Source organism: Mammaliicoccus sp. P-M58, from assembly GCF_022386165.1.
Lineage (GTDB): Bacteria > Bacillota > Bacilli > Staphylococcales > Staphylococcaceae > Mammaliicoccus > Mammaliicoccus sciuri.
The window spans coordinates 1-115,343 of sequence record NZ_JAJNJI010000007.1 but is presented as its reverse complement, the minus strand read 5'-3'; the positions used below and the strand labels follow the sequence as shown (position 1 = coordinate 115,343).

Annotated in this window: 123 protein-coding genes (1 of these 123 running past the window's edge); 80 read left to right on the top strand and 43 right to left on the bottom strand. The window is 31.3% G+C overall.

Annotated features, from left to right (window positions below):
* Together rsgA and LQ694_RS09575 are read left to right on the top strand one after the other, a co-directional pair.
* On the top strand, positions 1-654 hold the 3' portion of the coding sequence (gene rsgA, locus LQ694_RS09580) for a ribosome small subunit-dependent GTPase A (protein ID WP_218697345.1). Its footprint begins 390 nt before the window's first position; only the last 654 of its 1,044 coding nucleotides appear in the window; its start codon lies off the left edge, out of view; the stop codon is at positions 652-654.
* Positions 655-879: 225 nt separating this feature from the next.
* The gene (locus LQ694_RS09575; protein WP_058611179.1) at positions 880-1,692 is read left to right on the top strand and encodes a MetQ/NlpA family ABC transporter substrate-binding protein; all 813 of its coding nucleotides are present in this window, start codon (positions 880-882) and stop codon (positions 1,690-1,692) included.
* A 51-nt stretch (positions 1,693-1,743) separates the two neighbouring features.
* Here the strand turns inward: LQ694_RS09575 and LQ694_RS09570 are convergent, their stop codons facing one another.
* Positions 1,744-1,920 carry a hypothetical protein gene (locus LQ694_RS09570; RefSeq protein ID WP_048540605.1) on the bottom strand — a complete coding sequence of 59 codons (177 nt, stop codon included), beginning with the start codon at positions 1,918-1,920 and terminating at the stop codon, positions 1,744-1,746.
* A 164-nt stretch (positions 1,921-2,084) separates the two neighbouring features.
* On the opposite strand from LQ694_RS09570, the gene LQ694_RS09565 reads away from it, so the two are divergent.
* The 12 genes from LQ694_RS09565 (at position 2,085) to LQ694_RS09510 (ending at position 12,985) form a co-directional block, all read left to right on the top strand.
* Entirely contained in the window at positions 2,085-3,368 is a 1,284-nt protein-coding gene (locus LQ694_RS09565) for an aminotransferase class I/II-fold pyridoxal phosphate-dependent enzyme (RefSeq protein WP_218697348.1), read from the top strand.
* Positions 3,369-3,524: 156 nt separating this feature from the next.
* On the top strand, positions 3,525-3,902 hold the full coding sequence (gene pmtR, locus LQ694_RS09560) for a PSM export ABC transporter transcriptional regulator PmtR (RefSeq protein WP_025905075.1): 378 nt from the start codon (positions 3,525-3,527) through the stop codon (positions 3,900-3,902).
* 1 nt (position 3,903) lies between these two features.
* The gene (pmtA, locus tag LQ694_RS09555; protein ID WP_058611177.1) at positions 3,904-4,779 is read left to right on the top strand and encodes a phenol-soluble modulin export ABC transporter ATP-binding protein PmtA; all 876 of its coding nucleotides are present in this window, start codon (positions 3,904-3,906) and stop codon (positions 4,777-4,779) included.
* A complete protein-coding gene (locus LQ694_RS09550) occupies positions 4,780-5,436 on the top strand; it encodes an ABC-2 transporter permease (protein WP_218697350.1) in 657 nt (218 codons plus the stop codon).
* Complete coding sequence (pmtB, locus tag LQ694_RS09545; protein WP_218697352.1) at positions 5,433-6,098, top strand: phenol-soluble modulin export ABC transporter permease subunit PmtB; 666 nt, start codon at positions 5,433-5,435, stop codon at positions 6,096-6,098. The genes LQ694_RS09550 and pmtB overlap by 4 nt, the downstream gene beginning before the upstream one ends.
* Before the next feature lie 17 nt (positions 6,099-6,115).
* Positions 6,116-6,988, top strand: coding sequence for a phenol-soluble modulin export ABC transporter ATP-binding protein PmtC (gene pmtC / locus LQ694_RS09540; RefSeq protein ID WP_218697354.1), 873 nt, complete (start codon positions 6,116-6,118; stop codon positions 6,986-6,988).
* Positions 6,985-7,713, top strand: coding sequence for an ABC transporter permease subunit (locus tag LQ694_RS09535; RefSeq protein ID WP_065381750.1), 729 nt, complete (start codon positions 6,985-6,987; stop codon positions 7,711-7,713). The genes pmtC and LQ694_RS09535 overlap by 4 nt, the downstream gene beginning before the upstream one ends.
* A gap of 61 nt (positions 7,714-7,774) precedes the next feature.
* The gene (locus LQ694_RS09530; RefSeq protein ID WP_025905081.1) at positions 7,775-7,978 is read left to right on the top strand and encodes a hypothetical protein; all 204 of its coding nucleotides are present in this window, start codon (positions 7,775-7,777) and stop codon (positions 7,976-7,978) included.
* Between the two features lie 50 nt (positions 7,979-8,028).
* Positions 8,029-9,219, top strand: coding sequence for an amidohydrolase (locus tag LQ694_RS09525; RefSeq protein WP_065381751.1), 1,191 nt, complete (start codon positions 8,029-8,031; stop codon positions 9,217-9,219).
* A gap of 142 nt (positions 9,220-9,361) precedes the next feature.
* On the top strand, positions 9,362-10,069 hold the full coding sequence (locus tag LQ694_RS09520) for a GntR family transcriptional regulator (protein ID WP_058611171.1): 708 nt from the start codon (positions 9,362-9,364) through the stop codon (positions 10,067-10,069).
* 9 nt (positions 10,070-10,078) lie between these two features.
* Entirely contained in the window at positions 10,079-11,614 is a 1,536-nt protein-coding gene (gntK, locus tag LQ694_RS09515; RefSeq protein ID WP_058611170.1) for a gluconokinase, read from the top strand.
* A 12-nt stretch (positions 11,615-11,626) separates the two neighbouring features.
* The gene (locus LQ694_RS09510) at positions 11,627-12,985 is read left to right on the top strand and encodes a gluconate:H+ symporter (RefSeq protein WP_058611169.1); all 1,359 of its coding nucleotides are present in this window, start codon (positions 11,627-11,629) and stop codon (positions 12,983-12,985) included.
* Between the two features lie 82 nt (positions 12,986-13,067).
* Here the strand turns inward: LQ694_RS09510 and LQ694_RS09505 are convergent, their stop codons facing one another.
* From LQ694_RS09505 to LQ694_RS09495, 3 genes are all read right to left on the bottom strand, one after another.
* On the bottom strand, positions 13,068-14,306 hold the full coding sequence (locus tag LQ694_RS09505; protein ID WP_058611168.1) for an L-lactate MFS transporter: 1,239 nt from the start codon (positions 14,304-14,306) through the stop codon (positions 13,068-13,070).
* A gap of 675 nt (positions 14,307-14,981) precedes the next feature.
* Complete coding sequence (locus LQ694_RS09500; RefSeq protein WP_096792068.1) at positions 14,982-15,533, bottom strand: thioredoxin family protein; 552 nt, start codon at positions 15,531-15,533, stop codon at positions 14,982-14,984.
* An 81-nt stretch (positions 15,534-15,614) separates the two neighbouring features.
* Positions 15,615-16,652 carry a S66 family peptidase gene (locus LQ694_RS09495; protein ID WP_058611166.1) on the bottom strand — a complete coding sequence of 346 codons (1,038 nt, stop codon included), beginning with the start codon at positions 16,650-16,652 and terminating at the stop codon, positions 15,615-15,617.
* Positions 16,653-16,806: 154 nt separating this feature from the next.
* Here LQ694_RS09495 and LQ694_RS09490 point away from each other — a divergent pair, with 154 nt between their 5' ends.
* A complete protein-coding gene (locus LQ694_RS09490) occupies positions 16,807-17,355 on the top strand; it encodes an HAAS signaling domain-containing protein (protein ID WP_058611165.1) in 549 nt (182 codons plus the stop codon).
* Entirely contained in the window at positions 17,352-18,191 is an 840-nt protein-coding gene (locus LQ694_RS09485) for a DUF4097 family beta strand repeat-containing protein (RefSeq protein WP_239772007.1), read from the top strand. Before LQ694_RS09490 ends, LQ694_RS09485 begins: the two co-directional genes overlap by 4 nt.
* Positions 18,192-18,234: 43 nt before the next feature.
* Here LQ694_RS09485 and LQ694_RS09480 read toward each other — a convergent pair whose 3' ends face one another.
* Both LQ694_RS09480 and LQ694_RS09475 read right to left on the bottom strand, forming a co-directional pair.
* Positions 18,235-19,272, bottom strand: a complete 1,038-nt coding sequence (locus LQ694_RS09480) for a C45 family autoproteolytic acyltransferase/hydrolase (RefSeq protein WP_049320432.1) — start codon at positions 19,270-19,272, stop codon at positions 18,235-18,237.
* 333 nt (positions 19,273-19,605) lie between these two features.
* Positions 19,606-20,577, bottom strand: a complete 972-nt coding sequence (locus LQ694_RS09475) for a bile acid:sodium symporter family protein (RefSeq protein ID WP_065381759.1) — start codon at positions 20,575-20,577, stop codon at positions 19,606-19,608.
* Positions 20,578-20,822: 245 nt separating this feature from the next.
* Between LQ694_RS09475 and LQ694_RS09470 the strand changes: the two genes are divergently transcribed.
* Positions 20,823-20,990, top strand: coding sequence for a hypothetical protein (locus LQ694_RS09470; RefSeq protein ID WP_049320466.1), 168 nt, complete (start codon positions 20,823-20,825; stop codon positions 20,988-20,990).
* 71 nt (positions 20,991-21,061) lie between these two features.
* Positions 21,062-21,634: a hypothetical protein gene (locus LQ694_RS09465; RefSeq protein ID WP_058611161.1), complete on the top strand. Its 573-nt coding sequence runs from the start codon at positions 21,062-21,064 to the stop codon at positions 21,632-21,634.
* On the opposite strand, the gene LQ694_RS09460 is transcribed toward LQ694_RS09465, so the two are convergent.
* Positions 21,624-22,559: an LPXTG cell wall anchor domain-containing protein gene (locus tag LQ694_RS09460; RefSeq protein WP_218697357.1), complete on the bottom strand. Its 936-nt coding sequence runs from the start codon at positions 22,557-22,559 to the stop codon at positions 21,624-21,626. The genes LQ694_RS09465 and LQ694_RS09460 overlap by 11 nt on opposite strands.
* Before the next feature lie 242 nt (positions 22,560-22,801).
* Here LQ694_RS09460 and LQ694_RS09455 point away from each other — a divergent pair, with 242 nt between their 5' ends.
* Positions 22,802-23,020, top strand: coding sequence for a hypothetical protein (locus LQ694_RS09455; RefSeq protein WP_096792070.1), 219 nt, complete (start codon positions 22,802-22,804; stop codon positions 23,018-23,020).
* Between the two features lie 60 nt (positions 23,021-23,080).
* Here LQ694_RS09455 and agrA read toward each other — a convergent pair whose 3' ends face one another.
* The 4 genes from agrA to LQ694_RS09435 are packed head-to-tail and all read right to left on the bottom strand — an operon-like array spanning position 23,081 to position 25,847.
* Positions 23,081-23,797 carry a quorum-sensing response regulator AgrA gene (gene agrA, locus LQ694_RS09450; RefSeq protein WP_048540627.1) on the bottom strand — a complete coding sequence of 239 codons (717 nt, stop codon included), beginning with the start codon at positions 23,795-23,797 and terminating at the stop codon, positions 23,081-23,083.
* Entirely contained in the window at positions 23,794-25,110 is a 1,317-nt protein-coding gene (agrC, locus tag LQ694_RS09445; RefSeq protein WP_481817154.1) for a quorum-sensing sensor histidine kinase AgrC, read from the bottom strand. The genes agrA and agrC overlap by 4 nt, the downstream gene beginning before the upstream one ends.
* A 24-nt stretch (positions 25,111-25,134) precedes the next feature.
* Positions 25,135-25,275 (bottom strand): cyclic lactone autoinducer peptide AgrD, encoded by a 141-nt coding sequence (gene agrD / locus LQ694_RS09440; RefSeq protein WP_075578463.1) that lies wholly within the window; start codon positions 25,273-25,275, stop codon positions 25,135-25,137.
* Positions 25,272-25,847 carry an accessory gene regulator AgrB gene (locus tag LQ694_RS09435; RefSeq protein ID WP_218697358.1) on the bottom strand — a complete coding sequence of 192 codons (576 nt, stop codon included), beginning with the start codon at positions 25,845-25,847 and terminating at the stop codon, positions 25,272-25,274. The genes agrD and LQ694_RS09435 overlap by 4 nt, the downstream gene beginning before the upstream one ends.
* 475 nt (positions 25,848-26,322) lie before the next feature.
* On the opposite strand from LQ694_RS09435, the gene pglS reads away from it, so the two are divergent.
* From pglS to LQ694_RS09415, 4 genes are all read left to right on the top strand, one after another.
* The gene (gene pglS / locus LQ694_RS09430) at positions 26,323-27,357 is read left to right on the top strand and encodes a 6-phosphogluconolactonase (RefSeq protein ID WP_058611157.1); all 1,035 of its coding nucleotides are present in this window, start codon (positions 26,323-26,325) and stop codon (positions 27,355-27,357) included.
* Positions 27,358-27,373: 16 nt separating this feature from the next.
* A complete protein-coding gene (locus LQ694_RS09425; protein WP_058611156.1) occupies positions 27,374-28,150 on the top strand; it encodes a carbon-nitrogen family hydrolase in 777 nt (258 codons plus the stop codon).
* Positions 28,151-28,291: 141 nt separating this feature from the next.
* Positions 28,292-29,017, top strand: a complete 726-nt coding sequence (locus LQ694_RS09420; protein WP_081046961.1) for an ABC transporter ATP-binding protein — start codon at positions 28,292-28,294, stop codon at positions 29,015-29,017.
* On the top strand, positions 29,014-29,772 hold the full coding sequence (locus LQ694_RS09415) for an ABC transporter permease (protein WP_048540633.1): 759 nt from the start codon (positions 29,014-29,016) through the stop codon (positions 29,770-29,772). The genes LQ694_RS09420 and LQ694_RS09415 overlap by 4 nt, the downstream gene beginning before the upstream one ends.
* Before the next feature lie 97 nt (positions 29,773-29,869).
* Here LQ694_RS09415 and LQ694_RS09410 read toward each other — a convergent pair whose 3' ends face one another.
* A complete protein-coding gene (locus LQ694_RS09410) occupies positions 29,870-31,249 on the bottom strand; it encodes an aldehyde dehydrogenase (RefSeq protein ID WP_070373388.1) in 1,380 nt (459 codons plus the stop codon).
* 113 nt (positions 31,250-31,362) lie between these two features.
* Between LQ694_RS09410 and LQ694_RS09405 the strand changes: the two genes are divergently transcribed.
* On the top strand, positions 31,363-32,337 hold the full coding sequence (locus LQ694_RS09405) for a Gfo/Idh/MocA family protein (RefSeq protein ID WP_096792072.1): 975 nt from the start codon (positions 31,363-31,365) through the stop codon (positions 32,335-32,337).
* Complete coding sequence (locus LQ694_RS09400) at positions 32,330-32,632, top strand: hypothetical protein (protein ID WP_058611152.1); 303 nt, start codon at positions 32,330-32,332, stop codon at positions 32,630-32,632. The genes LQ694_RS09405 and LQ694_RS09400 overlap by 8 nt, the downstream gene beginning before the upstream one ends.
* Before the next feature lie 42 nt (positions 32,633-32,674).
* On the opposite strand, the gene LQ694_RS09395 is transcribed toward LQ694_RS09400, so the two are convergent.
* Genes LQ694_RS09395 through LQ694_RS09385 form a run of 3 tightly spaced genes read right to left on the bottom strand, consistent with a single transcriptional unit; the run spans position 32,675 to position 34,506 of the window.
* Complete coding sequence (locus LQ694_RS09395) at positions 32,675-32,950, bottom strand: GNAT family N-acetyltransferase (protein ID WP_058611151.1); 276 nt, start codon at positions 32,948-32,950, stop codon at positions 32,675-32,677.
* Positions 32,951-32,971: 21 nt separating this feature from the next.
* Positions 32,972-33,898, bottom strand: a complete 927-nt coding sequence (locus LQ694_RS09390; RefSeq protein ID WP_231493141.1) for a manganese-dependent inorganic pyrophosphatase — start codon at positions 33,896-33,898, stop codon at positions 32,972-32,974.
* Between the two features lie 59 nt (positions 33,899-33,957).
* On the bottom strand, positions 33,958-34,506 hold the full coding sequence (locus LQ694_RS09385) for a cysteine hydrolase family protein (RefSeq protein WP_049320417.1): 549 nt from the start codon (positions 34,504-34,506) through the stop codon (positions 33,958-33,960).
* An 88-nt stretch (positions 34,507-34,594) separates the two neighbouring features.
* Here LQ694_RS09385 and LQ694_RS09380 point away from each other — a divergent pair, with 88 nt between their 5' ends.
* Positions 34,595-35,701 (top strand): glycoside hydrolase family protein, encoded by a 1,107-nt coding sequence (locus LQ694_RS09380; RefSeq protein WP_058611149.1) that lies wholly within the window; start codon positions 34,595-34,597, stop codon positions 35,699-35,701.
* Between the two features lie 17 nt (positions 35,702-35,718).
* On the top strand, positions 35,719-36,168 hold the full coding sequence (locus LQ694_RS09375) for a DUF1801 domain-containing protein (protein WP_096792074.1): 450 nt from the start codon (positions 35,719-35,721) through the stop codon (positions 36,166-36,168).
* A gap of 36 nt (positions 36,169-36,204) precedes the next feature.
* Here LQ694_RS09375 and LQ694_RS09370 read toward each other — a convergent pair whose 3' ends face one another.
* From LQ694_RS09370 to LQ694_RS09315, 12 genes are all read right to left on the bottom strand, one after another.
* Positions 36,205-37,017 (bottom strand): prephenate dehydratase, encoded by an 813-nt coding sequence (locus LQ694_RS09370; RefSeq protein WP_096792075.1) that lies wholly within the window; start codon positions 37,015-37,017, stop codon positions 36,205-36,207.
* 14 nt (positions 37,018-37,031) lie between these two features.
* Positions 37,032-38,090, bottom strand: a complete 1,059-nt coding sequence (locus tag LQ694_RS09365; RefSeq protein ID WP_239772002.1) for a nitric oxide synthase oxygenase — start codon at positions 38,088-38,090, stop codon at positions 37,032-37,034.
* A gap of 65 nt (positions 38,091-38,155) precedes the next feature.
* Positions 38,156-38,788 carry a bifunctional phosphoribosyl-AMP cyclohydrolase/phosphoribosyl-ATP diphosphatase HisIE gene (gene hisIE, locus LQ694_RS09360; protein WP_096792077.1) on the bottom strand — a complete coding sequence of 211 codons (633 nt, stop codon included), beginning with the start codon at positions 38,786-38,788 and terminating at the stop codon, positions 38,156-38,158.
* Positions 38,785-39,543 (bottom strand): imidazole glycerol phosphate synthase subunit HisF, encoded by a 759-nt coding sequence (hisF, locus tag LQ694_RS09355; protein ID WP_070369188.1) that lies wholly within the window; start codon positions 39,541-39,543, stop codon positions 38,785-38,787. Before hisF ends, hisIE begins: the two co-directional genes overlap by 4 nt.
* Positions 39,540-40,244, bottom strand: a complete 705-nt coding sequence (gene hisA / locus LQ694_RS09350; protein WP_070369187.1) for a 1-(5-phosphoribosyl)-5-((5-phosphoribosylamino)methylideneamino)imidazole-4-carboxamide isomerase — start codon at positions 40,242-40,244, stop codon at positions 39,540-39,542. The genes hisF and hisA overlap by 4 nt, the downstream gene beginning before the upstream one ends.
* Complete coding sequence (hisH, locus tag LQ694_RS09345; RefSeq protein WP_048540646.1) at positions 40,237-40,818, bottom strand: imidazole glycerol phosphate synthase subunit HisH; 582 nt, start codon at positions 40,816-40,818, stop codon at positions 40,237-40,239. Before hisH ends, hisA begins: the two co-directional genes overlap by 8 nt.
* Entirely contained in the window at positions 40,818-41,396 is a 579-nt protein-coding gene (gene hisB, locus LQ694_RS09340) for an imidazoleglycerol-phosphate dehydratase HisB (protein WP_070369186.1), read from the bottom strand. The genes hisH and hisB overlap by 1 nt, the downstream gene beginning before the upstream one ends.
* Complete coding sequence (locus LQ694_RS09335; RefSeq protein ID WP_196968510.1) at positions 41,368-42,378, bottom strand: pyridoxal phosphate-dependent aminotransferase; 1,011 nt, start codon at positions 42,376-42,378, stop codon at positions 41,368-41,370. Before LQ694_RS09335 ends, hisB begins: the two co-directional genes overlap by 29 nt.
* Before the next feature lie 3 nt (positions 42,379-42,381).
* Complete coding sequence (gene hisD / locus LQ694_RS09330; protein WP_058611139.1) at positions 42,382-43,638, bottom strand: histidinol dehydrogenase; 1,257 nt, start codon at positions 43,636-43,638, stop codon at positions 42,382-42,384.
* A complete protein-coding gene (gene hisG / locus LQ694_RS09325) occupies positions 43,628-44,245 on the bottom strand; it encodes an ATP phosphoribosyltransferase (protein ID WP_058611138.1) in 618 nt (205 codons plus the stop codon). The genes hisD and hisG overlap by 11 nt, the downstream gene beginning before the upstream one ends.
* 9 nt (positions 44,246-44,254) lie before the next feature.
* Positions 44,255-45,085 (bottom strand): ATP phosphoribosyltransferase regulatory subunit, encoded by an 831-nt coding sequence (locus tag LQ694_RS09320; RefSeq protein WP_058611137.1) that lies wholly within the window; start codon positions 45,083-45,085, stop codon positions 44,255-44,257.
* Positions 45,086-45,306: 221 nt separating this feature from the next.
* A complete protein-coding gene (locus LQ694_RS09315; RefSeq protein ID WP_058611136.1) occupies positions 45,307-46,476 on the bottom strand; it encodes an MFS transporter in 1,170 nt (389 codons plus the stop codon).
* A 144-nt stretch (positions 46,477-46,620) separates the two neighbouring features.
* Here LQ694_RS09315 and LQ694_RS09310 point away from each other — a divergent pair, with 144 nt between their 5' ends.
* The 11 genes from LQ694_RS09310 (at position 46,621) to LQ694_RS09260 (ending at position 58,764) form a co-directional block, all read left to right on the top strand.
* Entirely contained in the window at positions 46,621-48,096 is a 1,476-nt protein-coding gene (locus tag LQ694_RS09310) for a nicotinate phosphoribosyltransferase (protein ID WP_096792080.1), read from the top strand.
* Complete coding sequence (gene nadE / locus LQ694_RS09305) at positions 48,093-48,914, top strand: ammonia-dependent NAD(+) synthetase (RefSeq protein ID WP_196968513.1); 822 nt, start codon at positions 48,093-48,095, stop codon at positions 48,912-48,914. The genes LQ694_RS09310 and nadE overlap by 4 nt, the downstream gene beginning before the upstream one ends.
* 64 nt (positions 48,915-48,978) lie before the next feature.
* A complete protein-coding gene (locus tag LQ694_RS09300) occupies positions 48,979-49,548 on the top strand; it encodes a DUF2179 domain-containing protein (RefSeq protein ID WP_025905125.1) in 570 nt (189 codons plus the stop codon).
* The gene (locus tag LQ694_RS09295; RefSeq protein ID WP_065381774.1) at positions 49,538-49,714 is read left to right on the top strand and encodes an NETI motif-containing protein; all 177 of its coding nucleotides are present in this window, start codon (positions 49,538-49,540) and stop codon (positions 49,712-49,714) included. Before LQ694_RS09300 ends, LQ694_RS09295 begins: the two co-directional genes overlap by 11 nt.
* A 199-nt stretch (positions 49,715-49,913) precedes the next feature.
* Positions 49,914-51,209 carry an adenylosuccinate lyase gene (gene purB / locus LQ694_RS09290; protein WP_065381775.1) on the top strand — a complete coding sequence of 432 codons (1,296 nt, stop codon included), beginning with the start codon at positions 49,914-49,916 and terminating at the stop codon, positions 51,207-51,209.
* 78 nt (positions 51,210-51,287) lie between these two features.
* Complete coding sequence (locus tag LQ694_RS09285; RefSeq protein ID WP_025905127.1) at positions 51,288-51,590, top strand: YerC/YecD family TrpR-related protein; 303 nt, start codon at positions 51,288-51,290, stop codon at positions 51,588-51,590.
* A 103-nt stretch (positions 51,591-51,693) separates the two neighbouring features.
* Positions 51,694-52,392, top strand: a complete 699-nt coding sequence (locus LQ694_RS09280) for a M15 family metallopeptidase (RefSeq protein ID WP_196968514.1) — start codon at positions 51,694-51,696, stop codon at positions 52,390-52,392.
* Positions 52,393-52,681: 289 nt separating this feature from the next.
* A complete protein-coding gene (gene pcrB, locus LQ694_RS09275) occupies positions 52,682-53,365 on the top strand; it encodes a heptaprenylglyceryl phosphate synthase (protein WP_196968515.1) in 684 nt (227 codons plus the stop codon).
* A gap of 12 nt (positions 53,366-53,377) precedes the next feature.
* Entirely contained in the window at positions 53,378-55,558 is a 2,181-nt protein-coding gene (gene pcrA, locus LQ694_RS09270) for a DNA helicase PcrA (RefSeq protein ID WP_196968516.1), read from the top strand.
* Between the two features lie 3 nt (positions 55,559-55,561).
* Complete coding sequence (gene ligA, locus LQ694_RS09265; RefSeq protein WP_196968517.1) at positions 55,562-57,565, top strand: NAD-dependent DNA ligase LigA; 2,004 nt, start codon at positions 55,562-55,564, stop codon at positions 57,563-57,565.
* A gap of 11 nt (positions 57,566-57,576) precedes the next feature.
* A complete protein-coding gene (locus LQ694_RS09260; protein ID WP_196968518.1) occupies positions 57,577-58,764 on the top strand; it encodes a CamS family sex pheromone protein in 1,188 nt (395 codons plus the stop codon).
* Between the two features lie 285 nt (positions 58,765-59,049).
* Here the strand turns inward: LQ694_RS09260 and putP (LQ694_RS09255) are convergent, their stop codons facing one another.
* Positions 59,050-60,582, bottom strand: a complete 1,533-nt coding sequence (gene putP / locus LQ694_RS09255; RefSeq protein WP_096792086.1) for a sodium/proline symporter PutP — start codon at positions 60,580-60,582, stop codon at positions 59,050-59,052.
* A gap of 252 nt (positions 60,583-60,834) precedes the next feature.
* Positions 60,835-62,364: a sodium/proline symporter PutP gene (gene putP / locus LQ694_RS09250; protein WP_196968519.1), complete on the bottom strand. Its 1,530-nt coding sequence runs from the start codon at positions 62,362-62,364 to the stop codon at positions 60,835-60,837.
* 166 nt (positions 62,365-62,530) lie between these two features.
* On the opposite strand from putP (LQ694_RS09250), the gene gatC reads away from it, so the two are divergent.
* The 10 genes from gatC to LQ694_RS09200 all read left to right on the top strand — a co-directional run bounded on the left by gatC (position 62,531) and on the right by LQ694_RS09200 (position 73,475).
* A complete protein-coding gene (gene gatC / locus LQ694_RS09245) occupies positions 62,531-62,830 on the top strand; it encodes an Asp-tRNA(Asn)/Glu-tRNA(Gln) amidotransferase subunit GatC (RefSeq protein WP_025905135.1) in 300 nt (99 codons plus the stop codon).
* Positions 62,831-62,833: 3 nt separating this feature from the next.
* Positions 62,834-64,300, top strand: coding sequence for an Asp-tRNA(Asn)/Glu-tRNA(Gln) amidotransferase subunit GatA (gene gatA, locus LQ694_RS09240; RefSeq protein WP_096792088.1), 1,467 nt, complete (start codon positions 62,834-62,836; stop codon positions 64,298-64,300).
* A gap of 6 nt (positions 64,301-64,306) precedes the next feature.
* Positions 64,307-65,734 carry an Asp-tRNA(Asn)/Glu-tRNA(Gln) amidotransferase subunit GatB gene (gene gatB, locus LQ694_RS09235; RefSeq protein WP_037590579.1) on the top strand — a complete coding sequence of 476 codons (1,428 nt, stop codon included), beginning with the start codon at positions 64,307-64,309 and terminating at the stop codon, positions 65,732-65,734.
* Positions 65,735-66,079: 345 nt separating this feature from the next.
* Entirely contained in the window at positions 66,080-67,531 is a 1,452-nt protein-coding gene (locus LQ694_RS09230; protein ID WP_196968520.1) for a helicase HerA-like domain-containing protein, read from the top strand.
* Positions 67,532-67,602: 71 nt separating this feature from the next.
* On the top strand, positions 67,603-68,568 hold the full coding sequence (locus LQ694_RS09225; protein ID WP_239771999.1) for a diacylglycerol kinase: 966 nt from the start codon (positions 67,603-67,605) through the stop codon (positions 68,566-68,568).
* Positions 68,569-68,628: 60 nt separating this feature from the next.
* Positions 68,629-70,002, top strand: a complete 1,374-nt coding sequence (gene rlmD, locus LQ694_RS09220) for a 23S rRNA (uracil(1939)-C(5))-methyltransferase RlmD (RefSeq protein ID WP_096792090.1) — start codon at positions 68,629-68,631, stop codon at positions 70,000-70,002.
* A gap of 236 nt (positions 70,003-70,238) precedes the next feature.
* A complete protein-coding gene (locus LQ694_RS09215; protein WP_096792091.1) occupies positions 70,239-71,363 on the top strand; it encodes a PQQ-dependent sugar dehydrogenase in 1,125 nt (374 codons plus the stop codon).
* A 96-nt stretch (positions 71,364-71,459) separates the two neighbouring features.
* Positions 71,460-72,005 (top strand): DUF3267 domain-containing protein, encoded by a 546-nt coding sequence (locus tag LQ694_RS09210; protein WP_096792092.1) that lies wholly within the window; start codon positions 71,460-71,462, stop codon positions 72,003-72,005.
* 68 nt (positions 72,006-72,073) lie between these two features.
* Entirely contained in the window at positions 72,074-73,141 is a 1,068-nt protein-coding gene (dinB, locus tag LQ694_RS09205; protein ID WP_096792093.1) for a DNA polymerase IV, read from the top strand.
* A gap of 118 nt (positions 73,142-73,259) precedes the next feature.
* Entirely contained in the window at positions 73,260-73,475 is a 216-nt protein-coding gene (locus tag LQ694_RS09200) for a hypothetical protein (RefSeq protein ID WP_048540669.1), read from the top strand.
* A gap of 53 nt (positions 73,476-73,528) precedes the next feature.
* Here the strand turns inward: LQ694_RS09200 and LQ694_RS09195 are convergent, their stop codons facing one another.
* Together LQ694_RS09195 and LQ694_RS09190 are read right to left on the bottom strand one after the other, a co-directional pair.
* Positions 73,529-74,083 (bottom strand): 3'-5' exonuclease, encoded by a 555-nt coding sequence (locus LQ694_RS09195; RefSeq protein WP_058611119.1) that lies wholly within the window; start codon positions 74,081-74,083, stop codon positions 73,529-73,531.
* Positions 74,084-74,225: 142 nt separating this feature from the next.
* On the bottom strand, positions 74,226-74,732 hold the full coding sequence (locus tag LQ694_RS09190) for a ferritin (RefSeq protein ID WP_025905146.1): 507 nt from the start codon (positions 74,730-74,732) through the stop codon (positions 74,226-74,228).
* A gap of 146 nt (positions 74,733-74,878) precedes the next feature.
* Between LQ694_RS09190 and murT the strand changes: the two genes are divergently transcribed.
* The gene (gene murT / locus LQ694_RS09185) at positions 74,879-76,189 is read left to right on the top strand and encodes a lipid II isoglutaminyl synthase subunit MurT (RefSeq protein ID WP_037590447.1); all 1,311 of its coding nucleotides are present in this window, start codon (positions 74,879-74,881) and stop codon (positions 76,187-76,189) included.
* A complete protein-coding gene (gatD, locus tag LQ694_RS09180) occupies positions 76,189-76,911 on the top strand; it encodes a lipid II isoglutaminyl synthase subunit GatD (RefSeq protein WP_070369184.1) in 723 nt (240 codons plus the stop codon). Before murT ends, gatD begins: the two co-directional genes overlap by 1 nt.
* Before the next feature lie 362 nt (positions 76,912-77,273).
* Here the strand turns inward: gatD and LQ694_RS09175 are convergent, their stop codons facing one another.
* Positions 77,274-77,516: a hypothetical protein gene (locus tag LQ694_RS09175; protein WP_196968521.1), complete on the bottom strand. Its 243-nt coding sequence runs from the start codon at positions 77,514-77,516 to the stop codon at positions 77,274-77,276.
* Positions 77,517-77,622: 106 nt separating this feature from the next.
* On the opposite strand from LQ694_RS09175, the gene LQ694_RS15640 reads away from it, so the two are divergent.
* From LQ694_RS15640 to LQ694_RS09155, 5 genes are all read left to right on the top strand, one after another.
* Complete coding sequence (locus LQ694_RS15640) at positions 77,623-78,180, top strand: CPBP family intramembrane glutamic endopeptidase (RefSeq protein WP_218697360.1); 558 nt, start codon at positions 77,623-77,625, stop codon at positions 78,178-78,180.
* A gap of 12 nt (positions 78,181-78,192) precedes the next feature.
* On the top strand, positions 78,193-78,618 hold the full coding sequence (locus tag LQ694_RS09170; protein ID WP_218697361.1) for a hypothetical protein: 426 nt from the start codon (positions 78,193-78,195) through the stop codon (positions 78,616-78,618).
* Positions 78,619-78,624: 6 nt separating this feature from the next.
* Entirely contained in the window at positions 78,625-79,863 is a 1,239-nt protein-coding gene (locus LQ694_RS09165; protein WP_218697362.1) for a radical SAM/SPASM domain-containing protein, read from the top strand.
* Between the two features lie 188 nt (positions 79,864-80,051).
* Positions 80,052-80,888: an ATP-binding cassette domain-containing protein gene (locus tag LQ694_RS09160; protein ID WP_231493159.1), complete on the top strand. Its 837-nt coding sequence runs from the start codon at positions 80,052-80,054 to the stop codon at positions 80,886-80,888.
* Positions 80,889-81,655: 767 nt separating this feature from the next.
* Complete coding sequence (locus LQ694_RS09155) at positions 81,656-82,297, top strand: Crp/Fnr family transcriptional regulator (RefSeq protein ID WP_218697363.1); 642 nt, start codon at positions 81,656-81,658, stop codon at positions 82,295-82,297.
* Positions 82,298-82,868: 571 nt separating this feature from the next.
* Here the strand turns inward: LQ694_RS09155 and LQ694_RS09150 are convergent.
* Entirely contained in the window at positions 82,869-83,864 is a 996-nt protein-coding gene (locus LQ694_RS09150; RefSeq protein ID WP_065381781.1) for an FUSC family protein, read from the bottom strand.
* A 97-nt stretch (positions 83,865-83,961) separates the two neighbouring features.
* On the opposite strand from LQ694_RS09150, the gene map reads away from it, so the two are divergent.
* From map to LQ694_RS09125, 5 genes are all read left to right on the top strand, one after another.
* Positions 83,962-84,717, top strand: a complete 756-nt coding sequence (gene map / locus LQ694_RS09145) for a type I methionyl aminopeptidase (RefSeq protein WP_048540673.1) — start codon at positions 83,962-83,964, stop codon at positions 84,715-84,717.
* A gap of 145 nt (positions 84,718-84,862) precedes the next feature.
* On the top strand, positions 84,863-85,273 hold the full coding sequence (locus tag LQ694_RS09140; protein WP_227532160.1) for a hypothetical protein: 411 nt from the start codon (positions 84,863-84,865) through the stop codon (positions 85,271-85,273).
* A gap of 15 nt (positions 85,274-85,288) precedes the next feature.
* Complete coding sequence (gene liaF / locus LQ694_RS09135) at positions 85,289-85,999, top strand: cell wall-active antibiotics response protein LiaF (RefSeq protein ID WP_025905152.1); 711 nt, start codon at positions 85,289-85,291, stop codon at positions 85,997-85,999.
* A complete protein-coding gene (locus LQ694_RS09130) occupies positions 85,996-87,039 on the top strand; it encodes a sensor histidine kinase (protein ID WP_048540675.1) in 1,044 nt (347 codons plus the stop codon). The genes liaF and LQ694_RS09130 overlap by 4 nt, the downstream gene beginning before the upstream one ends.
* Positions 87,029-87,658, top strand: a complete 630-nt coding sequence (locus tag LQ694_RS09125; RefSeq protein ID WP_025905154.1) for a response regulator transcription factor — start codon at positions 87,029-87,031, stop codon at positions 87,656-87,658. The genes LQ694_RS09130 and LQ694_RS09125 overlap by 11 nt, the downstream gene beginning before the upstream one ends.
* Before the next feature lie 41 nt (positions 87,659-87,699).
* Here LQ694_RS09125 and LQ694_RS09120 read toward each other — a convergent pair whose 3' ends face one another.
* The 4 genes from LQ694_RS09120 to LQ694_RS09105 form a co-directional block, all read right to left on the bottom strand.
* Complete coding sequence (locus tag LQ694_RS09120) at positions 87,700-88,269, bottom strand: beta-class carbonic anhydrase (RefSeq protein WP_058611114.1); 570 nt, start codon at positions 88,267-88,269, stop codon at positions 87,700-87,702.
* Positions 88,253-89,320: a YihY/virulence factor BrkB family protein gene (locus tag LQ694_RS09115; protein ID WP_196968528.1), complete on the bottom strand. Its 1,068-nt coding sequence runs from the start codon at positions 89,318-89,320 to the stop codon at positions 88,253-88,255. The genes LQ694_RS09120 and LQ694_RS09115 overlap by 17 nt, the downstream gene beginning before the upstream one ends.
* Before the next feature lie 72 nt (positions 89,321-89,392).
* Entirely contained in the window at positions 89,393-89,692 is a 300-nt protein-coding gene (locus tag LQ694_RS09110; RefSeq protein WP_025905157.1) for a YtxH domain-containing protein, read from the bottom strand.
* 162 nt (positions 89,693-89,854) lie between these two features.
* Positions 89,855-90,220, bottom strand: a complete 366-nt coding sequence (locus LQ694_RS09105; RefSeq protein WP_196968529.1) for a PH domain-containing protein — start codon at positions 90,218-90,220, stop codon at positions 89,855-89,857.
* 137 nt (positions 90,221-90,357) lie between these two features.
* Here LQ694_RS09105 and LQ694_RS09100 point away from each other — a divergent pair, with 137 nt between their 5' ends.
* The 4 genes from LQ694_RS09100 (at position 90,358) to LQ694_RS09085 (ending at position 92,651) form a co-directional block, all read left to right on the top strand.
* A complete protein-coding gene (locus LQ694_RS09100) occupies positions 90,358-90,561 on the top strand; it encodes a DUF1128 family protein (protein ID WP_049320385.1) in 204 nt (67 codons plus the stop codon).
* Between the two features lie 18 nt (positions 90,562-90,579).
* On the top strand, positions 90,580-91,809 hold the full coding sequence (locus LQ694_RS09095; RefSeq protein WP_049320384.1) for an aminopeptidase: 1,230 nt from the start codon (positions 90,580-90,582) through the stop codon (positions 91,807-91,809).
* 77 nt (positions 91,810-91,886) lie between these two features.
* On the top strand, positions 91,887-92,066 hold the full coding sequence (locus LQ694_RS09090) for a hypothetical protein (protein ID WP_048540679.1): 180 nt from the start codon (positions 91,887-91,889) through the stop codon (positions 92,064-92,066).
* A 72-nt stretch (positions 92,067-92,138) separates the two neighbouring features.
* Positions 92,139-92,651: an acyl-CoA thioesterase gene (locus tag LQ694_RS09085; protein WP_037590456.1), complete on the top strand. Its 513-nt coding sequence runs from the start codon at positions 92,139-92,141 to the stop codon at positions 92,649-92,651.
* Between the two features lie 48 nt (positions 92,652-92,699).
* On the opposite strand, the gene yfkAB is transcribed toward LQ694_RS09085, so the two are convergent.
* Complete coding sequence (gene yfkAB / locus LQ694_RS09080; RefSeq protein WP_196968530.1) at positions 92,700-93,827, bottom strand: radical SAM/CxCxxxxC motif protein YfkAB; 1,128 nt, start codon at positions 93,825-93,827, stop codon at positions 92,700-92,702.
* Positions 93,828-93,963: 136 nt separating this feature from the next.
* Between yfkAB and LQ694_RS09075 the strand changes: the two genes are divergently transcribed.
* The 4 genes from LQ694_RS09075 (at position 93,964) to LQ694_RS09060 (ending at position 97,056) form a co-directional block, all read left to right on the top strand.
* Positions 93,964-94,125, top strand: coding sequence for an SE1561 family protein (locus LQ694_RS09075; RefSeq protein ID WP_049320382.1), 162 nt, complete (start codon positions 93,964-93,966; stop codon positions 94,123-94,125).
* Positions 94,126-94,137: 12 nt separating this feature from the next.
* The gene (rlmD, locus tag LQ694_RS09070) at positions 94,138-95,499 is read left to right on the top strand and encodes a 23S rRNA (uracil(1939)-C(5))-methyltransferase RlmD (RefSeq protein ID WP_196968531.1); all 1,362 of its coding nucleotides are present in this window, start codon (positions 94,138-94,140) and stop codon (positions 95,497-95,499) included.
* A 65-nt stretch (positions 95,500-95,564) separates the two neighbouring features.
* Entirely contained in the window at positions 95,565-96,080 is a 516-nt protein-coding gene (locus LQ694_RS09065) for a type 1 glutamine amidotransferase domain-containing protein (RefSeq protein ID WP_025905630.1), read from the top strand.
* 91 nt (positions 96,081-96,171) lie between these two features.
* Positions 96,172-97,056, top strand: coding sequence for a nuclease-related domain-containing protein (locus tag LQ694_RS09060; protein WP_196968532.1), 885 nt, complete (start codon positions 96,172-96,174; stop codon positions 97,054-97,056).
* A gap of 335 nt (positions 97,057-97,391) precedes the next feature.
* Here LQ694_RS09060 and LQ694_RS09055 read toward each other — a convergent pair whose 3' ends face one another.
* On the bottom strand, positions 97,392-99,125 hold the full coding sequence (locus tag LQ694_RS09055) for a pyruvate oxidase (RefSeq protein ID WP_218697367.1): 1,734 nt from the start codon (positions 99,123-99,125) through the stop codon (positions 97,392-97,394).
* A 161-nt stretch (positions 99,126-99,286) separates the two neighbouring features.
* On the opposite strand from LQ694_RS09055, the gene sgtB reads away from it, so the two are divergent.
* The 5 genes from sgtB (at position 99,287) to LQ694_RS09030 (ending at position 103,638) form a co-directional block, all read left to right on the top strand.
* Complete coding sequence (gene sgtB / locus LQ694_RS09050; protein ID WP_065381788.1) at positions 99,287-100,102, top strand: monofunctional peptidoglycan glycosyltransferase SgtB; 816 nt, start codon at positions 99,287-99,289, stop codon at positions 100,100-100,102.
* An 82-nt stretch (positions 100,103-100,184) separates the two neighbouring features.
* Positions 100,185-100,988: a recombination regulator RecX gene (gene recX / locus LQ694_RS09045; RefSeq protein ID WP_096792100.1), complete on the top strand. Its 804-nt coding sequence runs from the start codon at positions 100,185-100,187 to the stop codon at positions 100,986-100,988.
* Positions 100,981-101,298, top strand: coding sequence for a YfhH family protein (locus LQ694_RS09040; RefSeq protein ID WP_048540687.1), 318 nt, complete (start codon positions 100,981-100,983; stop codon positions 101,296-101,298). The genes recX and LQ694_RS09040 overlap by 8 nt, the downstream gene beginning before the upstream one ends.
* Before the next feature lie 12 nt (positions 101,299-101,310).
* Entirely contained in the window at positions 101,311-102,858 is a 1,548-nt protein-coding gene (locus LQ694_RS09035; protein ID WP_025905624.1) for an ABC transporter ATP-binding protein, read from the top strand.
* A gap of 9 nt (positions 102,859-102,867) precedes the next feature.
* The gene (locus LQ694_RS09030; RefSeq protein ID WP_096792101.1) at positions 102,868-103,638 is read left to right on the top strand and encodes an ABC transporter permease; all 771 of its coding nucleotides are present in this window, start codon (positions 102,868-102,870) and stop codon (positions 103,636-103,638) included.
* Positions 103,639-103,686: 48 nt separating this feature from the next.
* Here the strand turns inward: LQ694_RS09030 and LQ694_RS09025 are convergent, their stop codons facing one another.
* On the bottom strand, positions 103,687-104,661 hold the full coding sequence (locus LQ694_RS09025) for a metal-dependent hydrolase (protein WP_058611101.1): 975 nt from the start codon (positions 104,659-104,661) through the stop codon (positions 103,687-103,689).
* A 93-nt stretch (positions 104,662-104,754) separates the two neighbouring features.
* Between LQ694_RS09025 and mutY the strand changes: the two genes are divergently transcribed.
* The 4 genes from mutY to LQ694_RS09005 all read left to right on the top strand — a co-directional run bounded on the left by mutY (position 104,755) and on the right by LQ694_RS09005 (position 109,875).
* A complete protein-coding gene (gene mutY, locus LQ694_RS09020) occupies positions 104,755-105,786 on the top strand; it encodes an A/G-specific adenine glycosylase (RefSeq protein WP_048540691.1) in 1,032 nt (343 codons plus the stop codon).
* A gap of 80 nt (positions 105,787-105,866) precedes the next feature.
* Complete coding sequence (gene ntdP, locus LQ694_RS09015; protein WP_025907189.1) at positions 105,867-106,415, top strand: nucleoside tri-diphosphate phosphatase; 549 nt, start codon at positions 105,867-105,869, stop codon at positions 106,413-106,415.
* Positions 106,416-106,482: 67 nt separating this feature from the next.
* Positions 106,483-108,222: an ABC transporter ATP-binding protein gene (locus tag LQ694_RS09010; RefSeq protein WP_218697370.1), complete on the top strand. Its 1,740-nt coding sequence runs from the start codon at positions 106,483-106,485 to the stop codon at positions 108,220-108,222.
* A 66-nt stretch (positions 108,223-108,288) separates the two neighbouring features.
* The gene (locus tag LQ694_RS09005) at positions 108,289-109,875 is read left to right on the top strand and encodes an FMN-binding glutamate synthase family protein (RefSeq protein ID WP_218697371.1); all 1,587 of its coding nucleotides are present in this window, start codon (positions 108,289-108,291) and stop codon (positions 109,873-109,875) included.
* A gap of 36 nt (positions 109,876-109,911) precedes the next feature.
* Here the strand turns inward: LQ694_RS09005 and LQ694_RS09000 are convergent, their stop codons facing one another.
* Positions 109,912-111,006, bottom strand: a complete 1,095-nt coding sequence (locus LQ694_RS09000) for an FUSC family protein (RefSeq protein WP_025907193.1) — start codon at positions 111,004-111,006, stop codon at positions 109,912-109,914.
* A 95-nt stretch (positions 111,007-111,101) separates the two neighbouring features.
* Positions 111,102-112,388: a glutamate-1-semialdehyde 2,1-aminomutase gene (locus LQ694_RS08995; RefSeq protein WP_096792103.1), complete on the bottom strand. Its 1,287-nt coding sequence runs from the start codon at positions 112,386-112,388 to the stop codon at positions 111,102-111,104.
* Positions 112,389-112,472: 84 nt separating this feature from the next.
* Here LQ694_RS08995 and bcp point away from each other — a divergent pair, with 84 nt between their 5' ends.
* From bcp to perR, 3 genes are all read left to right on the top strand, one after another.
* A complete protein-coding gene (gene bcp / locus LQ694_RS08990; protein WP_049320370.1) occupies positions 112,473-112,931 on the top strand; it encodes a thioredoxin-dependent thiol peroxidase in 459 nt (152 codons plus the stop codon).
* Positions 112,932-112,936: 5 nt separating this feature from the next.
* Positions 112,937-113,890: a phosphoglycerate dehydrogenase gene (locus LQ694_RS08985; RefSeq protein WP_218697372.1), complete on the top strand. Its 954-nt coding sequence runs from the start codon at positions 112,937-112,939 to the stop codon at positions 113,888-113,890.
* Positions 113,891-113,968: 78 nt separating this feature from the next.
* On the top strand, positions 113,969-114,421 hold the full coding sequence (gene perR, locus LQ694_RS08980) for a peroxide-responsive transcriptional repressor PerR (protein ID WP_025907200.1): 453 nt from the start codon (positions 113,969-113,971) through the stop codon (positions 114,419-114,421).
* Positions 114,422-114,446: 25 nt separating this feature from the next.
* On the opposite strand, the gene LQ694_RS08975 is transcribed toward perR, so the two are convergent.
* Positions 114,447-114,887 carry a YgzB family protein gene (locus LQ694_RS08975; RefSeq protein ID WP_065381792.1) on the bottom strand — a complete coding sequence of 147 codons (441 nt, stop codon included), beginning with the start codon at positions 114,885-114,887 and terminating at the stop codon, positions 114,447-114,449.
* Between the last annotated feature and the right edge of the window lie 456 nt (positions 114,888-115,343).

The window sequence follows — 115,343 nt, the reverse complement described above, 5'->3', positions numbered from 1 at the left end:
ATTAAAGAAAGTGGTGCCTTGCCTGTTATCATTTTGAATAAGTTTGACATTATTGATGATTACAAAGAAAAAGTTCAATTAGTCAATAGGAGATTAAGTAATGTCCCTATTATCACTACTAGTGTGATTAAAAATATCAATATGGATCAAATTAAGAAAAGGTTCTATGAAGGTATGACTGCAACACTAGTAGGGTCGTCAGGTGTTGGAAAATCGAGTATAGCAAATTATTTAGTTGGCAAAGATATTTTAAAAACTCATTCAACAAGAGAAGATGATCAAAAAGGTAGACATACAACAACACATAGAGGTTTGTATTTGATTCAGCCTACCGGTGTAATAATTGATACACCTGGAATGAGAAGCTTAGGGCTATCAGTTGACCAAGATAATATAATAGACAGTTTTGAGGATATTAAATTACTCTCCCAAAATTGTAAGTTTAGTGATTGTAAACATGAGACTGAACCTGGGTGTAAAGTTCAAGAAGCTTTAAAAAATGGTGATTTAGATATAAGTCAATATAACAACTATCTAAAACTTAAAAAAGAAATTGCTTATAACAATTCGAAAGTATCAAAAAAAGCGGCTTCTGAAAAGAAAAAACAATGGAAATCATTAACTAAAATGAATAGAAATAAACCAAAATATTAAACGAACTATTAAACAGAATTCTTCAATAGAGGATTTCTGTTTTTTTATTATGTTAAAGGTACAGTCATTTCACCAGCATTCGTTTAAATTAACTTTTGATATAAAGCCATAATCATCACTCCTAAAGAGAGTGTAACATTTAAAAATTTGATTGACTTTAGATTACTAAATGATAATATAATAATTAAACAGATGAGTTTAGTCGGAATTAAGGGAGGCGTTTTTATGAAAAGATACATATTTTTAGCTTTGACACTTATTTTATCAGTTGTGGTAGCAGCTTGTGGAAATAATGATGACAAAGAAAAGAAAGAAATTACTATTGCTACATCACCGGGACCTTATAGTGAGTTGTTTTTGAAAGGTATTAAACCTGAACTAGAGAAGAAAGGTTATACTGTTAAAGATAAAGACTTCACTGAATTACTACAAGCTGATGTTGCTTTGCAAGAAGGTAGTGTGGATGTTAACGTTGATCAACATAAAGCGTATATGGATACGTTTAATAAAGAAAGAGATGCTGATTTAACGAATATTACTAAAATACCAACAGTGCCTGCACAAATTTTCTCTAATAAAAATAAAGATCTTAAAGGTATTAAAAAAGGAGATACAATAGCTATACCACAAGATCCATCAAATGCAGCAAGAGCGTATCGTTTATTAGAAAAAGCAGGCTGGATTAAATTAAATGCAGATAAAAATGATATTAAAATTACGAAGAAAGATATTTCTGATAATCCTAAGAACCTTAATATTAAAACGATGGACTCAGCTAATATACCTAGAATTTTAGACGAAGTTGATTATGCAGTTATTCCAGGATCAATTGTTTACGCTTCGAAGGTTGACCCATCTAAAGGACTTCTAAAAGAAGATTTAGTAGAAGATTTATATTTACAAGTTGTCGTAGATAGTAAAAACAAAGATGCTAAATGGGTTAAAGATATTAAAGAGGCGTATCAATCAAAAGGATTTAAGAAAGTGTTAGATAAAGAAAATAAAGATGATTATTGGAAAATACCAAAACAATCATAATATAAATATAGAGACTGGGACATTACCTTATGTTCCAGTCTCTATATTTTTTTACTTCTTTTTATTAGCTTTTTTGCGGTCGCCATTTCTACTTATAAATGCGGCTACTAAAAATAATATTGATGCGAATGTAAATTGAATGCCTGAGTTGCCGCTTATTTGAATGCCTATTCCAATAATTAAGCAGATTATAGCTAAACCAACGAGAACTTTTGTAATTGTAGACATATGTTTTGCTCCTTTACTTAATTTATTATATCAATTATTTATTTGTTATCCAAAAAGGGATGATTTTCTAAAATTAAATGATGAAATTTAGTGAACACACTTTTAATTTTCATAATTCTCGTCTAGTATAGAAGTATCATAACAATGAAAGAGGATGACTTTCTATGAACCCACTAGCATTAGAATTAAATGAACAACTGAAAAAAGAATATCCTGTTGTATTAGATATGCTTTCCGATTTAGGTAAATCTATTTATTATCCAAAGGGTATTTTATCACAATCTGGAGAAGCAAAAGGTACAAAGTATAATGCAACAATCGGTATGGCAACAACTGATGAAGGTATTATGTACACAGATGCTTTATATAACCAATTTGGTGACCAAGATCCAAGTGATATATTCCCATATGCACCGCCACAAGGTGACGAACGTTTACGTACATTATGGCAACAGAAAATTTTAAAAGACAATCCTGATTTAAGTGCTGATGATATTTCTAAACCAGTGGTAACAAATGCGTTAACACATGGCTTATCTTTAGCTGGAGATTTATTTGTAGATGCACAAGATACAATTTTATTACCTGAACATAACTGGGGTAACTATAAATTAGCTTTTGGTGTAAGACATAGTGCGAACATTGAAACTTACAAAGCTTTTGAAGAAGATGGCAGTTACACTTTAGAATATTTCAAACATGCTTTAGAACAATATAAAAAAGAAAAAGTTATTCTTGTTTTAAACTTCCCAAATAATCCAACTGGTTATACACCAGTAGTTGAAGAAGTTAAAGAAATGGTTGAAGCTATTAAACAATTAGCTGATAAAGGTACACAAGTGATTACATTAGTTGATGATGCTTATTATGGATTGTTCTTTGAAGATGTTTATAAACAATCTGTCTTTACAGCATTAACAGCGTTAAATCACGAAAATATTATGCCAGTTAAAGTTGATGGCGCAACTAAAGAATACTTCTCATGGGGCTTCCGTGTTGGTTTCTTAACATTTGGTAGTCAAAATGATGTTGTTAAAGATGTATTAGTTGCTAAATTAAAAGGATTAATTAGAAGTAACTTATCAAGTTGTTCTTTACCAAGCCAAACTGCAATTATTCATGCAATGGAAGATCCTTCTTTCCAAGATCAAGTTGATCATAACGTGAATATTTTAAAAGAAAGATATGAAGTAACTAAAGAAGTCGCTTATCGTGATGAATTTAGATCATTATGGACGCCGTATGCATTTAATTCAGGTTACTTTATGGCACTTAAAGTTTTAGATGTAGACCCTGAACAATTGAGATTACATTTAATTGAGAAGTATCGTATCGGTATTATTGCTTTAAATAAAACAGATATCCGTATTGCGTTTAGCTGTATTGAAAAATCTGATATAGAACATGTATTTGAATCTATTGCTAAAGCAATCAATGACTTAAAATAATAAAATTAAACAGAGTGTGTATATATGATGTGTATACACACTCTGTTTTTTTATGTCTTAAAACGCTGATTTATAAGATTTTTGATGAATGAGTTTGACAAATATGTATATAGTGTATATACTGTTTATACACAGTTGGAGAGAGGGAGGTTAAACATGAAGATTCTACTTCAAAATAATAGTAATCAACCAATTTACGAACAGATTAAAGAACAAATCAAAGCACAAATATTACAAGGTAAAGTAGAACCGGGTGCTTCATTACCTTCTATGAGAGAGTTAGCAAGTGATTTAGGTGTCAGTTTAATAACAACTAAACGTGCATATGTTGATTTAGAACAAGAGCAATTTGTCACTACAATAAGAGGGAAAGGTACTTTTGTAAAATCACAAGATCCCTCAATCATGAAAGAAAAACAATTTATTGTCATAGAGGATTTAGCAAGAGATTTAACTAAACAAGCAAAGTTAATCGGAATGGATGTTAAAGAACTCAATGAAATCGTTAATTTGATTTATGAGGAAGGTGAATAAAATGGACAATGCGATAGACGTTAAAAATCTAAATTTTAGTCATAAAAATCTTAAATTATCAGATGTTAATTTTGAAGTACGTAAAGGTTATGTAACAGGATTTATTGGTGCGAATGGTGCTGGTAAAACTACTATTATTCGTATAATTATGGGTCTTCTTAAAGAACAAAGTGGAGATTTAAAGATACTTGGAGAATATTTAAGTGAGAATCCAGTTGAAATTAAAAATAAAATCGGCTTTGTCTATTCTGAATTATATATGTATGAAAACTGGAATATTAAAACAATCGAGAAAGTTGTCAGTAAATATTATAAACAATGGGACCACGATGTATTTGAAGGTTATATTAAAGAATTTAAATTACCTTATAAACAAAAAATTAAGCAATTTTCAACAGGTATGAAAATGAAATTGTCGTTAGCAATTGCATTAAGTCACCATGCTGAACTATACATTCTAGATGAACCAACTGCAGGACTTGATCCGGTCATACGTAATGAAGTGCTTGAAATTTTACAAAGAGAGTTAATAGATGAAGAAAAAACAATCTTTTTCTCTACACATATTATTTCAGATTTAGAGAAAATCGCTGATTATATTGTCTATTTGAAAAATGGATCCATTGTTATTAATGAAAGTGTAGAAGATTTAACGGATGGTTATCGAATCATCAAAGGAGACAAATCCATACTTGATGATGAATTAAGATCGTTATTAATCAGTGTGAAAGAAACGAATACAGGTTTCTCAGGATTAACAAGACAAAGCTCTGTATTTGTTGAGTTATTTGGAAATGAAGTAGTCGTTGAAACACCATCAATAGAGGATATTATGGTAAGAATTGAGAAAGATCAATTCGATAAGGAAGTGGTATAAATGAAAGCTGTTTTCTACCGGAACTTTCAATATGAGAAGGGGTATTACTTACTTTATTTAATCTGCTTCGGATTAGTATTTATAACGAAGTTTACTGTATCTTTTCAAAATATAGAACTCATGAATGTATTAGCGGTATATTTTGTCGCAGTCGTTTCAGTTCACAGTATTAATCATGCGATATTTTTAAATAAACAAAGTAGTCAAATCTTTTATATGAGTTTACCAATCTCTAAAATTGATATTGTAAAAGGGCATTATTTATATAACTTATTAGTAACAGGTATTTCATTTATCATGATTATGGTCATAGCAGTCGTAAAACAAGACACAATATTTTTACAAGCTGGGTTATTTATTGTAGCAACGAATTTATTTACGTTAAGCCTCGTTTATCCAACATTTGCACATTTAAATATTAATCAATTTGGTGCTTGGATATTAGTTGCTATGTACGGCATATTTACAATGTTTTACTTTGGTATATATTCAAATCGACAATATCAATTTGCTGAAGTTTTAGGTTGGAAAATATTTTTATACTATTCACCAGCAATCATATTGTTAATCGTTGCAATCATATGGTCGATTCAGTTTAGTAGAGCTATCAAACAAGCTAAACAAAATCAAATTACGGTTTATGGAGGTATAAAATGAAGGCAATCTTATATAGAAACTTAATTTTATCAAAATCATACCTATATATAATGTTGGCTACAGCATTGTTACTACCAATAATAGTCATATTACCAATTGATGGTTTTATTAAAATAGCTATTTTAGGCATACTCGTCGTTATGATTCATATTGTGTTCTTAGTGCCAATGTATTTTCTATTTAATAGAATCAATAAAAATCATTCTGAATATACATTTTTAAGTTTGCCTGTAAAGCAATCAACAGTTGTTAATGCTCATTATTTAACAGGATTAATATTTATTTTATTCACACAATTACTACTTGGTTTATTTACGATTGTTGCTTTTTTAATACAAGAACCTGCCATGGAAGTCTCATATGATATTTCAGGCATGTGTTTAAGCATTGCAGGGAATTTGTTGACGATCAGTTTAATCTTGCCATTTGCTGAGTATAAAAGATTAATCAAAATTCCTATTATATTTTGGATGATTATAGTCGGTGCAATTGTACCAAACTCAATACAGTTTATAGATTATGTGCTTAAATTCTTTTCTATACAATCGCATATATTTAAGATACATGATATGTCAATATTCTTAGGCTGTTCCATCATTCTATTTATCGTAAGTTATATCATTTCAATCAATAAATCGCGAAAACATGAAATTACAATTTAAAGGAGAGGTGAATAATCGTGAAATTAAATAATATACAAAAGTATTACGGTAAGCAACATATCCTCAAGAATATTAACTTTGATTTTGGGGATAGCCAAATTGTAGGATTAATCGGGAAAAATGGTGTAGGTAAAACAACATTAATGAAAATTATGAACCAGAATATTATGAAATATGAAGGGACTTTCAAGAAAGAAAATAGGGACAAAGTGGGTTATTTAATAGAAAACCCGAAATTATATTTAAATAAAACAGGCTATTATAATTTAAACTTCTTTAGAAATGTATTAGGGACAAATGTAGATGATGATTATATCAATATGTTAATCGAGTCATTTGGCATTAAGCCTTATATCAACAAAAAAGTAAAAAAATATTCAATGGGAATGAAGCAGAAGCTATCTATTGCAGTAGCACTTATGAATAAACCACAATATTTAATTTTAGATGAACCGACAAACGGGATGGATCCAGACGGTTCGATTGATGTCTTAAAAACTTTAGAAAAAGTAAGTAAAGATTTGAATATTAAAGTACTCATTTCAAGTCATAAGTTAGAAGATATTGAATTAATATGTGATAGAACAGTATTTATGAAAGATGGTGCGATTGTTGAAGATTACGATATGAAAGCTCAATCTAAAGACGTGACCAAATTTATCTTTGACCATTCAAGCTATAATGAAGCACTTAATCTTCTTACGATGAATTACAAAGTGGTAACAAGTAATAAACAAGAATCGATTATTTCAGTTGAAGCACTACAAGATTATCAAGAAGTGTTAAAAGCGTTAAGCGCTCAAAATATTTATCCTAAGTTTATTCAAAATAATAAAACGACTTTAAGAGATCAATACTTTAATATTAACAAAGGAGTTGAAGTATCATGAATATCGCTCAACATGTAAAATATGATTTAACGAGAATATTTAAAAGTCCATTAGGCTATTTAGGATTTCTCATTTCATTGTTTCCAGGAATAGCCATCATGATTTCTGTCAAAACGTTAGATGGACCATTTGATGCTCAAGTTGTATTGGCTATGTTCTTCGTATTTGGTGGACTTGTATTATTAATGTTCTCTATTAGAACGATCGTACGTGATATGCAGTATGGTACGATTCAGTTGTTTTTAAATTCTAAAACAAATAGAGTGAAGTATTTATATGGCAAGTTACTATCTATCATTGGCATTGTTATTATATTTACGATTTTAGGTACGCTATTTACATTATTAGCATCAACTATTATCGATGCAGGCGAATTAAGTGTCTCTGACTATTTCAAAATGCTTGGTGAATTTCTACTTATCATGCTATTTTACGGAACATTATTAAATATCCTTAATTTACTTACAGGTAAATCAGCAGTTGTTTATACTACTGCAATCATATTAATATTATTTTTACCTAATATCTTTGATGCATTTATATTTATTCCTGAAATAGGGGGAGATTTATCAAAAATGATGAAATACAATCCTTTAGACTTTTTACCTAAAATATTGAATCAAGGTTTACTAACAATGAAAGTATCACAAATATGGATATCTGTAGCATGTATTGCTGTATTCACGGGTATCAATCATTACATGATAAGAAATAAGAATATTTAATGGTTTATCCCTCATTTCTATGTTAAATTTAACTTATTAGACATAAAAATGAGGGATATTTTTGGGTAAAAAATTTATTAAACATTATATCATTATTGGTATAATATGTATTGTCGCAAGTTTCTTTTTCCACGGTACACCTAGCTCATTAATGATTGGAGCTGGACTAGGATTTTTCTTAACAGCCGTATTAGCGAAGTTTGAAAAAGAAGATAAAGTTGATGAACATCCAGATAAATTAAAAGATAAAAATGAAAAAAAGTAGCTACTACATCTTGTGGTAGTTACTTTTTATGAAATTGAGGGGGTGAATTTATGTTACGTAGTTTACTATTCAAAAAGCTTGAACAAAAAGAGCAAGACATGATTAAGCATTATCAATATTTACATCAATATCCTGAACCTTCATTTAATGAAGTGAAGACTTCACAATATATAGAAGCATTTTATGAAAATAAAGACGTCGTTATACATAAACGTATTGGTGGTAATTACGGACTGATTGTAGAGATTGAAGGCAGTATACCGGGAAGAACAATTGCATTACGAGCAGACTTTGATGCTTTAAATATTACTGAAGATACGGGGTTACCATTTAGTTCTAAAAATAAAGGGTGGATGCATGCTTGTGGGCATGATGCACATACTGCATATTTGTTAATACTTGCGGAATGTTTGATCGAACTTAAAGCGCATTTACCAGGTAAGATTATAATTATCCATCAACATGCCGAAGAGTTAGCACCAGGTGGCGCAATTGACATGATGCAGTCAGGATATTTAAATGGTGTGGATGAAATCTATGGTATTCATTTATTCCCTGATTATACACCCGAAGTTATTTCATATAGAAAAGGTCCAACAATGGGTGGTCGATCATTATTTCACCTTAAAGTTAAAGGAAAAGGTGGTCATGGATCAAGTCCACACCTTGCGAATGATGCAATTATGGCAGCAAGTACTTTCGTAACGAATGTTCAAACCGTTGTATCGAGAAGGCTGAATCCATTTGATATGGGCGTTGTTACGATTAGTTCATTTAATGGTTTAGGATCATTAAATGTTATACAAGATAGTGTGGAATTAGCTGGTGATGTAAGATATATGGAAAGCCGTATAGGTCATCAAATCCATGATGAAATCGAACAGTTAATTAAAGGATTAGAAGATACATTTAATATTCAATGTGAGTTTAAATATGAATTAGATTGTATTCCACTAGTCAATCACTATAAACAAACAGATTATTTGATAGATATTTTGGCAACGAGTCAAGGTGATTATTTTGAATCATTAAAAGAACATGAACAATTAACGAGTTCTGAAGACTTTGCGATATATCTTGAAAAAATACCAGGTACATTTTTCTTTGTCGGATGTAAACCATATGGAATTGATAAAGCACACTTTAACCATAGCCCGAAATTTGTCGTAAATGAAGATGCTTTATTAACGGCGAGTAAAGCATTAGGGGAAGTTGTACTAAACCGATTATCAATAGAATAGCGTTATATTTATAAGAGTTTGGGATTAAAAAAATCCTGAACTCTTTTTTTGTATTTTAAAAAATAAGCAGTAACCGTTTACAAATAATTCGAAAACGTTTACAATAACTTGTATACAAGTATACGAAGTTTGGAGGTATTTTATGAAACATCATTATCATTATCCAAGCGAATGGTTAAAGCATCGTTCAACGGGAGAGCAAGTAGCGAGTGAACTTAGGCTAGCAATTATAAGTAAGATTATAGAAGAAGGCGATAAGTTAAGTGAAAATAAAATTGCTCAACAATTTGAAGTAAGTCGATCGCCAGTAAGAGATGCACTTAAACTCTTGCAACAAGATGGACTTATATCTTTAGAGCGTATGGGAGCAGTAGTTATAGGGTTATCTAATGCTAACCAAAAAGAAATATATGATATTAGGTTGATGTTAGAGTCATTTGTATTTGAAAGATTACAAATTGAAAATAATGATGAAGTGATTAAACAACTGAATAAAATATTAAAAATGATGGCTGTGGCTGTGGAATTTGAAGATGCAGATGAATTCACAAGATTGGATTTACTATTTCATGAATCAATGATTACTGCTATTCACCATCAATACATTGAAATGATATGGCACAATTTAACGCCAGTTATGGAATGTTTAGTTTTAATTTCAATGAGAAAAAGAATGCAGAATGAACCTGAAGATTTTAAAAGAGTCATTCATAACCATAAAGTATATATTGAAGCGATTGAAAATAAAGACAGAAATAAAATGAAAGAAGCATTTCATTTAAATTTCGATGATGTTGATGAACAAATTGATGTCTTGTGGAATTCTCAAACTAATATAGATAGAAAGTAGGATTTTGTAATGAAATATATGATTGGTGTAGATATTGGTACAACGAGTACTAAAGCTGTTATTTATGATAGCGAAGGGAACTTTTTGAAAAAACATAATATAGAATATCCAATGACGACCCATGAAATCGGCGTTGCAGAAGAAAGTCCTGCAGAAATATTCGACGCTGTACTATTTACAGTAAAAAAAGTAATTAGAGAAGTTGGCGCTAAGCCAGAAGAAATCAAATTATTAAGTTTCAGTAGTGCCATGCACAGCTTGATAGCAATGGATAAAAATAATCAGCCATTAACGGAATGTATCACTTGGGCAGATAATAGAGCAAGTGAATACGCAGATAAGATAAATAATGAACATAACGGATTAGAAATATATAAAAGAACTGGTACACCGATTCATCCAATGTCTCCATTATCAAAAATTTATTGGTTAAAACATGAACATGCCGACATATTCAAAAACACTGAGAAATGGATAGATATTAAGACTTATATATTCTATCAATTATTTGAAACATACGTTATGGACCACTCGATTGGTTCAGCGACAGGTATGATGAATTTGAATACATTAAATTGGGATAAAGATGTCTTAAACTTGCTTGAAATTAGTGAAACACAATTACCTGAATTAGTGTCAACAACACATATTATGAAACAAGTTAAAAAGAATTATGCCGATATTATGGGCATAAATGAAGATACACCGATTGTAATAGGCGCTTCAGATGGCGTATTGTCCAATTTAGGTGTTAATAGCTATCGTGAAGGAGAAGTAGCCGTAACGATTGGAACGAGCGGTGCTATTAGAACAATTATTGATAAACCAAAGACAGATGATAAAGGAAGAATATTCTGTTACGTATTAACAGAAGATCATTATTGCATCGGAGGACCGGTGAATAACGGTGGTGTCGTTCTAAGATGGTTAAGAGATGAATTGTTAGCAAGTGAAGTTGAAACAGCTAAAAGACTAGGCGTTGATTCATATGATGTCTTAACTAAGATTGCAAGTAGAGTTAAACCTGGCGCAAATGGTTTGTTATTCCATCCATATTTAGCAGGTGAAAGGGCACCGCTTTGGAATGCGAATGCAAGAGGTAGTTACTTTGGTTTAACACTGTCTCATAAAAAAGAACATATGATACGTGCTGCTTTAGAAGGTGTTCTACTTAATTTATATACAGTGTATCTTGCTTTAATAGAAGTGATGGATAAAGCACCTGAACAAATTAAAGCAACAGGTGGATTTGCTAAGAGTGAAGTATGGCGCCAAATGATGGCAGATATATTTGATACTTCTGTTGAAGTACCAGAAAGTTACGAAAGTTCTTGTTTAGGTGCTTGCATATTAGGATTAAAAGCTATTGGGGAAATAGAGGATTTTGAAGTTTTAAACAAAATGGTCGGTAAAACATATCAACATGAACCTAATCAAGAGAATGTCGATATTTACCAATCGTTAATTCCGATATATATCAATTTAAGTCGTAAATTAAATGAAGAATACGATTTAATTTCAGAATTTCAATCAACACATTCATAAGGAGATGTTTATATGTTTTCAGAAATTGCACCATTATTAATTGTCGCACTCGCAATTGTTATATTATTAGGTTTAATAATGTGGTTAAAACTTAACACATTTGTATCTCTGATTATTACGGCTATGTTAACGGGTATTATGCTTGGAATGCCACTAAGCAAAGTCATCGGTACAATTGAAACAGGTATGGGATCTACACTCGGTCACATTGCTTTAATATTTGGTCTCGGTGCTATGTTAGGTAAGTTACTAGCAGACGGGGGCGGTGCAACTAGAATTGCACATACATTGATTAATAAATTTGGTCAAAAACGTATTCAATGGGCTGTTGTAACAGCATCATTTATTATTGGTATAGCTTTATTCTTCGAAGTAGGGTTAGTATTATTAATTCCGATTGTCTTTACAATTGCTAAAGAGTCTAAAGTTTCAACATTATACTTAGGTATTCCAATGACAGCTGCATTATCTGTTACACATGGATTTTTACCACCTCATCCAGGTCCAGTTATGATCGCTAAAGAATTTGGTGCAGATATTGGTCAAGTATTACTATTCGGCTTTATTGTTGCAATACCAGTAACAATTATTGCAGGTCCTATTTTTACAAGATTTGCGAAAAAAGCTATTCCAGAAGCATTTACTAAGTCAGGTGACTTAGCTTCATTAGGTAAACAAAAAACATTCAATATAGACGAAACACCTAGCTTCGGAATTTCTGCTTTAACAGCTTTATTACCTGTATTCATTATGCTTATTTCTACTATTGTAGATTTATTAACAGGTTCACCAGAAAACCCACAAGGTATTTTAGGATTTATTAGTTTTATTGGTGAAGCGGGTACTGCAATGTTAATTTCAGTATTATTCGCTATTTATTCAATGGGTCTCAAACGAGGATATAAAGTTACAGAAGTTATGGATACATTAACAAATGCCATTTATCCAATCGGTATGATGCTCTTAATCATCGGTGGCGGTGGAGCATTTAAGCAAATATTAATTGATGGTGGCGTAGGTAAAACAGTTGAGTCACTATTTACAGATACTGCAATGTCTCCAATATTATTAGCTTGGATCGTTGCAGCAGTCCTAAGATTAGCATTAGGTTCTGCTACAGTTGCTGCGATATCAACAGTTGGTATTGTTATGCCATTATTAGAATCATCAGATGCTAATTTAGCATTAGTCGTATTAGCAACTGGTGCTGGTAGTGTAATCGCGTCACACGTGAATGATGCAGGTTTCTGGATGTTTAAAGAATATTTCGGTTTAACGATGAAAGAAACATTCTTATCATGGACGCTTCTTGAAACAGTTATATCAGTTTCAGGTATTATCTTTATACTATTTATAAGTCTATTTGTTTAATATATTTAAATATGAATATAAAAACCTCCAAATCTGTTTATTTAAAGATTTGGAGGTTTTGTTATCTGATTTTATGTGATGTTTAATGTGCTTGCATTTCTTTAATTCTTTTAATATCTACTCTAATTAAGAATGAAATCGCTAATGCTACGACAAAGAATGCTGCGAAAATATATAACGTTGCCATGTAACTTTGTGTAACTTCTCTGACAGTTGCCGATATAAAAGGTCCAACTAATCCAGCTGCTGCCCATGCAGTTAATATATAGCCATGTATGGCACCGAGTTGTTTCGTACCAAATATATCACCGATATAAGCGGGAATAGAAGAGAAACCACCGCCATAACAAGAGATGATGATGAATAGAATAATTTGAAATAGCATTGGACTATCAACGATTGGCAACCATAAGAATAATGCGATTTGAATGACAAAGAAAATTGTATAAACATTTGTTCGTCCAATAAAATCAGAAATACTTGCCCAAATGAGACGACCAAGACCATTAAACACACCGATAATGCCAACCATTGTCGCGGCTTGAGTAGGTGTTAAGTTTACAATTTCTTGTGCCATTGGACTTGCTACCGATAAAATCGCTATACCACAAGTAACATTGATAAAGAGCATTAACCATAAATAATAAAACCTTTTAGTTCTGACGGCCTCATTAGCAGACATTTGAACTAAGTCAGGCTTTTTCTTTTTCTCTTTTTGAGGATTAAAACTATTAGGTCTATAATATTCTGGTGGTCTTTCTAAATATAAACTAGAGATCAACATGATGATAAAATATACGACTGCTAAAATGATAAAAGTCGATACAAGATTAAAATGTGTAATGAGAAATTCTATAACTGGACTGGCAATCATTGATGCGAATCCAAATCCCATAATCGCTAATCCTGTAGCCATACCACGTTTATCAGGGAACCATTTCACTAATGTAGATACAGGTGCAATATAACCAATACCAAGCCCAATGCCTGATAATACACCATATCCTAAGTAAAGTAAGGGCAGGCTCTCGACGGAAATAGCATAACTAGAAAGTAACAATCCTGAGATGAAAAATATCGTAGAAACAAGTCCGGATAAACGAGGTCCGAATTTCTCAACGAAATGTCCCATAAAAGCTGCAGAAAGTCCTAAAAATAATATTGCAATACTAAATATTCTTGATACTTCACTTAATGAAAAGCCTAAATCATTTTGAATATGTTTCGTGAATACACTCCATGAATAAACAGATCCTATTGAAATATGTATTCCAACAGCTGCAACAGCAATTAGCCACCTGTTTTTGGTTTTCTTGTTCATCATATTCCCCCTAAAGTAATTGTGTCCAATTGATGTCATTATAGCTAAATTCAGAATATTCAGCAATCAAAATTTTGAAAAGTGTCATTTTTGAACAGTTAGGCAGTTTTAATGCATGTTGATTTAATCGTCTTTTTAACAGTTAGGCATGCCTAACTGTTAAAAAAATAGTTGTAAAATACACTTAAGAAATGAAATATTTGAGTTGAGAATGAATCAACAAAAATTCCTATCTCACTGATATACTTTAGTCATAGATAACACAACACGAAGCACAATCCATTCAATTCCTCAAAACTATTTCGTATATGTTTTTTTCATGATTGTAAATGACTTTGTGTAGAACGTGTTTTGATAGTTATCTGTAATTGTAACGTTGAAATGGATCATAAAATGATTCAAGATATTTTTATAAAGTTTCCCGGCTTTATAAAAATACATGTTTCCTTAATTAATAACCCTTCCCCGAAAAGCGCTCGTTAATTCCCGGACGAGCGCTTTTCACATGTCCAAATTTAGATGTTAACTTTGATAACATAAATTTTCTGTTTTTAATGATTTGAAGTATAGTTATATTAGTAGCCATGGGGATGGCGAGAAATTCTCCTAAGTTGAATAGGGGCACACATACATAAATAAGGCTCGGACTGAATGTCCGAGCCTTTGTACGTCTGATTATGAGATTGAACTAACGATTGATTCGTATACGTCACCCCAAAATTCTGTTTTATTTTGATATGTTTCATGAATACTATGATGTACTTCTTGTTCTTTTTCAGCATATGTTGGATCGTCTTTACTTGGTAAATCTTTACGGATATTTTCTACAAATTTTTGGACGCTGATTGCTCTTGGTCCCCAAACATGTTCTTGTTCATGCTTTTCATTTAAAAATACAAAAATAGGTATAGAGCGAGCAGTACCATTTGTTAAGTATTGATCGATTAAATTAGTATCTTCATCACGATGGAAAGCTTTCACTTCAATATTAGCGTAATCAGCAATGTTTAATAGAACAGGTATGTTCATCATTGCATCTCCACACCAATCTTCAGTAATAACAAGTACTTTATAATTTTTATCTTTAATTTTATCTAATCGTTCGTCATTTTTAGGTAATTGGAAAGATTGATAAATATCGAGTAATTGCTCTTTATTTGTGGTCATATCATTAACATATTCTTTAATGGGTTGTGCCTGTTCATAGTATGTAGCTAACTTTGTCATTATAAAAATCCCCCTTTTATATACTTAATATTATAACAATTCTGAAATATTTCGCAAAGTACAATACTTTATAAAGTTTAATTAATCTACAGCATTATCGATTATTGTAAATGTCTTATTATCAACATCTAATTCAGCTTGTGCACCGTATGGAATAATGCATTTTGGTTCATTATGTCCAAAACTAGCGTTATAGAAAACAGGCATATCTTCTTGATGCCATTCTTTTAACATTTTAACCCAGACTTCTTTATATTCTTCATAATATACATCGTCTTGAGGTCTTCCGATAATAACGCCATTAATTCTATCAAAAATACCCATAGAACCAAATGCGCGAACATAATCTTCCATCAACCATGGCGGGGCATGAACTTCAGCAGTCTCAATGAAAAGAATAGCACCATCAAAGACATCTTTATTAGGGAACACATCAGTTGCTTTTAATGAATGGAATAATTCCATACAACCGCCAATAAGATGTCCTGTAGCTTTGCCAGAACCATTTAGAATTTCATATCCATTATTATCAAAAGATTCTCGATTGATATTTTTTTTCTTTTCATCCCACTGTAAACCGAATTTTCTAATTTGTGGTGAAGTAGGTACATTACCAACAACACCATTTTGGAACCACGTTTGTTTGATTGATTGAACAGTGTAGTCATCCATTTGAACATTTTCTGCAAAATCCGTTAATAATAGTGGCCCGTAAAAGCTAGAAACACCTGCTTGATAAAACATGAAATGAAGTGCAGTTGTGTCTGAATAGCCACTGAAAATTTTAGGATTATCCTTAATAATATTTAAGTCTATGTATGGCCATAATCGAACGGAATCATCCCCGCCTAATGTACAGATAATAGCTTTAACTTCTGGATCTTGAAGTGCTTGATGTAAATCTTCTACTCGTTTTTCTGGATGGTTATATGTGAAGTCAGCACCATTTAATGCGTGTGGCATGACTTTGACATTTAATCCGAACTCATCCTTTAATCTTTGTATACCAACTTTAGTTCTCCATAATATGTCTTTTTCGCCAGCTACACCTGATGAAGGAGAGACAATTGCTACAGTGTCACCTTTAGAAAGCTTACTCGGTTTAATTAATTCTTTCACATCATTACCCCCTTATTTGTATATTGAAATTAGTATAGCATACGGGTATAACTTGAAATCAAATAATTCAAATGATAATATAAGTTTGTTTGTAAAAAGAATGGTAAAATAATGAATAATGTAAGGTTAACTTCAGAATATAAGGGGTATTTCTATGGATAAAATAACCTTCCTTAATTACCTTGAGGATGAATTGTCTCGACTGCCTAAAGTAGAACGAGATAAAATAATGTACGAATATGAAACGAAATTTTTTGAATCAGAAGATGAACAAAGTTTAATACAAGAACTTGGTGAACCTAAAGCGATCGCCAAGAAAATATATGCAACAAGTGCCATTCATGATGCAGAGTTATCACCCAATTTTAAGAATGTATTTCAAGCAATATTAGCGACATTAGGACTAAGCTTTTTTAATATATTTTTTATTATTATTCCATTTCTTATCATTGCCTTTGTACTGCTCATTGTAGTTGTAATCGGTGCTTTAATGATGTTAGGTCCTATCGTTAGTGTAATCAATGTATTTGTTCACGGTTTTTATTGGGTAGATATTACAAATATTATTTTTTCAATCTCTTTCTTTGGATTAGGACTTATGTTGTTAGTAGCAGGGCTTAAATTAATAGAAGTGAGTTACAAAGGTATCTTAAAATATTTAAGATGGTGTGTGAAACTCGTTAAGGGGCGTGCTGAATCATGAAGAAGTTATTTTTATCTGGTCTAGGCATCTTCTTAATTTTTGGCATTTTAGGAACGATACTATGGTTTACCGTTAATAATAAATATGAAAAGCAAGAAACATATGAAAAAATATATAAAAACAACCAGGTTGAACAAGTTATCGTGAATGGGCAAAATACAAATGTTGAAGTTAAGAAAGGGAAATATTTAAGTATTAAATATAACGGTAATCAAGACGTTAATGCGAGCATAGAAAATAATTTATTGCATTTTACGGAGAGAGAAAATAAATACAAATTTAATGCCAACTTTATTCCATTTAGAAAAACCATTAATCACTTAGTAATCACTTTGCCACCTAAAAATTACGAATCATTTAACATTACAACAAATACAGGAAACATTTCAGTTCGTGATGCTAAAAGCAACAATAGTAATATGATTACGGACACTGGTGACATTTTTTATCATAATGTGAACTTAAAAAATGCTAAAGCGATGACTGACTTAGGAAGTGTCAAAGTTAAACATTCAGATTTGACGGAATTTACAGGTGAACTTAAAACAGGTAATATATCTGTCGATAAAAGTAGTCTCGTCAATAGTGAAATGATTACATCTCTTGGTAATATTAATATTAGCCAACTTAAAAATGAATGCGATATTAAATCTTCAACAGAAGACGGAGATATTTCAATTTCTTATATGAATCCACCTAAGAATACTTTATTACAACTTCAAGCTGAATCTGGCAATACAAAAATTGAAAATAAAGCATTTAATGGCGAAAAAGTAGGGAAAGGGAAACACGTTATTGAAAGTTATACAGATAACGGAGATATTTATATAAAATAATATAGAAATAGGCTGAGACTTAGAAGTCTCAGCCTATTTTCATTCACTCACTAGCAAATAGAATGTCTGAATCAATCTGGCCTGTTATTGTAGGGAGGGTAATGGATTTACCATCTAACCATTCTTTGAAATCAAATGTATGTATGGTGCCATTTTCACCAAGTGCAATTTTCATTTTTAATTGGCTAGGTATGTATGCTGATGTATGTATCGTACCCGACCAACTTTTGAATAAATTACTGTAAATTTCATACTGAGGATCATTAAAATATCGAAAAGCATCCCCTAAAGTCATTTGGTCATTTGTGATTTGGTCAATTCGATTATATCTTTCGACAGACTCTTTAATATAATTTCGATTCTCATGACTTAATATTTCAAAATGATTTGTACATAAATTGTTTTGTTTAGTAACAACTTCTCTTGGTGTCGCTTCTACAGTAATTCTTTTGTTTGTTTTATCCATTAAAATATAGCTAAATGAGCTACGGTGAGGAATTTCATTTAATAGTCTAACAGCATCATCGACATCTTTACATGTTTCTAAGATCAATCTTCCAATCATATAGCAAACAAATCCATCTCCTGGTTTTTTACGATGCATAAAATTATAGCCCATTGCTAAACCATGTTCATTCATGCCATCCATTCTGCCAGTCACTCTGGAAGTAGGACCGATTTGTGCGTAGCCACCATCTGTAGGTTGGAATAGACTAAATCTTCCATCATATGTAGCAGGACTATAATCATAGTTTCTGACCATATAATCTTCTCCTAAGAAGATGGAACAACCACTATCTTTAGCATAAACTCTATAATGACCATAGTTTAACAAGATTGTTTCTAACGGAAATTTTAATGTATCTTGAATACCCATTAGTTCGTCCCAAATTTTTGGTGCGAATTTTTGATATATATTTTTTGTTTCATCTATATTAATATCGAAGCGGGGTCTTCTAATTCTCCATTCTTTTTCTCTATTTTGCAACATTTTAGTAGATTTTAACCATTCTGCTTGAGCAACGCCATAATCATAATGGTTACCTCTAAATTCTAATGTTTGCATCTTAACATTTTGCACAGTATCACTCCTCATATATTTATTTTGATTGAACTTATGTACTTTGTCACGTAAATCTTCTCAAATAATTGGAAATATGATATTAAAGAAATTGTAATACTCACTTAACCTATGTAATTTATTACCATGTTATATTTGAATTACCAATTATCTCACAGATTATGTGAGAAGGGGGTATGTAAAATGTGGAATCAAGGATATATTTACGTAAAGAAGATATGGCAAGAATGGTATAGAAGATAATCTATTAAATGACGCTTATAGAACAGCTAGAATATATATTTTTGAAATAAATGAGCATGGGACAATTCAATGTCCCATGCTCATTTAATATTATATTTGATCTGTTGATGTTGTATAAGATTGTGCATTGTTAGTCTTTTTAGTTTGATTAGACCATATAATAGCAATTGTAGGTCCAGTGATTAAGTGGATAAAGCTGAATATTGCACCTGGAACAGCGGATAAGGGATTGAAATGTGCTGTTGCTAGTGACACAGCAAGTCCAGAATTTTGCATACCAACCTCTATTGAAATGGCACGTTTATCTGGTCGGTTAAGTTTGAATAATTTCGCTAATAAGTATCCGATTGTTAAACCACTGACATTATGCAATAAGACAACGCCAAACATAATTAGACCAGTTTCAATAATTTGTGATTTATTACCTGCGACTACGCTTGCAAGAATAAGTGAAATAGATACTACCGAAATAATAGGTAAAATATCAATAGATTTTTCAGCTACTGGTTTAAAGAATCTTTGAACGATGAAACCTAATATAATTGGGATCAATACAACTTGAACTACTGATATAAACATAGATGCAAATGATACTTGTAACCATTCTCTTGCGAATAAATATATTAAACTAGGTGTAACAATAGGTGCTAATAATGTAGACACAGTTGTGATAGAAACGGATAACGCAGTATTTGCTTTAGCTAGATAGCTAATAACATTTGATGCAGTTCCACCAGGACAACAACCTACTAAGATAACACCTAATGCTACGTCAGGACTTAAATTAAGACCTTTAGCGATTAAGTATGCAGTAACAGGCATTACAGTATATTGAAGAATAACACCAATTAACACACTTTTAGGAGATTTAAATACTTCTTTAAAATCATTTGTAGAAATAGTCATGCCCATTCCAAACATTACAATTCCTAATAAATAAGGAATGTAAGGTGCTATTTGAGCAATGATATTTGGAAAGCTAAAGCCTAATACTGCTGCTAATAGCATCCAAAATACAAATGTTTTATTGATAAACTGACTGAACTTCTTAATGTTACTCATATATACACCTTCCAATTAAATAATAATCAGAATATTAACAATAATACAAAAATTTTTCAATACTTTATTTGAATTAATTATTTATTTTACATATTAATGATGAAATGATACATATATGAAGTGAAATTATACTAAAATATCTATATATCGATAATATCTCGCTTAGAAAAGGATAATATCTTTTATGTATTTTAAATATTATGTTATGATGAAAGAGGTAGAAAATGATGAATGAGGTGACTTCAATGGATTGTATTAAAGGGATATTCAAATTCTTTTTCATCTTAATTGCTATAACAACAGTTGCTGTTGGGGCAGGTATTGCTGTCTTAGCATTTGTATTTAAAAAAGACTTTGAAGAATTAGAACAAAAAACAAAAGAAATTGTATCTGAAATCGAATCTAATAATTAAAATAAAGGAGCAATCACTATATTTCTGTGATTGCTCCCTTTTTTATATTTAAAAATTAGGAGGGTTTATATTTGCGATATGAGCGTAATGTTTTAATATCCCCAAGACTAGAAAATGACAAGTGTCATCAATTAAAAGCTTTATCTCATAATCTTAAAGTACCGAGCAAAGATGAATTATATGCCATACTTGAAAGCATTGAATATGACCAACCATTTTTAAAATCGATTACAATTGGAACGAGTAATGAAAAAGAGATGATTAATACAGCATTTCATTTAAAAACTATCATAGAGTATATGTGGTACGAACGAAAAAAATCTGAAGTATATGTTAATATCGTCATTTGGAAGAATCATGTTGGTTCTTCTAAAAAGTATGTGGATAAATTTATGAAGTACGAACCAGATGCATGGATAATATTAGGATCTCATATAGGCTTCTGCAATTTGTTAAAAAGATTATATAGATTTGAAAGTTGGGATGCTAATCGAACATATTGTTCAAATGCGTTGTTGTCCCAATTGATGTTTCAAATCGTAGGTGAAAAGTACTTCGAACATATTAATAGTATTAACCATCTCGGTAAACCAATTATAATTGAAGACGGTAAAATCATTTCAAAATACAATGCTATTGTTTAGACCGCTTCTTTTTGAATATAAAAAATAGAATTGATGCAATACATATGAGTAATGCACTTATTAAATAATTTAAGTAATGTTTTGAAATTTGACCAGTTTCAGGAAGCTTTGATGTTTCTGATTTGGTCTTTTTTTCTTTATTAGTGTGATCGTTAGTAAGTTTATTAGGGTTTGGAATTAAAGAGTCTTTAATGACTGAGATTTGGTATGTCTGATTTTGACTTGGAGTATGATTAGAATTCGGATTATCTATAATTTGACTTTGACTTTGTTGTCCTTGATTTATTTGAGTAGGTTGATTTGTATTTTGTTCAAAAGTTGAAGTAGTCTTGTCGTCAGAATTAAATGTATAATATTTATCCTCTCCTAGTGAAATCGTTGAGTGGCTATCAATGCCGTTAATCTTCACATTAAATTTAGTAGACTTAAGAAATGTAGTGGGTATATTGATTGTAGTATTACCATTCTGATCTGTTATGCCAGAAAGTTCTTGGTTATCTGCAATGAGTTTAACTTCCACATTATTTAAAGGGTGATAGGTCTTTGAAAGTACGTTAATTGAAATGCTTTGACTATTTGTATTTGTTATATTGCGTTGGTTATTGTTAGAAGAAGTCAATCTATATAACTTGTTAGGTTCAACAGTAAAAGTTTGATTATTTGAAGTGGTTAAAGTGTAATGAGGTTTAATATTCTTATTAGGAATTTCTATAAATGCTAAACCGTCAGATTTAGTTGTTAGTGATTTAACTTCTTGATCTAACTGTAATTGGAAAGTTTCATTTGATATCGGGGTATTATCAGAAGCATAAAATTGAAAGCCAATAGGTGTCATATCATTATTAGCGTGTGCAGTTCGTGACGTATTGAATGATGTAGCGACCATACATACAATACTAAATAAAAAGATTGGGAAAGGTTTCATATTGACCTCCTTTCATCTCTTAAATAATTAGATGATCATCTGATATCATTATGCCATAAACTCAAGAGATATTCCACTATTATTTTATGCTTTTTGTATAGAATTTTTAACACAACTAAAATCTACCTATATATATGTCATTCGAAATTTTTGAGAATGAACGCTTGAATCTTTTTGCAAGTGATAAAATAAAAGAGTAAAATATAATCAGAACGAGCATAATCTAAAAGGGGATGTCTTATATGAAATGTGCAAGTTGTAATCAAGAAATGGTAGATGATCTTCGTACGAATGTTCCAGGCACTCTAGTTGATGTTAGAATAATAAAAGAAGAAGAGAATGAAGATATTTTAAACAAAGCGATTGCAATACCGAAAGCAGCAGTATGTTTACAATGCGGCGAAGTGAAATATTATATAGAAGATATTGAATCATTTAGAAATGCTATTAACCATGAATAACAATAAAATCATTAATAAAAAACAGCGTACATTTGAAATAAATCATGTACGCTGTTTTATTTATATTTTTTTAATATTTCGTACAGATGCATAGCAATGCTCACCATTACTAAAATATACTGCACGATCTTTCGTGTTAATGGTATCAACGTTATTGCGATTAATCACATAACTGTTATGACATCTGAAGAAGCGGTCATCTAAATTAGATAAATCTTTTAAACTGCCATAAAACTCAATTTGTCTATTGTCTAGATGAGCAATTAGTCGATGTGATTTTGATGATGACTCAAAGAACATAACGTCATCATATTGAACATATACAGAATTGCTACCTCTCGTTAATTCTATCTTTTCAACGTTTGTATTTTTTGAAAGCATACCTAATCTTATGTATGCAGTGTCTAAACAATCTAACACTCTTGTCTTCAGTTGATCTGGATCATCTTTAAAAATAAAATCCATCGCAGCAACTTTATAAACAAATGTTAAATAAGTCAGTTCACTGTGACTTGTGACAAAAACAATATTACCAATAGGGTCATACTTACGTATCTCACTTGCCAATGTAATACCATTAATATCAGCGTCTAATTGAATATCTAAAAAGTAACAACCTATATCATTTGAAGATTTAACGTGATCCAATAATTCATATGGATCACGTGTTGCAAGTTCAATAGACATTTCTTTTTCTTCAATCATAATATAATTATTGATAATCGTCTGCATGCGCTCTAATTGTTTAGGGTCATCTTCACAAATGATGATTTTCATTGAATCACTTCCTCATTGCTATCATTTAAAATTTCAAGCTTTTGAATAAAGTATTGATTATTAATAAAAGTATCTAAGAAAACATGGTCTGTCTTCTCAGTGATTTCTTTCAACGTAGTTAACCCAATACCACGCTTACGACCTTTAGTAGAATAATGATTTTCAAATAGTTTATGTACCTTAGGCGTATCTTTTGAACATTTATTCATGAATACAAGTAAAATTGATTTCTCATTTTTAATAAATGCAATTTGAATCGTTGGATTATCAACAAACTCAGAAGCCTCAATTGCATTATCCATAATGATGCCGATACATCTACTTAATTCAACAATGTTCATATTTATATGATCAATCTGTTCAGTAATCTCAACACTAATATTGATATTCTGTTCCTGAGATTGAATAATTTTCGTTGTTAATAATCCCTTAATTTCTCTAACATGTAAATTTTGAAGACCATTAATTTTTATCGCATTTAATTTCATATCATCATGAAGATGTGCAATATTTTGGTCAAAGTATGTTCTCAAACCATCCATATCATCTTCTCTAATATATTCAGATAAAGTCGCTAAAATATTTACATAATCATGACGAAACTTACGCATCTCATTATTAATCTGCTCAATCTGCAAAGTATACTTATAATACTGATTGATTTCTTTCTTCGTACGTTGCAAAGCCATCTCTCTAATAACTGTGAAAGAAATTAAAATAATAAAAATAGCAGCAACACATACATAGATCACATAAAATAAAGTTTGGAATTCAAACTCTTTCTCAGTATTGTAAGACTTTGGCATGTAGACATAGAACACCGTAAAAGAAAGACCTAAAAATGCTGCTAACAATAGTAGATAGATACGGTTGTTATATAAATAGCTTAATTTAAGTCTATTCATTAATTGTCTTATTAATAATGCTAATGTAATAGATATTGTTGAATGAATGACTGTATATATTAATAGAAAGAGTAAAAATGTATCTATACTATCAATAATATATTTTGTAAATAAAATGGATAAATAATCTGAAACTACAGATATAATAATGACAAGTAATGTATTAATTACACCAAACAACTTAAATTTTCTATAGAAAAACACAAAATAAAATAAGCAAACATATGTAATAGCACCTACTCCAAATATATAATAAAAAGTAAGTGAAGGGATTATGAAGCCTATTAATAAGACTCCATAATCCCTTTTGTTGTATCGATAATTTTGTGTTATAGAAAGTAAAATTGTGAACAATACTACTTGTAGTAATCTAAAAGGTAAAGATTCTATACTAGAAAGCGAGTCCATATATTACACTTCCTTAATAATAACTTATTGTTTTTCTTTTAATAATTCTGCTGGTACTTCTGTTTCATCTAAAAATGCTGTACAACCTCTAATTACCGCTTTTTCACCGATTGCTGAAAGGATATTTGATACTGATTTTGAAAATAGGCTAGATAATAAATTCATGATAATGTTTCCTCCTCTTTGTAAAATATAGGTAATAGTGATACTGCTTCAAAGATTAATCCTAAACATATCAATTGTTGATAGGGTTCTTTAAGGAATAAAGTTAATACTATCAAAATTGTTGCTGCTAGGATTGATCTTAGTTTAAGTCCTTTTTTCCATTTGCCTAATATTGGGTGTTTCTTTGTTTGCATTGGTGCGTACTTTATAATGATAAGATAACCGACTAACGCTATGGCTAAGAATGGCCAGTAGGGTATGTTGGTATTTAAGATTATGAGTGGTGCAACGACAAACATGATTAGGCTTTGTATCGTACATAGAAATGTGGACTTAGCGTGCGCGCCAAACGCGAAATATCGAATGGCAAAATAACTAAGATGTACAATAAGTGTGTATAAAAATATATGGCATAGAAGGGCAGCGCCGTATATAACTATGGTCTTCATCATATTCCCTACAAATACTTCTAGTCCATACTTTACCTTTAAATAACTAACATGATCTAGATTATTTGAATTTTGAAGACTTGTAGCAATTTTATCTATTTGTGTTTGGACAGGTTGATACATAGCGCCCCTCCTTCATTATGATTATAGAACAAATTGATTTACATTTTACTTCTTTTGCCTAACTGTATTATTTCAATGCCTAACTGTTTGAATTTATAATATATTTGTATTTTAACATAATTTTAATGCAGTTAAGAACTTAAATTGACGACTTAGGGAAAATATAAAATTCTATTATTGAAATACTATAATATATTTAGTGAATATTTAATTTTTTATGATAAATTAAAAAGTTTAAATATAAAGGAGGATCCTTTATGGCAGGCGATATCGTCAATGCTATTTGTAGTATTTTTAATTGGTTAGTGGAACTTTTTAATGGGTTGTTTACTTAAATATCTGCTGTGTTTGATACGTGGTTATTCATATAATAAATATTTTAACGTGTACCATTTGGTATGCGTTTTTATTATAGTTATTGAGCGTTTTCATGTAGAATGATATTAAAGAACAAATTAGGGAGGAATTTAATTTTATGAAAACGAAAGGTTATATTGGAAGTTATACGAAGAAAGAAGGAAAAGGGATTTATCGTTTTGATGTTGATGAGAATGATCAAACAATCGAGAAGGTTGAAGTTGGTTATGAAGTTGAAGCATCTACATATTTAACACAACATGGTCAATTTTTATACGCTATTAAAAGGGATGGCGATGATTGTGGTGTTGCAAGTTTTAATATTAATGATGATGGTAGCTTAACATATATAAATGATTGCTTAGCTTCTCAAGAAGGAACAGGCTGTTATATTTCAGTTTCTGAAGACGGTCAATATTTATTTGAAGCTGTTTATGGAAGTGGTTATGTAAGACTTTATAAATTAAACGATGAAAATGGTGAAATTATTGAGTTAATAGATGTGTATAAAGGTGAAGGTCATGGACCTAATGAAGCAAGACAAGAGGGTAGCCATATACACTTTGCAGAACAGACACCAGATTTAGATTATATCGTTACAGTTGATTTAGGTGCAGATGTGATTAGAACATTTAAATTCTCTGATGAAGGATTGGAATTATATGAAACATTAGAAGTTCAAGCTGGAAGTGGTCCAAGACATATTGCGTTCCATCCAAGTGGCGTTTACGCATACTTAGTGAATGAACTTAGCAATACGATTCAAGTGTTGTCATATAAAAATGGTGTGTTTGCAACAATCAGTCCAGCACTATTAACGATTCCAGAAGACTTTGATTTAAACTCACAAGTTGCTGCTGTTAGATTAAGTCATGATGGACAGTTTATTTATGTTTCTAATAGAGGACATAATAGTATAGCTGTTTATAAAATATTAGGTGATGGTGCAAATGTTGAATTAGTTGAAATTGTAACGAGTGGTGGAACATGGCCAAGAGATTTAAATATTACACCAAGTGATTCGTTTATAGTTGTTGCACATGAACATTCATATAATTTAGTATTATTTAGTCGAAATAAAGAAACTGGTAAGCTGACAGAAATAGAGAACGAACAAAAAGCTGCAGAAGGCGTTTGTGTTCAATTTATATAATGGTAGGTGATGAACGTTGAAAATAGCACTATATCAGATGCATGTAATACCTGGAGAGCCTGAAAAAAATATTGAAAAAATTAATCAATGGTTAGATGAATTGGATGATGAAATTGACATAGCAGTGTTACCTGAAATGTGGAACACTTCTTATCGATTAAATGAGTTAACCGAACTTGCTGATGAAGACGGTCAAAGAATTTTACCTTTCTTAGAGCGAAAAGCAAAAGAAATCCATAAACATATTGTGGCTGGTTCAATTGCATATAAAAAGGGAAATGAAATTTATAATCGAACAATTGTCGTCAATAATGAAGGTAAGTGCATTAATACTTACGATAAAGCACATCTCGTGCCAATGTTTAATGAGCATCATTTCTTAACTTCAGGAAGTAAGAAATCAACTGTATATGAGTTAGATGAAATAGAGATGGGAACGATTATTTGTTATGATTTAAGATTCCCAGAATTAACGCGTTCATTAGCCTTAGAAGATGCAAAAGTAATTTTTGTTCCGGCACAATGGCCGAAATCAAGAATTGATCATTGGAAAGTATTATTACGTGCTAGAGCAATTGAGAACCAAGTTTATATGGTTGCTTGTAATAGTGTGGGGGCTTGTGATGATAATGAATTTGGTGGGCACAGTTTAGCATATGCTCCAGATGGAACACTAATCGATAGTTTATACTATGAAGAAGATACATTAATCGTTGATATAGACTTTGAATCGCAAGAAAAAATTCGTGAAGCCATTCCTATTTTCAATAGTTTAAGAACAGATTTATATTAGGTAGATGTAGTTAGAGACTGGGATATTATATGATATTCCAGTCTCTAATTTTTTTCTTAGAATTGTCTTATTGAACATTTTTAGAAAAAGTATAAAATCAATTATAAGACAGAAAATCGTAAAGGCATGGAGATGATTTATTTGGAAAGTAATGTAGCAGTCCAATTTAAAAAAGTAGAGTATGAAATAGACCAGTCTCGTATTTTAAAAGGTGTTACAGGTGACATTTATAAAGGTAAACTCACTTCTATAATCGGCCCATCAGGTGCAGGGAAATCAACACTGCTCTCTTTAATTAATTTGTTGAAGTCTAGTACAAGTGGCGAAATATTAATTGATCAACAATCTATTCAAACTTATAATCCAATGGAACTTAGAAGAAAAGTACAGTTAGTTTCTCAAGAAGCAACGATGATTAAAGGAACAGTAAAAGATAATTTAGAACTACCATTAATACTTCAAAATAAAAAAATGACAGATGAAGAAGCTAAATATTATTTGAAGATAGTCGATTTACCAGAAACTTTTTTGAATAAAAATAGTAAAGAATTATCAGGTGGAGAAAAACAAAAGTTATCACTTGCACGATCACTAGTTAATAAACCTAAAGTGATATTGCTAGATGAAGTGACTTCGGCATTAGATAGAAACTCAAAGCGTGCAATTGAACAGCTATTACAAAAAATTATTAAAGAACACGAAGTTACGATGATATGGATTACACATGATATTAATCAAGCTTTTAGAATGAGCGATTACATATGGGTTATGATAAATGGAGAAGTTGAACTAGCTGATACAGTTGAAAATGTTAAAAATTCAGAACAACCAAACGTCAGAAGCTTTATAGGAGAAAAATTAATATGAGTATAACATCAATCGTGTTAATGTTTGTTTTTATTATTATTCCAATAGTAATTTCGAAAAGTTTTAATTTAGGATTAGAGAAAGATACTTTAATTGCAGCTATTCGATCATTTGTTCAACTGTTAATAGTAGGGTATATTTTACAATTTATATTTGATCAAGAAAGCCATATTTTTATCATTTTAATGGTCATGCTTATAATAGGTGCGGCAACACAAAATGCGCGAAAAAAAGGTTTGGAAATACCAGGCATCACATGGAAATTATTACTGGCTTTTGTAGCAATAGAAGTCATTACACAAGGTATCTTATTAGGGTTTAAAATTACGCCACCAACAGCACAATACATCATACCAATAAGTGGCATGATTGTTGGTAATGCGATGGTTTTAAGTATCTTGTTCTTAAATAGATTTATGTCAGAAGTTAAACAAAATGAAAATGTGATAGAGCTTGTTCTATGTTTGGGAGGTACACCTAAACAAGCAATACATAAGCAACTGATCACTTCTATACAGTCTAGTGTTATACCAACTATAGAACAACAAAAGACAATTGGCCTTGTGCAATTACCAGGTATGATGAGTGGTCAAATCATTGGTGGGGCAGATCCAATTGAAGCGGTACTCTTTCAAATATTAATCGTATTTATGTTATTAACAAGTGCTACAATGACGAGTGTGATATTAGGCTTCTTGTCATATCCAACTTTATTTAATAAAAAGCAGCAACTCATTGAAAGTCAGTATAAATAAAAATAAGCATGTGGTTAAGACATAAATGAATGTCTATACCATATGCTTATTTTATATGCTTAAATTTAATTGTGTGGCCCTCAGTAACACTTCTGTATTACTTTTTAAACATGGCTCTAACGTATTTAGCTTTTCCTTTATAAGGTGGGAAAAGGACGCCAGTTTCTAGTTTGGTTGTTTTAAACATGATGCTCTTTTCATTGCTAAAGAGTTCAAATGAAGCTTTGCCATGATATTTACCAATTCCTGAATGACCGACACCACCAAATGGTAAGTTATGGTTACCTAAATGTAAAAGTGTATCATTGATACAACCGCCACCGAATGATATTCTTCTTACGACTTCATCAGTATGATTTTCGTCTTCACTAAATAAATATAGTGATAGTGGCTTTGGTTTATTCTTTATAAATTGAATGGCGTCACCGAATGCTTCATACGTCATAATAGGTAATATTGGACCAAAGATTTCGTCTTCCATTAGAATATCATCAAATTTAACATTATCGACAATAGTCGGTTCTACATATCGGTTATCTCTGTCCGAGCTACCTCCGTAGACAATATCTCCATTAGTTTGATTAAGTAAATTCACTAATCGATCTGTATGACGATCATTTACGATACGGCCATAATCTTCACTATTTTGTGCTGTTGATGTATAAAACTCTCGAATAGTTGTTTGAATCGCTTTAATGAATTGTTGTTTAATCGATGCGTCGATGATGATATAATCTGGCGCGACACATGTTTGACCGGCATTAATAAATTTACCAAATGCTATTCTTTCTGCTGCTACTTTAATATTTGCAGTCTTATCAACAATTGCTGGACTCTTTCCACCTAATTCAAGTGCTACCGGAATAAGTTGTTTACTAGCTTGTTCGTACACAATTTGTCCAACTTTAGTAGAGCCAGTAAAGAATATAAAGTCGAATGGGTAAGTTAACAGTTCTTCAGTTACAGTTTGGTCGCCAGTTATACAAGATACATATGAAGGATTAAATGCTTCTTGTATAATTTTTTCTATTACAACACTAACATTTGGTGTAAGTTCTGAAGGTTTGATAATAGCACAATTTCCAGCAGCAATAGCACCAATTAAAGGTTCTATAACAAGTTGAAACGGATAATTGAACGGACCGATGATTAAGACTGTGCCATATGGTTCGTTAATTGTATAACTTTTACCTGGAAATAAAAATACAGGTGTATTCACGTTTCTTTTACTTGCTAAACTCTTGACTTCTTTTAGCATGAAAGAGATACTTTTGTAAATGTAACCAATTTCAGTAGCATAAGATTCAACAGAATTTTTGCCTAAATCTTGTTGCAATGCTGAAATTAAGGCACTTTCATTTGTTTTAATAGATTTTCTTAGTGCTCTTAACTGTTTTTTTCTGAATTTAATATCTTTTGTTACATCACTATCAAAAAGTGATTGTAAGTTTTCGAATTGAGTCGCGATAGTCAATATGGATGTCTCCTTTATACTTCTATTGTTTATATTTTAACAATAGTTATAATTAAAAGCGAAGTGTTTATTTATGAAATTTTTATTTTAAAAAAATAACGAAAAGGTGAAATAATATGAGATTTGGATTTATAGGTACCAACTGGATAAGTGATAAATTTATAGAGAATGGTTTAGAAGTTGAATCGTTTGAACCTTATGCTGTCTATTCACGAACTGAAGAAAGAGCAGACTATTATAAGGAGAAGCATCAACTTACTGAAACGTTCACAGATTTAGAGTTATTTTGTCAATCACCTAATTTTGAAGCGGTATATATAGCATCACCAAATGCGTTTCATTTTGAACAAGCAGAAATAGCGATTAAAAATAAAAAACACGTCTTAATCGAAAAGCCAGCGACAATTGTTCAAGAACAATTTGAAGCATTATCTAAACTTGCTTATGAATATAATGTCACTGTAATGGAAGCGATGAAATCAACATTATTACTGCCATTTGTAGAATTTACAAATGATCTTATTGATATTGGAGAAATTAGATATGCTGATTTTCATTATCACCAATATTCTTCAAGATATGATAACTATAAAAAAGGTATCATAGAAAATGCTTTTAAACCTGAGTTAGGGAACGGCGCTTTAATGGACTTAGGTGTTTATGCAGTAGCTCCGATGATACATTTGTTTGGTATGCCACAAAGTATTAAAGCAAATGGTTTTAAATTAGATACTGGAGCAGATGGACAAGGTAATGCAATATTGGATTATCATACTTTCCAAGCAACGATTAGTTATTCAAAAATATGTGACCGCCCCAGCCCTTCAGAAATAGTAGGGGAAAATGGTTATGTATTAATTGATAAAATAAGTGCTCCTTCAAATATTAAAGTATTTAATAGAGAAGGGGTATTACAGAAAGAATATAATAATGATTCACCGTTAACGATGAAAGATGAAATAATTGAATTTATTAATTGTGTACAGAATCATAAAGTCGAGTCATCTATTAATACACATCAAAGATCATTAGAAACGATTAAAGTATTAGATGAAATTAGACAGCAAATTGGAGTTCAATTTAATGTCTAAAAAGTACTTCATCATTACGGCTGTAATCATTATCGTTTTACTGCTAGTCGTGGCATTTGTACCATTTAAACAAAATCCATCTTCGACATCAAGAGTGGTCGTTGATCACTTTAATCATAAGTATGCATTTCCGAGTTGTTATGACTACGAAAAAGCATCAAATTATATTGATGAAGTAACATATAAAGATGCTCAAGATTTAAAATATCCAGCTATGAATACGTGCACAGAAGAAAAAGCAAAGCCTCAATATAAATCATTGCTTAAACGGTTATTAGAAAGTACAGAAATATAAAAAATCCTGAAGAAATGATATCATTTCTTCAGGATTTTTTAATTATTTCTTTAATACATCATGTGTGCTTTCATCTTTAGTCATAACATCTTTAACATACGGACAAACTGGATCAATTACTTTCTCTTCAGATCTTGCTTTTTCAATAACAACATCAACTAATTTTCTAGCAATACCTTGTCCTCGTAATGAAGGATCTACAAATGTATGATCGACTACAAGTGTCTTGCCATCTAAGTTTTGATACGTGATTTCCGCTTCAAAATCATTCTCAGAATTGCCTACATAAAATTTGTTTGTACCTTGTTTGATTTCCATTTAAAGCACACTCCTTATAAATTATTTACCTAATAATTCATCAATAGGTGGAACGACTTGTTTTTTACGAGAAACAACGCCAGGTAATACAGCGACATTTCCATTTAATTCCGTGTTGAATGCTTTTGTTACGACTTGTTGTTCTTTACCTAAAGCAATAGCAGTTGAGTCACTGTTTAAGATATCTGTAATAACAAATACAAATAAGTCATATTGTTCTTTAGCAATAATTGCGTTTATTTCATTTTCAACGTCTTCTTGAATTTCAAGAACTTCATTTACATCAACAGTATTAACTTGTGCAATACGTACGACTTTATCACCCATGTTGAATGATTTAGCATCCATATTTAAAAGGAATTTAGGTGATTTACCTTTTACTGAAGCTCCTGCTTTTAACATTTCTAAACCATATTCATTTAAATCAACATTGGCAATTTTAGCTAATGCTTCACAAGCTTGTTTATCTTGTTCTGTGCATGTTGGTGATTTAAATAGTAATGTATCAGAGATAATAGCTGAAATCATAAGACCAGCAATTTCAGGTTTAATTTCAACACCATTTTCTTCATACATTTTTTTAAGGATTGTAGTCGTACAACCAACTGGTTCAGCTCTGTAATATAATGGTGCTGCTGTTTCAAAATTACTGATACGGTGGTGATCAACAACCATTGTAATTGTAGCATCTGTAATATCATCTGCACTTTGTTGGAATTCATTGTGATCGACTAAAATAACGTTTTTGTCTTTTAAAGGTGTTTCTAATAATGCAGGTGCTTGAACTTTGAAATAATCCAACGCAAATTGTGTTTCATCAGAAACGTCTCCAAGTCTTGCAGCTTGAACGTCATTTCCAAGTTCTTTTTGTAAATCTTCCATTACTAATGCTGAAGCAATTGTATCTGTGTCAGGATTCTTATGTCCAAATATAAATGTGTTTACCAATGTAAATTCTCCTTTTGCTTTGAATATTCTGTCACTTTATTTTAACATGAACATCTTGTCTATTCTACAACTGCGCCTATACTATTTTCAAAATGTGTAAGCGCCCAATCGTGTCCAGCTTGATTAAAAGAAGCGACACAATTCTTCGGAATAATAATATGATAATTTAAATTGTACGCATCGACAGCAGTATGTAACACACAAATATCTGTACAAACGCCGACAATTTCAACAGTATCAATATGTCGTTCTCTTAATAAACTATCAAGATTTGTACCGAAAAATGCACTATATCTTGTCTTATCTATCCAAAATACGTGATTAGAATGTTTAATTGAATCGTATTGAGGCTTTAATGAGTTATATAAATTTCTACCTTCTGTACCTACGATATTATGAGGTGGAAATAATTTTGTTTCAGGATGATATGGATCATTCTCATGGTGATAGTCCATTAAATAAAAAATTAAATCTTCATTCGAGTTGTATGTTTCGATTTTATGGTGAATATTTTGTTCAATTTCTTGACCAGGTTCTCCGCATGTTAACTTACCATCTGACGCAACGAAATCATTTGAATAATCAACGATAATGAGTGCTTTCTTCAATTATATTCCCCCTAATTGTTTATAAAATGTTTTCAGTGTAATATAAATATACATGCAAGTATACGCTATATTAAGGTGGTTATGAAGTATGAAGCATATTGTTAATGTAAATCGTTATGGTGCTAAAGGTGGTTGTGGATTAACGGATACAATTGGTATTCAATTAGCTTTATTACAAGCTAAGAAAGGGCCAGTAACAGTTTATATACCTAAAGGTGTTTATCATATTATTTATGAATTAGTGATATATGAACATACAACGCTTATTTTACATGATGAAGCTGTATTAATCAGAAAATCGCCTACAGCTATGCTGAAAAACGGACATAGATTGAAAAAATACTATGGCTACGACGGTCATGGTAATATCAATATTATCGGTGGGACATTTGATGCGTATGGACATACAAATAATACAAATAACACAATCATGTCTATTGGTCATGCACGCAATATTCAAATACATAATGTGACATTTAAGAATGTTGTAGGTGGGCATGCGATTGATGCATGTGGCTTAGACGGATTTTATGTAAATGAATGTAAGTTTCTTGGTTTCCGTGACGATAGTGGAACGAGATTATTTAGTGAAGCAGTTCAAATAGATATTCAAACTGAAGGAGCATTTCCTAAATTTGGTGCAACAGATGGTACGATAACTAAAAATGCACTGATTGAAAACTGTTATTTCGGAAATTCAGGTGATCCAAACATGTTACCTTGGAATAGAGCAGTTGGATCTCATGCAAGTATGTATGATGTGTTTTATGAGAATATAAATATTCAACATAATACTTTTGAAGGATTAGGGGATTTCGCAGTTACTTTATTAAAAGCGAAAGATTCATCCGTTACACACAATCAATTTATAAATTGTGAGGGTGGTATTCGATATTTAGCTGTACCAACAGGTAAATATTCATTAGATATCCATAAATTAAATAGAGGCGGACAAGCAGGGTCAACTATATTGATAGGTGATAATACATTTAAAGATATTAAAAGTAAACCAAGTATTTTAATTAAAAGTTATGAAGACGTTATGAATAAAGATATTTATATTTATAATAATCATTTTGAAGGAGAATCTTCAAATAATATTAAATTCATTAAGACGACAGATATTTATTTATACAACAACCGTAATTTAAGCAATATCAAACAAGATCAAGTTGAGAACCTTACTCATATATAATTAAAATGGAGGATATGATGAATAGCATAGACCGTTATATTGAACAAATTGATGAAAAGAAAAAAGAAACATATATTCATTTGCTAAATACAATCAAAACGCATTTACCACCTGGCTATGAACTAGTCATGCAATACGGTATGCCGACATTTGTAGTACCTTTAGATAAATATCCAAAAGGTTATTTAAATAGAGCAGATGAACCACTTCCATTCATTAGTCTTGGTGTTCAAAAAAATCATATTGCCTTATATCATATGGGGTTATATGGGATGAATGAATTGAAAGAATGGTTTGAGAATAGATACAGAGAACAAGTACCAACTAAATTAAATATGGGGAAAAGTTGTATTAGATTTACAAACAATAAAAACATACCCTTTACTTTAATAGGCGAGTTGAGTGAAAAAGTCACTGTAGATGAATGGATACAAAAATATGAATCAGGACATAGAAATCAAAAATAAAACGCTTCTGGGATTATAATTCCCAGAGGCGTTAATTTATGTAATTCGTTTATCAAAATTACCTAGAACTTTTACATTAAAGTCTAATGTTTTTAGAATTGTGATTACTTTCTTCATTTCTACATCTTCAGCGCTACAATCTGCTTGAACAAAGAAATGATACATACCGAGTTGTGTCTTGAGTGGTCGAGATTCAATCCATGATAAGTTAATATTAAATAAAGCAAATGTGTTTAATATACTAGCTAATAGTCCTGGTTTATCTTGGTCAGGTGTAATTAACAAAATACTATCTGTTGCTTTTTCAACATGTTTTTCTTGCGCTGATAAAATCAAAAATCTTGTTGTATTATGTGGATAGTCTTCAATGTGTTCATATAATGCTTCAACATCGACATTAGATTTTTCTAAACCAATTGGTGCAATTGCGCCAGTATGTGCATCTATTTCATCTAAACTTTGAACGGTACTGTCAGAATATCTGTATGCAAAGTTATGATTTTTAATAAATTTAGATGTTTGATTGATTGCTGGGGCAATAGAAACAACTTCTTTAATATCTTCTAATTTTGCGCCTTTTTGAACATAAAGAGAAAATGATATATCTAGATGTAATTCGTCTATAACGTGGATTTTCTGTTCAGTTAATGAATCGGCAATGATGTTGATTGTACCTTCGATAGAATTTTCAATTGGGGCTATTGCGATGTTTTCTGGGTCAGCTTCAATTGCTTTAACCACTTCGTATAAATTTGACTTAGGAATATATTCAGTGATTTCATCTAGCTTATATTTAAGTGCTGCCATATGTGAAAATGTACCTAATGGTCCTAAATAATATAACTTCATAAATGACTTCCTTTCTAATGCATTGGACAACCTTGTTGATTTTGTCTATATAAAAAGTTTGGACTTCTCATCTCATTATCATAGCCTTTATGATAATTATGTACAAGTGAAGGTGAAAGAGGAGGTGCAAGCCAACTCCATTTTCCGGTCACTTTTCTATTAGCTTTACATTCATTCTCTTCAAATTTCTTAAATTGTTTAGAGGCATTATAATGATCAACAATTGCAACACCAGCTTCTTTATACGAATGATAAATAGCATAATTAAATTCTACTAAAGCTCTATCTCTCCAGTAACTTGATGTTGTCGTTGTATCAAAATCAAATGCTTCTGCAATGTCTTTTAATTTATTATAGCGATATTCGTCAGTAAAATTTCTAACGCCTATTTCAGTTTCCATGTACCACCCGTTGAATGGGGCAGTATGATAATATATACCACCGATTTCTAAATCCATATTTGAAATGATAGGTACTGCATACCATTTTAGTTGTAGTGATGCTAACTTAGGATACTGTTTATGGTTAATGTTAATTTCTTTAATGAGTTCTTGTGGGTATTGATGAATTTTTAGGCTTTGTTGATTAATTCGATACATTAATGGAAGCACATCAAAATCAGTATGTTGACTTTGCCAATTTAGATGGTGTGCTAATTTCGTCATTTCAATAGATTTAGGGTCGCCCTTATCTTCGTATCCTGCATATCTAATCAACTGTTCATTCATAATTTCTATTTGGTTGTTATATATGCTGATCATGGGTTTGATTTTTCCATCATTTGTAGCGCCTTTAATGTGACTTTCAATTGAAGTAATAAATGCTTGTTCATCTTGAATATGTCTTAAATCTCTTACCGTCAATTTATCCCAAAAAAGTCTACCAATATATCTATTTGAATTTCTCCAAGCTACTTTCGCACCATATTCTAATTCATCAGTTGTGTGAGTATAAGTACCAGTTTGAGAAATTTCATGTTCTATTTCTTGTATTCTTTTATTCATTTGTAATTCTGATATTTCTAATTCTTTATACATATCATTAATAAAAGCAGTCGCTTTATCTCGTAACATAAATACACCTCTATGTACTAGTATAAGCGACTGCTATTTTTTGACAATATATGAATTATGACAATTTACCAATTATTGATATCTTGTCGTTCACCTTTAAAATTACCTGACTTTTTATGACGTTCTTTCAATACTGATATGACATTTTCAAATTTAACGCCTCTATCATGAAGCAATACAAACAAATGATAAAGTACATCAGCCACTTCATTTGTGAATTCTAATTTATCATCTTTCATAGCTGCGATAACAACTTCAAATGATTCTTCTCCATATTTTTTAGAAATTTTATCTATACCTTTATTAAGTAAATAATTTGTATATGATTTAGGATTATTAGAATCAACACTTTCTTGAATAGTCGTTTCTAATGATTCGAGCGTGTAAGGTTCTTCAGTATTAAAGCAACTAACAGATCCAGTATGGCAAGTAGGGCCATCAGGTTTGACTTGTAGTAAAATTGTATCTTGGTCACAATCTAATTGTATATCAATAACATGCTGGATATGATTGGATGATTCGCCTTTTTTCCATAGACGATCTTTACTTCTTGAATAAAACCAACAGACTTTATCTTGAATGGTTAAGTTATAAGCTTCTTCATTCATATAACCTAACATTAATACTTGTCCAGTTTGGTAATGTTGTAAAATTGCTGGTACAAGACCTTTAGAAAAATCAGGTACAAATTCACTCATCGTACATTCACTCCTTCATTAGATAAATGTGTTTTGACTGCTTGTATTGTTGTTTCTTTATCGTGAAAAATACTTGCAGCGAGACCTGCAGATACATCAGTTTGTTTAAATAAATCAACAAAATGCTGGCTATTACCGCCACCACCTGATGCTATTACAGGTAAAGTCACCAGTTGATTAATTTCAGTTAATAAACGATGATCAAATCCTTGTTTAACGCCATCATAATCCATACTTGTAATTAATAATTCACCAGCGCCGAGATTTTCAACTTCTTGAACCCAATCTAACACACGTTTTTCTGTACGCTGTTTACCACCATGTGTATAACAGTACCAATCTTGATGTTCTTCTTCCCATTTAGCATCAACTGCGATACAGATACATTGTTTTCCGAACTTATCACTCGCTTCATGAATAAATTCTGGGTTACGCAAAGCACTTGAGTTTAAAGAAATTTTATCAGCACCATGATTAAGTAATACCGAAATATCTTCAAGTGTACTAATACCACCACCAATTGTAAGTGGAATGAATAATTTTGAAGCTGTTTCTGATATGATATCTAACATCATTTGATGTCCATTTTCTGTCTTAGAAATATCTAAGAACACAAGTTCATCTGCCGCTTCTTGATTATAATATTCAGCTAATTCAACTGGATGTCCAATATCTCTCAAACCTTTAAATTTTATGCCTTTAACGACACGTCCATCTTTAACATCTAAGCATGGGATGATTCTTTTTTTGATCATTCAATACCCTCCCAAAATGCATCCGTATTTGCTGCTTTTCCAACAATAGCAGCGTGCACATTTAATGCATCCAGTTGCTCAATGTCATCTTTATTTCTTATACCACCTGAAGCAATAACAGGAATAGATGTTGATTGGACTAATTTGCCTGTTAATTCAAAGTTTGGCCCAGATAATTTACCGTCTTTTGAAATATCTGTATAGATAATTCCGCCGAGAGGGAATGTGTTAATTTTTTCAATGAAATCAAATAGGTTTATTCCGGCATCATCAAGCCAACCGTTTAATTTGATTTTTTCAACATACGCATCGACAGATAAATATATTTTATTTGGAAATGTATGCGTCATTTCTTTTAACCAGTCTAAGTCTTGTATACCTTTAGTGCCGACGATAATGTACTCAACACCTTTATTTAAATATGATTCAATCGTTTCAACACTTCGAATACCACCACCAACTTCAATTGGTAAATGGGTTAAGCTGACGAGTTGTTCTATGTAATCTGCTTCTGTTGGTTGTTGATTTTTAGCGCCGATTAAATCGATAACATGAATTCTAGAAACTTGTTTAAATTTTGAATAGAAAGCTATTGCTTCTTCTGCAGTTCTAGGCATAGATTCTTTAGAATCATATTTACCTTCAGTTAATCTCACGCTTGTGGAGTCTATTAAATCTATTGCTGGCCAAATTTCAATCATTTAAAAAACCTTCTTTCAATGCTTGGTCTAGTATTTTGAGTCCGTAATCACCGCTTTTTTCTGGGTGGAATTGTATACCGATAATATTTTTTTGTTGCACGATTGCAGTGATTGGTTGTCCATAATCTGCTGTAGCAACTATAGGTAAATCAGTAGAGACATGATAAGAATGTATAAAGTAAACATCACCATCAAGTAGAGGATGTTCACTTTGTAAATTGTTCCATCCTAAATGTGGAACAGGGTAGGGACTCTCTATAGGTATAACGTTCCCTTGCAATAAATTTAATCCTTTTGTTGAACCTTCTGCGCTGTATTCAAATAGCACTTGCATACCTAAACAAATGCCAATGATTTTATGCGTATCTTTAATATCTTTAATCACTTTGTCTAGACCACTTGATGTTAATTGTGTCATAGCATCTTTGAAGTGTCCGACACCTGGAAGAATAACATGTGTACTATTTTTTATAGTTTCTTCATCTGAAGTTAATTTGGCATCATATCCTAAATGTAAGAGGGCACGTTCAATATTTTTAATATTGCCAAGTCCGTAATCAATGATTGCAATCATTATTCAATCACACCCTTAGAAGAAGGGATACCAGCATAATCATCTTGTGTTAATGCGATTTTTAGACTTCTAGCAAATGCTTTGAAAATCGCTTCGATTTCATGGTGCGTATTGCCACCTCTAATTAAATCAATATGTGTTGTTAATCTTGCATTAATCACAAGTGCTCTAAAGAATTCCTCTACAAGTTCTGTATCAAATGTGCCAACTTTTTCACGAGAAAATGTCGCATTAAATGATAAATATGGTCTGCCACTAATATCCGTTACAACACGTGCTAAAGTTTCATCCATCGGTATATAGAATGAACCATATCTTGTAAATGATTTTTTATCTTTAACGACTTCAAGAAGTAATTGACCTATTACAATGCCAATATCTTCAACTGTATGATGATCATCTACATGTATATCTCCATCAACTTCTATATTTAATGCAATACCACTATGAAAACTAAACAACGTCAACATATGGTCTAAGAAACCAACACCAGTATTAATGTGTGAATCTTCTCCATCTAATCGTAGTTGAATTTTGATATCTGTTTCTTTAGTTGATCTTTCTTTTTGATAAGTCATATTCTTGTCTCCATTCTTTAACGATTTTTTCAAGTTCATTTAATTCAGATTCTGTAGCAATAGAGTATCTAACAGTTTGTTGCATGTTTGGTTCATCATAAAATCTTGGTAAATAGCCATGTTCATAAATGTATTGACCTAAAGATTCTGCTAAATCTCCATAAGTTAAAACGAAATTTGTTTTTGAAGGTATAACATGGATAATGTCGCTCACATGTTGTTCGAAAATATTTTTTAACTGAGTACTCAATTGTCTTTGTTGCGTTAATAATGAATGTACAAGTTCTTTGTTACTGAAAATTTCAGTCGCAATATTTAAAGTTAATGTGTTTAGTGGATATGGATGTGCGATACGATTTAAAGTTTGAATAGTCTTTTCAGTAGAAATGACGATGCCGACTCTTAAACCAGCTATTGCAAATGCCTTACTTAACGTACGCATTTGAATGATATGGTCTTGTAATTTTATATCATATGCATCTCCAAAATCTAAATAAGCTTCATCAATAATAAAATAACCACCAATTGCCTGCATTTCATTCGCGATTTCTTCTAAAAATGCTTTAGGATATTGAATGCCTGATGGATTATGAGGCACGCTCATAATGAAAAATGCTGGCTTTAATTTTTGGATTGATTGCTTAATTTTATCTAACGAGAATGTATAGTCATCTTCAGCATCTACATAATGAATAGGGCGGTTAATTTGATGTGCATATGCTGTATACATGAAGAAATCTGGATTCAGCGTTAAGACTGGTCCATCTGGCAATGCAATCATGCATTTTTGAATCCACTCATCTGAACCATTCGCTGCTGAAACTTGGTTAGGTGATAATTGATAATAGTCTGCATAAGACTTAATAAAGGCATCATATTCTTCATCAGGATAAAAATTAAAATTTGAATTGGCGATAATATTTTTTAAAGTTGCATCATCTAATGCAGGAATAGGACTTTCATTCTTGTTTATTCTAATCATGTTTCACGACTCCTCGTTGTTTGTTAATCTCACTTCTAAAGATTGTTTATGTTGATATAAACCTTCTTGTTCAGCCAAAGCTATAGCACTAGGTGCAATACTTTGATAAGTGTGTTCATCTAAATGAATGACAGAATGACTTGTTAAGAAATCATTGACTGTTAAACCATTCGAGAATCTTGCTGTTTTATCAGTCGGTAATACATGACTTGGTCCAGCAGCATAATCACCAATTGCTTCAGGTGAGTATTGACCCAAGAACATTGCACCGACGTATTTAATTTTACCAATATATTTACTTGGATCGGTCGTTTGAATAGATAAATGTTCAGGTGCAATATAATTAATGACTTCTATTGTTTCATGAATATCACGCGTTAAAATTGGATAATGATAATTTTTGATACTTTGTTCGATAATTTGTTTTCTTGGTGCTTGATCTATCGCTTGTTGTAGTTTCTGTTGAACTTTTGTTAAGAAAGAAGAATCTGTTGATACTAGAAATGTTCTAGCTTGTTCATCATGCTCTGCTTGCGCTAATATATCTTGTATGATGTAATCTACATTTGAATTTTCATCGGCAATAAGTGCAATTTCACTTGGTCCAGCTATTTGGTCGATACCAACTACACCGTATAATAACTGCTTACTTAGTGAAACAAATTGGTTACCGGGTCCAACAATTTTATCTACTTTCGGAATCGTTTCAGTACCGAAAGCTAATGCAGCGATACTTTGAGCACCGCCAACTTGGAATACACGATCTACACCCGTAATATGGCATGCAGCAAGTATAGCTGGATCGATACCATCTTTTTGAGGTGGGGTAACTACAATGATCTCTTGAACATTGGCTACTTTAGCAAGGGTAGCTGTCATCAGAACCGTTGATGGGTAACTTGCTTTTCCACCTGGTACATAGATGCCGACTTTATCAATAGGATGATAAAGTTGGTAAGTTTGACCAGTTGTTACATTTTCATGTTTAATTTTTTGTTGGAAATTTTTAATTTGTTCAAAACTTGTTTCGAGTGCTGATCTTAAAGTGTCTGATATAAGGTTGATGCTGTTTTTTATATCATATTGTGGGACTTCAAGTTGCTCTAAATCAACATTGTCAAATTTCTTGTTATAACGAAATAAAGCTTGGTCTTGATGTTCTTTAACATCTTGGATAATTTTTTTAACATCTTCAGTATTACTTTCGTCTGTTAATCTATCTTGTTCAAATTTAGTTATGAATTCAGTTTTAGATAGCATTCATCGACACCCCGATTTCTTCTATAAATGATTCAATCATATTTGATTTACTAAAAAATGCGTGTTTATTTGTAATCAGTTTAGCATTGATGTCACCAATGGATTCTTTTTCAACGAGACCATTAGATTTTAATGTTGTACCCGTTTGTACGATATCAACGATTGCATCAACCATATTCACTACTGCTGCTAATTCAACAGAACCTGATAAAGGAATAATTGAGACATCTTGTCCTTTATTTTTAAAGTACGCTTTCGTTGTTTTAACATAAGTCGTCGCGATTTTTTTATATTCTGTTACTTCAGGTTTACTCGCAACAGCAAAGTGACAATAACCAAAAGGTAAATCAACTAAGTTGTTTACATTGAGTTTATCTTTTTCATCAAGAATATCACTGCCTGTAATACCTATATCAGCAATGCCTTCTTCAACATATGTTGATACATCATTTCCTTTAACAAGGATAAATCTAACGTTCGCTACTTCAATTTGAAGTTTACGTTCTCTATTATTTAATGCGTCTGCCCATTTTGAGTTGCCATTTTCATCAATAAATTTTATGAAATCTTTTAATAAACGTCCCTTACTTAATGCAACTGTTAACATAATGACCTCCTATGATAGTTGAATACCAAATCCAAAACCTTCTAACGTACCGTTATAATGTCCGCCTGAAGCGATTGGATTTCTATTGTTATTTTCATAAAGCTGAATGAAGCTCCCAACATAATATGATTTTGGGGGCATTGTTGTAATATCTAAATGTATGTGGTTAATGCCTGATGCTTCTAATGTCGCTTTCCAATATTGTAAAGATTTATAAGTTGGATGGTCAGTATCAGCAAAAGTTGTTAAAAAGTCTAATTGTTGATGAGTAGGTGTTTTAAGTAATTGTACGAGTGAATGATTTTGTGATAGTAGTTTAGAAATTTTTGAAATATTTCTTTCACTAATAGCCGTAAATAATTCTTCGTTTTGTTCTTCTTTAGAAAGTAAAAGATCAAATAATTGATAATGTCCAATAACCGCAAAATCAACATTTAAATCAAGTTCATTTTGGATAAAGTCATGTATATATTCATAACATTGCAACATGTCATTCCTTTTAGGGTTAAAAATTTCAATACCTAAATTTGTATATATATGTTCATTAATTGCGATAGGGCCAGCATATGCTACAGAACGTGCATCGAGGTTATATTCACGACTATAATGTTGGATTTGATCCGTCCAATCATTTCTTAAACTATAAAATGCATCGCCATTTTTCCAAATACTTCTAGTATCTAAACTATTCAAATCATCTTGCGTTAATTGTTTCCAATGAAGCTTTTCTATGAAACTCATATCAATCACTTCGAAATCTCGAGCACTAAAATATTTTAGAAATTTAAGTTCTTTTTCTTTCTTTTGAATAACGTCATCTCTGTATTTTACATAATCCATATTATAAACCTCGCTTTTACTCTCTACCAAGTTAAAGTATTTATTTAATTATAAAAGATACTATAACATGCATAACGAAACATATCAATTGAAAGTTCTGAATATTTAAAATATCAAAAAAATAAATAAATAATAAACCCATAGACATTTGAATTGATCAAAGTCTATGGGTTTTCATTATGTTTTAACGATGCGATTTTAATTTTTATAAATTGCTTAAATTATGCTTCAACTTTTGTTGGTGTTCTATGAATGAGTAATAGAATAAACACGATAAATACAAACGCAGCAATCATCGTAAAGAATATTGTGCCGTTTGATAATTGTATAATCGTTCCTCCAAGCATTGGACCAATGATACTACCGACACTAAATGACATGGCAATCATTAAATTCCCAGCTGGTAAATTATGCTTTGGTGTTAAATCTGTCATAAAGCTTACACCTAATCCATAAAAAGATCCTGTGAATAATCCTGCGATTAAGAATAATCCCATCATAATAAATGTACTTGTTGGTAAAAAGTCTCCTAACATAAACACGATACTGCCGATTAATGTTAATCCAGTTAATACTTTCTTTCTACCATGAATGTCACTAAACATGCCTAATGGTACTTGGAAAAGAATAGCACCAAGACTAAATGCAGGTAAGATTAACGTAATACTAGTGACATCAAGGCCATTTCTTAAACCATAAACAGGGAAGTTACTATGTAATCCAGCTTCAAACAATCCATATAATAATGGAAACATAAATGCAATCCATGATGTTCGTATTACATCTCCAAAGTTTTTTAAAGTGTTTAGTATACTGACTGGTCTAACATTAGATGAAGGGAATTCATTGTGTATTAAAAGCACTAATGAAATAGTTATTAATGAAAGTATTGCTGAAAGGATGAAAGGTAAAGCTTCCGAAACGTCAACAAGTTTAGCTAAAAGAGGTCCTAACATGAAACCTGCTGAGAAACTGAAACCATATACAGAAATCGTTCTTCCTAATTTTTCTTTAGGTGTAATATGTGTTAACCAAGTTTGCGTGCTAAAGTGTAACATATTATCACCAATACCAATTAATAGTCTTAAAATAAACCAAATAGATAATGTCTTTAAAGTTGGAAATAACAATAAAGATAAGGAAACTATAGCTCCACCAATTAATATCATATATTTAAACCCAGACTTTCTAACAAGCCCTTCGATAAAAAATGAAGATAAGAATACACCTATATATAATGAAGTTGCATGTAAACCATTCATTGAACTTGAAATACCATTTCGTTCAAAAATGACCGATATAAGTGGTAAGAGCATTCCTTGTGAAAAACCAGAGACAGCTACAATAATTGAAAGTATAATAAATAATTTTTTGAATGAAGAGTTTTTCATTTGTATGCCTCCTTCTAAATTTTACATCTTTAGTATTTTATCACAGAGATAAATGACTTGATATATTTAAGTTACTTTTTAATTTTTAATTTAAAAAGTATGATAAAATAATATAAAATTAGATAACCTGAGGAGTATTGAATAATGTATAAATATGAAGACGATAGTTTGATGTTACACACGGATTTATATCAAATCAATATGGGTGAAACTTATTGGAATGATGGTATTCATGAGCGTACTGCTATTTTTGATTTATATTTTAGAAGTATGCCATTTAATAGCGGCTATGCTATTTTTAGTGGATTAGAAAGAATTGTGCAATTTATAGAGCATTTCAAATTTACAGAGTCAGATATTGAATATTTAAGAGAAGTTGGATATCAAGATGATTATTTAGATTATTTAAAATCATTGCGATTTACAGGGAACATTAGAGCAATGAAAGAAGGGGAACTTTGTTTCAATAATGAGCCACTCATTAGAGTAGAAGCACCACTTATACAAGCACAACTTATTGAAACAGCACTTTTAAATATCGTGAATTTCCAAACGTTAATTGCGACTAAAGCAAGTAGAATTAAACAAGTTGTTCGTGATGAAATTGTAATGGAATTTGGTACTAGAAGAGCGCAAGAAATGGATGCTGCGATTTGGGGAGCTAGAGCAGCGATGATCGGTGGATTTGATTCTACAAGTAATGTTAGAGCAGGTAAATTATTTGGTATTCCGATTTCAGGAACACATGCACATTCTATGGTTCAAACATACGATGATGAATATACAGCGTTTAAAAAATATGCTGAAAGACATAAAAATTGCGTGTTTCTTGTAGATACTTTCCATACTTTAAAATCTGGTGTGCCGAATGCAATTAAAGTAGCAAAAGAATTAGGAGATAAAATTAATTTTATCGGTATACGACTAGACTCAGGTGACATCGCTTATTTATCTAAAGAAGCAAGAAGAATGTTAGATGAAGCAGGCTTTACAGATGCAAAAATCTTTGCTTCAAATGATTTAGATGAACAAACAATTACAAGTCTAAAAGCACAAGGTGCAAAAGTAACGGCATGGGGTGTCGGTACGAAACTTATTACAGCATATGATCAACCAGCATTAGGTGCTGTCTATAAACTTGTAGCAATTGAAGAAGAAAATGGCGAATTATCAGATCGCATCAAAATTTCTAACAATGCTGAAAAAGTAACAACACCTGGTAAGAAAAATGTTTATAGAATTATCAATACTAAAACGAATAAATCTGAAGGCGATTATATTACATTAGAAGATGAAGAGCCTAATAAAGAAGAACGTCTAAAAATGTTCCATCCTGTTCATACTTATAAAATGAAATATATCAAACATTTTAAAGCTGTCGATTTACATCATGACATTTTTAAAGATGGTAAACGCGTATACACACTTCCAGAAATTAAAGAAATTAGAGAATTTGCTTTTAACAATTTAGATATATTATGGGAAGAAAATAAACGTTATTTAAATCCTGAAGAATATCCAGTAGATTTGAGTAAAGCATGTTGGGATAATAAGAATAAAAAGATATTCGATGTAGCTGAAAGAGTAGCAGAAGCGATAAAGGATGTGGAAGAGTCATGAGAGATTTACAATCAATCATTGCCAAAGAAATGAATGTTAAAAAATCAATCGATCCAAAAAAAGAATTTGAAGAAATTAAACAGTTCTTAAAATCTTACGTTAAAGCACATAGTTTTGTTAAATCTTTAGTTTTAGGTATTTCTGGTGGGCAAGATTCGACATTATTGGGTAAAATTGCACAATTAACAGTAGATGAACTAAATGCTGAAGAAAATCATCAATATGCATTTATCGCAGTAAGGTTACCTTATGGCGAACAATTTGATGAACAAGATACACAAGATGCATTAGATTTTATTAATCCAAGTAATCGTGTAACAGTAAATATTAAGCCTGCGGTTGAAGCGAGTATTCAATCTTTAAAAGAAGCAGGTGTAGAATTAACTGATTTTCAAAAAGGGAATGAAAAGGCGAGAGAACGTATGAAAGTTCAATATTCAATTGCTTCAGCTAATAATGGACTCGTACTTGGTACGGATCATTCTGCTGAAAATATCACAGGTTTCTATACGAAATTTGGAGATGGCGCTTGTGATATTGCACCGTTATTCGGACTTAATAAACGCCAAGGCAAAGCGATTTTAAAATATTTAGGTGGTCCAGATCATTTAATCAATAAAGTACCAACTGCTGATTTAGAAGAAGATAAACCTGCTTTACCAGATGAAGAAGCGTTAGGTGTAACATATGATGCCATTGATGACTTTTTAGAAGGTAAAAAAATCAGTGAAAAAGATCAAGAAATTATTCAAAATCACTATGTAAGAAATGCACATAAAAGAGAAATGCCTTATAACCGTTATACATGGCCAAAATAATACGTGACTTTCATAAGTTTGCTTGATAAAATGATTCCAGTATTTTGATTTATGGAGGGTTTAAATGTCAGCTATATTAGATAATCCATGGTTAATGGTGCTATCTATATTTGTCATTAATATAGTATATGTATCTTGTTTAACTATGAGAACAATTTTAACATTGAAAGGTTATCGATATGTTGCCGCTGCTGTTAGTGTACTTGAAGTAGTTGTTTATGTTATCGGGTTAGGTTTAGTTATCAATAGTCTTGACCAAATTCAGAATATATTAGCTTATGCGCTTGGGTTTGCTGCAGGCATAATTGTCGGTATGAAAATTGAAGAGAAAATTGCATTAGGATATATCGTTGTAAATGTTACAACAGCTGAATATGAAACAGATTTACCAAGAACGTTAAGAGATTTAGGTTATGGTGTAACACATTACGTTGCTAAAGGACGAGATGGTGATCGCTTAGTGATGCAAATTTTAACACCACGTAGATTTGAATTAAAATTAATGGATACAATTAAACAATTAGATTCTAAAGCCTTTGTAATCGCTTATGAACCTAAGAATATACACGGTGGATTCTGGGTTAAAGGTGTACGAAGCAAAAAATTAAAGGCGTATGATACGGATGAAGTTTAGAGTAGAAGACAATGAAACGATTGAAATGTGTCTAAAAAGAATGAAAGTTCAAGGTTATACACCTGTAAAAAGATTTGAAAAACCTGTATTTATTGAGAAAGAAAATGGTGACATTGAGGTTCTCAAACAAGAAATACAATTCGTAGGTAAGAAAATCAAAGAATGACAATAAATCTGGGACATGAGAATGTGGCCCAGATTTTTTCTACTTTTAGTTTATTCTCCTACTGTTACAATATATAATGAAAGATATTAGGAATAAAATTATAAATCACGAACAATTTTGTAATTTTTATAAATAATGTACGTGTTCGTAGAAGTCTGTTATACTATAAATGACTAAAATATGTTAGGAGAATTTATCAATGATTGAACGTTATTCAAGAGAAGAAATGGCTAATATTTGGACAGAACAAAATCGTTTTGAAGCTTGGTTAGAAGTTGAAATACTAGCTTGTGAAGCATGGAGTAAATTAGGACACATTCCTGAAGAAGATGTAAAACTTATAAGACAAAATGCTAAGGTCGACGTTGATAGAGCTAAAGAAATTGAACAAGAAACACGTCACGATGTTGTGGCATTCACAAGACAAGTTTCTGAAACTCTAGGTGAAGAACGTAAATGGGTACATTACGGTTTAACTTCAACAGATGTTGTTGACACAGCTTTAAGTTATGTCATTAAACAAGCAAATGAAATCATTGAAAAAGACTTAGAAAAATTTTTAGAAGTATTAAAAAATAAAGCAATTGAACATAAAACAACTTTAATGATGGGTAGAACTCATGGTGTCCATGCAGAACCAACAACATTTGGTATTAAAATGGCACTTTGGTATACAGAAATGAAACGTAATTTAGAAAGATTCAAACGTGTTCGCGAAGAAATCGAAGTTGGAAAAATGAGCGGTGCAGTTGGTACATTTGCAAATATTCCACCAGAAATAGAAGAGCATGTATGTACAGAATTAGGATTAGGTTGTGCACCAGTTTCTACGCAAACACTTCAACGTGATCGTCACGCGTATTACATTGCGACATTAGGATTAATCGCAACATCTATTGAAAAATTTGCAGTAGAAGTTCGTGGTTTACAAAAAACTGAAACACGTGAAGTTGAAGAAGCTTTTGCTAAAGGTCAAAAAGGCTCTTCAGCTATGCCACATAAACGTAATCCAATTGGTTCAGAAAATGTTACAGGTTTAGCACGTGTTATTAGAGGATATATTACGACTGCATATGAAAATGTACCTTTATGGCATGAAAGAGATATTTCACATTCATCTGCTGAAAGAATTATGCTACCAGATGTAACAATCGCATTGGATTATGCATTAAACAGATTTACTAATATCATTGATCGTTTAACAGTATATCCAGAAAATATGAAACGTAATATCGATAAAACATTTGGTTTAATTTATTCACAACGTGTTATGTTAACGTTAATTAATAAAGGTATGGTCAGAGAAGAAGCATATGATATCGTTCAACCAAAAGCAATGGAATCATGGGAAACTCAAACACCATTTAGAACATTAGTAGAACAAGATGAAAAAATTACAAACTTGTTAAGTGCTGATGAATTAGATGAATGCTTCAATGAGAAACACCATTTAAATCAAGTCGATACCATATTCAGAAGAGCAGGTATAGAATAAGACACGTTTTACTGTACTTTAATAGGTTAGTGCGTTAAAATGCAATTAATGAACTTATATTAAACAGGGGTTGATTTTTTGCAAATTGAAAAATTAAGAGGAAAAGCATTAGATGAACTATTTGATGCAGTTCTGACATTAGAGACAAGAGAAGAATGTTATCAATTTTTTGATGATTTATGTACAGTTAATGAATTACAGTCATTGTCACAAAGGCTACAAGTGGCAAAAATGATTAAACAAGGATACACTTATGCTCATATAGAAAAAGAATCAGGTGCTTCAACTGCAACAATTTCAAGAGTTAAACGCTCATTGCAATGGGGTAATGATGCATATACAATGATTCTTGAAAGAATGAATATTGACTTCGAAAAATAATCATAAATATGTATGTAAGGCTGAGACATTAATGGATGTCTCAGCCTTAATTGGTTAAAATAGTATATAAATAGTAAATTTTAAGAAATAAGGAGCTTTATGCATGAAGAAATTATTTTTAATAATTGGCATATCTACATTAGCATTAAGCGCATGTAGTGACGATCAGAATACAGATAAGCAATCAACTAAAGAAGAACATACTCAAAAAGATAAAAAAGAAACTGTACAAAAATCAACTAAGCAAGAAGAGAAGAAACATAAAGTGACAAAGAAAGATGGCATCACTTATGTTGATGGGCATGTTTTTGTAAACAAAAAAGTAGGCTTACCACATGATTATGCCCCTGGTGAAAATAGTACTGCTAGAAATCAATTAAATAAATTGATACAAGATGGAACGAATGAAGGATTAGACTTAGTATTTAGAAGCGGGTATCGTTCTTATGAAAATCAAAAACAACTATATAATGATTATGTAGCAAGAGATGGTGAAGAAGCGGCCAACCAATATAGTGCTAAACCAGGACAATCAGAACATCAGACAGGATTAGCATTTGATGTGGGTTCAAATTCAGCAACTGATGATTTTAGAAAGTCATTCGGAAATACAAATGAAGGAAAATGGATTAAGACACATGCACATCAATATGGATTTATCATTAGATATCCATTAGGCAAAGAAAGAATAACAGGATACCAATATGAACCATGGCATTTAAGATATGTCGGTAAAGAATTAGCAGAAAAAATTTATAAACAAGACACAACATTAGAAGAATACTTTGATTACGGTAAATAGAAGTTTTGATTGAGATTATATAGTCATGAGAGTGTGGAAGTTGTGGCTTAATGTGTGAATAAAGCCAAGAGATAGTCCAAGTCATGGCTTAATGGATGAGTAAAGCCAAGAGATACCAAACTCACACCTCACAACTTCACAAACATACAATTTCACCTTAACAGTATCTCAAACAATGTAAGAAGCGAAATTTTTCGCTTCTTTTTTTATGATAATTGTCCTATTTCATTTCGGAATTTAAACTTAAAAATGCTATAATTAATCTTATGATAATTAAAGGAGTTTAAGTATGTATGATATAAATTTGTGGAGTCACGTATTTAAATTAGATCCAGCGAAATCTATATCAGATGAGGACTTAATGAAAATATGTGAATCTGGTACGGATGCTATTATAATTGGCGGAACTGATAATGTTACGGAAGATAATGTACTAAATTTAATGAGTAGAATTAGACGTTATCCGTTACCTTGTGCACTTGAAATTTCTAATATCGAAAGTGTTGTGCCTGGTTTTGATTTTTATTTTTTACCGAGTGTTTTAAATAGTAATAATGTTGACTACCATAATGGTCTGCTACAAAAAGCTGTTAAGGAATATGGCTATATGATGGATTTTGATGAAATTTTCTTAGAAGGCTATGTTGTTATGAATGAAGACAGTAAGGTAGCGCAATTGACAGGTGCGAATACAGATTTAGATGAAGAAGATTTAATCAGTTATGCAAGAATGGTAGATAAACTATATCATTTACCTATATTTTATTTAGAATACAGTGGTAAGTATGGAAAAGTGGAAGAGGTTAAAGCTGTTAAAGAACATTTAGAAAACGCCCAACTTATTTATGGTGGCGGTATAGATAATTTAGAAAAAGCAAAAGAAATGGCAGAATATGCTGACATAATTGTAGTCGGTAATGCTATTTATGAAGATTTGAAAAAAGCTTTACAAACTGTAAAAGTAAAACAATAAAGGAAGGTTTTTATGAACGCATTGTTAGATAGAATGAATGACGAACAGAAACAAGCAGTCAAAACAACTCAAGGGCCATTACTTATTATGGCAGGTGCAGGTAGTGGTAAAACGAGAGTATTAACGCACAGAATTGCGTATTTATTAGATGAGAAAGATGTTTCTCCTTATAATGTTTTGGCGATTACATTTACTAATAAAGCAGCTAAAGAGATGAAAGAAAGAATTAGCCATTTAGTTGGTCCTGAAGCTGAAAGTATTTGGATATCTACATTCCATTCAATGTGTGTAAGAATCTTAAGAAGAGACATTGACCGTATTGGAATTGAAAGAAACTTTACAATTATAGATCCGACTGACCAAAAATCAGTTATTAAAGAAATATTAAAGAAACAAAATATAGATAGCAAAAAATATGACCCAAGAACATTTATTGGTGCAATTTCTAATTTAAAAAACGAATTAAAAACAGCTGAAGATGCTGAAAAAGAAGCTAGTGATTTTCATGCAAATATGGTTGCTAGTGTATACAAAGGCTACCAAGATAAATTGCTTAGAAATCACGCATTAGACTTTGATGATTTAATCATGATGACGATTCAATTATTTAATAGAGTGCCTGAAGTATTGGAATACTACCAAAATAAATTCCAATATATTCATGTCGACGAATATCAAGATACAAACAAAGCACAATATACGCTCGTTAATTTATTAGCAAGTAAATTTGAAAATATATGTGTCGTAGGTGACTCTGACCAATCTATTTATGGTTGGAGAGGTGCAGACATTAAAAATATTTTATCATTTGAAGAAGACTATCCAAATGCACAAACAATCTTCTTGGAGCGTAACTACAGATCAACAAAGACTATTTTAACTGCAGCAAACGAAGTGATTCGTAATAATGCTGAACGTAAACCTAAAGCATTATGGACGGATAATAACTCAGGCGAAAAGATAAAATATTATGAAGCAACAACTGAAAGAGATGAAGCAGAATATGTTATTCGTCAAATATTAAAGAAAAAACAAGAAGGCTATAAAAACCAAGATATAGCCGTGTTATATCGAACAAATGCTCAATCACGTGTACTTGAAGAAACGTTCATGAAATCTAATATTCCTTATACAATGGTTGGCGGTACAAAGTTCTATGACAGAAAAGAAATTAAAGATATTTTGAGTTATTTAAGATTAATTTCAAATAGCAATGATGATATCAGTTTTGAAAGAATCATTAACGTACCTAAAAGAGGTATTGGACCGACATCTGTTCAAAAAATTGCTCAATATGCAGCGATGAATCAATTGAGTTACTTTGATGCTTTAGGAGAAGTTGATTTTATCGGTTTATCTAAAAAAGTTACTGAAGAAGGCGCAGCATTTTATGAAATGATGAACAACTTTATGCAACAGCAAGAGTTCTTATCTGTAACTGAAATTGTAGAACAAATACTAGAAAAATCTGGTTATAGACGTATGTTAGAGAACGAACAAACGATTGAATCTCAAAGTAGACTTGAGAATATTGATGAATTCTTATCTGTACCAAGAGACTATGAGAAAAACACACCAGTTGAAGAACAATCATTGATGAACTTCTTAACAGACTTATCACTTGTTGCAGATGTTGATGATGCAGATTTAGAAGCGGGTGTAACATTGATGACAATGCACTCAGCAAAAGGTCTAGAGTTCAAAGTTGTATTTATTATTGGTATGGAGGAAAGTATTTTCCCACACTTTAGAAGTCTTCAATCAGGTGAAGAACATGAAATGGAAGAAGAACGCCGAATTGCTTATGTGGCTATTACGAGAGCTGAAGAAGAGTTACATTTATCTCATGCGACAACTCGTACATTGTTTGGTAGATCTCAAGCAAACTTAAAATCAAGATTTTTAAAAGAAATTCCAGAAGATTTACTTGATGGCGTGAAACCAAAAACATCATTCAAGCAAAAACAAACATCAGCACCTAAACGTAGTTTTGCAGGTCGTATGAATACGAATCAAAAACCAGAAACATCATGGAATGTTGGAGATAAAGTAACCCATAAATCATGGGGTGAAGGTATGGTAAGTGCTGTTAATGATAAAAATGGTTCTGTTGAATTAGATATCATTTTCAAAAAAGAAGGACCAAAACGTTTATTAGCACAATTTGCACCTATTGAGAAGAAAGGGGAGTAAACTATGGAAGATTTAAAATCAAGAGTTAAAGAACTTCATCAATTGTTACATCGTTATAACCATGAATATCATGTGTTAGATAATCCAACTGTTCCTGACAGTGAATATGATCAATTATTGCATGAGTTAATCTCTATAGAAGACAAGCACCCTGAACTAAAAACGGACGATTCACCAACTGTCAGAGTTGGTGGACCTCCGTTATCTCAATTTGAAAAAATTAATCATGACACACCTATGTTGTCATTAGGAAATGCTTTTAATGAAGAAGATTTAAGAAAATTTGATCAAAGAGTTAGAGAAAAAGTGAATAATGTTCGATATACTTGTGAATTAAAAATTGATGGATTAGCGGTATCGTTAAAGTATGTGAATGGACGATTTGTTCAAGGATTAACGCGTGGAGATGGTACAACAGGTGAGAATATCACTGAGAATTTAAAAACGATACATGCCATTCCTTTAACAATTAAAGAACCACTTTCTATTGAAGTTCGTGGTGAAGCGTACATGCCAAGAAAATCTTTTGTTTCTTTAAATGAACAAAAAGAACAAAACGGTGAACAACTATTTGCTAATCCTAGAAATGCTGCTGCTGGTTCATTAAGACAACTTGATTCTAAATTAACTGCTAAAAGAAAGCTCGATATTTTCTTATATAGTGTTAATGACTTAACGGAAATAGAAGCGGATAGTCAATCAGAGGCATTAAATAATTTAGATGAACTTGGATTTAAGACAAACAAAGAAAGAGAAACTTTTGATGATATAGAAGGCGTATTATCTTTTATAAGTAAGTGGACTGAACAGCGCAATAATTTATCATATGATATAGATGGCATTGTTATTAAAGTTGATGATTTAAGTCAGCAAGAAGAACTTGGATTTACTCAGAAATCTCCAAGATGGGCAATCGCGTACAAGTTCCCAGCTGAAGAAGTCTTAACAACATTGACAGATATAGAATTAAGTATAGGTAGAACGGGTGTTGTGACACCAACTGCGATATTAGAGCCTGTTAAAGTGGCAGGTACAACTGTTTCTAGAGCATCATTACATAACGAAGACTTAATCCATGAAAAAGATATCCGTATAGGAGATAAAGTTGTCATCAAAAAAGCAGGTGACATTATACCTGAAGTCGTTAAAAGTATTGCTGAAGAAAGAAGCGAAGATAGTGAAATTTATCATATGCCAACACACTGTCCAAGCTGTGAGCATGAATTGGTTAGAATAGAGGGTGAAGTTGCATTAAGATGTATTAACCCTAAATGTTCTGCACAATTAGTAGAAGGTATGATTCATTTTGTATCACGCCAAGCAATGAATATCGACGGTTTAGGAGATAAAATAATCGAACAACTTTATCAAAACGATAAAATTAAAGATGTTGCAGATTTATATTATTTAACGAAAGACGATTTACTACCATTGGAAAGAATGGGTGAGAAGAAAGTTAATAATTTATTAACAGCAATCGAAGCTTCTAAAGAAAAATCACTCGAGCATTTATTATTTGGTTTAGGTGTGAGACATTTAGGTACGAAAGCAAGTCGAGTAATAGCTGAAAAGTATGAAACAATTGATCGCTTATTCGAAGTAACGATAGAAGATTTAACTGAAATACCAGATGTTGGTCATAAGATGGCTCAATCACTTGTTACTTATATGGAAAATGATGATATTAAAGTATTAATCGATAAACTTAAACAGAAAAATGTTAACATGACTTATACAGGTATTAAGCAATCTGAAATTGAAGGTCATCCAGATTTTACTGGAAAAACATTCGTCTTAACTGGTAAAATGACAGAGATGACAAGACCTGAAGCAACAAAAGTAATTCAATCATTAGGTGCAAAGGTAACAGGAAGTGTCACTAAAAATACGGATGTTGTTATTGCTGGTGAAGATGCTGGATCCAAACTTGAAAAAGCTGAAAAATTAAATATAGAAGTTTGGTCAGAAGAAGATTGGTTAAACAAATATCGTAATATCAATGAATAGAGGTTAAAGATATGAAAAAAGGATTTCTTATTTTAGCGTCTGTAATATTGCTTACAGCATGTTCATCAGATACTACCCAAAAAGATAATCAAGATAAATCAGATAAAGAAAAAGAGCAAACAAAGCAAATTTCTACAGGTATGCAAATTTCCAGTGATTATTATCGAACATTACTACCATTTAAAGTAAGTGCTGCAAGAGGATTATCGCAAGATAATATGATTTCTAGTTATAACAGTGAAGCATTTGAAAGTGGATTGTTAGATATAAGTAAACAAACATTTTCACCTGATGATTACTTATACAGAGATGGCCAGTTCTTAGATAAAGATACTGTGAGAGCATATTTAGCACCTAAATATACAAAAGCAGAAATTAAAGATATGAGTGATGATGAAAAAGAACAAAATAATGCAAGAGAAAACTTAGGTTTGAATCCAACTCATAAAGGAGAAACAGATCCTGAAAAAATAGCTGAGAATTCACCTACATATTTATCACATATCATCGAACAAGATTACTTCACAGAAAGTGATGCTAAAAAACAAAAAATTTCTGGTATGACGATTGGTTTAGCCATGAATAGTGAATATGTTTACCAAAAAGAAGAATACGGCGAAACATATACGAAGAAACTTGATAATAAAGAAGTAGAGAAAAAAGGTAAAGAGATGGCTGAAGAAATCCTTTCACGTCTTCGTGTAAGAGATGATCTTAAAAATATTCCGATTAACTTTGGTATATTCATACAGTCTGGAGAAGGTGACATCAAACCAGGCAAATTTGTTTCTTATGCCTCTAGTGAAGGCGGTAAGCGTAACGTTAAAAGTTGGGAAAAGATGAACCAAAAATATGTCACAATCCCATCAAGCGATGCATCAGATTTAGATGAAAATTTAAATTCTAATTTTGAACAGTTTAATCAAGACTTACAAAAATATTTCCCGAACTTTACACAATCAGTAGGAACAGGTAAATTTGATGACGATAAACTGACAGAATTAGAAATAAAAGTACCACTTGATTATTATGGAAAAGCAGAAGTAATTGGTGTGACTCAATACGTAGCAGACCTATCTCAAAAATACTTTAAAGGTATAGATGATTTAGAAATATCTATCGTAGACGGAGAAGAACCACAAGCATTAATTACGAAGACTAAAGACGATGACGAACCACAAATTCATATTTATAAATAGGGAAAGAGTCTGGAACAGAGGAATGTTCCAGACTCTTTTTCATATTGTTGGAGGTCTGAATATTGCAAGAGAGGTGCGACAAGCAATGTTCAGGACCTTGTATTTATCAAGACAGGCCAAACAAGATAAATAGACGCCTTGTATTTATCAAGACTGGTAAAACAAGATAAATAGGCGCCTTGTATATTGCAAGACTCCCTAAACAAGCAACATAGATCCCCTCATATACAAATATTTTTCCATACAAAAAAGACTGGCACATTTTATGTACCAGTCTCTTCCATATTAATCTTCTTTTAAGATACGTTTCATGCGATCTAAGTTATCAATAACTTCTTTGTCTGGCTTCTTAGTAAATGAACTTACAATAACTGTAACGACGATGTTTGTGAAGAATCCTGGGATAATTTCGTATAATTCGAAAATACCGCCATGACTTTTCATCATAATCCAGAATAGTACGACGATTGAAGACGTAACCATACCTGCGATTGCACCATTTTTCGTTAAGCCTTTCCAGTATAATGACATTAATACAAGTGGTCCAAATGCTGCACCGAATCCTGCCCAAGCATTACCTACAAGGTTAAGGATAGTGTCGTTTGGAGTCCAAGCAAGTAATATTGCCACGACTGCTACAGCTAATACTGCAAATCTACCTACCATAACAAATTCTTTATCTCTATCTGGTTCATAACCACGTTTTTTAGTTATGATTTTATAGAAGTCTTGTGTTAAAGCACTTGATGTAACGAGTAATTGAGATGAAATTGTACTCATAATAGCTGCTAAAATTGCTGCTAAGAAGAACCCGCCAACTAATGGGTGGAATAACACTTGACTCATTAAGATGAAGATTGTTTCTGGGTTATCAATTGTTTGGCTTGTATCATGAATGTATGCAATACCAGTTAAACCAACTAAACATGCACCTAATAATGAAATAGCCATCCAACCAATACCGAATCTTCTTGCTGTTGGTAATTGTTTATGTGATTTAATAGACATAAATCTTACAATAATATGTGGTTGTCCAAAATAACCAAGTCCCCATGCAATTAATCCTATAATACTTACAACTGAAGTTCCTTTAAACCAATCTAAGTTAGTTGGTTTAACTTCTGCTACAGTGTGGAAAGTATCTAACCCGTTTAAAGTTAATAATGCAGCGATTGGTACCATAACCATCGCTATTAACATGATCACACCTTGGAAGAAGTCTGTTAGAGAAACAGCTAAATATCCTCCGAAGAATGTATATAATACAACGATACCACCAGTTAAGATAATACCAAGACGATAATCCATACCGAATGCACTTTCGAATAAAGTACCACCTGATACCATACCAACTGAAGTATATAGCGTAAAGAATACGACAATGATAATACCTGAAATAATTTTTAAAGCATGTGTATTATCTGCGACACGTTTCTCGAAGAAATCTGGAATCGTAATAGCGTTTCCAGTATGTTCAGTATATACACGTAATTTCGGTGCGACTAATATGTAATTTAACCATGCACCTACTGTTAAACCGATAGCAAGCCAAGTTGCTGATAATCCAATACTGTAAACTTCACCAGGAAGTCCCATAATCATCCAACCACTCATATCGGATGCACCAGCGGATAATGCTGTTACATAAGGACCTATACTACGGCCACCTAACATGTACTCATCTAAATTGCTTGTTGATTGTTTATAAGCATAATAACCAATTGCTAATAGAACAAGAAAATAGACTATAATCATGAAATAAGTTTGCCAGCCTGAAGCAACTCCAGCACTCGCATCAATTTGTCCTAAAATAAACATAATCCCGCTCCTTTATTTTATGTATTTTAAAGTTGCACGTTGACCATTATACACAAATGAAATAATAATCAAAGGGTAAAAAGTAAATTATCCGTATATTCAGTTTATCATTTATGTAGAATGGTGTCACAATTTGTTCATATTTTTTGAATTTTTATATTGCTCTATGCCTTGCGGTGTAAATGTTTACAAAGGATATGCTTATGACTTATTTTGCTCATAAAATTACGATGTAAACTTTTTTTAAAATTTTTAGTTTTTTAAAATTTGTTCCATGTCATCAAACTTTTTAAGGTCATTTTCAACAGGTGGTTTCGTCATTAAGCTCACAATAACTGTTACGATAATACTTGAAATAAATCCAGGTATGATTTCGTAAAATTCAAAAATACCACCTTGATCTTTCATGAGTATCCAGAAAATAACGACTAATGAACCAGTCAAAATTCCTGCAATCGCGCCGTATTTAGTTAGACGTTTCCAATATAGTGATAATAATACTAAAGGTCCAAATGCTGCGCCAAATCCAGCCCAAGCATTACCAACTAAATTCAAAATTGTATCATTTGGATTCCACGCGATGTACATCGCAACGATTGATACAAGTAAAACTGATAAGCGTCCTACAAGAACGAATTCCTTTTCATGACTTTTATCTTGTAATGTTTTTCTGCGCAATAACATGTAGAAGTCTTGCGTTAATGCACTAGATGTTACAAGAAGCTGTGATGAAATTGTACTCATAATCGCAGCTAAAATTGCTGCTAAGAAGAACCCTGCAATGAGTGGATGGAATAAAATTTGACTCATTACGATAAAGATTGTTTCTGGGTTTTTAACTTCTATATTAGTATGTTCAACAAAAGCTATACCAATTAACCCAGTCACACAAGCACCTAATAAAGAAATTGCCATCCATGAAATACCAATTCTACGTGCTCTAGGCATTAGTTTATGTGTTTTAATAGACATAAAACGTACTATAATATGTGGTTGACCGAAGTATCCTAATCCCCAAGCTAGTAAACTGATGATACCAACTGTAGTTGTTCCTTTGAACCAATCTAAATTCGTAGGTTTTAAATCACCAACTTCACTAAACGTGTCGAGACCATTTAACTTTAACAACGCAACGATAGGCACTAATACCAATGCTAAGATCATAATGACACCTTGGAAGAAGTCTGTTAATGATACAGCTAAATAACCGCCGAAAAGTGTATACAAAATAACAATACTAGCGGCTATAAATAAACCAACATGATAATCTAGTCCAAATGCACTATTAAATAGTACGCCACCAGCGACCATTCCAGAATGTGTGTATAACGTGAAGAATACAACGATAACTAACCCTGAAATGACTTTAACGATTCTTGTATTATCTGATAATCTTTTTTCAAAAAAGTCAGGTAAAGTAATAGCGTTATCAGTCAGTTCAGTATAAATTCTTAAACGTGATGCTACGAGTATGTAATTAAGCCAAGCACCAATTGTAAGGCCAATGGCAATCCAAGTTGCTGATAGACCGATACTATATACAGATCCTGGTAACCCCATAATCATCCAGCCACTCATGTCTGAAGCACCTGCTGATAGGGCAGTAACAAGTGCACCTAAATCTCTGCCGCCTAACATATATTCATCAAGCGTACTTGTCGAACGTTTGTAAGCATAAAATCCAATTGCTAATAAAATGGCAAAATAAATAGCAATCATAACGTATGTTTCCCAAGAAGTTTCGACTTTGACATTCTTAAAAGTATTTCCAAGTATAAACATGAAAAACCACCTCTCACTCATTGACATAAAATTCAGAAAAAAATTCTGATAATTTATTATACACAATGTATGCGCTTTCATGTAGTTAATTTTTAATAACTTTAGATTTTTATATGAAAATTTGTTAAAATTATATGATGTTAGATTAACTAAGGAGGCGTCGCACATGACGAAGGTAACATCTGAGCAAGTTGAACATGTTGCTAATTTAGCTAGACTTGAAGTTTCACAAGACGAAGTCAATGAATTCACACAATCTTTAGAAAAGATCTTAAACTTTGCAGGACAATTAGATGAAGTTGATACTGAAAATGTTGAACCAACATTCCACGTATTAGACTTACAAAATGTTCTAAGAGAAGATAAGAGTGAATCAGGAATTCCTCAAGAACAAGCATTACTTAATGCGAAAGAAAAAGAAGCGGGGCAATTTAAAGTTCCAGCAATTATGAACGAGGAGGACTAAAGCATGACAATTCGTTATGAAACAATTGAAAGTTTATCAGAAATGATTAAAAATAATGAAATTAAGCCATCTGAAATTGTTAGAGATATTTTTGATGCGATAGAAGCAGACGACGCAAATATTAAAGCATTCTTAGCTTTAGATAAAGAACAAGCAATTAAAAAAGCTGAAGAACAAGATAAATTACAAGCTGAAGGCAAAATGGAAGGTAAGCTATTTGGTATTCCAATGGGTATCAAAGACAATATTATTACTGAAGGTGTAGAAACTACATGTGCAAGTAAAATGTTAGAAGGCTTTATTCCTATATATGAATCAACAGTTATGAATAAATTAAATGCTGAAAATGGTATTTTAGTTGGTAAACTTAACATGGATGAATTTGCTATGGGTGGATCAAATGAGAACTCTTATTTCAAGACAACTGTTAATCCATTTGACCATAAAGCCGTACCAGGTGGTTCATCAGGTGGTTCAGCAGCAGCTGTTGCAGCAAGCTTAGTACCATTTGCATTAGGTTCAGATACTGGTGGTTCAATCCGTCAACCAGCATCATACTGTGGTGTTGTTGGTATGAAACCTACATATGGCCGTGTATCACGTTTTGGTCTAGTAGCATTTGCTTCTTCATTAGATCAAATTGGACCTATTACACGTAGTGTTAAAGATAACGCATTAATTTTAGAAACGATTTCTGGACATGATGCACAAGATTCAACAAGTGCACCGATCGAAGATGTAGACTTTACGTCTGAAATTGGTAAAGATATTAAAGGCTTAAAAGTAGCTGTACCAGAAGAATTCATTGGCTCTGGTGTATCTGAAGAAGTTAAGAACTCAGTTAATGAAGCTGTTAAAACTTTAGAATCTTTAGGTGCTACAGTTGATCGCGTATCATTACCAAATACTAAGTATGGTGTAGCAAGTTACTATATTATTGCATCTTCTGAAGCATCAGCTAACTTAGCTAGATTTGATGGTATCCGTTATGGTTATCATTCAAAATCAGCAAATACACTAGAAGAACTATACAAAAAATCTCGTGGTGAAGGTTTTGGAGACGAAGTTAAACGTCGTATTATGCTTGGAACATTCGCATTAAGTTCAGGTTATTACGATGCTTACTACAAAAAAGCTCAAAAAGTTCGTACATTAATCAAACAAGACTTCGAAAAAGTATTTGAAGACTATGATGTTATCGTAGGACCAACTGCACCAACGACAGCATTCAATATTGGTGAACAAATTGATGATCCATTAACAATGTACGCTAATGATATTTTAACTATTCCAGTTAACTTAGCAGGTGTACCATCAATCTCTATTCCTTGTGGTAAATCAAATGGTCGTCCAATTGGTTTACAAATTGTTGGTAAACCATTCGATGAAAAAACAATATACAAAGTTGCTTATCAATATGAAACACAATATAACTTACATGATGACTATAAAACTTTACAAGGAGTGTGAAACTGAATGCATTTTGAAACAATTATCGGCTTAGAAGTTCACGTCGAATTAAAAACAGAATCAAAAATGTTTTCACCATCACCCGCTCATTTTGGTGCGGAACCTAATACAAATACAAACGTTATTGACTTAGCATATCCCGGCGTATTACCAGTTGTAAATAAGACAGCTGTTGATTGGGCTATGCGTGCAGCAATGGCATTAAATATGGATATTGCGAAAGAATCTAAATTTGATAGAAAAAACTATTTCTATCCAGATAATCCAAAAGCTTATCAAATTTCTCAATTCGATCAACCAATTGGTGAAAATGGTTGGATTGATATTGAAGTAGATGGAGAAACTAAACGTATTGGTATCACACGTTTACACATGGAGGAAGATGCAGGTAAATTAACACATAAAGATGGATATTCTTTAGTTGATTTAAACCGTCAAGGAACACCTTTAATTGAAATCGTTTCTGAACCTGATATTCGTTCTCCTAAAGAAGCATATGCATACTTAGAAAAATTACGTGCAATTATTCAATATACAGGCGTATCAGATTGTAAAATGGAAGAAGGTTCATTACGTTGTGATGCCAACATTTCATTACGCCCATATGGTCAAGAAGAATTCGGTACAAAAGCTGAGCTTAAAAACTTAAACTCATTTAACTATGTCCGTAAAGGTCTTGAACATGAAGAAAAACGCCAAGCAGAAGTATTATTAGCTGGTGGAGAAATTTTACAAGAAACACGTCGTTTCAATGAATCAACAGGCGAAACAATTTTAATGCGTGTTAAAGAAGGTTCAGATGACTATCGTTACTTCCCAGAGCCAGACTTAGTACCATTATACGTTGATGATGAGTGGAAAGAACGTGTACGTCAAACAATCCCAGATTTACCAGACGTACGTAAAGAACGTTATGTTAATGAATTAGGATTACCAGCTTATGATGCACATGTATTAACATTAACTAAAGAAATGTCAGATTTCTTTGAAGCAGCAATTGAGCATGGTGCAGACGTTAAGTTAACATCTAACTGGTTAATGGGTGGCGTTAATGAATACTTAAATAAAAATCAAATCGAATTACAAGATACTGCATTAACACCAGAAAACTTAGCAGGTATGATTAAACTTATTGAAGATGGCACAATGAGTAGTAAAATTGCTAAGAAAGTATTCCCTGAATTAGCTGAAAACGGTGGAGACGCACATCAAATTATGAAAGACAAAGGTCTTGTACAAATATCTGATGAAGCAACACTATTAGGATTCGTTACAGAAGCATTAGATAACAATCCACAATCAGTAGAAGACTTTAAAAATGGTAAAGGTAAAGCGATGGGCTTCTTAGTAGGTCAAATTATGAAAATTTCAAAAGGCCAAGCAAACCCACAAATCGTTAACCAATTACTAAAATCAGAATTAGAAAAAAGATAATAAATATTAAGAAAATCTCGTCACAAGGTGAATTACTCGTGACGAGATTTTTTTGTATATGAAGGTGGCGTATCGTTAAGGACAGAATTCCGAGAAATGTCCGTAAGAGTTGTCTCTCTAATTACCACAATTCAGAATAATGGAAGTTACAGCGTTCTAATTACCAGAATTCGGAATAATGAAAGTTAGCGCCCACCTAACTACCAAAACCTGAATAATGAATGATATACCACCATCAATTCTTAATCTTATTAAATTGCAAATTCTATATCTAATTACTTGCATGGTTGGTGTGTTGAAGTACAATAGTATTAAATCATAATGACGATGGAGGCGTAACTACATATGACGCAAATTAAAATAGCTAAAAATGAAAATGAAATTAATTTAGAGTTAGGTCAAGCTAATAGACATGGTTTGATTGCTGGTGCTACTGGTACTGGTAAAACAATTACTTTAAAAGTATTGGCTGAACAATTTTCTAAAGCTGGTGTTCCAGTCTTTATGTCAGATGTTAAAGGGGATATCTCAAGTATTGCTGAGGCTGGCTCTATCAATGATAAAGTTCAAGAACGTATTGATATGATGAAAATTGATGATTATGAAAATAATGCTTTTCCTGTAACGTTATTTGATGTATTTCAAAAAACGGGTGTACCTGTTCGTACAACAATTACAGAAATGGGTCCGCTATTAATTGGTAAGTTATTAGATTTAAATAATACTCAATTAGGTGTGTTAGATATTGTATTTAAAGTTGCTGATGAAAGTGGTCTGCTTCTGATTGATATGAAAGATTTTAAAGCACTTTTAAAAGAAATTAATGAAAATAGAGCGGAGTATGCTGAGAAGTATGGAAATATTTCCTCTGCATCAATTGGTGCAATTCAACGTGCATTATTAAGATTAGAATCTGAAGGTGCTGAAACGTTCTTCGGAGAACCTGCATTACAATTAGAAGATTTTATTAAGTTTGATGATTCAGGCAGAGGTATGATCAATGTACTTGATGCATCTGTTTTATATCAAAAGCCTAAATTATATGCAACGTTCTTATTATGGTTATTATCTGAACTATTTGAGAGTCTTCCAGAAGTAGGAGATCCCGAAAAACCAAAAATTGTATTCTTCTTTGATGAAGCCCACCTTTTATTTAATGACAGCTCTAAAGAGTTAATTGAAAAAGTTGAACAAGTTGTACGTTTAATTCGTTCTAAAGGTGTAGGTATTTATTTCGTAACTCAAAATCCAATTGATATTCCAGAGTCAGTTCTCGGACAACTAGGAAATAGAGTACAACATGCACTTAGAAGTTATACACCTAAAGATCAAAAAGCGATTAAAAGCGCTGCACAAACTTTCCGTCAAAATGAAAGCTTTGACACTGCTCAAGTAATCGGAGAATTGAAAACTGGGGAAGCGTTGATTTCATTCTTAAATGATGAAGGGCAACCGAATGTTGTTGAACGTGCATTTATTCGTCCACCTGAAAGTAAAATTGGTGTAATCGATGAATCTGTTAAAAAAGATTTAATTGAAAATGCGTCATTAAATGAAACGTATAAAGAAACGTTTGATCGTGAAAGTGCATATGAAATGTTACAAAATAAAATTGAAAAGCAACCTGAAGAAGAACCAAAAACTAAGAAATCACAGTCAACTAAGAAAGAAACAACATCTAAGAAGAAAGAAAAACCTTCACAATTCCAAAAAGAAACATCTAAATTCTTATCAACAGTTGGAAGACAAATTGGTAGAGAAATCGTACGTAATATATTTGGAACGAAAAGACGCTAATTATTTTTTGCTTTCTTATATTTAGTATATGCTTTAATATAAAGATATAAGAATATACAAGAGGGATCATAATGAAGAAAAAAGCTAGAATCATTTACAACCCAACATCAGGAAGAGAGTTATTTAAAAGAGCATTACCTGATGTATTAATTAAGTTAGAACAGGCTGGTTATGAGACAAGCGCTTATGCTACAACAAGTGCTGGAGATGCGACACATGCTGCTAGGGAAGCTCTAAAATATGATTATGATGTTATCATTGCTGCTGGTGGAGATGGTACTTTAAATGAAGTTATCAATGGTATTGCAGAAGCAAAGAAGCGACCTAAACTAGGGTTAATTCCTATGGGGACAGTTAACGATTTTGGTAGAGCACTTCTTATTCCAAACAATATAATGGAAGCTGTAGATACAATCATTAAAGGTGATCTTGTACCTGTAGATGTTGGTAAAATGAACAATCGCTATTTTATTAATATTGCTGGTGGCGGTAAAATAACAGAAGTTTCTTATGAAGCGCCAAGTAAATTGAAAACAATGGTTGGACCACTCGCTTATTACATTAAAGGCTTAGAGATGTTACCACAAATTAAAGCGACTGATATACGTATCGAATATGATGGTAATGTATTCCAAGGCGAAGCGATGATGTTTTTAATTGGCTTAACGAATTCAATAGGTGGCTTTGAAAAGCTTGTACCAGATGCTGATATTAATGATGGTAATTTTACTTTGCTTATATTAGAGAAAGTGAATATAGCTGAACTTGGACATATTATGACATTGGCTTCTAGAGGTGATCATATCAATCATCCGAAAGTTCATTACACAAAAGCTAAAACAATTAATGTCTCATCATTTGAGCAAATTCAATTAAATGTTGATGGTGAATTTGGTGGCGTATTACCTGCTAATTTCTTAAACTTAAAACAACATATACAAGTCTTTTCTAAACTTGAAAGGGTTAAGAGAGAGCACGGAATTGAAACAGTAGAAAGAGAACGAGAAAGACTACACGAAGAACAAACAGAAGAATAAATACATAGGGACATTATTTTGTCCCTTTTTTCTATGTTTATCGTGAAAGAGGGAGTTAATATGGCAGGAGTCGTAAATAAGAATGAAATATATACTGGAGAGGTTATCGATTTTACACATGAAGGGCATGGTGTAGTTAAATTCGATCGTTATCCAATTTTCGTACCAAATGCAATTAAAGATGAAACCATTTCATTTAAAGTTATCAAAGTGAAAAAACAATTTGCTATTGGTAAATTAATCTCCATTGAAGAAGCATCAAAGGACAGAATTGAACCACCTTGTGAATATTATAAAGTTTGTGGTGGATGTCAACTTCAACATTTAAGCTACACAGCGCAATTAGAAATGAAAAAAGAACAAGTGATTAATCTATTCAAGAGAAAATCACATTTTGAAGATACAATTATTCACGATACAGTTGGAATGGAGAATCCTTGGCATTATCGTAATAAATCACAAATACCAGTCGGGAAAAATAAATCTGGTGAAATTGAACTAGGATTCTATAGACAAAGAAGTCATGATATCGTGAATATAGATCATTGTATGATTCAAGATGAAAAACATGATTTAATTATGAAGAAACTTAAACGACTTTTAGATGAAACAAACATCAGTATTTATAATGAACAAAAGCACAAAGGTGAATTAAGACATATCATCTTGAGAACTGGTTATTATACTGGAGAAACAATGGTTATATTCGTAACGAATAGTAAACAACTTAGCCATAAAAATAAAATAATTGATTTTATTCAAACTGAATTTGAAAATGTGGTCAGCATTAAACATAATATTAATTTAGAAAAATCAAATGTTATTATGGGACATACGTCATATACTTTATACGGGAAAGATACCATTACAGATAAACTTTCTGAATATGAATTTAAAATATCCGACACTTCTTTCTATCAAATCAACCCAACACAAACAGAAAAACTTTATCATAAAGCGTTAGAATATGCACAATTAGATGGAGAAGAAACTGTCATTGATGCATATTGTGGTATTGGGACAATCGGTTCATACATGTCACAAAAAGCGAAACACGTTTATGGTGTGGAAGTCGTCGAACAAGCAATAGAAAACGCAAAAGAAAATGCGCAAATCAACAATATAGATAATGCGACATGGGAAGCAGGAAAAGCAGAAGAAATCATCTTAAAATGGCAACAAGAAGGTATTAAGCCAGAAGTTGTAATGGTCGATCCACCAAGAAAAGGATGCGATCAAACATTTATTGAAACATTAATCGAATTATCTCCAAAAAGAATCGTGTATATTTCATGTAACCCTGCAACACAGGTGAGGGATGTAGAATTGTTGAAAAATAGCGGTTATCAACTAAAAGAAATCACACCAGTAGATATGTTTCCACATACAACACACGTCGAAACAGTTGCTTTAATCGAAAAAATAACAGAATAGCATTCACTAAGGAGATTGGGATATAATGGAATGTCTCAGTCTCTTTTAGTATCTTGGCAGTAGCTGACTGAATTGAAAATGCGCTTATATCAAGCTTTTTTCAACTCTAGTCATCCTTGCCGGGGCGGGACTACGAAATCTTTTTATACAAATTAGATTTCTGTCCCGCTCCCTTTGAGCGTTATGTTTGTGTGAAAGTGTTTACAACTGTATAAATAATGTAAGGAGGGTTGTTTATGAAACGACTAATGATCAGTGCGATTTCGGCTAGTTTTATTTTATCTGCTTGTAGTAATGATTCGAATGAAGAAACTGAAGATAAAGGTAAGCAAACTCAGAATGAAATGGAACATGAACAGAGTCAGTCAGATGACAACCAAGAACGTAAAGAAACTAAAGGGATTGAAACGGTAGCTCAAGGTTTAGATATACCTTGGAGTATTGCGAGATCAGATGATGTGTTTTATTTATCAGAACGCCCTGGCAAAATTATTAAAATTGATGGCAATAAAAAGACTGAGCAACAAGTGGATTTAGATAAGGAAGTTTCTACTGCTGCTGAAGCGGGTTTATTAGGATTTGTGCTTGCGCCTGATTTTAAAGATTCTAAAGAAGCATATGCTTATTACACATATGAAGATAATAATCAGTTTAATCGTATCGTAAAATTAAAATTAGAAAATGATACGTGGAAAGAGGATGAGGTATTAATTGATAAAATACCAAGTGGCCAATATCATCATGGTGGTCGGTTGAAAATTGGACCGGATGATAAATTATATGCGACTACTGGAGATGCTTCAGACGAACAAAATGCACAAGATAAAGATACTTTAGGTGGTAAAATTTTAAGAATTAATCTTGATGGTAGTAAACCTAAAGATAATCCGATTTCTAATTCATATGTTTATAGTTACGGTCATAGAAATCCACAAGGAATTGTATGGACACCTGATGGACAGATGTATGCGAGTGAGCATGGTAATCAAGCAAATGATGAAATAAATGAGATTAAAGAAGGTCAAAATTACGGTTGGCCAGTGATTGAAGGTAATGAAGAAAATGATAATATGGAAACACCGATATTTACTTCAGGATCAGATGATACTTGGGCACCTTCAGGCATAGCATTTAAAGATGGTATCATTTATTCAGCTGCGTTGCGTGGAGAAGGTATTATGAAATTTGATGTAGAAAAAGATGGAATGAAAAAAGTGGCGACTAAATATGGAAGAATTAGAGATGTTTACATCGTAAATGATGATTTATATTTTGTAAGCAACAATACAGATGGTAGAGGTAATCCTTCCCAAAATGATGATAAGATGTATAAAGTTTCGCTAAGTCAATTAAACTCATAACTCAAACCTGAGCATAAAATCATTAGTATAAATTGAATTTATATTTTATAATCATTATGTAAAGGTTATTAAGAAATGGTTTCTCGGGGGTATTGGATGCTTAAAATTGACTTAGTTAACAATATATCTGTATTAAAGAGGTTAGCACTTTTACAATTTGTTTTATTTCTTTCATTAATATTAATTAGCTTTAAGTTAATTGCGAATATCATATATATTTATGAAGAAGGCTTTGTAAGAAATATCATAGTTGGGTTAGTTGGTTTAATTATATTAGTGTTTATCCACGAGTTAATACACGGTATTTGCTTTAAAATATTTAATCCAAAGGGAAAAGTTAAATATGGATATATGAAAGGCATGTTTTATGCAACGATGTCACATGCTATTTTTACAAGAAAACAATTTTATATCATATTATTAGCACCATTTGTTTTAATTAGTATAGGATTATTAATTGTATTATTATGGCTTCAAGTCACTTCTATTATTTATGTATTTGCTTTTCATGGTGCTGCATGTATCGGTGATTTTTACATGGCACAAGTGATTTATAGTAATAAACAGATGAATTATGTAGAAGATACAGAAGTCGGCATTAATTTATTTACGGATAATAAAGATGTTCAATCAACAAGTTAAAAAGATTTTGATATAATATATAGGAATTTGGGCGACCAACTTCCTATTTTTTTGTAGAGGTGTTTAGAATGGAACGGCGAATCATTCACATTGACATGGATGCTTTCTTTGCTCAAGTTGAAATAAGAGATAATCCAAAATTAAAAGGAAAACCAGTTATTATAGGAGGACGTGCTTCAGGTAGAGGCGTTGTTTCAACGGCTAGCTATGAAGCTCGGAAATTTGGTGTTCATTCAGCTATGCCCATGGCTCAAGCACATCAACTTTGTCCGGATGGTTATTATGTACGCCCAAGAATTAATTATTATCGTGAAGTATCTAATGAAATAATGGCGATTTTTAAAAGTTATACAGATATTGTTGAACCATTATCGTTAGATGAAGCTTATTTAGACGTTACTGAACTTGTGAGAAGAGACTTATCTGCTTCAACGATTGCTCAATATATTCAACGGGATATTTATGATAAGACGCATCTTACATCTTCAGCAGGTGTTTCTTATAATAAATTTTTAGCAAAGCTCGCTAGTGGTATGAATAAACCGAGTGGTCGGACAGTAATAGATTATGAGAATGTACATGATTTATTGATGTCGTTGCCGATAGGAGATTTTGCAGGTATTGGAAAAGTAACCGAAGAAAAGATGAAATCATTAGGAATCAATAGTGGTAATGATTTATACGCATATGACCAAATGGAATTGATTCAATTATTCGGTAAACGTGGTGTAAGCTTTTATAATAAAGTACGTGGTATCGATCATTCTCCAGTGAAACCAACACGTGTTAGAAAATCAATCGGTCGAGAAACAACTTTTGAAACAGATCAAAATGATGATGACTTTATTCTCAATACGATTAGAAAATTGAGTACTGAAGTTGCCAATAGAGCTGATAAACACGAACTAGCAGGGCGAACAATAACAGTTAAACTAAAAACACATAACTTTGAAACATTATCTAAACAAACAAGTAGTCATACACCAGTCTATGACGAAGTTGAAATATATAATATTGCATATGATTTATATAATTCATTAAAAGATTCGGATACTTCTATACGTTTAGTAGGTGTATCTATCGGGAATTTAGTTTCGAGAACATATCGCAATTTAACAATATATGATTTTATTTAAACCGGTTTACTTGATATCGTCATGTATCCTTAGTATTCTGGATATTGTTGAATGCGCGTTTCGGCTATACGAGAAGTGGGTATTTATTAATACTTATAATAAGAAAGTAGAGATTGATATGAAATTTAAATTTTCAATTATTGCAATTACAGTATTATTAATCATTTTATTTATTAAAAGTTCCATTGAAACAGGTTCATTCGATATTATCAAATTACTAGGTATTATTGCGATAGCAATATTGTTATTCTGGGTTGATAGAAAATTAGAAAGACCTGTTAATAAAGCAAGTTTAAAAAGAGACATAAAAAAAGAATTCCAACACAAAGAGTAAATAAAAGAATAAAAGCTTCTAGGATGCGTCATAATATCCTAGAAGCTTTTTATTTATACATATTTTTTATCGGTTAATGTTTTGCCGTAAATACTCAATACAGCATCTAAGTCTGGATAATGTTTTAATAATCGATACGTAATAATGGCGCATGCTTTAGCATCATTTAACGCATGGTGGTGACCTTTAAAATCAATATTATAATAATCCATCATTGGCGCAAGTCCATATCTATGATTGTTGACTGTTTTTCTAGCTAATATACATGAACAAAAATACGTTAATTCAGGAATTTCGATTTGGTGTTTAATGAGTGATTTAAACAATACAGTCATATCAAATTTAGCATTATGTGCTACAACTGGTAATGTACCGATGAAATCCATCATATATGGAAACACGACATCGAAAGTAGGTGAATTTGTCACATCAGAAGGTTTTATTTTATGAATTTTAATATTTATATTTGAAAAATAATCTTCAGGATTCACTAATGTATAAAAAGTTTCTGTAATTTGATGATCAATTACTTTGACCATTCCGACAGAACAAATGCTTTCCGGACTTCCATTTGCTGTTTCAAAATCAAGTGCTACAAATGAAGACATGCCATCACTTCCTTTAGAAAGTTATTATAAACATTTGTTGGAATAATGTAAATGATGATGGTATGTAGATAGAATGAATAAAGACCATCTGCCATGAATAGTTCATGTAGATGGTCTTGTTTAAGTATTGTAAGACTATAAATTATTCAGCATCTTCATCGAAGTGACGAGAAGCTAAATCTTTTTCATAGATAAATAATGCGTTATTGTCTTCTTGAATTCTTTCTAAGTAGTCAATATGTGTTTCAAACATAGACTCTTCTTCAACTTGCTCATCTAAGAACCAGTTTAAGAATGAAATTGTTGCAAAGTCTTTTTCTTCTTTAGCAATTTCAGATAAATTATAGAATCGACGTGTAACATCTTGTTCTTGAGCTAATCCATCTTTAAATGTCTCTAATAAAGAACTGAATTCAGTTTTAGGTGCATCTAAAGCTGTGAAAATAGCTTTTTCACCACGATCGTTAATATAGTCATATATTTTCATACCATGGAAACGTTCTTCTTTAGCTTGTTGAATATAGAAGTTTGCAAATCCATCGTAACTCTTATCTGCACAATAAGCTGCCATTGCCATATATGCATGTGCTGCGTAAAATTCATGATTCAATTGATTGTTTAAAGCATCTAAAATATTTTTAGATAACATAGAAATCTTCCCTTCTATAATAATTTTAACTTACATTTTTATTATACAATAACAACAAAATGAAACCAACGATTTGATATAGTTAAACACTTTTTTTAAAGCTTTTGAACGTGGTATAATGATGTGACAGAACAAGGAGGTAACGTATGAAGAAGTATGTTGCGAAAAATATAGCAAAGCTAGCACGGTATGCTAGTAGAAAAGTAGGTAAACAAGGTACGGATCTTCCGGGACAAATAGCTCGAAAAATAGACCCGCTTATTTTAAGAAAGTTAGCGAATGAAGTAGATGAAATCGTGATGATTAGTGGTACGAACGGTAAAACGACGACATCGAACTTAATAGGTTATACATTAAAGAAGAACAATATTGAAATTATACATAATACTGAAGGTGCCAATATGGCAGCAGGGATTACTTCAAGCTTTATTGTTCAATCTAATAAAAATACTAAAATTGCTGTTATAGAAATAGACGAGGGTTCTATTCCAAGAGTGTTAAAAGAAATGACACCTTCTATGATGGTAGTGACAAACTTCTTTAGAGACCAAATGGATAGATTTGGTGAAATCGATACGATGGTAGATAATATCGCCAACTCAATCAAGGATAAAGGAATTAAACTATTACTGAATGCAGACGATCCTTTCGTTAGTCGTTTGAAAATAGCAAGTGATGACATTGTTTATTATGGTATGCAAAAAGGGATACATGACTTTGAACAAAGTACAATGGTTGAAAGTAAATATTGTCCTAATTGTGGCAGATTATTAAATTATAGTCATATTCATTACAATCAAATTGGTCATTATACATGTGAATGTGGATTTAATAGAGCGACTCCACAATATGAGGTGACAGCATTTAAACAAGAACCGTTTATACATGTTGGCTTAAATGATGCACATTTTGATATGAAGATTGCTGGTGATTTTAATGTGTTTAATGTCATTGCAGCTTATTCAGTATTAAGAGAATTAGGTTTAAATGATCAATCTATAAAAGCTGGTTTTGAAACGTATACTTCTGATAATGGACGTATGCAATACTATAGAAATAGTAAAAAAGAAGCGCTTATTAACTTAGCTAAAAACCCTGCAGGCCTTAATGCAAGTTTATCTGTTGGTGAACAAATTGATGGGGAAAAAGTTTATTTAATCAGTTTGAATGATAACGGCGCAGATGGAAGAGATATTTCATGGATTTATGATGCAGACTTTGAAAAATTATCTAGACAAAATATCAAAACTATCATCTGTACAGGACAAAGAGCTGAAGAATTAGCATTAAGACTGAAATATGCTGAAGTTGAAGCAGAAGTTATTATAGAACATTCAATAGAAAAGGCAACTGAACTATCAATGACTTACAATCAGTTTACAGTTGCAATTCCTAACTATACATCTTTATCACCAATGCATCGAACATTGAATAAAGCCTTTAAGGAGGAAGCATAATGTCATCAATAAAAATATTTCATTTTATGCCAGATAAATTAAATTTGTACGGCGATATTGGCAATATCATTGCACTAAAACAACGTGCGAAATGGCGTAATATAGAAGTAGAAGTAATAGATATAACAGATACAGATCAATTAAGTTTAGATGAATGTGACATTTTCTTTATAGGCGGTGGAAGTGATAGAGAACAAAGTTTAGCTACAGAACAATTAAAGAAAATTAAAACACAACTTAAAGATGCAATTGAAGGCGGCATGCCAACTTTAACAATATGTGGCGGCTATCAATTTTTAGGATCTGAATATGTAACACCTGATGGAACAAGATTAGAAGGTTTAAACATTCTTGATATTTATACAGAATCTAAGAAAGATCGTCTAATAGGAGATATTGTTATTGAATCAGAAACATTTGGACAAATCGTCGGTTTCGAGAATCATGGTGGAAGAACATATCATGAATATCCTACATTAGGTAAAGTCGTTGATGGTTATGGTAACAATGATACAGATAAGAAAGAGGGTATCCATTATAAAAATTTATTGGGTACATATTTACATGGACCAATTTTACCTAAAAACCACGAAATCACAGATTACTTATTAAAACAAGCATGTATCCGAAAAGGTATAACATTCGAACCAGAACAACTAGACAATACAGTTGAAGAAGCAGCAAAACAAGCTATTATAAAAAGGTTGTTAAAAGCAAAATAATAAAAAGGCTGAGACATTAAATGTTGTCTCAGCCTTTTAGATTTTTGTGGTGTAATTAAGATTCATTTAACCTCAGACATAGATAGGCGTGTCTACAGCTAAATAAAACACAATATCTATTTGATGAAATGTAATAATCCAATTTAGAACTCAAATGGGTATAAATACTGAACAAATTAGATAGTAGAATATGATATTATAATAAATACAAATTTTTAACAATAGATGAGTCATTATATATCGTTAATAGCTTAGAAACTTCATAAAAATTATAGATGGAAATATAAAGTCTTAAAATCAATACTCTCAAAATCCCCCAAATTATATTAATAATCTGTATCAGTGAGTTTATCAAAACCTCGCTATATTAAAATCCATCTTTTAAAAGATTTTTTAAATATTTTCCAATTATAAATATCAAGATAATACTTATTTCCGATTTGTTTTATAACATTTTGTTTCATTAAATTATTAAAAGTACGAGTTTGCTTAATGTTTAAGCTTTTTAAATCTTTAGCACTTTTTGGAGAAACTGCATTATTTTCTTTCATAATTTTTACTACCTTATCTTGTTTTAAAATTATACTTTCAGCTCCAAATGACATAGCTATCACCTCTTTTAATCATTATAACAAATAAATTTTTAGAAAATTGTGACATTTATCACTGAAACACTTCTGTTTACATGTAAGTATATAAGTAGGTGAGGTAATGAACAGTAAACTTAAAATAATTATTGAAATGTCTGTTTTATCAATATGTACTACATTATTATTTATTATTAACACTATTTTGTTTTCGATTATTTTTCCTAAAAATGATCATTTTAATTTCTCTATATTACTATCTTTAATTGTGTCATTTCTAATATTACCTCAATATATATATAGAAATTGTGTATTTGAAATTAAAATTTTTAGAAATGGTATCAATACTTTATTTGGAATTCGATTAATGGTATACATATTTGTTTTAGTATGTGTCTATCAATCTATTTGGCAATTTATCACAATGATTATAGTTGCAATATCCGAAGAGTACTTGTATAGGAAAATTATTTATAATAGGTTACTAAAGCACTTCAATTTCGTTATATCAGCAATAATAAGTTCTATATTATTTGCTCTTATATTACATAATGCTGAAAATTTTATTGTTAATATTACATTGAGGGTAACAATAGGTTTAATTTTATGTTTTGTAACATTTAAAACAAAAGATATAAAAGATTCTATATTTTTACATTTGATTTATAATTTGTCTATATAGAAGGGAGAAAAAATGAAAAATTTAAAATTACTTATAACAGAATTTACATTTATTTTTATTGTTGGAATTAACTATTATCTTTTTGAAAATCATAACTTAATGACATTTTTCTTGTTTAATATTATTTTACCTACATTATTAGTAGTTATTTCTAATTTGATTTTAAGTAATAAAAAAAGATATAAAGCAATGATAGTATTATTAAATACATTTGTACTTCAATTTTTATTAAATTACAGTATAATCCTCAATTCTTGCATGTTCGAAAAAATTATTGAAAATACAAAATATATTTTTGGAGAAAATGGAAGTGTTGAAATAAGTATTCAAGAAAGTAGTTTGGCACAGTATAGCTTTACATATATTTTATTAGTAGTGCTAACTCTAGGTGTTAGTTATTTACTAGAATTTATAAAAATGAAAAGAAACGGAGGTTAATTATTTATGAGACTAAAGTTAAACGAAAAAGTATATTATGAAGCTGTTAATGGAATACCTATGTTACTAAATGTTAGTAATGGATTGATTGTTGGTTTAGATAATGAAGGTAATGAATTTATTAAAAAGGTATTGAATAAAGATCTTGAATTTGACTATAGTCAATTAAGTTACAACCTAAAAGAATTAGTTACCCATTTGACTAACAATAATTTCATAGAAGGTAACTTTATAAATTCAAAAAAGGAAGAGATTGCTTTTGCCTATTTGCATATTACAAATAGGTGTAATTTGAATTGTGTGGGTTGCTATTCAATGAACGATAAGAGAAATGTTGAGTCAGATCTAGATATTGAACATATTAAAAAATCTATTGATTATCTTTCTGAAGTAAATATAGATACTGTAATCATTTCTGGTGGAGAAACGTTAATAAGAACTGATATAGGTGAAATATGCAGGTATTTAAAAGCGAAAAAAATAAACAATGTAGTAGTTATAACAAATGGAACAATTGTAAATACGAGTATTCTGCAAGATATTAAAGGTCTTGTAGATAATATTTCAGTTTCTATAGATACTTATGATGAAAATACAGAAGGGTTTATTAGAGATAAAGGAATTCATAATAGAATAATAAAGAACATAAAGAAAATGAAAGAATATGATTTTAACATTTCCTTATTGCCAACTTTACATAAACATAATTATAAGGATTTACAAAAATTTGTTGACCTATCTAAAAAATTAAATATTTCAATTTCATTTAGCATTTTGACTACTACTGATGAAGAACCTTATTCTCCATTAATTTTTAATAATGAAGATTTAAAAGGACTTGCTAAAGAATTGTATTATGCTAATGTTCCATTTTATAATGCCCCTGTCCATCAATCTTTACAAGCTACTGAGGGATGTGGTGTAGGAAATGATATGATTTCAATTGGTTCAGATGGAAGCATTTATCCTTGTCATATGTTGATGGAAACTAGTATGAAATTAGGTAACATTAAAGACAAAAATTTAATAGAAGCTAAAAAAGATATAAATAATGAATTTTTTATAAATTATACAGTCAATGACTTAGAAGGTTGCAAAAATTGTGAAGTAAAATTTTTATGTGGTGGAGGTTGTAGAGCTAGAGCATATATGCATACTAATGATATAAAAGGAAAAGATCCGTATTGTCAAATGTACTATTCATTTTATATGGATTTAACAAACGAAATTAAAAAAAGTATTTAAGGAGGTGATAATATGCTATTTTTTACAAATTTGTTCAGAGATAAAAGAGGTTGTGCTTCTGGAGGTTTTTATTTATGTATCTCAGTAGGTAGACAAGTAGGTAAATGGTCAGTTTAAGTTTTTGTTAGAGGCGTAGATTTTAGATTTGCGCCTCAATTTTATATGGAGTTGGGATTAAATTGTTAATAGTGAATAATTTGAATGTTAAATACGGTAAATTATCTGTATTAAATAATATTAGTTTTGAATTAAAATCTAATGAAATTGTTGGTCTAGTTGGAAATAACGGTTCTGGAAAAACTACTTTAATGAAAGCAATTTTGGGATTTTTAAAATATGAAGGTGAAATACTATTTAACAAAAATAAGAATTATCAATATGATAAATCTCAAATGCAAAAAATAGCAATGCTTTTACAAGAAAATATGTACCAAAATAACACAGCACTATTTAATCTATCAATTTTTGAAAATCTTAATACATTTCCAAGTTCGAAAGTGGATTTGAAAAATAGACTCTCGAAGTACAATCTTCCTGAAGACAAAAAGTTGAGAGGATTTTCATTTGGTATGAAGCAAAGGTTAAGATTAGCTTTGATTAGCCGAGAAGGATATGATTTATATATTTTAGATGAGCCATTTGTAGGTTTAGATCCAATTGGTGTTATAGAATTAAAAAATTATTTAACTGAACTAAAAAATGCAGGGAAAACTATTTTAATATCTAGTCATCAATTAACAGAACTAGAATTTTTAGCTGATAGGTATTTATATTTAAATGAAAAAACAATTATTGAAAAAAATGAAATTATCGGAAGAAGAATAATCATTAGTTCTGAAATTTTCGATATAAATAAAGTATATGGGAAAATTAATGAAGTAAATAAAAATAAAAATAGAATAGAGTTACCTTATGATTTAAATAAACTTTATGAATTTCTTTGTATATTAAGTGAAAGTGAAAGAAGTTGCTTGAAAATACATATCGAACCAACTTTGAAGATGAAGAGTGGTGTTTCAGAATGATACCAAATTTAAAATTTGAATTGTATAAACTAATACACAGTAAAATTCTAATTTTTTTAATTCTAATTTTACTAGTTCCATTAATTGGGGGAATTACATTAAATGTTGAGCCAACATGGTTAGTGGTAAAAGGCAAAACTGATTTCTTTGGATATACTTTAACAATGTTGCAATTTTTACTATTTTTTAAATTACATATTATTTTTCTTATTTTTTCCTATAACTCATTAGGTTACGAAATATCAAATGGACAAATATTATACCAGTTAATTCGAAACCCAAATAGAACACAAGTTTTTATTACAAAATATATTTTTAATCTAACCATAGTTATATTGTTTATATGTACATATTCATTAGTATCATTTTCTAGCTATAGCATATTAATAAGTGGTTCTAAATTTGGCATGTCTAGAATAACATGCTGGGATACTAATCAAAAAGAAATTGTAGTTCAAATAATGTATTTATTAAGCTATTTAGTGTTTTTAATTACATTAATGTTTTTTATATCTATGTTTATAAAATCAATAAATAGTACTTTTATCGTTATTATCGTTGATATTATATTAGGTTTATTAGTGAAAATTGATAGTATTAAATTTTATATACCTAATTTTATAGCTCTTTCTAATACAATACATCATTTTGAATTTAGTAAGTTGATAATTAATGCTACGGTTATACTAGTATCAATAAATTTAATATTATTATTGACTTTAATTAGATTCAATAAGATGAATTTATAATAAAAGGCTGCTGAAATAATGACTTTTATAAGTTTAAAAAAATATATTTCTAGTAATTTTCCTAAAAATAATCATAAAGTCAATAAATATTTGGATTTTAATAAGAATGAATTTATATTGATAAATGAAGGAATATTATTTAAATATCAATTGTATTCTAATGGAGAATATAATATAACAAATATTTATGACAATGATTCACTAATATACTTGAATAGTGATAATAACGGCATTTTTACAAAAACTGATTGTAGTTTTTACAATGTATCAGAGAAGGAGTTAGACAGTATTAAAGATGAAAGTATCCGAAATGATATAAATGATTTCTTTAAAACTGAGCTCATTAAAAAAAATATGTTTATCCGAGATTTTTCGCGCTTTGGTAAAACTGAAAGGATTTATTCTATTCTTATAAGACTTTGTAATTCTTATGGAGTTTTTAAAAATAACTGTATAATGATTGATATTAAATTAAGTCATACAGAACTATCACAAATTACTTATATGGCTAGAGAAAACGTAAGTAGAACAATGGCAAAATTAAAAAAAGAGGGTATTATTTCTTATGAAAATGGAAAAATAATAGTTCATAAGTTAGATTTTCTAATGAAAGAATTACAATGTGAAGATTGTTCAATTATTAATTGTAGTATAAAATAATTAATTTTGGAAAAATTTCTGAACTATATTCTCTAGAATAGATATTAATTCAATAATTACTATAAATAAGTGAATATGGGGAATAAAAATTTTATTAGACAATGAGTTTGAAATATATTTTTTAATTCAGATTATGATTTTTTCAAATTATGTGAGTAAGATATGATAGTTACTTAATAATTATTTACTTTTTTGATAATGAAAATGAAGAAAAGGTATAATCATTGATCATTTTAAGGTGGAGCTAATGAAACAAATAGTTCTTCAGAATTTATTTCATTTGAATTAATAATATTGAGGGTGCACTCTTATTAAGGAATGTACCCTCAATATTATAGGGTTAGTATTTGAATTTAAAAACATTGTCATTTAAAAATAGATTTAATATATCAATTACTTTTTGAATGAAATGCCCCTTTTAATAAAAAACAAAGATTTTCTGATTAATTTTTATAATTAATCTAGCTTCAGACATACAACTCGCATCTATAGGCTTTAGTTTCTTTATGTCTACTATATGTGGTGTAATACACTAAGATGCTTTTTTTACAATGTAAAACTTGTATACACACTATTTTGTTAATCTTGAATATCTATCATTTAAAATTTTATTAATCATGAGTATTTCATAAATAATGTGACTTTTTATTTGGTTTTCATCAAATTCATTCAGTCCTTTAACACTATTTTTTAATGTGGATGCTGCATTTTTTTGTTTTTTATATTCATTTGCTTTGATTAAATGTTCATAGGATTTGATGAAATTTGAGATTGCTGTGCGTTCTTTTTCAGTAAAGAAGATGTGCGTATTCTCTGGTAAATATACTAGGTTTAATAAATGTGCATTTAGTAGTCGGTTAATATGATATTTCATTTCGACTTTTCTAATGTGAGATTTAGATTCTTTCTTTGCTCTATGGTAATCGTATTCTTCTTTTTGATATTTTATAAGCTGTTCAATTTTAGTGGCTTGCTGTTGTAATGTTGATACTTTTTTCATGGATAGGGCAGATTCATATTCACCTAGTAAGAGTTCTTTAAGTCTAGATATGTATATTTCTAATATACTTTGATCCATTTTTTGATTAATGTCTTCTATTTGATTTATATATTTAGGTGGCAAAATAATAAAATTGACGATGCCTGCTGTTGCAAGACCAATTGTAGTAGTAGCTAATCGTGATACGAAATTATATACAAATGCTTCATGGATAACAGGGACCATTGCGACAGCTGTAATGGCAGCAACTAACATTCCATCAAATAATTTAAGTTTATAACATACTAAAATCGTGACGGTTGCTGCTAATGAATAACTTAAAGGTGATTCTCCAAAGAAGTATGTACTAATAACGGCTATAAATGCACCGAGTATTGAAGCGGGGAACCTTACAAAAGCTTTCTTTAAGGATGCTTTAGCTGTAGGTTCTATTGTCACAATTGATGTGATAACCGCAAATATAGGATTTAAATTTAAAGACATACATATTAAACCTGTTAAAAAAGTTGCTAATCCAGTTTTAATAATTCTTGCACCGATAATTCGAGATAACCAATTTTCTTTCATATTCAAAACTCCGAAATCATTTTTTTATAGTATAACATGCATTTTCTGATATAATGATAAACGACAAAAAAATTTTAAAAGAAAGAACGGGATTTAAATGATAATTCAAAACAATGAAGAACTTGATGGCCTAAAAGAAATAGGTAAAATTTGTGCAATAATTCGTGATGAGTTGAAAGAAGCAACTAAACCCGGAGTGACAACTAAAGAATTAGATAACATCGCAAAGGAAAGATTTGCTGAATTAGAAGCAGAATCAGCACCTATTGCAGAGTATGATTTTCCTGGTTACACATGTATAAGTGTTAATGAAGAGGTTGCGCATGGTATACCTGGTAAACGTGTGATTAAAGAAGGCGATCTTGTAAACATAGACGTATCAGCACGTAAAAATGGCTATTATGCAGATACAGGTATTTCATTTGTTGTTGGTAATGCAGATGACCCGAAAAAACAATTAGTAGTAGATGTAGCGGCTATGGCTTTTGAAGAAGCAATGAAGAAAGTTAAGCCAGGTGCTAAATTATCTCAAATTGGCAGAGCAGTTAATGCTACAGCACGTAAAAATGGCTTAAAAGTTATTAAAAACTTAACAGGTCATGGTGTTGGACGTTCATTACACGATTCACCACAACATGTTATGAACTATTATGATCCATTAGAAAAACAATTGCTTAAAGAAGGTATGGTACTTGCAGTAGAACCATTTATCTCATCAAATGCAACAATCGTTAGCGACGGTAAAAATGATTGGGCATTTGAAACGAAAGATAAAAGTTTCGTCGCTCAAATTGAGCACACAATTGTTGTCACTAAAGAAGGACCATTATTATTAACTAAATTAGAAGACTAAAAATATAAGAGGAGTGGATAGAATTGATTAAACATACAAGATTCTATACTACTCCTTTTTATTTTTCTAAGACTAAGGTCCTATTGAAAATTCAATCCTAGGTCCATTTTTAGATTTGAAATAACATTTTATAATAGAGTTTAATATGACAGAAGTAGGTGATTCTATGTTTAATGTTGTTTCAGATCAATTAAAGCAATTGATTCTTGTTTCGTATTATGAAAGTTTAGATACATGTGCAAAGCGCTTAGATGTTAAAATTAAAGCTATGAAACAGTACATCACGTATCTTGAACAAAAACGTTGTCAATTAAGTAAATTAATTGATAAATATACTTTAGAATTAGACAATAAGTATATGGACAAGATTGAAGATTTTAAAATTAAATGTGCTAAAAAATTAGAAGATCATGATTTACAATGGTTACAAAAGCAAATTAATATGTTAGAAAGTGAATTAGCGAAAATTGACGAAGCTATGAAAAGTACTTTAGATAAAATTGCTGATACGATAGCTGAGCGTACGATGCTTACTCAGATGAATTCACTTCTCTAAAAAAGGAGTGGTATGTTGAAGAATAAATTTATATCAACTGAATTGTTGATCGTATTATCTGTATTGATTTTGTTATCAAACATTTACTATATTTTCTTTGAGAAAATAGGCTTATTACTCGTTGTTGTAATGGGGACGATATTTATATATGTAGGATATTTATATTTTCATAAATTACGGGGATTAATTATATTTTGGATAGGCGCCATTTTAATGATTTATGCATTACTTTCTAATCCATACATGCTTGCCATATTATTTTTATTCTTAGTATTTTTAGTTATTAGATATCTTCTATATCGTAAAAAACCATTAAGAGTAGAACATGTCGATCAAACATCAAATGAAAATATTAACGAATCATTTATAAAACAGCGATGGTTCTCTCCACAAAAGACACCACACTATATTTATAAATGGGAAGATATACAAATTCAACAAGCAATTGGAGATATTGAATTAGATTTATCTTTAGCTGCTAATTTATCTGAGCATAATGTTATTGTCGTGAGACAATATATTGGAAAGACACAAATTATTGTTCCTTATAATTACCATGTACATGTACATATAACTGCTTTATATGGCAGATTATATATGAATGATCAAGTGTATAGAGTAAAAAATGAAACGGTGCATTATGAGGAAAATAGTCATAAAAATTCATTTAAAGTTAATATATTCTTCTCAACATTTATGGGAGATGTTGAGGTGATTTATCGATGAATAACTACACAAGAATTATAGGTTCAATGCTTATACTTGTTTATACAATTGTTGGTATATTATTTTTCTTAGATCGAATTTTTATTAATATTATATATTTTCAAGGTATATTTTATACTCAAATATTAGGTGTACCAGCATTCCTATTTATCAACATTGTAGTTATTTTGCTATGTATCATAATAGGGACTGCAGTCGCTTACAAAATTAATCAACAGCATCATTGGATTAAAGAACAAATCGAAAGATCTTTTCAAGGAGAAATGTTAGGTGTAAATCACCATGAAATTGATTTGCACAAAGAAACTTTAGAAATTTATCAAACATTAATTCCGTTGCACGAAGAACTATACACATTGAGATTAAAGTCTCAACAAATTATTAATGAATCGTATCAAATGCAAGATTCCGTCGTTAAAAAAATCATAGAAGATGAGCGACAAAGGTTAGCAAGAGAATTACATGACTCAGTAAGTCAGCAATTATTTGCGGCAAGTATGATGTTATCTGCAATTAAATCATCAGAATTAAAAGAGCCATTAGCAAAACAAGTAGACTTATTAGAAAAAATGATACAAGATTCGCAATTAGAAATGCGTGCTTTATTATTACATTTAAGACCTTTAGGATTAAAAAATAAATCCCTTGGAGAAGGTATTAAAGATTTAGTAGTCGACTTGAAACAAAAAATACCAATGAAAGTTGTTTATGATATAGAAGATATAGAAATAGCCAAAGGTACGGAAGACCATCTATTCCGTATAACTCAAGAAGCCATATCTAATACGTTACGTCATTCTAAAGGTACAAAAGTTTCAATAGAGTTAATAGATACGAATGATTATGTTATATTACGTATACAAGATGATGGGGTAGGTTTTGACACATCAAAAAGAGACCCACAGAGTTATGGGCTAAATACTATGAATGAACGTGCATTAGAAATTGGAGCCACTCTCAATATTATTTCAATGCCTGAATCGGGAACACGTATTGAAGTTAAGGTACCAAATAATAAGGAGGAACAATATGACAATTAGAGTATTATTTGTAGATGATCATGAAATGGTTCGAATCGGAATCTCTAGTTATTTATCTACACAAGAAGATATTTCCGTCATAGGGGAAGCAGCATCAGGAAGAGAAGGCATTGAAAAAGCTGAAGAATTAGAACCCGATGTCATTTTAATGGATTTAGTGATGGATGATATGAATGGTATAGAAGCAACACAACATATAAAAAAGCATCAACCAAGTGTTAAAATCGTCATGTTAACAAGTTTCATTGAAGATAATGAAGTCTACCAAGCCTTAGATGCGGGTGTTGATAGTTATATATTAAAGACGACTTCTGCGGATGATATCGCAAATGCGATACGTAAGACGTACAATAAAGAGTCTATTTTCGAACCAGAAGTACTTGTAAAAATGAGAAATAGAATGAACCAGAAAGCTGAATTATTCGAAATGTTGACTGAACGTGAAATGGAAATATTATTATTAATCGCTAAAGGTTATTCAAACCAAGAAATAGCAAGTGCTTCACATATTACGATTAAGACAGTTAAAACGCACGTTAGTAATATATTAAGTAAATTAGAAGTACAAGATAGAACACAGGCTGTTATATATGCCTTTCAACATAATTTAATATCATAATAAAAGAAGTTGAGCTTCCAGAAAGGAGCTCAACTTCTTTTTTATTTAGTAAATTCATATCCATTTTGTATAACTTCTAAATCACCATTGTGTGGATCGATAACGAGTCCATGTATCGGAACAGATTGATCAAATAATGGATGGTTATATACTTTTTGTATATTTGTTTGAACATTTTCAGTTACATCACCGAATCCTCTTAAGAATTGATGAATATTAATACCTGAATGTTCGATTGTATTTAGTGTATCATCTGTGATACCACGACTTTTCATTGTATCTATTACTGAATCAACATCTAAATTCCCCATACCACAGTCTTTATGCCCCATGATAATGATTTCTTCAGCACCAAGTGCATAAATCGCTACTAATAAACTTCGCATTGTAGACCCATATGGATGAGAAATTGTTGCGCCAGCATTTTTAACAACTTTGATATCACCATTTTTAAAGCCTAATGCGCGCGTAGAAAGTTCTGTTAATCGCGTATCCATACAAGTAAGCAATACTGCTTTAGCGTTAGGTGTCTTCGTTGTTATAAGATTTTCATATTCCTTATTTTCTATAAAAGCTGCATTATATTCTAAAATATCATTCAATAGAGGCATTAGTCATATCACCGTTTTCTGTTAAGTTATTAAATGCTTGCTCTTCTGGTGATCCATTTTTAAGCATTTTCTTCTGATGTAATACTGCGTTTATTTCTGCACCTATGATAATAATTAATCCTGTTAAGAATAACCAAATCATCAATACGATAATACCTCCGATACTACCATATGTCTTAGAGTAGTTAGCGAAATTATTAACATATAAACCAAATAGTGCACTTGAGCCTAACCATGCAATTGTTGTAAAAGCTGCACCAGGAACAACTGATAATAATTTGATTTTGATGTTTGGTGCGAGTGTATAAAGTGTGATGAACACGATAAACGTCACAATTAATGGTAATACGACTTTTATTAAACTAAATATCCAACGTAATTCAGATTCTAATCCTAAAGGACCGAATAATAAATTGCCGATTTGTTGTCCAAATATAGGTAGTGCTATTGCAATACCGAATACAACAACCATAATAACTGTGAAGAAGACACTCATGATTTTAAGTATGATGGCATTTCTTCCATCTTCAACATCATAAGCGACATTAAATGCGTTCATTAAAGCAGTCATACCATTTGAAGCAGACCATAGTGCTGCGATTAAACCGAATGAGAATAAGCCACCACTAGCATTATTCATAATGTCATCAATTATGCCAGTAATTAACTTTGCCGTATCGCCAGGTGCATTTTCTGATATCATATTTGTAATTGTATCAGGATTGACTTGGAATAACGGTATCAACGTTAACACAAATATTAGAGTAGGGAATAACGCAAGTAAGAAATAGTATGAAAGCTGTGCTGCAAGTCCTGTAGCATTATCCTTACCGATTCTGTAAATTAAAGTTGATAAAATATTACCGTCTTTCGTAAATTTGGCTGGCTTATTAATTTTTGAAACATAAAATATTTGGTTATCTTTCTTTGCTGTCTTAGATTCAAATTTTTGTGGTGGAATATAATATTCTTTCTTAATAGACTTTTTTTGTTCGTCTTTAAAATGTTTAGCTTGTTCTAAAAATTTTGAGCTCGATTTATCATTTCCCATATAAATTCTCCTAATTTAATATGATGTTAAAAAAGACTAGGTTAGATGAATAAGCCTAGTCTTTAATATAAATTATGAATGGTTTGAACCTGAGATTTGTCTTTGATTCTTTTTCTCAATGAATGTATCTTTAGCATCCATAATTGATTGCTCTAATTCTGGATTTTTACGACGAATTTCTTCGATTACATCTTTCCAGTATAGAACTTCATCTTTAATTTGATCTAATTTAGAAGGTTCTCTTGAAGTGTTGCCTTCTTTAATGTTTTGTACTTGGTTTGATAATGATTGGCGAGTGTTTTTATCAGCTAATGCAATAATTGCGCCAATTGTACCACCTATTAAAATAGCAGGAACTAATTTGTTTTGCATAATGTTTTTCCCCTTTCAAGAATATAACTTTAAATTAACATTGACCTACATATCATATCACATATGAATCTTAAATTAGAGAATATAGGCGTTAATATATGTTATAAATATCACTAATGTTGTTTATTCCCATTAATTTAGAGATATAAACATAATTGTAGTTTATAATAGTGCATTAGACAATAGCTTTTCAAAAGGCATAATATCTAAATTTCTGCCTATTTTAATTTTAAAATGCCCAGCTCTCGTCCATAATGTGATTTCACCGTTTAAATCAAGTAGTTTACCAGCATTCTCAGTAGACCACATCAGTATAATATTATAAGGTATAGAGTAAGTTTCTATTTTCTTACCGGTGATACCTTGCATATCACGAATGATAATTCGTTTGTTTGTAAATACGGCAGTATCTCTGAATGTCTTAAAAGCACTATAAGCTTCTTCGCCATCAACGAGATATTGTGAAATATTATCTGATACTGTAACTTGTTCGAAAAGGGTCCATGAAAGTATATCTTGAACAGCCACTAGAATCACTCCTCACCTTATAATTCATATTTATTGTATAAAATATTCATATAAATTGTAAAGTGAATATATAAGTTTGATAGTTTTAATTATAATTACTTTTTGCTAAACTAAATTTTGAAAGGATGATAAAAAAGATGACTGAATCAATAGAACAAATGGTAGATGATTTAAAAGGCAAGCTACGACTAGTAAATACAAGTGTATTGAATAAAGATGCAATACCTGAAGAAAAGAAAGAAGAATTGAAAGAAATACATACTATGGTCATGTCTAGAAAAAATATATCAGCAAGTGAAATGTCAGCCATTACACAAGCTTTAGGTGACCTTAGAAAATAAACAAAGGTGGTTATACAAATGGGTTATGAAAAACAGCTTCAAAAATATGCAGAGTTATTAGTAAAAGTTGGTTTGAATGTTCAGGAAAAAGAACCTGTATATATTCAAGCTTCAATTGATGCAAGTGAGTTTGTACATTTAGTTGTTGAGGAAGCATACAAAATAGGGGCAGAAGACGTAAAAGTTAGGTACAACGATGATAGAATTGCACAGCTTAAATACCAATATGAACCTGAAGCATTTTTTGAGAATGTTAAACAATATGATATTGATGAAAAAATGGATTATTTAGATAGAAAAGCAGCGTTCTTATCAATTGTTTCATCTAGTCCAGATAGTTTGAAAGATGCAGATCCAAACAAAATCCGCAAATCTATGGCAGCAAACGGGAAAGCATTTAAAGACTATATGGTTGCTGTTCAAAGTGATCGCATGAGTTGGTGTGTAGCTTCATATCCATCAGTAGGTTGGGCTAAAATGATGTTCCCTGAATTAAGTGATGATGAAGCGGTCAATAAATTGCTTGAAACAATTTTAAAAACAGTACGAGTTGATCAAGAAGACCCAGTTAAAGCTTGGGAAGATCATGATCACTTATTACATGAAAAAGCGGATTATTTAAATAACAAAAAATATAAAGCATTGCATTACAAATCAGAAGGTACTGACTTAACAATTGAATTACCAGACGGTCAATATTGGTCTGGTGCTAGTTCTGTAAACTCAAAAGGCAACAGCTTTGTAGCGAATATGCCTACTGAAGAAGTGTTTACTGCACCACATAAAAATGGTGTTAATGGAACAGTTAGCAATACATTACCTTTAAGTTATTCAGGTAATATTATTGATGACTTTACTTTAACATTTAAAGATGGTGAAGTAGTAGACTACAAAGCCGGTATTGGAGAAGAAATTTTGAAATCGATTCTTGAAACAGATGAAGGTTCAAAACGACTTGGTGAAGTAGCATTAGTACCTGTTGATTCGCCAATTTCTAACATGAACACGTTATTCTATAATACATTATTTGATGAAAATGCATCATGTCACATTGCATTAGGTTCAGCTTATGCGTTTTGTATTGAAGGTGGCAAAGATATGTCAGCAGAACAGCTAGCTGAAAATGGTTTAAACGATTCAACAACACATGTTGACTTTATGATTGGTAGCAAAGATTTATCAATTGATGGCATTTTGGAAAATGGTGAGAAAGAACCAGTATTTAGAGATGGTAATTGGGCATTTTAAAAGATAGCCATTTAAGAATACATCATGTATAATAAAGATAAATAAAGTCTTTATAGCCATTCAAAGGAGGGGATATCATGAGTACACCAATGGAATGGAGTGTAATGATCGCATTTGTGTTCGCAATTTTTACATTTGGCGGCGCTTTAATGATGTATCTTGTTCAAACATTCGATAGTAGAGAGTCTGTACGAATTGATACTGCTGAAGAAGCACTAGAGAAGAAAGTCTTTGATGATGAGGAACATTATCATTAATAAGAGTGGATAGCCAGGGAAACCTGGCTATTTTTTTCAATAAAAATAAGTAAAATTGATCGGGGTTATAATATGAAAACGAAGAAACCAATGAAAGAATCAAGAAGTGTAAAATCCATTCAAATATTTCCAGAGGACACTAATCACCACAATACGATGTTCGGTGGTAAATTAATGGCGGAAATTGATGAAATCGCAGCAATCGCAGCGATGAGACATAGTGGTAATTCAGTTGTAACAGCATCTACAGATTCAGTAGATTTCTTACAACCAATCGGAACGGGTGAAGTGATATCGTTAGTTTCATTTGTCACTTATGCAGGTAAATCATCTATGGAGATTTGTGTAAAAGTCATTAGTGAAGACAATATTAATCAAAAGAAACATTTAGCAGCGTATAGCTTTTTAACATTTGTAGCTTTAGATAAAGAAGGGAATAAAGCAGAAGTTCCAGCAATTTATCCCGAAACAGACGATGAAAAATGGTTCTATGAAAGTGCACAAGATAGAGTGAAATTACGCCAAGAAAGAAGAAAAGAAAGCAAGAAAACATTAGACTTTATGTCTACAAAACTATATATCTAATTTAAATAAAGGGCTAGGACAACAATCGTTATCCTAGCCCTTTTAGTATTATTGATTCATTCTTAATTCGTTTGCTTTAAAATCAACATCTTTATAGTACATATCTTTTACGAGTAAATTTGGACCTAAACATCTCACTTTAGGACAGTGACAGTTAAGTGATTTTGCTAAAGATGAATTCATCCATGTTTGATAAACATCTTCAAGTTTATCTTGTTTAATATTTGCGATAGATCCCGTTTCATCGCCGAAGTCTGTAACAATCACATCTCCAGAAAATACATTTACGTTTAATCTGCTTCTTCCATCTGGATCATTTCTTAAACTTACATTTTTAGATGATTTTAATCTAGATAATAAGTTCTGGTCAGATTCATTCATGAAACAAGGGTAGAAAGGTAACGTTCCAAATAACATCCATGTATCTTCATCTCTAAATTCTAAAATCTCATGAATAGTATCTTTCATTTTATCTAAACTCATAATATTTAACTGACTCGCAAAGTCAGAAGGGTACATTGGATGTATTTCATGGCGACTACATTTCATATCATGAACAATTTCATTATGGATTTTTTGTAAATAAGGTTTCGTACTTTTATTTAACATCGTTTCAGCAGATACAAACATACCTTGTTCTGATAGTGTGGCAGAGTTTTGAATCATTTGTTCGTATAGGCGATATCTTGCTTTTAAAGGTGGTTTCTTGTCCATCACATGGAAACCAACTTCACTGAATTCATCGATTGTTCCCCAGTTATGTGAAATGTGCATAACATCAATATACTCAGCAATTTCTAAATAACGATCAAGTGGTAGCGTTAAATTAGAATTCATCTGCGTGTAAATACCTCTTTTGTGTGCATATTTTAATAAAGGAACGACTGTTTCTCGAATTGATTTTTTACTGAACATTGGTTCTCCACCAGTAATCGAGATTGTTTTTAAGTGAGGTACTTCATCAAGCCTCTTTAAAATTAAATCCATCGGTAACGTGTCAGGGTCTCGTAATTGCAACGTATAACCTACTGCACAATGTGCACACCGCATGTTACAGAGTGTAGTCGTTGTAAATTCTATATTACTCAGTTGTAATGAACCATGTTCATCTATATCGTTATAGGCTTCCCACGGGTCGTTTTTTATTGAAATAGGACTTTTCAAGTCGTATATCATGATATACCCTTCTTTCTGATTTTTTTCCTATCTATGAGCGTAACACTTGTTATCAAATTTTCCAATACTGATTTATGATTGTTTTTATACTTGTTATCATTCATAATAATATTATTAAAAATAAAGGAGTATTAAAATGAGTAAAAAAACATCACTTAATGAAATCAAACAAAGGTTATCTGACTTTTTAGATGAAATGGAAGCAATGAATCCTGAAGATATGGAAGTATCTGATGTAGATGAATGGATTGCTTTGCTTGATGAACTTGAGAAAAAAGTTCAAGCTATGCATGATTAATGGTGACCATAGATGAATGTTTCAGTAAAAGTAGGACAGAAGTTTCCTTTAACGATCAAACGATTAGGTATTAATGGTGAAGGTATCGGCTATTATAAGAAGAAGATAACATTTGTAGAAGGTTTATTGCCGGGAGAAGTTGGACTTGTCCAAGTTGTAAAGGCGAAACCAAATTTTATCGAAGCGAAAGTAGTCAAAATCCGTGAACGTAGTAAAGAAAGGGTTAAACCTAAATGTAAAGTTTATGATATTTGTGGTGGATGCCAACTGCAACATTTAAATTATGATGCGCAACTTTTATTCAAATCACAAATTGTAAAAGATGCGTTAACTAAATATGCAAAAAATATCCCAACAAAAATTGTAAAACCTACAATCGGTATGGATAATCCTTGGGGATACCGTAATAAAAATCAATTTCCTGTTCAGAAGAAGGGAAATCAACTCATTGCTGGCCTTTATGAAAAAGACAGTCATCAATTAATTGATATTAAAAAATGTCCAGTTCAAGACAAACGTACGATTCAAGTTACGAATGAACTGAGAAATATTTTGACGAATTTACAAGTTAAAGTGTGTAGAAATCCAAATAAAGAACAAGGGCTAAGATATATTGTTACGAGAGTGGCAAAGCATAGTCAACAAATACAAGTTACGTTAGTTTGTACGGACGATCAATTGAAATACAATCAGTCTCTTATTGATCAAATCATGAATTTGTCTTTCGTGGAAAGTTTATCCATCAATATTAATAAAGAGAAGACATCACGAGTACTTGGCAATCAAACGATTCATATAAGTGGTAAACAACAAATTACAGAAACGCTTGGTCAATACTATTATGATTTATCGCCAGATTCATTTTTTCAATTAAATCCGGAACAAGCTACAAAAATGTACGGTGAAATTGAAACTCAAGCGAATTTAACAGGTAATGAATCAGTTGTAGATGCATTTTGTGGAACAGGTACAATAGGTATTTGGCTTTCTCAAAATGCGAAAGAAGTAAGAGGTATGGATATCATTAAAGAAGGTATTGATGACGCTAAGAAAAATGCTGAACTCAATAACCGTCATAATGTACACTATGAGGTCGGTGATGCATATAAAGTTATGGATAAATGGATTAAAGAAGGCTTTAAACCAGACGTGATAACAGTTGATCCGCCAAGAACTGGATTAGGTATTAAAGCTGTTGAACTTATCAAATCCGTTCATCCAAAAATATTTGTGTATACAAGTTGTAATCCATCAACTTTAGCTAAAGATTTAGCACACTTATCTAAAAAATATAAAGTCGTAAGCATGCAACCTATTGATATGTTTCCACAAACAGCACAAGTAGAAGTCATAGCAAAATTAGTTGCAAAATAAGTTTAAAACCTTTCAAAAGTGGTATATAAATATTAGACATACTATGAAAGGAAGAGATTGATATTATGAGTAAAAAAGTAGCAGCAGTTGTAACAGATTTATTCGAGGACGTTGAATTAACAAGTCCACAAAAAGCATTAACTGATGCTGGACATGAAGTTGTTATTATTGGTGAAGAAAAAGGAAAAGAAATCACTGGTAAAAAAGGCGAAAAAGTTACAGTAGAAGTTGGTATTGATGAAGCAAACGCTGCAGATTATGATGCAGTCTTAATTCCTGGCGGATTTTCACCAGATTTATTACGTGGGGATGAACAAGGACGTTTTGGCGAATTTGTTAAACATTTCGTACAAAATGAAAAACCTTCATTTGCAATTTGCCACGGACCTCAATTATTAATTGATACAGATTTATTAAATGGCAGAACTGTTACAAGTTTCTTGTCAGTTAGAAAAGACTTACAAAATGCAGGTGCAAAAGTCGTTGACGAATCTGTAGTCGTTGACAATGGCATCGTCACAAGTCGAACTCCAGACGACTTAGAAGACTTTAACCGTGAATCACTTGCATTGCTTCAATAGATGCTTTGATGAGCCACTCACTTTTATAGTGAGTGGTTTTTTTGTGCGTGCTATTATATAATTTTTTTATAATATATAAGGAGCGTGGTTTATGGAAAGTAAGTATGATACAAAGTATTTTCAATCATTAATAGGGCGCGCTAAATTAACCGAAAATATTTTGAAATCAATTCAAAATAAATCAAGTGGAAACTATGGTGAAAACTATTTTAATGCTATTTTAAATTGTGATACGGATATCGTATATATGAATGACTTTCAATTTACATTCAACAGTCAAGTTCAAATAGATAAAATCGTCATCGATGATCATGCAATATATTTGTTCGAGGTAAAAAATTATAAAGGCATTTATTATTTGGAAGACACGCTATTAAAAAATAATTTTGGAAGTTCATTTACCTCACCGTTGATACAAATGGAAAGAGCTAGAAATGAATTTAATAAACTATGTCACTATTTAGAAATTGATAAACCCGTTGTTTCAAAATTAGTCTTTACCAATCCTTACTTTAACTTCAAAAATAAAAACCTCATAAAAGATCAAGTAATCTTACCCTCAGAATTAGGCTCACTTACCCAACTTTTTAAAAATCAAAATCAATCAGAAAATCAAAGAATTAAGCAGAAGCTATTAACAGTAAGAAGTTCATTTGATGCGCAATACAATAAAGGTGTGACAATACCGTTTGAACACATCAAGCCAGGTATCAAATGTCCTAGATGTAATCGCATGTTCACTGTAAAAATTGAACAAGACAAACAGAAATGTACATGCCAATATTGCGAGAACGTAATGGATAAAAAGTATGTCTATGAATATAATTTGCAAGAACTGTATTATTTAAAACAAGAGCCATTCACAATCACCGAAGCAGTATGGTGGTTAGGAGGGAATAGTAGTTCTACAATTCGAAGAGTATGTGAGCAAAACTTTAAAAGTATAGGAAAAAGGTATAAGAAATTCTATATTTAGCGTGAGATGAGTTAGCTAATTACCAGAATTCAGAATAGTGGAAGTAAGCGGATTCTAATTACCAGAATTCGAAATAATGGCAGTTACAGCGTTCTAATTACCAGAATGCGAAATAATGGAAATAAGAGCGTTCTAATTACCAGAATTCAGAATATTGATAGTTACAGCGTTCTAATTACTATAATTCCCAAATATGTCCCTAACAATTCTCATCACAATCTATACAATTCCACATCAAAGCGCGCTATTTTAAATTTTTATTGAAAATACTTAAATTTAATCCAACACAAAAAGCAGTGAAGTTTGCCTTAAACTTCACTGCTTCTTTATTTTTATTAGAAGAATCTTCTTATAAGTGTTTTAAGTGGTGGCATTTTTTCGAGTCTGTTTTCTTCTAATGCTGTTCTAATTTCGAATTTTGCATATCCTTTTGCTTCGTCCCATATTATTTTACCTGGTAATGGGGCAGCATCTGGATCTACTTTTACGTTTACAACAACAGGTTTATTTGCATTTTTAGATTTTTCAAGTGTAGGGGCAATATCTTCTACATCTACGACATTATAGCCTATACCGCCACAACTATCTGCAAATTTAGCGAAGTCGATATCGCCTAAATCAATAGCGTATTCTAATTCACCGGCTGCTTGTTGTTCATATTTTATGAATGCTAATTCTTGGTTATTCAGAACAACGACGATAATTGGTAGTTTATATTGTACCGCTGTAACGAAGTCTTGCATAACCATCGCAAATCCACCGTCACCAGTGATAGCAATGGCTTGCTTATCTGGATTTGCGACTTTACTTGCTATTGCACCTGGTAATGCACAGCCCATCGTGCCTAACCAAGATGACGTGATAAATTTGTGGTTGTGACCGAGTTGTAAATATCGTGTACTCCATACTGTTGAAGTTCCGACATCAACTGAAAATACAGTGTCATCTGTTGAAATTTTTTCTATTTCAGACATTAATAATTCTGGTCTAATTGGTTTGCTATCATTGTTTCTATCTTCTTCTAACCATCTGTTCCATGCTTTCATATTTTCTTGGCATGCTTTTAAGAATTTACGGCCGGTTACTTTTTCAGACGCTTCTGTTAAAGCAGATAGTACATTTTTTGTGTCGCCAATTAATCCGACATCGACATTAAAACGTTTGCCGATATTTGTTTGATTAATATCAATTTGTATACATGGTATATCTTTATCAGGTAAATAATCTACATATGGATAATTCGTACCGACTAAAATTAATAAATCAGCATCTTTAGATGCTTCAAATGCTGGTTTAGTACCGATTTTACCTAAGTTACCCATGAAATTAGGATGTTTATCCGGTATGATACCTTTTGCTGGTAATGTAATTAAACCAGGCGCATCGATATGATCTAAGAAATTAAGTAATTCGTCTTTGGCATCTTTAGCACCAACACCAGTCAAGACGACCGGTTTTTCACTTTTATTTATAAGTTCTGCAGCTTTTTTAACGTTTTCATCTTTAGCGTAAGTTACTGCATTTTCAAATTTATAAGTTTCTCTAGGAACATTATCTTCAATTTTTTCACCTAGAACATCACTTGGAATCGTCAATACTGCAACGCCTTTTTTAGCATATGCAGTTTTGATTGCTTCATCTACAATTTCATGTACATTTTCAGCAGATTCTAACTGTTTATTATAAACGGCTACATCTTCGAAAAGGGCAGTTAAATTAACTTCTTGGAAGAATTTTGTGCCCAATAGTTTCGAATCTGTTTGTCCTGCTAAAACGAGCATAGGGACATTATCCATTTTAGCGTCATACATACCATTTAACATATGTATTGCGCCTGGACCACCAATACTTAATGCTACTGCTATTTTGCCTGTTAATTTGGCATAACTACTAGCAGCTAAAGTTGCAACTTCTTCGTGTCTTACATCATAGAATTTAATGTTATCTTCTTCTGTTTTAAGTGCATCTACGACTTTATCTATTGAATCACCAGGTATGCCATATACGTGGTCAATTTGCCAATTCTTTAAGACTTGTACGAGTGCTTTGTTTGCTTTAATTTTTGCCATATAAAATTCCTCCTTATCGTTATCTATACCCAAATACGCTAAAAGTTATACTTATAAATAAGACTCAGGACTGATTTTGTCGTTTTTCAGTAAAAAGAAGTGTTTAAAATCATTATTACAAGCTATAATGATGTAAGAAATATGAATAAGGGAGATTACAGATGGGGATATTTAAGAATAAGAAGAATGAAATACCACAACCTAATTCAGAAGAAGTTCAATATAGAAGATATCAACATTATTATCAAGAACCTGTACAGCCGAGAAAGAGAAAAAGAATTTCAAAGCTATTTGGTCTTGTAACAATACTTATTATACTAGCGATTGTTTTTTATTTAGCAGTAATGTATATGTGGTCAAGAACATCTGATGTAGATGATTTAGTTAAAATTGAAGATAAACAATCTTATGTTCAAGTTGAAGATATGCCTGATTATACTAAAAATGCTTTTGTAGCGGTCGAAGATAAACGATTTTATGATCATGATGGAATTGACATAAGAGGTGTATCACGTGCACTTGCTGTAAGTTTGAAAAATGGTGAACTTACGCAAGGTGGTAGTACGATTACGCAACAAGTCGTTAAAAACTATTTCTATACGAATGAAACGCAACTGACAAGAAAAGTGAAAGAGATGTTTGTCGCGAAACGTGTTGAAGATAAGTATAGTAAGAATGATATTTTGAGTTATTACGTTAATAATATCTATTTCGGTCAAAATAATTATACGATTGAAGAAGCGGCAAATTATTACTTCGGTGCAACAGTCGATAAGAATAATCCAAACCTTCCTCAAGTATCGGTATTACAAAGTGCAATATTAGCAAGTGTTGTAAATGCACCATCCAATTTTGATATTAATAATATTAGTGATAGTTACATGACACGTATCAAAACAACGCTTGAAAAAATGAAACAACAGAATTATATTTCTGAATCAGAGTATACACAAGCTATAAATGAATTAAACCAATAATAAACACACTGAGTTAAGAGATTAAACTTTTAAACTCAGTGTGTTTTATTGTATCCTATATATATGTGTGGAGGGGTGTAAAATGCTTAAAATAACTAAACTTGAAGTACAAAAGAAAAACAAAGAACGTTTAAATTTATTTATTAATAATGAATTTGAAATGGGTATTGATCAAGCAACATACATCTACTTTAATTTAAGAAAAGATTTAGAAATTACAAAAAGTAAGTTACAAGAAATTAAGGACTACGATCAATATAGACAGGCACTTAATCAAGCCATTGTCTATTTATCTCATAAAAAGCGTACGAAATATGAAGTAGAAAAATATTTAACAGACAAAGAATATGGCAGTGACTTAATTGATAGCGTGATAGAGTATTGTGAATCTAATAAATACATAGACCATAAAGATTATATTGAAAGTTTAAAAAACACCATTTTAAAAACAACTGATAAAGGTCCTGACCATTTTGAAAGAGTAGCTAAAGAAAAAGGTATAGAACAAGATTTAGTATACGAATTCAAAGAAAAGTTTGAAATGGAAATGGCAGAAGATCGAATTCCGAACATCGCCAAGAAGATTATGCAAAAAAAGAAACAACCTCCTAACCGTTTAAAGCAAACGATTGTCCAAACACTTCAACAAAGAGGCTATGCCTTTTCATTAATCAATGAACATCTAACAGATTTGAATATTGAACCGACATCTGATGATGTTGAAAATATTTTGATGAAAGATTTGGAAAAGGTATATAATAAATATCAAAAGAAATATAATGGATATGAACTTAAGTCACATGTTATTCAAGCACTCGTAAGAAAAGGGTATACATTTGAAATGATTAATGACAAATTAGTAGAAAGTGGTATTGTAGATGAATAATGATAAAAAATTTGTTGAAATGACAGAATATGAACTTAAAAACGCAATTGCTGAATATCGCGAAAAGATGAGAAAATCAGAAATGATGGGTATACTAAATGAATATGAAGTATATAAGAGAAAAGCGCTCATAGCAGAAAGTTACCTTGTCGACACTTCAAAAATAGAAGTAGGAAAAGTATATGGCTTAGTAGGTGACACACCTAGTTACTTTAAAGTAGAACGCATTAATGGTGTATTTGCTTGGGGATTTAGATTAAAAGGATCAAAAATTGAAGAAGGCATTCCTGTAAGTCTTCTACAACTATAATGGTGGTGCAGAATGACACAGCAAATATTACTAAGAGTTGTTAACGCAACTAAATATTATTATATAAGCAAAGAACAGAATAAATTTAAATCATTATTTAAGTTAAAGCACCTTAATAAAGACATTGTACTTAAAAATGTTACCGTGCATCTTTATAGAGGTGAAGTGCTAGGTATTATCGGTGATGATCAATCTGGTAAAGAAATGATTAGTAAATTAATGATTAAAGAAGTTGCACCTAATTTAGGTAAAGTAACAAATCATGCCCAAACATTTTTAGCAGATGTTAGGCATAAAGCTGATGATCATCAAACTTTAAATGAAATGATCATTCGTACTTTGAGTTTATCAGGTGTTGAAATTAGAGATATTACGACGATTCAAAGACAAATATTAAGCTTTGCAAAATTATCGGATAAAGCTTCAAAGACGTGCCAAGATATAAATGAAGCGGAATATGCTCAATTATTAGTTAGTATAGCCAAATATATGAGACCTACTGTTGCAATTTTTACTAACATCATTCAATACTTAGACGAATCATTTCAGAAGAAGTTCCATGAATTTTTAAATGAACAAAAAGAATATGATCGTGCAGCTGTCGTAATTGATGACCATATTCATTCAATAGAGAAGATGAGTAATTATCTTATCTGGTTAACTTATGGTCAAGTTAGAAAAGAAGGTACCGTTAAAGAAGTGTTGGGTCACTACCGAGAATATCATAAGAAATATAATCAAATTCAAGATAAAGACCAAAAAGAACTTTACGATCTAAAATGGAAGATGGCTCAACAAGAACTACCTATAGCGCATGGCGAAGGTTATAAAAGAATGCGTAAATATCAATACGGTAGAGTGCCGAAATCTATTGAGAAAATGATATTTTATGGCTTAACATTTATCTTTGGTGCTACATTAGCAGCACTATTTATGTTTATAGGTGTAGGAAGCTCTCCGACAGAAAAAGAAGTTACATCCAAACAGGTCATCACAACAAACAGTGAACCTAAATACATAGATAAGTCAGCTTATGTCCTATCGTTGAAACATGATACAGAACTTACACCTTCATCCAAAGGTTCAAAGTTGAAATTACCTCAATATAGTTTTGTAGATGTAACAGGTGAAAATCAATCTAATTATAGACTTGAAGTAGATGATAAGACTTATATCTCTAAGAAGAATAACTTGTACTTTTTCAATCCGGCTGGACTATATGAAGACGTTGATTGGTCAGATTTAGAAGATTATGTTGATGATAGTTATTTAAATTATATTGATTTTTATAACAGTTTTATGCATAAATCACATAAGAAAGTTTCTGAGACGATCACAGCTGATAAGGCAAACCGATTTAATGAACAAATGGAAGGCCAAAAAGTACATATGGTTTTCGACAGTGACAATCAATTAACTGGTTTTACATTTGATATGAAAAACAAAGCAAAATTAGTTAAGAAATATAATATTTCAAGTGACACTTGGGTCGTTAAATCAAGAGATGGCTTTATGATAGCAGACTTAGCAGAAAACAAATGGATTTTTATACAATTATAGGAGGTCAATATGAACGAATTATTTGAACAACATATTAAACATTTTCCACATATGCTTAAATATTGCTTCTATGAAGTTAAAACTCATTATAAATATTATGTATCTGCTTTTGCTATCATGTTAGTATTATTGATCTTCACATATTTGAAGTTATGGATTACTGATGCGATAGATGTACAACAATCAACATCTTATTATAAGTTGGTTGGCTTTTTCGCTTACATGTGGGTCTTTTTATCACTTTTCAATTCTGAAAAGACAGTCAGAAAGCAAGGGGCACTTTATAATAGATTGTCGGTACCATACTATGTAGGTGCTTCTTCACAAGTATTTTTAACGATGATTATGTTCTTAATTGTTGTAACACTTACAGGGATAGTTTCAACTTTTTCGACATCAAATTTAATCGAAATTAACCATTTAGGATTTTTCTATTATTTAGTTATGGCATACATATTACTTGTACCAGTAGCATCTATTATTGGCGTGTTTGGTAAATATGTATATTCTGCACGATTTATTGTTTTCGGATTATTGATTGTATTATTATTTGTCGTACCGATATTGTACGTACCTAATAATATGTATGCAGTTTGGGTCAATGTCTTAAAACTCAATCCATTATTCTATATTATTAATGGGTTCCAACAATCAATGGTGTTAGGTAACGCATCCGTTACGAATTTGCCATATCATATTCTATTCTATTTTGAAGTAGCATTTATCTATTTAGCTTGGATCAATATTAATAAAGCTTATAAAACTGAATACTTTAAATAAAACAAATAAGGCTGAGACGATTAATTCGTCTCAGCCTTATTTGTATTTCTAAGCTTCAAGTTTTTTCATTAATTTTTCTTCGGTAAATACCCAGCCAATATATGAATTTGTCACTTTCATATCATCGTCTAAATGCAAAATAGCTACAAATGGGTAATGACCATTCTTCAAATATCTTAAATCAATAAATCTTAGTTCTGTTGTTTGTTTATCTATTCTTGTAACTTCCCATCGATAAATAGAACTGAAATTTAAGAATGATCTTAAATTTTCATCATATTTAGCATAAGCCATTATATGGTCATTCGGGAATGCTTGTCTTTTGAACACATCATTAAATGCTACGTTTCGACCATAACTGCGTCCAACGTAATCATGTGTTTCAGTTTGAATAGCTATACGCCATTCCATAAATCGTATTGTGGGTGCAACAAATATTTTAACGGGATTATCTTCTTGTTGTATTTGTTTTAAAGCTTGGTCTTTTATCGCTTTTTGTAATATGAATCGAACAATATAATAGAATATTAACAAGAAGTATAATGTACCAAAGGCAATGCCAGCATTTACACCAAGTGTCCAGAACAGTATGGCAACTAAGTGTGCTACAAAGATAATGGGGTCGAACGTATTGATAATACTTAACTGAATCCATTTATTAGATATCGGTCTGAGCGCCTGTGTACCATATGAATTAAAAATATCTACAAAAACATGAAAGAATACGGCAAATTGCGTCCATAACCAAATATGCAAGACATCTACTCCTGGAAAGATAACAAATATTAGAAACGTTAATATTAGAGGCCATAATAATGTAAAAGGTATAGAATGTGTAATACCTCTATGGTTTTTAACATATATCGCATTATTTTTTAATTTTAATACTGTATCGATATCAGGTATTTGTGATCCAACCATTATACCAGTTGCCACTGCAGCAAATGTAGGTGTAACATGTGGATCTAATGTCGCAAGACCAGTTAACGCAACACCCATAACAACGTGTGTACCAGTATCCATAAAAATCACCACTTTACTTTAATCTATATGATATATATTATATAGCATATGCATAGTAATCTGAAAGCAATTCACAAGAAAGTAGTGTCATAAATGATAGAAACGAAACAATTTAAAGACGATTTGCTTAATTGGTTTCATAAAAATAAACGACAAATGCCATGGAGAGAAACATCAAATCCATATTATATTTGGTTAAGTGAAGTAATGTTACAACAAACACAGGTTAATACTGTTCGACCATATTACAAAGCTTTTATTGAGCGTTTTCCAACTATAGAAAGTTTAAGTGAAGCAAACGAAGAAGATGTACTTAAATATTGGGAAGGTTTAGGTTATTATTCTAGGGTTAGAAATTTTCAAGAAGCGGTTAAAGAAGTTCACCATAGTTATCACGGAGTAGTTCCAGATAACCCAGATGATTTTAAAAAATTAAAAGGCGTTGGCCCATATACAAATGCAGCAGTTATGAGTATCGTCCATAATCATCCGATTCCAGCAGTTGATGGTAATGTGTTAAGAGTGTGGAGTAGATTGACTGGTAATGACAGTGATATAGCTGCGCCGAAGACTAAAAAATTATACGAAGATGAATTACAGCCATTTGTAGAAGAACATTCCGGAGATTTTAATCAAGCAATGATGGAATTGGGCGCAACCATTTGTACACCTAAAAAGACTTTATGTATTATGTGTCCTGTTCAAAAACATTGTTATGCATTTGCTAATGGTGTAGTAGAGGAATTACCAGTTAAAAAGAAAAAAATAAAGAAAAAGACAATTGACTTTAACGTATTATATATCACGAATCGTTCTGGAGAGATATTAGTACGCCAAAGAGATACGAAATTATTGAATGGCATGTGGGAATTTCCAATGTTTGAGGCTGATGAAAGTATACACAGCATTGAAGAAACATTAGATGCAGTCATTGATATTGATCAAACGCCTGAATTTACAACTAAGCATGTTTTTACACATATGACATGGAATATGAATGTATACCGTGCCCATACTCAAAAAAGTGAATTTGATTACCCATATAAATGGATTAAAAAAGAAGAAAAAGACCAGTTATCATTTTCAACATCTATGAGTAAAATTTTTAATCAGCTCAACGGATAAAGGATAAGAAACATAATTTTAGCTTATTTATTTAAATATGATATAATAACTTGGTAAATATTTAAAAGGTGGTGTGGAACATGGTCAAAGAATCCATACCAAAAGAAGGCCAAGTAATTAAAATACAAAGTTATAAACATGATGGTAATATACATCGTGTGTGGTCTGAAACAACAATTCTTAAAGGTACGAGTCATGTTATTATCGGTGGAAATAATCGTACACTCGTAACAGAAAGTGATGGTAGAACTTGGGTGACAAGGGAACCAGCGATTGTTTATTTCCATTCAGAATATTGGTTTAACGTCATTTGTATGTTCCGCGAAGACGGTGTTTATTATTATTGTAATTTATCATCACCATTTGTTTGTGATGAGGAAGCGATTAAATATATCGATTATGATTTAGACATTAAAGTTTATCCAAGCGGCAAATATCATTTGTTGGATGAAGACGAATATAAACAACATATGAAGCAAATGAATTATCCTAAAGACATTGATGTAATACTTAGAAGAAATGTTGATATTCTACAACAATGGATTGAACGCAAGAAAGGACCATTTGCGCCAGACTTTATTAAAGTTTGGCAAGAAAGATTTCATTCAATTGATAGACGTAATTCTTGAGAATGAAAATATCACAGCCTAGCTAAAGCTAGGCTGTTTCGTTTGGACTAAGATTGGGGGAACAGTAATGATTAAAAGGTATTTACAATTCGTAAAACCATACAAATGGCATATTGTAGGTACGATTATCATTGGAATTTTAAAATTTGGTATCCCATTATTACTTCCATTACTGATTAAATATGTAATCGATGATGTTATTAATAATGGCGCACTATCAATTGGACAAAAAACAGAAAAATTAACATATGCAATGTTAATTATGGGATTCATATTTGTTGTACTAAGACCACCTATAGAATACTTCAGACAATATTTAGCACAATGGACATCTAATAAAATTCTGTATGATATTCGAAAAAAATTATACACACATTTACAGGCATTAAGCTCAAGATTTTATGCTAATAATAAAGCAGGGGAAGTTATATCAAGAGTGATTAATGACGTAGAACAAACTAAAGACTTTATTCTTACAGGACTTATGAATGTTTGGTTAGATTTAGTAACTATCGTCATCGCATTAAGTATTATGTTTGTTTTAGATATTAAATTAACATTTACGGCAATTGCGATTTTCCCAGTATTTATATTTAGCATTTATTACTTCTTCGGAAAATTACGAAGTTTGACGAGAAGAAGATCGCAAAGTTTAGCAGAACTTCAAGGATTTCTTCATGAACGCGTTTCAGGGATGTCTGTTATCAAAAGTTTTGCTATTGAAAAAAATGAAGAAAAACGATTTGATAAAAGAAACCAAAACTTCTTAACTAAAGCAACTGATCATACGAAATGGAATGCTAAATCATTTGCAGTTATTAATACAGTTACAGATATAGGTCCATTATTAGTAGTAGGTATCGGTGGTTTTCTTGTTATTCAAGGGAATTTAACTGTTGGGACATTAGCAGCATTTGTAGCATATCTTGAACAGTTATATGGACCTTTAAGAAGATTGGTTTCATCATCTACAACTTTAACGCAAAGTATCGCGTCAATGGACAGAGTATTTCATTTGTTTGATGAAAAATATGATGTCAAAAATGAAGATGACGCACAAGACATTGTCATTAAAGAAGGGCGCATTACGTTTGATGACGTATCATTTAAATATAATGATTATGAAGATGAAGTACTTAAACATATTAACTTAGATATTAATAAAGGTGAAACGGTCGCATTTGTAGGTATGAGTGGTGGCGGTAAATCAACACTTATTAGTTTACTGCCTAGATTCTATGATGTGACGAAAGGTAGCATTAGTATTGATAATCATAACGTTAAAGATTTCACAACTGAAAGTCTTAGAAATCAAGTAGGTATGGTAGAACAAGATAATATTTTATTCTCTGATTCTATAAAAGAAAATATCTTATTAGGTAAACCAGATGCATCTGATGAAGAAGTTATAGAGGCAAGTAAAAAAGCGAATGCACATGACTTTATTATGTCGTTGCCAAATGGTTATGATACAGAGGTCGGCGAACGTGGTGTGAAATTATCAGGTGGACAAAAACAAAGAGTTTCTATTGCAAGAATATTCTTGAATAACCCTCCTGTATTAGTACTTGATGAAGCGACGAGTGCACTTGATTTAGAAAGTGAAAAAATTATTCAAGATGCACTTGAAATATTAAGTACTGAAAGAACGACTTTAATAGTTGCGCATCGATTATCAACGATTACACATGCAGATAAAATAGTTGTTATTCAAAATGGACAAATTGAAGAAGTTGGTTCACATAAAGAATTAATGGCAGCACAAGGCAGTTATTACAACTTATATAATATTCAATCATTCGGGTAAAATTACAACACCCCCTCATTCTATGCTATTATTAATTTAATAGAGATAGACTGAGGGGGAATTTTTATGACTTTATTAAGCATACTACAATTGATTGTGAATATTCTATTCTTTGTCATCATTATTGGTGGTATTATTGCTTGTATTTCTTTGTATGTGATAGATAAAAGACAAAAGCATCATAGTGTTTTAAGAAATTACCCGGTTCTTGGTAGAGTACGGTACTTTTTAGAGAGTATAGGACCAGAACTTAGGCAGTATTTAATACTAAATGATAATGCTGGAAAACCATTTTCAAGAAAACAGTATTTAAATATCGTCATGCCAGGTAAATATAAAAATAGAATCGAAAGTTTTGGATCGTTGAGAAAATTTGAAGAGCCAGGATTCTATTTACAAAATACTATGTTTCCAGTAGACCATGATGAATTAGAAATTAACCAAGATGAACAAATGTCTACTTTTATTTATGAAATTTCTAATGAAGGGCTTTTTGATCGTAAAGAAGAACAAAAACAAAAAGATGTTGATCCATATAAATTAACATCAGACAATCAAATTATTATAGGTGATGACTTAAAACATCCCTTTATCGTTAATAGATTGTTTGGACAATCAGGTATGAGTTATGGGGCACTCGGTAAAAATGCGATTACTGCATTGTCAAAAGGATTGGGCAGAAGCGGTTCATGGATGAATACAGGAGAAGGAGGATTAAGCGATCATCATTTAAGTGGAGGTTGTGATATCATCTTTCAAATAGGACCAGGTTTATTTGGCGTTCGAGATAAAGAGGGGAATTTCGATGAGACAGAATTTATTGAAAAAGCCAACATGAAACAAGTTAAGGCATTTGAATTAAAGTTAGCGCAAGGTGCCAAGACGAGAGGCGGACATATTGAAGGGGCAAAAGTAACAGAAGAAATTGCTGAAATTAGAAATGTAACGCCTTTTGAAACAGTTAACTCACCCAATAGATTTGAATTTCTTCATAATAATAAAGAGTTGTTACAATTTGTCCAGAGGTTGAGAGAACTATCTGATAAACCAGTTGGTATTAAATTAGTTGTCGGAAATATAAATGATTTAAAGAAATTAATTCATGAAATGGTTTCATCAAACATTATTCCTGATTTTATTACAGTTGATGGTGGAGAAGGTGGAACAGGAGCGACTTATCAAGAGCTTGTCGATACTGTTGGTTTGCCATTATTTTCAGCATTGCCAATATTAGATGTAGAACTTAAAAAATTTAGAATAAGAGATAAAGTGAAAGTTTTTGCATCTGGAAAACTCATCACACCAGATCAAATAGCGATTGCTTTAGCGTTAGGCGCGGATCTCGTTAATGTAGCAAGAAGTTTAATGATTAATGTTGGTTGTATTATGGCTCAACAATGTCATACAAACAATTGTCCGGTAGGTGTAGCTACTACAGATCCAAAAAAAGAATCAGCCTTAGTTGTATCAGAAAAAGAATACAGAGTTTCAAATTATATTGTGAGTTTACATGAAGGATTATTTAATTTAGCTGCAGCAGTAGGTGTGAAAAGTCCCAATCAAATAAATGAGAACCACTTATTATATAGAAGTGCTAATGGTAACGTCATGAATGTTAATCAATATAAAAAATCAATATATAAAGAGCAATAAAAATAGACCTGAACAGTTTTCTGTTCAGGTCTATTTTTATAGATCAAAATCTTCATCTTCAATTTGAATGTCGCTATCTTCTGGATGAAATTTGAAATAACTAGAAGATAATTTGTCTAAATGTAAAATAGTCGCTTTATAATCTAACATAGCTGAAATAACTTGCATGACATTCTCAATATAGTAATCTTCTTGATCAGGATTTTCCATAATATCTTTAATGAATATTTCCATTAAATCTTCTTTATAAGGTTCTACTAAATAATCTGGAACTTGATCAATTTCGTGTTTAGCTTTTTGTGATATCCTTACTAATATTTGTTCATGCTGTGCCATCAGTTCATCCAGTTCAAACTTCATTTGTACTTTGAGATCATCATTTAAGTTATGAATATCGTTTTCGTAACGATTCATTTTTCTTAAAACTTCGTATGCTCTTCGTGTTGATGCAATAATCTCTTTGAAAAGAATCTTCTTACGCATTTGGCTAAAAGCTTGTTTCTTTGTGTAGGCTCTTTCTTCTTTATAATATAAATAAAATTGCTCAAGCTTTACGATACGTGTTCTAATTGTTTCTAAATCTTGCTTTACGTAGTGAAATTCAGTTGTACCATTTAACACTAATCTAAACCATTTAAAGATGTCAGTAGAAATATTGAGTGAGTTATAATACATTTTAGTTTCGAATTTCGGTGGTAGAAACGTAAAGTTAACAAGGAAAGCACTTAATACACCAATCATAACTAAGACGAAACGATAGAATGCAGAGATATAGAAATCTCCTTCGTGATGTCCAAGTATGATTAAAGCTGTAACAACTGCTAAGTTAGAAACATGTTGTAGATTAAATTTGTAAAGTATTGAAATAATGATAATCGCTGTTAAACCGATAAATACAACATTGTTCCCAAATATAGAGAATATGGCAACAGCTGTAATCGCACCAATAACATTACCTTGAAATTGTTCTACAATCGTTTTGAACGAACGATAGACACTTGGTTGCATGGCGACCATTGCAGCAACACCAGCTATTGATGTTATCATTGCTGGTCCTGGCAGTAAATTAGCTATAAATATTGCTAGGACAATCGCGATACCAGTTTTAAATATTCTTGCCCCAAATTTCATAAAACCATTCCTTTTTGTTTTTAAAACAGGGTTGTAACAAATATCACAAGCCTAGTATATATTGGTTATACAACGTTTTGGCTAACTTTTCAAGTTTATAATTGAGAGAAAGCGTAATCAATTGCATTTAATGTTTGATTTATGTCTTCTTCAGTATGTTCAGTCGTTAAGAACCATGCTTCATATTTAGAAGGTGCTAAATTAATACCTTGATTTAACATTAACTTAAAGAATTTTGCGAACCGTTCACCGTCAGTGTTTTCCGCTTGAACATAATTTTCAACTTTTTCGTCTGTAAAGTAAAGTGTTAAAGCACCCTTGATTCTATTAACTGTTGCTTTAACGTTATGTTTTTTAATTAATTCTAATAAACCTTCTTCTAATTGTTGACCTAATTGATCTAATTTATCGTAAACACCAGGTTGTTCTAATACTTCTAATAATGCAATACCAGCCCTCATAGAAAGTGGGTTACCTGCCATTGTACCTGCTTGGTATGCTGGACCAAGTGGTGCAACATGTTCCATGATTTCTTGGCGTCCGCCGTATGCACCGATTGGTAAGCCACCTCCAATAACTTTACCAAACGCTGTTAAGTCAGGATAAACACCTAATAAATCTTGTGCAGCACCATAATGGAATCTAAATGCTGTAATGACTTCATCATAAATGACTAAACCACCGTATTGATGTGTTACTTCATTTACTGCTTCTAAAAAGCCTTTTTTAGGTTCAACCATACCAAAGTTTCCGACGATTGGTTCTACTAATACACCAGCAACTTGATCTCCCCAATGTTCCATAGCTTCTTTAAATGAATCTATATCATTAAATGGAACTGTAATAACTTCTTGCGCCACACTTTTTGGTACACCAGCAGAATCAGGTGTGCCAAGTTGAGATGGGCCACTTCCTGCAGCAACAAGCACTAAGTCAGAATGTCCGTGATAACATCCAGCGAATTTAATGATTTTATCTCGTTTAGTATATGCACGTGCAACTCTAATTGTTGTCATAACAGCTTCAGTACCAGAGTTTACAAATCTAATTTTTTCTAACGATGGAATAGCGTTACGTAGTTTTTTAGCAAATGTAATTTCATATTCAGTAGGTGTACCGAATAATACACCATCTTCAGCCGCAGCTTTAATGGCTTCCGTAATATGTGGGTGTGCATGTCCAGCTATGATTGGTCCATATGCTTGAAGATAGTCAATATATTTGTTGCCATCAACATCGTAAAAATAAGCACCTTTACCTTTTTGCATAACTACAGGTGCGCCACCACCTACAGCTTTATACGAACGAGATGGTGAATTGACACCACCGAGAATATATTCATTTGAAAGTGTTTGTAAGTACTCACTTTTTGTAAATTCCATATTATCAACCTCTTTTAATTTAATTATTTTCATTTATATCGTATCATAAAATTAAACATCTATCGTTTATAAGGAGTGTAAAATATGATACAAATTGGTGAAAAATTTCCGGATTTCAACTTAAAGAATCAAAATGGTGAATTAATTAGTAATGAGGACTTAAAAGGATCTAAAGTCGTTGTTTATTTTTACCCTAGAGATAATACACCGACATGTACGACAGAAGCATGTGATTTTAGAGACAACTTAGAAGATTTTAATGAGTTAAATACGAAAGTTTATGGTATTAGTGGAGATAGTGAAAAGAAACATGCTAATTTCTCTAATAAACATAATTTGAATTTTGATTTACTAGTAGATGAAGATTATAAACTTTCTGAAGAAGTAGGCGTATATCAATTGAAGAAATCATTTGGTAAAGAATCAATGGGTATCGTTAGAACAACTTTTGTTTTAGATGAAGAAGGTACTGTCATACATAAAATAGACAAAGTGAAAGTTAAAACTCAAATTGAAGACTTAAAAAACTTTATAAAGGAATGATATAAATGAAAGTCGTTACTTTAATGAGGCTAAAAGAACAGGAAGAGAGATTAAAAGAAACATTTCCTAATGTAGATTTTATATTTTATAAGCATCCGAATGAAGCTCGCGATGAAGATTTAGAAGATGTGGATATATTAGTTAGTTATCATGGAGAAGTAAATCCTTCATTTTTAGATAAATGTAAAAATATAAAACTTATCGCATGGTTTGCAACAGGCGTGAATCAATTACCTTTAGATTATATACAAGATAGAGGAATTAAATTAACTAATGCAAGAGGGGTACACGCTATTCAAATCGCTGAATTTATTTTTGCATATATTTTAAATGATATTAAACTATTCAGAACTTCATACGAGTTTCAAAAGAAACGTGAATTTAATCATAAGCTTAAACCTGATTCAATAAATGAGAAGACGATTTTATTTTTAGGTACAGGTAAGATTCCTCAAAGAACTGCTGAAGTAGCTAAAGCATTTAATATGAAGGTTATTGGTATTAATACAACTGGACATGAAGTACCTGGATTTGATGAAGTTTATTCTATAGAAGAAAGACGTCATGTATATCATAAAGCTGACTTTATTGTGAATGTATTACCTGAAACAGAAGAAACGATACATTTACTTCAAAAAGAGGACTTTAAGCAAATGAATGAAGATACACATTTTATAAATGTAGGTAGAGGTACAGTCGTATCAGAAAGTGTCTTATATGAAGCTTTGAGTAGTAAAGATATTAGATATGCTTCTATAGATGTATTTGAAGAAGAACCATTACCTGAAAACTCTCTACTATATGATTTAGATAATGTGTTTATCTCAGCTCATATTACAGGTAATGATCTTAATAATTTAAAGAGAAGTACAGATATTCTAATTGAAAATCTCAAACATATAGAAAATGATGAGTCAGATAAGTTAATAAACATCGTTAACTCAGAAGCGGGATACTGATTAATTGTTTGACAAAATGCTACTAAAAGGGATATATTATAAATAATAATCATTATAAATTAGAAGGTGGGTGTAAGGATGCAACAAAATATTGAGAATGTTGAACATATGTTAGACGATGCAATTGGTACTTTAAGAAGTACTGGTGTTCGAATTACACCACAACGTCAATCGATACTTCAATATTTAATCGAAACAGATAGTCATCCTACTGCTGATGAAATTTATCAGTCACTTTCACCACAATTTCCAAATATGAGTGTTGCTACAGTTTATAATAACTTAAAAGTTTTTAAAGAAACTGGGCTTGTTAAAGAATTAACATACGGTGACGCTTCAAGTCGTTTTGATTTTGAAACACATAATCACTATCATATTATCTGTGATCAATGTGGTAAGATATCTGATTTTCATTATCCTCGATTAGATGAAGTAGAACAATTGGCACAACATGTCACGAGTTTTTCAGTAACGCACCACAGAATGGAAATATATGGTGTTTGTCCAGAATGTCAAAATAAGAATAAATAATACAAAAAGCTAAAGGCAGTCGCCTTTAGCTTTTTTTCTTTTCTTCAGTATGTTCTTCAGCTTGCTGCTCTTCTAATTTCTTAGATTTGCGCTTATTATTATAATCTTGATTAAAGGCTCTACCCTCTAAGTTCTTATCTAATGTAAGAGGTTGATTACAATTAGCACAAATATCTGCTCTTCCTAACATCTTTGTATAGTGATCACAGTTTGGACATTGCACTTGTATAGTTCGAGAACTTAACATGCCAATCCAAAAGTAAACTATAAATGAAAGACCAAGAGCTAACATTCCTAAAACTAAGAAAATACTAAATACAATTTGACTCTTAAAATAGTAAAAGAAGAATACACCTATGTACATAACAATCATACCTAAGAAGATTAATCCTAATGCAAAAGATCTAATTCTATTTATTTTACTAGTAGGTTTTTTGCGAAATAGCTTCAAATCTATTCCCTCCATACTTATTAATACTGATAAAGTATAGCATAATTTCTATTAAAATATATAGTCCCTAATAAAGCGAAATAATACACAATTTTGTTTGTATAAATCGTTGACGTAAACTATATATCTTGATATTATATAAAAGTCGTCAAAACAGACAGACATCGCAAAATAAAACGATTGTTAAAAAGGTTAATAAAGTGTAAATTTAACGCTTGAAATTAACTAAATAACAATGTAATATAAATTATGCAAGTTGATTGAAACGGAAACGACCACTTGAAAAGCTGAGTCAAACCGAACAAAACAAATTATTATTTTTTAAAAATAATACTTGACTTGATATTTAATAACTAGTATAATTGTTTCTTGTAGCGATTAAAATGAACATTGAAAACTGAATGACAATATGTCAACGTTAATTCCAATAATTGAGTACTGAAAGTACTTCAGAGTGATTGGCTTAACCAA

What these genes read in the sequence shown, in the direction of transcription:
- LQ694_RS09575 (WP_058611179.1), top strand. Translation starts at nt 880, where the DNA reads ATGAAAAGATACATATTTTTAGCTTTGACACTTATTTTATCAGTTGTG.
- LQ694_RS09570 (WP_048540605.1), bottom strand. Translation starts at nt 1,920, where the DNA reads ATGTCTACAATTACAAAAGTTCTCGTTGGTTTAGCTATAATCTGCTTA.
- LQ694_RS09565 (WP_218697348.1), top strand. Translation starts at nt 2,085, where the DNA reads ATGAACCCACTAGCATTAGAATTAAATGAACAACTGAAAAAAGAATAT.
- pmtR (WP_025905075.1), top strand. Translation starts at nt 3,525, where the DNA reads ATGAAGATTCTACTTCAAAATAATAGTAATCAACCAATTTACGAACAG.
- pmtA (WP_058611177.1), top strand. Translation starts at nt 3,904, where the DNA reads ATGGACAATGCGATAGACGTTAAAAATCTAAATTTTAGTCATAAAAAT.
- LQ694_RS09550 (WP_218697350.1), top strand. Translation starts at nt 4,780, where the DNA reads ATGAAAGCTGTTTTCTACCGGAACTTTCAATATGAGAAGGGGTATTAC.
- pmtB (WP_218697352.1), top strand. Translation starts at nt 5,433, where the DNA reads ATGAAGGCAATCTTATATAGAAACTTAATTTTATCAAAATCATACCTA.
- LQ694_RS09535 (WP_065381750.1), top strand. Translation starts at nt 6,985, where the DNA reads ATGAATATCGCTCAACATGTAAAATATGATTTAACGAGAATATTTAAA.
- LQ694_RS09525 (WP_065381751.1), top strand. Translation starts at nt 8,029, where the DNA reads ATGTTACGTAGTTTACTATTCAAAAAGCTTGAACAAAAAGAGCAAGAC.
- LQ694_RS09520 (WP_058611171.1), top strand. Translation starts at nt 9,362, where the DNA reads ATGAAACATCATTATCATTATCCAAGCGAATGGTTAAAGCATCGTTCA.
- gntK (WP_058611170.1), top strand. Translation starts at nt 10,079, where the DNA reads ATGAAATATATGATTGGTGTAGATATTGGTACAACGAGTACTAAAGCT.
- LQ694_RS09510 (WP_058611169.1), top strand. Translation starts at nt 11,627, where the DNA reads ATGTTTTCAGAAATTGCACCATTATTAATTGTCGCACTCGCAATTGTT.
- LQ694_RS09505 (WP_058611168.1), bottom strand. Translation starts at nt 14,306, where the DNA reads ATGAACAAGAAAACCAAAAACAGGTGGCTAATTGCTGTTGCAGCTGTT.
- LQ694_RS09500 (WP_096792068.1), bottom strand. Translation starts at nt 15,533, where the DNA reads ATGACAAAGTTAGCTACATACTATGAACAGGCACAACCCATTAAAGAA.
- LQ694_RS09490 (WP_058611165.1), top strand. Translation starts at nt 16,807, where the DNA reads ATGGATAAAATAACCTTCCTTAATTACCTTGAGGATGAATTGTCTCGA.
- LQ694_RS09485 (WP_239772007.1), top strand. Translation starts at nt 17,352, where the DNA reads ATGAAGAAGTTATTTTTATCTGGTCTAGGCATCTTCTTAATTTTTGGC.
- LQ694_RS09475 (WP_065381759.1), bottom strand. Translation starts at nt 20,577, where the DNA reads ATGAGTAACATTAAGAAGTTCAGTCAGTTTATCAATAAAACATTTGTA.
- LQ694_RS09470 (WP_049320466.1), top strand. Translation starts at nt 20,823, where the DNA reads ATGGATTGTATTAAAGGGATATTCAAATTCTTTTTCATCTTAATTGCT.
- LQ694_RS09460 (WP_218697357.1), bottom strand. Translation starts at nt 22,559, where the DNA reads ATGAAACCTTTCCCAATCTTTTTATTTAGTATTGTATGTATGGTCGCT.
- LQ694_RS09455 (WP_096792070.1), top strand. Translation starts at nt 22,802, where the DNA reads ATGAAATGTGCAAGTTGTAATCAAGAAATGGTAGATGATCTTCGTACG.
- agrA (WP_048540627.1), bottom strand. Translation starts at nt 23,797, where the DNA reads ATGAAAATCATCATTTGTGAAGATGACCCTAAACAATTAGAGCGCATG.
- agrC (WP_481817154.1), bottom strand. Translation starts at nt 25,110, where the DNA reads ATGGACTCGCTTTCTAGTATAGAATCTTTACCTTTTAGATTACTACAA.
- agrD (WP_075578463.1), bottom strand. Translation starts at nt 25,275, where the DNA reads ATGAATTTATTATCTAGCCTATTTTCAAAATCAGTATCAAATATCCTT.
- LQ694_RS09435 (WP_218697358.1), bottom strand. Translation starts at nt 25,847, where the DNA reads ATGTATCAACCTGTCCAAACACAAATAGATAAAATTGCTACAAGTCTT.
- pglS (WP_058611157.1), top strand. Translation starts at nt 26,323, where the DNA reads ATGAAAACGAAAGGTTATATTGGAAGTTATACGAAGAAAGAAGGAAAA.
- LQ694_RS09415 (WP_048540633.1), top strand. Translation starts at nt 29,014, where the DNA reads ATGAGTATAACATCAATCGTGTTAATGTTTGTTTTTATTATTATTCCA.
- LQ694_RS09405 (WP_096792072.1), top strand. Translation starts at nt 31,363, where the DNA reads ATGAGATTTGGATTTATAGGTACCAACTGGATAAGTGATAAATTTATA.
- LQ694_RS09400 (WP_058611152.1), top strand. Translation starts at nt 32,330, where the DNA reads ATGTCTAAAAAGTACTTCATCATTACGGCTGTAATCATTATCGTTTTA.
- LQ694_RS09395 (WP_058611151.1), bottom strand. Translation starts at nt 32,950, where the DNA reads ATGGAAATCAAACAAGGTACAAACAAATTTTATGTAGGCAATTCTGAG.
- LQ694_RS09380 (WP_058611149.1), top strand. Translation starts at nt 34,595, where the DNA reads ATGAAGCATATTGTTAATGTAAATCGTTATGGTGCTAAAGGTGGTTGT.
- LQ694_RS09375 (WP_096792074.1), top strand. Translation starts at nt 35,719, where the DNA reads ATGAATAGCATAGACCGTTATATTGAACAAATTGATGAAAAGAAAAAA.
- LQ694_RS09370 (WP_096792075.1), bottom strand. Translation starts at nt 37,017, where the DNA reads ATGAAGTTATATTATTTAGGACCATTAGGTACATTTTCACATATGGCA.
- LQ694_RS09365 (WP_239772002.1), bottom strand. Translation starts at nt 38,090, where the DNA reads ATGTTACGAGATAAAGCGACTGCTTTTATTAATGATATGTATAAAGAA.
- hisIE (WP_096792077.1), bottom strand. Translation starts at nt 38,788, where the DNA reads ATGAGTGAATTTGTACCTGATTTTTCTAAAGGTCTTGTACCAGCAATT.
- hisF (WP_070369188.1), bottom strand. Translation starts at nt 39,543, where the DNA reads ATGATCAAAAAAAGAATCATCCCATGCTTAGATGTTAAAGATGGACGT.
- hisA (WP_070369187.1), bottom strand. Translation starts at nt 40,244, where the DNA reads ATGATTGAAATTTGGCCAGCAATAGATTTAATAGACTCCACAAGCGTG.
- hisH (WP_048540646.1), bottom strand. Translation starts at nt 40,818, where the DNA reads ATGATTGCAATCATTGATTACGGACTTGGCAATATTAAAAATATTGAA.
- hisB (WP_070369186.1), bottom strand. Translation starts at nt 41,396, where the DNA reads ATGACTTATCAAAAAGAAAGATCAACTAAAGAAACAGATATCAAAATT.
- LQ694_RS09335 (WP_196968510.1), bottom strand. Translation starts at nt 42,378, where the DNA reads ATGATTAGAATAAACAAGAATGAAAGTCCTATTCCTGCATTAGATGAT.
- hisD (WP_058611139.1), bottom strand. Translation starts at nt 43,638, where the DNA reads ATGCTATCTAAAACTGAATTCATAACTAAATTTGAACAAGATAGATTA.
- hisG (WP_058611138.1), bottom strand. Translation starts at nt 44,245, where the DNA reads ATGTTAACAGTTGCATTAAGTAAGGGACGTTTATTAAAAGATTTCATA.
- LQ694_RS09320 (WP_058611137.1), bottom strand. Translation starts at nt 45,085, where the DNA reads ATGGATTATGTAAAATACAGAGATGACGTTATTCAAAAGAAAGAAAAA.
- LQ694_RS09315 (WP_058611136.1), bottom strand. Translation starts at nt 46,476, where the DNA reads ATGAAAAACTCTTCATTCAAAAAATTATTTATTATACTTTCAATTATT.
- LQ694_RS09310 (WP_096792080.1), top strand. Translation starts at nt 46,621, where the DNA reads ATGTATAAATATGAAGACGATAGTTTGATGTTACACACGGATTTATAT.
- nadE (WP_196968513.1), top strand. Translation starts at nt 48,093, where the DNA reads ATGAGAGATTTACAATCAATCATTGCCAAAGAAATGAATGTTAAAAAA.
- LQ694_RS09300 (WP_025905125.1), top strand. Translation starts at nt 48,979, where the DNA reads ATGTCAGCTATATTAGATAATCCATGGTTAATGGTGCTATCTATATTT.
- LQ694_RS09295 (WP_065381774.1), top strand. Translation starts at nt 49,538, where the DNA reads ATGAAGTTTAGAGTAGAAGACAATGAAACGATTGAAATGTGTCTAAAA.
- purB (WP_065381775.1), top strand. Translation starts at nt 49,914, where the DNA reads ATGATTGAACGTTATTCAAGAGAAGAAATGGCTAATATTTGGACAGAA.
- LQ694_RS09280 (WP_196968514.1), top strand. Translation starts at nt 51,694, where the DNA reads ATGAAGAAATTATTTTTAATAATTGGCATATCTACATTAGCATTAAGC.
- pcrB (WP_196968515.1), top strand. Translation starts at nt 52,682, where the DNA reads ATGTATGATATAAATTTGTGGAGTCACGTATTTAAATTAGATCCAGCG.
- pcrA (WP_196968516.1), top strand. Translation starts at nt 53,378, where the DNA reads ATGAACGCATTGTTAGATAGAATGAATGACGAACAGAAACAAGCAGTC.
- ligA (WP_196968517.1), top strand. Translation starts at nt 55,562, where the DNA reads ATGGAAGATTTAAAATCAAGAGTTAAAGAACTTCATCAATTGTTACAT.
- LQ694_RS09260 (WP_196968518.1), top strand. Translation starts at nt 57,577, where the DNA reads ATGAAAAAAGGATTTCTTATTTTAGCGTCTGTAATATTGCTTACAGCA.
- putP (WP_096792086.1), bottom strand. Translation starts at nt 60,582, where the DNA reads ATGTTTATTTTAGGACAAATTGATGCGAGTGCTGGAGTTGCTTCAGGC.
- putP (WP_196968519.1), bottom strand. Translation starts at nt 62,364, where the DNA reads ATGTTTATACTTGGAAATACTTTTAAGAATGTCAAAGTCGAAACTTCT.
- gatC (WP_025905135.1), top strand. Translation starts at nt 62,531, where the DNA reads ATGACGAAGGTAACATCTGAGCAAGTTGAACATGTTGCTAATTTAGCT.
- gatA (WP_096792088.1), top strand. Translation starts at nt 62,834, where the DNA reads ATGACAATTCGTTATGAAACAATTGAAAGTTTATCAGAAATGATTAAA.
- gatB (WP_037590579.1), top strand. Translation starts at nt 64,307, where the DNA reads ATGCATTTTGAAACAATTATCGGCTTAGAAGTTCACGTCGAATTAAAA.
- LQ694_RS09230 (WP_196968520.1), top strand. Translation starts at nt 66,080, where the DNA reads ATGACGCAAATTAAAATAGCTAAAAATGAAAATGAAATTAATTTAGAG.
- LQ694_RS09225 (WP_239771999.1), top strand. Translation starts at nt 67,603, where the DNA reads ATGAAGAAAAAAGCTAGAATCATTTACAACCCAACATCAGGAAGAGAG.
- rlmD (WP_096792090.1), top strand. Translation starts at nt 68,629, where the DNA reads ATGGCAGGAGTCGTAAATAAGAATGAAATATATACTGGAGAGGTTATC.
- LQ694_RS09215 (WP_096792091.1), top strand. Translation starts at nt 70,239, where the DNA reads ATGAAACGACTAATGATCAGTGCGATTTCGGCTAGTTTTATTTTATCT.
- LQ694_RS09210 (WP_096792092.1), top strand. Translation starts at nt 71,460, where the DNA reads ATGCTTAAAATTGACTTAGTTAACAATATATCTGTATTAAAGAGGTTA.
- dinB (WP_096792093.1), top strand. Translation starts at nt 72,074, where the DNA reads ATGGAACGGCGAATCATTCACATTGACATGGATGCTTTCTTTGCTCAA.
- LQ694_RS09200 (WP_048540669.1), top strand. Translation starts at nt 73,260, where the DNA reads ATGAAATTTAAATTTTCAATTATTGCAATTACAGTATTATTAATCATT.
- LQ694_RS09195 (WP_058611119.1), bottom strand. Translation starts at nt 74,083, where the DNA reads ATGTCTTCATTTGTAGCACTTGATTTTGAAACAGCAAATGGAAGTCCG.
- LQ694_RS09190 (WP_025905146.1), bottom strand. Translation starts at nt 74,732, where the DNA reads ATGTTATCTAAAAATATTTTAGATGCTTTAAACAATCAATTGAATCAT.
- murT (WP_037590447.1), top strand. Translation starts at nt 74,879, where the DNA reads ATGAAGAAGTATGTTGCGAAAAATATAGCAAAGCTAGCACGGTATGCT.
- gatD (WP_070369184.1), top strand. Translation starts at nt 76,189, where the DNA reads ATGTCATCAATAAAAATATTTCATTTTATGCCAGATAAATTAAATTTG.
- LQ694_RS09175 (WP_196968521.1), bottom strand. Translation starts at nt 77,516, where the DNA reads ATGTCATTTGGAGCTGAAAGTATAATTTTAAAACAAGATAAGGTAGTA.
- LQ694_RS15640 (WP_218697360.1), top strand. Translation starts at nt 77,623, where the DNA reads ATGAACAGTAAACTTAAAATAATTATTGAAATGTCTGTTTTATCAATA.
- LQ694_RS09170 (WP_218697361.1), top strand. Translation starts at nt 78,193, where the DNA reads ATGAAAAATTTAAAATTACTTATAACAGAATTTACATTTATTTTTATT.
- LQ694_RS09165 (WP_218697362.1), top strand. Translation starts at nt 78,625, where the DNA reads ATGAGACTAAAGTTAAACGAAAAAGTATATTATGAAGCTGTTAATGGA.
- LQ694_RS09155 (WP_218697363.1), top strand. Translation starts at nt 81,656, where the DNA reads ATGACTTTTATAAGTTTAAAAAAATATATTTCTAGTAATTTTCCTAAA.
- LQ694_RS09150 (WP_065381781.1), bottom strand. Translation starts at nt 83,864, where the DNA reads ATGAAAGAAAATTGGTTATCTCGAATTATCGGTGCAAGAATTATTAAA.
- map (WP_048540673.1), top strand. Translation starts at nt 83,962, where the DNA reads ATGATAATTCAAAACAATGAAGAACTTGATGGCCTAAAAGAAATAGGT.
- LQ694_RS09140 (WP_227532160.1), top strand. Translation starts at nt 84,863, where the DNA reads ATGACAGAAGTAGGTGATTCTATGTTTAATGTTGTTTCAGATCAATTA.
- LQ694_RS09130 (WP_048540675.1), top strand. Translation starts at nt 85,996, where the DNA reads ATGAATAACTACACAAGAATTATAGGTTCAATGCTTATACTTGTTTAT.
- LQ694_RS09125 (WP_025905154.1), top strand. Translation starts at nt 87,029, where the DNA reads ATGACAATTAGAGTATTATTTGTAGATGATCATGAAATGGTTCGAATC.
- LQ694_RS09120 (WP_058611114.1), bottom strand. Translation starts at nt 88,269, where the DNA reads ATGCCTCTATTGAATGATATTTTAGAATATAATGCAGCTTTTATAGAA.
- LQ694_RS09115 (WP_196968528.1), bottom strand. Translation starts at nt 89,320, where the DNA reads ATGGGAAATGATAAATCGAGCTCAAAATTTTTAGAACAAGCTAAACAT.
- LQ694_RS09110 (WP_025905157.1), bottom strand. Translation starts at nt 89,692, where the DNA reads ATGCAAAACAAATTAGTTCCTGCTATTTTAATAGGTGGTACAATTGGC.
- LQ694_RS09100 (WP_049320385.1), top strand. Translation starts at nt 90,358, where the DNA reads ATGACTGAATCAATAGAACAAATGGTAGATGATTTAAAAGGCAAGCTA.
- LQ694_RS09095 (WP_049320384.1), top strand. Translation starts at nt 90,580, where the DNA reads ATGGGTTATGAAAAACAGCTTCAAAAATATGCAGAGTTATTAGTAAAA.
- LQ694_RS09090 (WP_048540679.1), top strand. Translation starts at nt 91,887, where the DNA reads ATGAGTACACCAATGGAATGGAGTGTAATGATCGCATTTGTGTTCGCA.
- LQ694_RS09085 (WP_037590456.1), top strand. Translation starts at nt 92,139, where the DNA reads ATGAAAACGAAGAAACCAATGAAAGAATCAAGAAGTGTAAAATCCATT.
- yfkAB (WP_196968530.1), bottom strand. Translation starts at nt 93,827, where the DNA reads ATGATATACGACTTGAAAAGTCCTATTTCAATAAAAAACGACCCGTGG.
- LQ694_RS09075 (WP_049320382.1), top strand. Translation starts at nt 93,964, where the DNA reads ATGAGTAAAAAAACATCACTTAATGAAATCAAACAAAGGTTATCTGAC.
- rlmD (WP_196968531.1), top strand. Translation starts at nt 94,138, where the DNA reads ATGAATGTTTCAGTAAAAGTAGGACAGAAGTTTCCTTTAACGATCAAA.
- LQ694_RS09065 (WP_025905630.1), top strand. Translation starts at nt 95,565, where the DNA reads ATGAGTAAAAAAGTAGCAGCAGTTGTAACAGATTTATTCGAGGACGTT.
- LQ694_RS09060 (WP_196968532.1), top strand. Translation starts at nt 96,172, where the DNA reads ATGGAAAGTAAGTATGATACAAAGTATTTTCAATCATTAATAGGGCGC.
- LQ694_RS09055 (WP_218697367.1), bottom strand. Translation starts at nt 99,125, where the DNA reads ATGGCAAAAATTAAAGCAAACAAAGCACTCGTACAAGTCTTAAAGAAT.
- sgtB (WP_065381788.1), top strand. Translation starts at nt 99,287, where the DNA reads ATGGGGATATTTAAGAATAAGAAGAATGAAATACCACAACCTAATTCA.
- recX (WP_096792100.1), top strand. Translation starts at nt 100,185, where the DNA reads ATGCTTAAAATAACTAAACTTGAAGTACAAAAGAAAAACAAAGAACGT.
- LQ694_RS09040 (WP_048540687.1), top strand. Translation starts at nt 100,981, where the DNA reads ATGAATAATGATAAAAAATTTGTTGAAATGACAGAATATGAACTTAAA.
- LQ694_RS09035 (WP_025905624.1), top strand. Translation starts at nt 101,311, where the DNA reads ATGACACAGCAAATATTACTAAGAGTTGTTAACGCAACTAAATATTAT.
- LQ694_RS09030 (WP_096792101.1), top strand. Translation starts at nt 102,868, where the DNA reads ATGAACGAATTATTTGAACAACATATTAAACATTTTCCACATATGCTT.
- LQ694_RS09025 (WP_058611101.1), bottom strand. Translation starts at nt 104,661, where the DNA reads ATGGATACTGGTACACACGTTGTTATGGGTGTTGCGTTAACTGGTCTT.
- mutY (WP_048540691.1), top strand. Translation starts at nt 104,755, where the DNA reads ATGATAGAAACGAAACAATTTAAAGACGATTTGCTTAATTGGTTTCAT.
- ntdP (WP_025907189.1), top strand. Translation starts at nt 105,867, where the DNA reads ATGGTCAAAGAATCCATACCAAAAGAAGGCCAAGTAATTAAAATACAA.
- LQ694_RS09010 (WP_218697370.1), top strand. Translation starts at nt 106,483, where the DNA reads ATGATTAAAAGGTATTTACAATTCGTAAAACCATACAAATGGCATATT.
- LQ694_RS09005 (WP_218697371.1), top strand. Translation starts at nt 108,289, where the DNA reads ATGACTTTATTAAGCATACTACAATTGATTGTGAATATTCTATTCTTT.
- LQ694_RS09000 (WP_025907193.1), bottom strand. Translation starts at nt 111,006, where the DNA reads ATGAAATTTGGGGCAAGAATATTTAAAACTGGTATCGCGATTGTCCTA.
- LQ694_RS08995 (WP_096792103.1), bottom strand. Translation starts at nt 112,388, where the DNA reads ATGGAATTTACAAAAAGTGAGTACTTACAAACACTTTCAAATGAATAT.
- bcp (WP_049320370.1), top strand. Translation starts at nt 112,473, where the DNA reads ATGATACAAATTGGTGAAAAATTTCCGGATTTCAACTTAAAGAATCAA.
- LQ694_RS08985 (WP_218697372.1), top strand. Translation starts at nt 112,937, where the DNA reads ATGAAAGTCGTTACTTTAATGAGGCTAAAAGAACAGGAAGAGAGATTA.
- perR (WP_025907200.1), top strand. Translation starts at nt 113,969, where the DNA reads ATGCAACAAAATATTGAGAATGTTGAACATATGTTAGACGATGCAATT.
- LQ694_RS08975 (WP_065381792.1), bottom strand. Translation starts at nt 114,887, where the DNA reads ATGGAGGGAATAGATTTGAAGCTATTTCGCAAAAAACCTACTAGTAAA.